The organism is Nocardia carnea (assembly GCF_029868325.1).
Lineage (GTDB): Bacteria > Actinomycetota > Actinomycetes > Mycobacteriales > Mycobacteriaceae > Nocardia > Nocardia carnea_C.
The window spans coordinates 1-84,225 of the sequence record NZ_JARWNW010000104.1 but is presented as its reverse complement, the minus strand read 5'-3'; the positions used below and the strand labels follow the sequence as shown (position 1 = coordinate 84,225).

The window sequence follows — 84,225 nt, the reverse complement described above, 5'->3', positions numbered from 1 at the left end:
AATCGGGCCCGCTGACAGCATCGAGCATGGCTGCGGTATCGCGGACGGATCGAGAGATGACACCGTGTGTGGCCGATCCGTGTAGAAGTTCGGCACGGTCGGGGGGGGGGGGGGGGGGGGGCGGCCGGGGGGGGGGGGGGGGGCGCCCGCCCGGGGGGGGGGGGGGGGCCGACCCAGAGGCAGCCGGGGCCGAAGTAGGCGTGGCGGCGGGCACGGGGGCCGGGGCGGCAGCGGCGGCGGTGTGTGCGTTGGCGCGGTAGCGGCGTGGCGAAGCCGAGGTGCGGTCGGCGTGCCCGGCGGCGGTCAGGGCCTCGAGCGCGTTACCGACAGCCCCGGACGAACGCGCGAGGGTTTTCGCGATCTCACGCGGTGACAGCTCATCGCCCGGATTGTTTGCCAGCGCACCGGCCACCATGCGGCGCAATTCACCATTGCCCAAACGAGCACCAGTTGCGGGGGCAGAGGTCGCGTTGTTTGCCATTTCATCTCCTGAAAGTTCAATCCCATTTCACGCACCACAGCGCGGATCGTGGCATACGTGTAGCGAGGCCACCAATAGGATTTGCGGAATTTTCCCGGCAAATTCCGGGAACGACTCGACGTTAGCTCGACCCACAGCGTGCCCACAACCCGAAAAGGCAGAAATAATTACGGAATTTCGCCTCGGTCACGCGAACTCGACCGCGCAAGACAGGAAAGAAATGCGCGCAGCGCCGGGGCCGGCCGCGCCGACGCTTCAAACGATAACGCCGATTCAAGCCAAACAGAAGAATAAGAAATGAAAAGAAATGAAGATACGGGGAGGACAAGGGAGGATGAGAGGCGACCGTCAGCAGAAGGGCAGCCGGAAAGATGCAGATACATGCAACGCCGGAGCATGTCTATACAGCCTTGTGTATAGACAATCCCGGGTGACATCCGACCGGATATATGGGCCCCTACCTGCACTTTCGACGGGGTACGGTGGGTCGGTTTGATTACCTCACCGAATAGGGCACGGAACCTCACCACCGAACAGTGCACGGATTATTTTTCATCGAGCCACCCACCCGATCGGACCACCGCCCCGGACCTGGAGCCGAATCGTCACCGCAAATCATTCTCCATTAATCTCATTTCCGACTATATTCACAGAATGTGCAGCACCTCATTTCGCGCATTCCGCGACCCTACCAATTCAATCTACCCAATGATCGGTATTCACTGAATTCGGAATGGCCAGGGTTGACTCGTCTCTATTTCGCGGTGCGGCGGAGTTGTTCGAGGAGCTGCCTGGTTTCAGGGCTCGGGGTTTGGCCTATTTCGGCGAGTGTGCGGGTGAGGAGTGAGTAGGTGCGAGCGAGTGCGGCGTATTCGCCGAGGCGGGCGTGCAGGCGGAGAATGTCTTGCCACACAGTTTCGTTGTAGGGGTCGCTTTCGGCGGTTGTCTCAAGCAGGCCCAGGGTGGCACGTGGGTCGTTTTCTGTGTTGCGGGTGGCCAGCCAGCTCAATGCGTTGAGGGCGTTGCGTCGTGCCGATTCGCGTAGCGCTTCCACCCAGGAATCGGTGAGGTCGCTGGCCAGTTCGCTAGTGGCCAGCTCCGCGATTCGGCGGGCAGCGGCGGCCTGCTCGGTGTCGCTGCTTGCGCGGCGGCGTTCGGCGACGGCGGCGTTGAAGTCCCAGTAATCGACCCGGAGGGACGTGTCGGACAGGCGGTAGTGCGTCCGGTCGTCGGTAAGCAGCCCGGTGATCTGTCCACCGGTGGCGGTGCTGAGGGAAGTGCGTAGCCGGCTCAGAGTGTTGGTGAGCGCGCTGGTGCCCCGCTCGGGTGGGCGTTCGCCCCACAGCATGTCGATCAACTGGGTCCGCGACAGCCCTTCCGGGTGCAGGGCGAGCACGGTCAGCAGCTCACGGATACGGGGCTGCAATTGCGCGGTGACCTCCACCGTCTCCGCAGTACCGCGCGCATGCCAGAGGATTCGTGTCGGCCCGAATATCCGCAATGTCAGGGCAGGCGCAGCCTCCAGTGGTGCCGGAACCGGTGGGGAGTCCGCGGGCTCGGTGTTGGGGCCGGGTTCGGCTGTGCCGGGGCGTTCGTCCTCGACAGGCTGGCCAGCATCCTCGCCCCCGCCATCAGCGGATGGTTCTGGGCCCGAAGGCGGTGTAGCAGGTTCCGTGACCGCAGGCTCGGGTGTGCGGGGGGTAGGTGTGGGCGCAGGCGGCTGTTCGAGGCGATAGATCGTTGGTGGGGCGCTCTGGTGGCGGGTTCGGCTGTTGCGGCGGGCGGTGCCCCTGGCGGGTGGTTCTGCGGGCCGGTCACGGTGGGTGGGGGTGCGGAGCTGGATGTTCAAGTCCGTGGCGATATCTCGGGCTGCAGGGAGCAGGTGCGGGCGACGGCGCGGCGGCCGGGTGCCGTGCAGCATCGCCTCGGCACTCGCCCGGCTGTCGGGCAGGGCGCCCAGTAGCGGGAGCCCGAGGGAAGTGGCGAACTCGCCGCGAGCCTCGGCACCAACGAGCACGACCCCCCGGCGGCGGCTGTTGTGGGTGAGTACGCGGATCCGGCGGGCGGCCGAATCAGGGTCCCAGTGATCGGCGCGCACAACGACCAGGCAGGCGTCGGCAGCGGCCAGCACCTGGTCGAGGTCCGAATCCGGCTCGTGGAAACCGCAGTCGGCGAACACGGTAACCCCGAAATTGCGCCAGCTCGGAGACGGACCGGCCAGCAGCTCAGCGGTGAATACGGCGCGGTCGGGGTCGCGGTGGGGTGGCGCGGCCAGCAGCGCCTCCCCGACGGGCAGGAACTGCACGTGCCGGGACAGGCTATCCGGGTCGATCGGCTCACCGGGGGTGACCGTGCGGGCCAGACTCGCCAACCCGAGATACGGGTCGACGCCGGCCATGTCGGCGAGCTGCCCGCCTGTGAGGTCGGCTTCCACGATCAGAGCGGGCTCCGGGCCCGGCCAGGTGTGGGCGAGAGCGAGAGTGGTTGTGGTGGTCCCGGCGCGTGGGCTCAGGCCCGCTACCGCGATCAGTAGCGGCGCCAGCGCGCCGGTCCTCATCCTTGCCTCTGGATGTTGCTGATCAGCAGGGCACCGCCTTGGCCGGGGCGAGTGTTGACAACTTGGAGGTAATCGACGCGTTGCCGGTCGGCGCGCAGCTCGACGACGTGCACGTTCGCGGTGGTCGACGAGATCGGGGTGATCGCCACACAATGCGTGGTGCCGCGCGGGATCGACATGATGCCCGCGGCAAGCCCTTCGAAGGCGATCCCGGATTCGGGCGCCAGCAGCCGCATCGCGGCTTCGGCATCGCGGCTCAGGTAGTAGGCGGCCTGGAATGAGGCGATCACGCCGGGCACGGTGGTGGGGTCACCGGCGCGGTCGGTGACCACCGTGCCCGACAACCCAGTGCACGCGTCCTCGGGCGCGGGCTCCGCACTCGGCGGTGCCGTCGTGGTGACCGCTTCCTCACCCGCGTCACCGGAATCGACCGACACCGCCACCACACCGATCAGGATCGCGACAACAGCGGCCAGCACCGCCCACGCCCTGGCCGGTAGCCGATGCCGCACCGTGGCCCACCATGACCGGTAGCCGCCCGTGTCGGCGGTATCGGGAGTCCGCGGCAGCGCGCCCAGCCAACGATCCTCTGATGGTTCAGGGTCCGGGTCGAGGTCTGTAGGCAGATCGAGGCCGGGCACGGCGTGCAGCGTGGAGGCGGGTCGTGACTCGTCAAGCCATACCCAGGAGTCTTCATCATCGGGTGACCTGTCGGGGTACCTCATTCATCTCGCCTCGTCGAGGGTTGATTGCGGGTTGGTGGGATGCTCCGGGCCTGCCCGCACCCCGTAGGTGGGGTTGGGGGTGCGGGCAGGGTTCCCCGGAGGGGTCAGGGGCGGCTCGTGCGTTCGTCCTCGGTGTGCACCTGAAGGGGCGAGGTCGCCGGCCGGCTGCTGATGTGGTCGGCGAGCCGGGCCAGCACATGGTGGATGGCCTGCTGCGCGGTCGAACGGTGGTCCGCGTCGTACTCGCGCCAGCTCACCGCGGTGCCGCGTTGCCGGTAGGCGATGAGCGTGCGCCGGCCGGCGTGCACGGGCACCAGGGTGTCGAGCTCGCCGTGATACAGGTGCAGCGGAGCCGCCGGCGTGACGTGGGCGAGGGTTTCCAGGGCGAGTACCCGCCGCCACCAGGGATCGTTCCAGGGATCAGGGCGCCGACACCAATGCGCCAGCGGATGGGAGAACTGTTGCAGCAGCTGGACACCGGTGAGGTTCTGGGCTTCGGCTGCGGCGATCCCGCCGGCCTCGGTGAGCACGTGACGCAGGGGAAGCTGGTCGTAGGCGCGGGCAAGCCCGATCAGCGCGGCCAGACCCAGTCCTGCGGTCGCGCCCTGGCCGATTGCCGGAGCTACGGCGGCGAGGTCGGAGGCGACAGCGCCGGCGGCGACCCCGCGAAGGTCCACCTCGGGGGCGTACCACGGCTGCAGTTCCCCGGCCGCGGCGGCGACGCGCCCGCCGTCGGCGTATCCCCAGACCACCACCGGCGCGACAGGCAGTTCCAGGTTCGCGCCCCGGTAGACGGCGCGGGCGAGATCGAGCACGAGTCTGGCGCCGGTACGTGCGGCGAGGAAGGTGTGGGGCCCGGGTCCGACGCCGAGCCCGTGACCATCGGCGATGGCCACCGCCCACCCCCGCTCCAGAGCCGCTTCGATCGGGGCGGTGTCGGGTTCGCTGCCTGTCGCCAGGAGTTGCGAGGGCGCGCACATCCCACCGAGGCCGTGGAAGGGTGGGCAGTACAGCAGGATCGCGGTCTCGCCGGGCTCGGGCATCGTCTCGGGGATCAGTACGATCGCCGAGGCCGCGATGAGCTGGGAGCGGGAATTGCTGGAGACGTAGACGATCTGCCACGCGTCGGCCGCCCCGTCGAGTTGCGGAGTGAATACCGGGCGGGTGCGCATGATATCGCCGGGCCGCAGCCCTTCACGCAGGTTCGGTGTCTGATAGAAGTCGATGATGTTCACGGCTGGCTCCCTGCGAGGTCGTGGGCGAGTGCGGTCATCCACGCCGCACCGGTGGCGAGCAGCCCGGCGGCGGCGTAGCCGGTATGGCGGGCGGGGATGTCGGTGTAGCGAAGCCACACCCTGGGGTCGAGAAGGTCGGCGTTGTCGGTGACCAGCTGCGCCCACGCCGCCGACAACTGCGCGGCGAGGCAAGGCAACTGGCTGATCGGATCTCCGGCGACCACCGTGGTGATCTGCGCCCACCGGCCCGCCGCGGCGGCCGTCTCGTCGGGGCCGGGAGGCGGGTTGCGGGGGTCGGCAGCGTCGGTGAGGCGCTGAGCCAGAGTCGCGGCGGGCACGTAGTCCACTGACCGAGGACCGATCTGGAAGTCGGCGTTGACCACGGTGGTCCAGGTGTCGCCGAGTACTCCGGACAGCAGCGACTGGATCGAGCCGAGCGCGGCGATCGGGTCGCGCAGGTCGGCCTGGGCCGCGATCTGGGCGGCTACCTGCAACAGTGCGGCGCGATCAGGTGCTGAGCAACTCAAATCACCTTCGACGCAGATGTCGGCGACCCGGCCGGTCAGCACACCGTAGTCGACGGCGGAGGTGGTAGCGATCCCTCCACCGGGGGCGGGCGGGGCGGTGAATACCACTTGCGATACGGCCGCACCGTTGGTGCCGGGGGCCGGGTCCGGTGCCAGTTGGCCGGGGCGGCCGGGGATCACCGGCGAACCGGGGCTCCGTTCGGGATCGGAGTACAGCGCGACTGCCGCGACCCGATCGGCAGCCACCGGCCCCTGTCCGGCTCCGACGGTCCGCGCGAACTGCGAGACCACCTGTGCGCCTTGGGAGTATCCGACGACGGCTAGGGCGGTGCCGGGGCACGCTGTGGCGATCTGCCCAGCGGTGTCGGTAAGGGCAGCCACACCGGCACCCACCGAGCGCGTGTAGGGGTCGGTGCCGCCTCCGGTGCCGACCGCTCCCCCGAACGCGGCCGGATAGGGAATATAGGTGCGCGCCACGAGCTCCGGTGCGGCGGCCACCACCGGGCCGAGCAGGTGGCCGAGCATCCCGGTGTCGGCGGTCTCGGAAGCGCCGGGCGAGGACTCGCCGGTGCCCTGCACCCCGAGAACCCACAACACCGGGCACCCCTGGCCAGCTAGGGGAGGTTCCGCCGCACTCGAAACCGGCAGACACAGGCCACTAGCAACCGCGGCCAGGACAGCTGCGGCGAGGAGGGGTCGCCGGGTCACGGCTGCCCCACTCCCACGCCCGCACCGAATCCCGCGCCCACGGTGCCGCCGACGAGTGCACCGGCCGCTGCGGCGGGCACCCCGGCCACTACAGCGCCTACGACCGCACCCGCCGCCGCACCCAACGCGGTACCTGCTACGCCGGAGGTCACCGTGCCGATCACCGGCACTGCCACGACCGTGCCGAGCGCGGCCCCGGCAATTCCACCGATGGTGCCGCCGATCAAACCACCCACGACCGCACCGGCCGCCGCGGCCGGGACACCCGCCACCGCGCCGCCGATCGCGCCCCCGACACCGGCACCGGCGACGGTGGCTCCCGCGACCCGATCCGATCGGCCGGCCGGGATACCGACCGAGTCCAGGAAGGTTGCGGCTTGGGCTTCGAGGTCGGCGCTGACCGTGTTGATCGTGTCGCCGACTTCCGGCGGCAGCCACTCCGGCTCTGCGAACTCGGCTTGGCCGATCCGGATCATGTCCGGCGGTGGCTCGATCGGGGCGACCGGTTCGACCGGCACCGGGGCATGCAACTGCATCACAGACATCGGCGGCGCGGGAGCGGGCGAGGGTTCCGGGCGAAGCGTTGCACCGTTGCGGATCTCGGGCGGCTGTTCCGGATACACCGCCGGCGCGGGCGGAGCGGGTGGAGGTGGAGGCGGAGCGGGAGCCTCGGTTCCGGGCTGGGCCGGCGCGGTGACTCCCGGCTGGTCGGCGATCGGGGCGAGCGTCACCGCACTCGCATGCTGGCTGGCCAGCAGCATCAGCACCGGTACCGCACCGGCAGCGATCAGGCGGCCACCCCACAGCATCCGCCCGCCATAGGTCAGGCATGCGCGGCGGCCCCCCAGCCTCGGCAGCGTGACGGCAACCGAGGAGGTATTCCCTTTTTCGGGCACGACAAATAACCCTTCCGATCGAAGGAGAAAGAAAATCAGCAATGATTCGGAATTGCGCGAGAGTGCGACCAATTCCCGCACCTCCCGGCTGCAGACCGCAGCCGGGAGTGCCGCTATCCCATTTACCTCAACTAGAGGGAAATGAGCCGGACTATCACAGGAACGGCAAAGCCAGCCCGAACGCCTGCGTAGCGAAGTTCAGGACACTCGAGGCCAGCGACACGCCAGCGTCGAGCAGCGTCAAGATCGAGTACAGATCCACGGTTTCCCTTTCGGAGGAGGTGCGATACCCCACCATCACAGCCCCGGAAAACACTGCTACGCCAGCCTTTCGACGGGTAATGATTCTGTTGCCAATGCTGTTACCCCTCCGGCGGCACATCATGGCCTGCACCTATAGGTAAAAGTGGTAACGCGAGTGTCAGTCGAAAATTTTGCGGACGCATGTCCCGCTCGACAGAAGACGCGGAGAATACGCCACTCGTGCGATGCCGAGGGCTTCAGCTATTTATTAGCCACTTCACAGCGAATGTTGTTGTCCGGGTCTTTACTTCTCTGGTAAGAAAGAGATCAACTCGGGGGAGTTAACCCTTCAAGTTAGCTCAGGGTGAAGGGACTACGGAAGACTGTAGTAGGAGGGGCTTGACGTGAACCGGAGGACGAATCCATCCCACGATCGGCGACGGCGCCCAGGTCGTGACGAATCAGAGTTGCCCGACCTCGGCCGTTGGGTGCGCCGGGTCCGCGAGCAGCGCCAACTCACCCGAGCGCGCGCCGCCGAACTCCTCCACATCAGCACCGAGCTGCTCAAGAAGATCGAGCACGGCGACGTCGCGTGCTCGCCGGTGGTGCTGGACCATCTGGTCACCGCCTACGGCCTCGATCATGCCCAGCAACGCCACACCCGCGACCTCGCCCAACCACCGATACCGCTGTCACCCGTGGCCGATTTACGCGCCCGCGCAGGTACTCCCGAGCACCGCACGAAGCTGGCCTATCTCGACCGCCGCAACCTGGCCGGCGCCTACGTCGATCCCCTGTGGAACGTCGTGCTCGCCAACGACCGTTTCCGTGCAGAGCTGCCCGACGTCGAGCACTACCGCGACAACTTCGCGTTATGGTTCTTCCACCCCGGCTCTACCGCTCCCACCGCCGAAGCCTTTGTCGTGCAGTGGGACTGCGCCGCCGCCCATTTGGTCGCCTCGCTGCGTGGCGCATTCGGACGCCACCGCACAGCCCCGGGCGCATTCACGCTCTACCAGGAGCTTCGTGGCGCGGCCCCTTTCACCCAGATCTGGGACACCAGCCTCTCGGTCGCCTTCGGCTTCCGGACCGAGCAACCCATCCTCGTGCGCGACCCCGCCGCAGGTGAGCCGTGCACCGTGCGAATCCACCTTGGCGCGCAAGGCTCCCCCGATCTGCACTTCTTCCTCGCCTACCGCGACCCGCACCACCGACCGGCGCTCTGACAGATCCGCCACCCGCCCGCACAAGCCAGCGGGACCAACCGAACAGGAGTAACTGGAATGGAAACCACACTCACCCGCATCAGTCGCTATCGCCCCGCACCGGCACCCCGTCCTTCATGCCCGGCCACCATCACCCACCTACCCTCGCAGAGACGAGCGCGGTGAGATGCCCAAGACTCCCGTGCTCACCGGCATGCCCGACTTCCACGACTCGGTGGAATACCTGCGCCGCCAGCATCACCTCTCCCGCGAGTCCGCCGCCCACGAAGCGGGCTTCAGCGGCTCCTACCTCCACCAGCTCATCCGGAAGCGCACTACTCCTAGCGCCCGCATCTTCGCCAAACTGGCCGACTCCTTCGACCTCGACACCTCGCAGCGACAGCACCTGTACGACCTGTGGCAACCGCCCGCCTACCTCCCACCCGCTGCCGAGCTACGCCGCCAGCTCACCGAATTCGGCGTCCAACACCACCTCGACCACCTCGACTCCCAAGAAGTCCTGGCCGCCTACTTCGACCCCCTCCAAACCGTCCTGCACGGCAACCACCTGTTCCACCGCGTGATGCCCGGCCTCGCCGACGCCGACGACAACATCCTGCAATGGATACTCTCGCCCGCCGGCCGCGACAGCATCGACAACTGGGAATACGAACTCCGCTACGTCGTCACACTCGTGCGGTCAGCCCTGGGGCGATACCGCGATCTGCCTCGAGCACGATCACTGTTCCGGACACTGCGCACACAGCCCGAGTTCCGCCGTGTCTGGGACTCCACCCCCATGCAGGTCACCTACCGCTGGTCCCGCCCAGCACCGACCGGAATACGAATACCCGGCACCAACAAACACCTCTCCCTCAGCTTCGAAGTCGACGAATACAACGCATGCCCCGACGGCGTCCTCATCACCCACGGCCTCTACAACACACCCGCGATCGCCTGCTGAAACACGGTCTGAGAGACACGACACCGGACGCCGCGGTGAAACCATGAGCACCCCACGAACAGGCACTACCCGACCCCGGGTGATCCGATTCCGCCACAACGGACACGACACCGAGAGACGAAAGCGCCGGCGAACTCGCAGCACCAGACCGGCGAGGCCGGGTTCATCTGTTGCGCCGACCGGCGAAGGATCTCGATGCACGACCAGCTGACGCACAATTGGCCACAGCTCGGCAATCGGGATATCGAAGAGGCGCTGACCGCCCGGATTCTGGAGAAGGTCGACTAACGCCCGCGCTCCAGCCCTCGGTCACGTTCCCGTCCCCTGGTGCGGCTATTCCTGGTTTGACCGGCCTTGGGGTGTTCGTGGTGGTGGCGTAGTGATTCGGCACCCGGTGTCGGCGGGCCCATGCGTAGTACGTCGGCCGCCTCTCGGCCGCTCATCGGTGTCCGTTCTCCTCGTGCAGCGGCTTCCCGGCGTTCGAGGGTGCGCTGGGCCAACCGGTCGGCGGCTTCGCGCTGCTGCTGCCGTTCCTCCCGTTCTTTGCGCTCTCGTCCCTGCTGTTCGATGGCTCGTTGGGCTGCCTCCTGGACGCGCTGCCTTTCTTGGACCTTGTCGCGGAGCTCCTTGGCTCTCTGGGCACGGCGTAGTTCCTGCTGGCTGATCAGTTCGAGCTGGTTGCGGTCGCGGGTGAGTTCTTGTCCTACCCGGCGGGCCTGTTTCGCCTGCTTTTTGTCGACCTCGACTACCTGGAAGCGTTCGGGGAAGTCGCGGAGTAGCTTGTCGAGTTCTCTGCGGACCGCGGGTTCGGCGGCGCCCTGTTTCATGATCCAGAGTCCGGTCGCGTGCGGATCTCGCTCGAGCACCCGCCGGTCCTGTGCTATCTGGCTCATCGTGAGGTCGCCGCCGACGATCTGGCCGGCCTTGTACTCGCGGAACTCAAGGCCGCCCTTCTCGTTTATTCTGGCGGCGTCGTGTTTTCGCGTCTGGCCATCCAGGGTTATGGCACGCTCGTGCTGCCAGCCGTTCTTGGTGGTCTCACCCCGGATCTCGGCCATGCCGTAATGGAACTCCCGGCCGATCTCCTGGGACTTACGCCCGCGCTTCGAGGCTTCCCGTTGTTCACGTCGGGCGACTTCCAGGTCGTGTCGCCGCAGATTGGGTCGGCGCAGGTGTTCATCGTTGGTGGACATCCCCCCACACGCCGATCACCGCAGGCCGTGCTTGCGTTCGAAGTCGAACTGGCTGTGCGGTAGTCCGTGGGCCTGTGCGTAGTCGACGGACCGCGAGTACCACGCCTGGCCGATGGTGTTGTCGAAGTCGCCCTCTTCTGCCGCGCTGAAAAGCAGGTGTTCGGGGTTGTCGGAGTCTTCCGTCCAGTCGTAGTAGATGGCTGGGCCAAACCCGAACAGCACCGTTTCGGAGGGTCGATTGACCCACCGGCCACCGAGGCGTTGAACGAAATACTCTCCGATATACGCGACAAACTGCGCCACGGTATCGGTGTTCTTCGACTCCATCAGGGAGTCCTCATCGGGGAAGAGATAGCCGAACGCATCGGAGAGCCAATCGTCAACCATCTCGTTGCTGTACACGTCAACCCCCACCGGCATAGGACCCACCGGTTTTCCGGCCGGCGTCGACCAATCGGCGGGGACCCGAGAAAGCGAGTCGGTGAACAGAGCGGCCGCCGCGTCGTCGACCTGACTCAGCCACACCACCCACTCCGGATCGTCCTGCGCGGCCCGGTCTACGTCGTCATTCATCGGTCAATTCCTTTCCCCTCGTAGCTGAGGGCAGCGTACCGAGGGTCTCCCATATCTGTTTTCGCTATCAGAGGAGTTCTCTGGACACACACGCAGTCTCGACCGCGACAGGCGCGTGACTGTCCTCAAGGCGGCCTGCCAGCGAGAACCGTAGTCCGGAGTAGCCCATTGACCCCCAAGCAGCCTGCTCGACCGGCACGCCAAGGGTCCATGCTGAACCGGTCATCGGTCCCTCCTGCGCCACGCGGGGACTTCACAGCGGTACTCCTTAAGAACAGCGGCGCGGCCGACATCGGCGGCGAGAAACTCGACCGGACTTTCACGCTGGTGCGGCGAGGGGTTCGGCGATTGGGCGCGGTACCTGAGAGGGCTGAGGCGGACTAGTATTCCGGACTCGCACCGGCGCTAGCGGTTGGGGTCGGTCCGGAAGGCGGGTGTGATGCAAGAGTTGGTGCATAGCCAGCGAGCTCACGATCATCGCCGCAACCGGGCTATACGTAGTCGTCGTCGTTGTGACCGTCCAGGTAAGCGACCGCGGCAGCGAACCGCACGCATTCCGCCCCGTGGCCGCCATGCAGGCGACGGACGAAGTCCGCCTCCTCGTAGCAAGCGAAGCAGGGCTCGGCTTCGCGGCACTCGGCATGCCAAGACCGCCATCGATCGCGATCGGCGGCCCCGATTCGGGTGTGCGAGGCGGGTGCGTTCACTGCGCTGTCAACCCGCGCTCGTCCCAACCGGCCCGGTCACTCCACGCCTGCAGGAAGTCCGGGGCGAACATCGGGGCGTCCGGGAGCTCGGGGATATCGAACGCTGCGGCCAGCAGGACCTGGTTCGCGGACACGATCACCCGGTGATGCCGCAGTGCGTCGTGGATCTCCTCGGCCAGGCCCGGCGACTGCTGGTGGTGGGCGTTGAACCAGCCGCTGTGCCGGTCAAGGTAGGTCAATGCCACCACCGCCGCGCATGCGTAGGCGATGGTGGAGGCGGCGGGGTCGGTTCCCGGGTCCGCGGCGATCAGGGCAGCGGTGACCATGAGCCTGACTCCGGTCGTGCGGGCGAGGTCGGCGCGAGTCGAATCGATACCCAGCGCTGTGCCTTCGGGCTCGTATGCTTCATCGCTCTGTTCAAGGCCGATGGCGGTGTAAAGGTCGGTGGCCAGGGTGTGTTCCCGGGCGATGATCATGTCGAGCCACCACGGCGAGCTGGTCGGGGTGCCGGGCAGTTTCAGTGTCGACAGCGCGTGATGGGTGCGACCGGCGGCTTTCTCCAGGACTTGGTTTTCGCCTTCGGCGGTTTTGGAACCGGTGGCGCCTGCGTTCCAGTCGGGGTAGTAGTTGCAGCGCAGCTGTCCTTGCGCACCCGCCCGCGCGCTACATGTGCGTAAGGCTTTCTCCGCGATCGTGGTCAACATCGGTTTGACCACCGTCATCCACAGCGGCAACCGGTCCTGCTGGGCGGGATCGGTCGCCAGGTCGCGGACCATCCGACCCAGCACGCCGCCTGCGTAGACGTGGGCGGCGGAGGTGACGAGGTCGCGTTGCAACACGTCACTGTGACCGTGGGGCCGCTGCCGGGAGTAGTTGATCAGTCCGGCGACTCCGGCGCGGGCGGCAGCGATATTGGCGGTGGCCAAATCGAGGCGGCCCCCGACCAACGGGCTGATCGAGCGGTGGCAGCGCCGCCGCACATCGGGTTCGGCACAGCGGAACTCGCCGTCATCGGTGATCGTGGCCCAATCTCCGCCGAGGAACCCCTCGCGAGGGACGAACAGCCGATCGGCGCGGACCCAACCGTGGTCCATGGCGGCACCGAGTTTGCTGGACATCCCGCCCACCTCGACACCGTCGGCAAGCCCTTCGTCGAGGGTGCGCAGGCGGGTCAGGAACAGGAACACGCCCTCGTCGCGACCCTCGAAGATCAGGCGGGCGCTGAACACGACGATCTTCGGCACCGTGTTGTCGGCGATATTCGGCGGGCCTTTCACCGACCCGATTGTCGGGTTGGACAGCCAGAAGCCGTCCGCGTCGCGATCCCACACCGCTTGCATTCGCTGGTCGGCGCCGTTGGTACCCCCGAGTTCTGTCAGGGCGAGGACACCGATGGCGTCGCCGGTGTCGAGGTCAGCCAGGCACTGCTGCTGGTAGGGGGCTCCGGTGCCGTGCGTGCCGATCGCGCCGATGGCCAGGTCGAAATGACCGGTCCAGACTGTCAGCAAGTGGGGTGCAGCGACCGCGGCCCAGTCGCCGAGGGCACCTCGCAGGTGGGTGTCGGCGGTGATCTCGTGTGCGGGGAGCCCGATCCCACCGAGGACGGCGCGTAGGAGGACGGGGGCGATGGCGGCTTCCTGCGCGTAGGTCAGATCATCTTGGGGGATGTCGCCGAGTCGGAGGATGATCTCGCGGGCTTTGCGGTGGGTGGCCAGATGCCGGCCGTAGATCGAGTCCCGCAGCGCGACCACGGCGGGGTCTCCGCCCTGGTATCCGATTGGGTTGATCTGGTCGAGTATTGTTGTCATGGTGGATAACTCGTTTCGGTAGCGCTCGACCGAGCGGGTTGAACTGGGCCGGTGGCGCGGGGTACGGACGGCTACAGGACAGGAAGGGGCGATGTCGGCTCGAACACGACGGGCAGGGCGGTGAGCGCACGGTGGAAGGGGCCGGGGCGCCAGGTGAGGTGCTCACGTGGGACGGCCAGCTGCATATCGGGTAGTGCGTCGAAGAGTTGGCCGATCGCCTCGCCGACGATGAGGTCCGAGGATTGGTAGGCCATTTTCGGGCAGCGGTGCCGGCCGGCTCCGCGGCCGAGGTGCCAGCCGTTGCCGCCGCCGTAGTCCCAGTCGCTGTCGGTGTCGCGGCGCAGCTTGGGGTCGTTGTTGGCCGCGGCCATGCTGATCACCACGGGCTGGTTCGCGGGCAGCCATACCCCGTCGATGAGCGTCCGGGCTCTGGGGTAGGTGATGCAGTAGTTTGCCATCGGCGGGTCGGTGGTCAGGTTTTCGACCATCGCATCGGTGACCAGCGGGGCGAAACCTTCTTGGTTGGGCCGGTAGCGGGGGTCGGTGAGCATCAACAGGATCGTGTTGGCGGCGTGGTTGCGCGGCACTTCGATGCCCGCGGTCAGTAGCGTCACCAGCTGATGCTGTTTCTCCTCGTGAGACAGGTCGGTAGCGGTGTGCACGAGGTGGGCCGTGACATCGGTATCGGCCGGGAGAGGGCGTTTGGAATCCATGAGCGCACCCAGGGCACTGCCCAGCATCGCCTCGACATCGACGGTGGCGTCGGTGTCGAACATCGCTGCGGTGGCGGTCAGGACCTTGTCGACGAGTTGCGGCGGGCAGCCCATGATGTCGGTGGTGAGGACGGAGATGAAGAAGGGGGCGAGGTACTGGCTGATCAGGTCCGCGCTGCCGTCCCCGCAGAAGCTGTTGATCAGTGGGATCGCCGTGCGTGCGGCGGCCGCGCGCACGTAATGCAGGTCGATCACCGCCAACCCGGCATTGAGTGCTTTGCGATATCGGCCGTGCACGTCCCTAGTGGTGCGGAGCGGGTTGGGCCGATATTCCATCATCGGCCGCAGCGGATGCCGGGCGGGCAGCGTTTTCTGCCAGGTCCGCGGGTCGGCCGGGAACCGGTCATCGTCGTTGAGGATCTGTTTCGCGGTGTCGTAGCCGATCACCAGGGTCGCCGGAACATCCTCGGCCAGCAGCACCGGGACCAGCGATCGGCCACCGGCACGCATCTGCTGGTAGACCGCATGCGGGTCCTGGGCGAACGCGGCGTCGTACATGCGATAGCGCGGCCCCAGGTCTTCGATCGACGGGTACGACTGCGGAGTGGAGACTTGCGGGGCACTGCTATGCAGCGAGTGAGATTGCACGAGACGGTCCTTACGAGAGGTTCAGCGGCGGTGCGGGGGTGAACGTCACGGGCAGTGCGGTCAACGCGCGCAGGAACGGAGTCGGAAACCAACTCAGCTGCTCGGCGGGTATCGCCAACTGCATCACCGGCAGCGCATCGAGGAGTTGTTCGAGCCCGATAGAGGCGATGAGCAGCGCGAGAGCGCTCGATGGGCATTGATGTGTACCAGCGCCCCACCCCAGATGCGCACGGTTACCGTGACGTTCGCCGGTATGGATGGCCGGATCCGCATTCGCCGCCCGAATACCGATAACCACCGGTTGATGCGCGGGCAGCCACACCCCATCCAGCCGCGGCGCGGTCGGATAACGCACGCACCCATTCGCCACCGGAGGGTCGAGGAACAACGTCTCCTCGACCGCTTCGCGCGCCCCGAGCGCCCCGCCCAGGACATCACCGGTAAACCGGTCGTCGGTGAGCAACAACCGCAGCGTATTCACCAGCAGTGAGATGGTCGGCTCAGCCCCGGAGAGGTAGAACTCCGCCAGCTGCCGCACGACCTCGTGGTCGGTCAGGTCGGCTGGATGTTGTGTCAGCCGCGTCGCTACATCGTCGGTCGGTGCGGTTCTCTTCTGGCTCACCACCTCGTGCAGTACCGCGGCGGCGAGGATGTATCCCTGCTCTGCGGCCTGGGCCTCGGTCGCGGTCATGTGTTCGGTCAGTGCCTGATACAGGTGCGCACTCGCGTCCTCGGGTACCCCGAGGATCTGGCCCAGAACCGCGTACACCAGCGGCACACCGTATTCGGAGCGCAGATCAGCCTGCCCGCCTTCACAAAACGCGTTGATCAGCTCGACCGCGGCGAGTTCCACCTGGGCCCGGACGTTGTGCAGGTTCACCCCGCCCAGAACATCGACCACCACGCCCCGGTACCGGGCGTGATCGGCGCCGGACGTGCGTGCCGCGGTCGGCCGCCACTCCAGAACAGGACGCACCGGGCACTCAACCGACACCTGTTTCTGCCAGGCCCGCGGGTCGGCGGAATAGAACTCATCACGCAGGATGGCCAGCGCCTTGCCGTATCCCGTCACCAGCGTCGCCGGCACCTCGTCGGCCAGCGTGACCGGGCCCAACGGCCCGAACTGCTCGCGCATCTGCTGGTAAGAGCGATCCGGATCGGCAGCGAACGCCGCACCCTGTAGCGGTACCGCCCGGCCGTCCGGCGCCATCGGTGAGCCCTGCGCGATCCCCGATCCCCCAGATAGGCTCTGTGGTGGACGGGCAAGAGACCTGTTCACAAGCACTCCAAGCGATACATGAAACCGAAATGCACGTGTCCCCCTGCGGTACACGTGGCATCGCCGGCGTCGAGAGGGTGGACTTCTGGGGTGTTCGACGTACCGGCTGAGGCAGATTCAGGCTGGCAGAGCACAAGATTCGCGAACATGAGCCGCTGCCCTAGACTTGCCCTACTCTCGTGTTCGACCGAGTGTCGACGCACAGTCTCAGTGGCGACCGATAAGGGGATGAACGGGGCCGATGGCGTCAGTGGTGGCCCGCTGGACGGGATACGAGGCCCGCGCCTTGCGTGAGGCCACAAGGATGAGCGTTCGCGAGTTCGCCGCTCATCTGGGGGTGAACGATGCAGCGGTCTCCAACTGGGAGCGGCGTGGGATCGAAGCCAAGCTACGCTATGAGACTCAGCAGATTCTCGATACCGAACTCGCCCGATCTGAGCCGGATGTAGTAGCCAGGTTCGAGTTCATCCTCCAGCCGGAGGGGGAAAACAATCCCCCTGGAACAGGAACGATTCCGAATCAGCCAGAGACCGGCGAGCCCGACCTTGGACTCCGGTCCAGGCGGCGAACGGTGGCTCTCCTCGATACAGCGACCACGGTCCTCATGAAGGGACCGTATCGAGTCGATGACGCCGCAGTCGCGTCGTTTTGCCAATTCCTCACCTCCACGGCGAGGGTTTACGTCATTGCGGGCGGTGTGGGTAGCGGAAAGACCTGCCTTTCTCATCACTTGGTTCGCGAATGCCGGGAAACGGTGGACTTCCAACTTCACCTTTGCCAGACGTGGGTTCTGCCGACGACGGACCTGGCTACCGAAGTCCTGCGGTACGCCTCGTTGTCGAGTGGCGATGATGCGCTACTCACTCTGGAGCGCGTCGTAGGCGGACTCGCGTCTCCCTGCGTTGTCGTTATCGATGGCATCTCTTCAGCGGAGCACCTTTCCTTCGCCGGTCGGCAAGTCGATGGCATCTTGCGCCAAACAGATTCGCATCACCTCCGGTTTGTCCTCGTCGTCCGGACGCCGCCCGAGCTCGACCTCTCCCCTTTTCCGATCCTGGCGGCCTCTACATTCGGACACGTCAGCGCATCACCGGCGGCTTCGTACACCCTGGCACCGTGGACGATGACCGAGACACGCGAGTGGTGGGACCGCACGCGCCGCGAGCGCGGAATACCGTTCTCGCACCTTCCGGGGCCGCTGCAATCCCTGGCATCTATCCCTCTGTATTCGCAGATGCTTCACAGCGCAGGAGAGCCTCTCCACGAGGGACTCCCTGATGGTCCGGCGAATGGGTTCCGCCTTGTCGACCACTGCGTGCGGACTGTTCTCAGCCGCAACGCCCAACCCATCGAGCCGTCCATCGAGAGCCTCATACAGGTAGCCCGTGCACTGGATCCGAACGCGATTCCGCCGTCTCTGACCACCGCTTCACAGAAAACCGATTACCGCGGCGAGCCTCCGCAGCCGACTCCGATTTTCGTGGAGCAGGACCCCGACGGAGGCACGCGTTTCGCCCACGACATCTTCCGTGTCTACTTCCTTGCTAACTGGATTTCGGACCGGTTGGCCGAGACCGGGAGATCTGCCGCAACCGTCCTAGCATTCAACGAACTGGCTGTTCGCGCGTCACAGTCCGCCGCAGCCCGCAATCTCTTCGATTTTGTGGTGTGTGCACTCGACTCCCGTGCCCACCACCTCATCGAACTGATCGCCCTGGCGCCATCGATCACGATGGACGTAGCGCTCCCGATGCTGCTCGAGACCATGGCGACCAACGGCGTACTGGCAGAAGACGCTATTCGTTCTTCCGCCCACCGCTGCACCCAGTCGCAGGCACTGACCAAAGCGGTGCTGGCCACACCGAACCTCCCGGAAATCCTCGGCGATCAGCACGCGCCTTGGGTGGTCGAACAACTACGCACCCACGGCTCACAGCTCTGGTCCTCCATCGCCGAACATGTCGAGGACGTCCTGAACGTAGAGATCAGCACTCGAATCGTCAGCTGCATCGACCTCGACAGCCCTGCGGAAGCGGCCTTCCTCGCCCGCTACTTCGACCTGTTCACCAATGCCGGCCACGACCCATTCGGTCTCCTGCATCAACTCGTACATGATCTCGACTGGCGTGTACGCGCGGCCCTCGCCGAATCATTACCGGGACGTGGCACGCTCAGCCCTACACAGGTGAACTCCCTGATCGAGCAACTCGCAGCCGATTACGACTACAAAGTGCGAGCGGGCCTCGCCAGGGCGGTCAGCGCCCTCGACACCGCCGCTTCCCGTCCTGTCCTTCGGTTGATGCTCACCGACAACAACTGGCATGTACGCGAGCAAGCACTCCAGTCGGTCGTCACCGGACGACAGAACCCGGTGCCTGATCCAGCGCTCACGGGCGAAGTCATTGCCATCATCTCCGGTGATAAGAGCTGGCTCAGACCCCCGGTACACGTCGCGAAGCTCATCACCCGAATACAGTTGCTCAGCGGCACAACCACTCCGGATCCACAATTCCGGGAGGATACCGGCCTGATCGGCCTTCTCAAGGAAGTGCGTTCCGGCTGGATCACATTGCCGACCGAACGCGAGCAAGTCTTGGTCCGCTGCGGTCAGGAGTCCTCTCACTGGCTGCTTGCACGCGAAGCCGAAGCGGTCCGACGGCGACATGAGTCCGGAACGCCCAGCATCCAGGAGTGGTACCGGCGGCGCCGCGGCAGGCGTTCGCTCCAGGTAGCCCTCGATGTTCATTCGCTCGACCGGGCAACAGCGATAGCCCGCGTGGCCGTCGAGGCCGGCGTGGACTTCATCGAGATCGGTGATCCCCTGATCAAACGGGAGGGCGTCGCAGCGATCGAAGCGATCAAGCAGTGCGCGCCGGACACCGCCGTCGTCGCGGAGATGATGTCCGCAGACTGGGGCCGCGACCAGGTCGAACTCGCCGCTGAAGCGGGCGCTGATGTCGTCCTCTTGATCGGTCCTGCATCGATGGCCAGCGTTTCCACCGCGGTCGCAGCGGCCCGGCGCCTGGGTGTCGCACTCACCCTCGATGCCACAACCGAGCACGCTACGCCGGCCTGGCTGCGCGATATGGAGCGCGCCGGTATCGATGGCTTCGTGGTCACCACCAATATCGACCTCGGCGTCGGCAGCAGCCACCCCCTGGCCACCGCTGCCGCGGTCCGCCGATACAGTCAGCTGCCGGTCGCGGTCTCCGGCGGCTTCAGTCCCGGTGACGACGCGCTGAGTAATGACGAATGGGACATTGCCATCATCGGTCGCAGCATTGCCGACGCTGTCGCACCGAGCGACACCGCCGGCCAGCTGGCCACCCTAGCCCGTAAGATCCGCGCCAAGGAGCATTTGTGATCATCACGCCGCTGCAGCCAGAACACATCGGCGAAGTCCGTCAGCTCATGCAGCTCGGTGAGCCCTATATCAGCGCGCGCACCCTGTCGGACTACTGGCTGTATGCGACGCTGTTTTCCACCACCTGCCCCGTCGCAGTCGACGAACGGAACATACTCGCAGGCGCAGTGATCGCCTTCCGAAGTCAGGATGACCCTGCCGACGTGTACGTCCAGGACGTGATGGTTCATCCGCATTACCGCCGCCGAAACATCGCACGAACGCTTCTCGGCGCAGTGCGATCCCGAGCTGCGGGATGGGGTTGCACGCGACTGTACTTGACGTCTGAACCCGAAAACCGCGCAGCACACTCCAGCTGGATCGCACTGGGGTTCGAGAACGTCGAGGGCGACAAGGAGGTCGGCGGGGTCTCCGTGACTGCCGACTTCAAAGGCCCGGGCCGAGACCGAGCTGTCTACGCCCTTTTCCTGGAGTAGGTCTTCCGTATCTGATTCGCCTCGTTGGTTCCTGGGCACCGGCTGCTCATCCTTGCTCAGGAATCGCACGCCAGGGCCCGGCGCCCGACTGCAATCCATGAAGCGGGCCAGCGCCGGGTCAGGCGACACTGCCGCGTAACACCTCCACGCAGAACTACAGCAGAACTAGGACAGGACCGCGGTATCTACTTTCGGCCTCACCAACGACGCTGGTCACGAGTACGCGACTCCTCGTCGCCGACGGCCGAGCATCGTAACCTGTCGTTTCCGGCACCGGCCTCACCCGAGGCGAGGAGGCCCATTCGAGTGAGAGGTGAGCCCGTCATGCTCACACCGGAAACAGATGCCCAGTTCGCCGAAACCTGCCGAGAGGAAGGAATCAACCCGGCCGAAGCCGCCCGCTCGATAGCCGACGGGACGATGGTCTTTCTCCGGTCCGAAGCCAGCAGGCATATGGAGAACTTCAAACCCCTCCTTGTCGGCACCGGCACCAGGCCCAAGATCAGCGGCCTGATCGGGCTGGGGCCGCGTGACACCGATCGACAGGCCATCGTCGACACGATGAGCGTCATCCTCGCCGCACGTCCCGATGCCGTCATGGACCTCACGACCAATCCCGAAGGTGTCGCGCTACGGGCCGACCTCAAGGAGATCATGGGCGTTCCACTGGGGGCTTGCCTGACTTATGACTTGTTCACCGATCCCCGCCGGCGCATGAGTCGTGCGGAATTCCTCGAGCGATTCGAGATGGGATTGGCGACCGGGGTCGACTACGTGCTTGTCCATATGGGTATCACCCCGGCGATATCCGAGGCGATGAAGAAATCGACCCGCATCGTGCCCACCACTTCGCGCGGCGGCGGACTGATCGACCGCTACATGCGGATCAATCACTGCGACAACCCCTTGATCGAGCACCTCGACGGCATCATCGAGATCTGCCGGCGCCGCGAGGTCGTACTCGACCTCGGCGATATCTTCCGGCCTGCCTGCACTGCGGACGCCGCCAACGATGAACTGAAGTGGATGGAGCTGCGGCTGCTGGCCCAGCTTCGTGCCGAAATACTGCGCGGCGGCGTGCAGGTGCTGTGTGAAAGCGGCGGGCACATCCCACTCCATCTAATCCCCGATCTCATCCCCGCCTACAAGGAAGCCCTGGGCGGCGCGCCGCTGTGGCTGGCCGGACCCATGGTGATCGACAATGCCGTCACACTCGACCAGGTCGTCAATACGCTCGGTATCCTCGCCGCCGGCCAGTGCGGCGGCGATATGTTCGCCTCCATCACCCACAACGAGCATTACGCCATGCCGACCGCACCCGATACCGCCGAAGCCATCCGCTTCGCACGAGTCGCGATCACTGCATTGGAGTTGGCTCGCGGAAAGGAATCCGAGACCACCCGGCAGCGCGCGATGGGGCAGTCCCGGCGCCGCAACTCCTGGGCCGAGCAGGCCCAGCTGGCGCTATACCCGGACCTGGCAGATCAGGCGTTCATCCGGGAAGGACTCAAAGACGGCGCACCGTGCACGATCTGCGGCAAGTACTGCCCGCTGGTCATCGTCCACAAAGACAACGAGAAGCCGGTCACAACCTCGGCAGCACGGCCCCTGCCCGTCATCAAGCGGGAGGACTGATCATGCTGGCCACTGATATACGGCACAGCATTGTGCGGCGCCTCCCCGATTCCGCCGAACTCGACGATGTCGCGACCGACGTCGCGGACCGCCTCCTGTCGATCGGCCGCCGGGTACCACCGGAAGACTGGCTGATTGTCGGTGGTTCCCTCGCCCGCGGCGAGCCGACATTCGTGCGGCACGAGCAGCAGTACGTGCTGATCTCCGATATCGATTTCCTGTATGTCCACTCCGGGCAGCGGCCATCGATGCCGGTGGCGGAGCTGGTCGAGTTGGCCGAACAATACTTTTCGACTGTCGATCTCATGGTTCTGCCGTTGTCCGGTTACCGCCGTATCCAAACCTCGCTCGGCTACGACTTCAAGAATCTCGGTGTAGCACTTGCCGACACCGGTCTTCCAGGCCATACCCCTGTCGAGCTGGATGCCCGCGACGCCTACGAGATCCTGCTCTACTACACGCAAGCATATTTCTGGTGCGGGCTGCACGACTGGTGGCTCAACGGCGAAGACACTGCGCAACACCACCTCGTGACCAACCGGCTGTGCATGAAGATCCTTCGCGCCACCGCGATGCTGGACGGCGCCTACGCGCACCACGACTTCGACCGCATGCCACGGCCTATCGCGGACCGGATGAGTGCAGAACTACGCTGGCGCCGTGCCCCATCGAAGCCTCCGATGGCCCCGGGGCGATTCTGGACCTATCTCGCCGAAGCATTAGCGCGTTTCGATACCGAATTCGGGCAACGGCGAGCTGATGCGGTCAACTACAGCCGGTACGCCACGACAAGCAGCGGTCGGATCGTCGCCCGCCACCACCAGGCGGCCCATCAGTTGGCGCGGGCAATGGCTGACGCATGGCTCGTCACAGGCGACCCGCGGGCATTGGCTACGGTGAAGCACCGTGCGTGGGCGGAATACACCGGCTGGGACGGCACCCACATACAGCCCAGCCCGGAAGACTACTTCCGCCGCCACAAACAGGACATTCACGACCATCTATTGGCGATGAAAGTGCAGATTGTATGAAACTGCTGGTCACCGGAGGTGCAGGCTACGTCGGCGCCACCGTCGCTCGCATGGCACGCGACGCCGGGCACCAGGTCGTCATCGTCGACGACCTCTCCCGCAACGACGACCGCCAGATCCCCTCCGGCGTGGTCTTCGCGCGGCTACGCGTCCACGACATCGCCGATGTCCTCACCCGTCAAGCTGGTTTCGACGCAGTCCTGCACTTCGCCGGCCTCATCGCCGCCGGCGAATCCATGACACATCCGGAATGGCATTGGGACAACAACACCCGTGCCTCGCTAGCTCTTCTCGACGCCATGCGCGCCGCCGAGGTCGGCAAACTGGTGTTCTCCTCCACCGCCGCCGTTTACGGCGAACCGACCGAACTGCCGCTCACCGAGACCTCACCCACCAGCCCGGTCAACACCTACGGCGACACCAAACTCGCCGTCGACCGCGCCATCGCGTCCTACACCCGCACGGGCACCCTCGGCGCGACCTCGCTGCGCTACTTCAACGTCGCCGGCGCCCACGCCTGCGACGACGGCACCATGATCGGCGAGCGACACGACCCCGAAACCCACCTCATCCCCCTCGCCCTGGACGCCGCACTAGGCCACCGCGACAAACTCTCCTTGTTCGGCGACGACTACCCCACCGCCGACGGCACCTGCGTCCGCGACTACATCCACATCACCGACCTCGCCCGCGCCCATCTGCTCGCACTCGACACAATCGAGCCAGGCGAACACAAAATCTACAACCTCGGCAACGGCATCGGCTTCTCCAACCTCCAAGTCATACAGGCCGTACGAGAAGTCGCCGGAGCACAGTTCGACGTCGAGATCGCCCCACGGCGCGCCGGAGATCCCGCCACCCTCTACGCATCCTCGGACCTAGCGCACAGCGAACTCGGATGGAAACCAGAGAAACCCGACATCGCCGACATCGTCGCCGACGCCTGGACATTCCACCGCACCCACCGGAAACCGAACTAACAGGACACTGATGACCACCCCCTCGCTGGACACCGAGTACGCCGACCTCACTCCCCTGCAGGTCCGCATCGCCACGCACCAGCGCCACTCCGAACATCCCGACGACCCCGTCGCCGCAGTCCTGGCCGCTCTCGGTCTCACCGGCAGCGAGGCCCTCGCCGATATCGGGTGCGGCGACGCACGTTTCCTCGCGTACCTCCGCGAAATGGGCCACACCGGCCGTCTCGTCGGCGTGGACACCTCACGAACCATGGTCGCCGCCGCGGCCACGATCACCGGCGTCACCGCCATTCACGGCGAGGCCAGCAGACTCCCGCTTCAGGACGACGAGTTCGACGTGTGTACCGCCCGGCACATGCTCTACCACGTCACGGACCCACTCATCGCGCTCTCAGAGTTCCGGCGCATCACCCGACCCGGCGGGAAGGTCTCTGTCACCGTCAACCACGCCCGAACCTGCCATCGCACACACCAACTCGTCGCCGCGCACGCCCGCAACTACGGACTCACCCCGCCAGACGGAATGGTCAACCACACCGTAACCAGCGACACCTTGCCCGACATGATGCAGGACGTATTCGGCAATACTGCGATCGAAACCCACGACAACACGCTGATTTTCGACCGGCCCACGCCGCTGATCGCCTTTGCCGAGGCACTGTTCACCTTCTGCGGCATCGCACCCGATTCCCCGCACCGCGTTCAGATCCTCGCCGACCTCACCACCGATATCGAACACTGGTTCATTGCCCACCCGAACCAATTCTGGCGCGACTCGAAGGGCTATACCGTCGCAACGTCAATCATCAATGGCTAACCACAGCGCAGGTGGTAGTCCGGCCACTACGCGGCTGTCAGCTCGAATTCTCGGGCTTCGATACCCGCGACGAAGGCGGTCCATTCGTCTGGTGTGAAGACCAATGCGACGGTGGTGGCGCGGCATCTAACGGTCACCCAGCCGTCGTCGTGGTGGTGGATTACGGGCAGGTACGGCGCATAGTCTGCAGCTGGCTTCGTTGAGTGGCGGCAAAAAATTGGCCAATGACCGGCTGGTATCGAGATCACTGGCTGCGCAGCAGGGTCGTTCTCCGAGTTCCGAAGATATTTGCTGTCACGCATGAGCACCTGGTCGCCGATGAAGTTGACCTCGACGCACGAGGCGCCCCCGTTATTGCTAAACGAACTTTTCCGCCAGCCTCGGCGGATGTGCGTGGTCATTGTTACTCCATGTTCTTGAACTGCGCGATCCGGTGCTCGATGGCTGCCGCGGTGTCCTCGGGTGTGTACGCCTTCTGACGCAGCCGGTCGGCGGCCAGTGTGTACAAGTCTACTTGCGGGTGATCCTGGAGGTAGAGGGCGCCGGTGTGGTACTCGACGTAGGCGATGCCGCGGGCTTCGGCGAAGTTGAGGACGATGAACGAGCCGGGAAGCCCGTCGTGCACCGCCACCCGAGTCGGGATCACCTGGAACCGGACGTTGTCCTGGTCCATCAATGTGAGCAGGTGTTCCAGTTGCTCGCGCATGACGCGCGGGCCGCCGACGGGGCGGTCCAGCGCCGCCTCTTCGACGACGGCGCTGAGCTGGAGCGGGTTGTCGGTTCCGGACAGGCGTTGCCGGGCCATCCGCGCGCGGACCGACTGCGCCAAGTCCATGGTCGGTATGTGGAGGCTGTCGCCGAGGAGGGCGGTGGCGTAGTCCGGCGTTTGGATTTGTCCTGGGAGGACCTTGTCGGCGTACTCGAATTGCTGGGTCGCCAGACCTTCCAAACCGACGAAGGTCTTGAACCAGTCCGGTAGCACCTCACCGAAGGGTGCCCACCAGGTGCCGTGGTCGGCGCGTCCGGCCAGCGTGACGGTTCGGTCCACGTCTTCGACCTTGACGCCGTAGTAGCGCAGGAGTGCAGCGACCTCGTCGGGTGCTTGCTGGGTCTTGCCGCTCTCCATATAGCTGAGCTTCGCCGGCGTGCAGCCGATGTGTTTGGCGGCCTCGGCCTGCTTGACCCGTGCCTGTTCGCGGGCCGAGCGCAGGTCGTGGCCGACCAGGAAACGCAACGCCGACGGGTCGAAACGTTCGTCGCGCATGTCGTCCTTTCCCAGCTGCCGGTATCTGCGGACAAGTTACCGCATGAACTTCACCGCAAGCGTAGCGTTATTGTTCGATTTAAGTTTAAATCGATTCGTCACGTCAAGAATCAGCGGCCCTTATGGAGCCACTCGATCGAGGCAGGAGGCGGTCATGACCGTGCGTGTCATCGACAACTCGTTAATGCTGAGCGACCACACGAAACACCACGCCAGGTCAACCGGGAACGACGGATGGGTGGTGAGTTATCTGCCCGGCCGGACGCTGTCACGCGCCCAAGCGGAAGCGTCCCTGCTCGTCCTCGAAGACATCGCGGCGCTGCGGGCACACGCCGGGCTGCTGGGGCTGACCGTGCTGGAGGTCATGGGCATGGCAGCGAAGGAGTGCCCGTGGTCAGTGCCCCGGAAGGAAGGGTTCGCCGCGCGTGCGCTGGCCTGGGCGGGGGTGTCGCGGTGATCGCGCGGCGGACATGTTCGGTGGCGAGCCCGATCGTGGCGTTCAGCGCAGGCGCGGCCCGCGGGCGTCGCATGGTCGCCTCGATGCAGCCGGTACCGGGATCTCCCCTGTTTGTGGTCACCGGCGGGCGTCACCGGAAGGCGGAGTGATGTTCGAGAACTGTCACACCCCCTTCGAGGTGGCGCACGTCTATCGCGGCATGGGATTTCCGGTTTCGTGCAGGTTCGGTCGGGTCGCGGTGACCGCGTCCAGATCGCTGGGTGCGGTGGTGATGCCACCGGATGTGGGCACCGTGGTCCGGCAAGAACTCGAGCGCGACCACGCCATCGCTGCGCCGGTGCTGACCTATCATCGGCCGCGTCGCGACTGGGTGTTCGTTGTCGGTCCGGGATCGGGCAGCGCGCTCGGTGCCGCCGTCCGTACGGCGCTGCAGCGTGCGGGGGTGCGAGTGCTGACGGAGGGGCAGCAGGTGTGGCTGCCGATGTCCGATCAGCCCCTCACCTGGTACTGGATCTGGCCCCCGACCACTGCCCAAGCTCTACCATCCCGGTCCACGGTGCTCGCCACGGCCCGCCGCCAACTCCTGACCGGACGGCGGTAACCGAGATGCGCGCCAGCACTCGCATTCCACGGCCTGCCCGTCTCACCGATCCGTCGGAATCGTTGTTCCCCACCGGAGAAGCACTGCTGTCGGCCATCCGGGGCCACCACGTAGGCCCTCACCCACTCACGTCGATCGCCGACCGGTTCGGGCAACTGCACCAGCAGTATCTCCACGGCCCCGCCTGCCCGGCATGCCCACACCGCGCCGAGCTATCGCGGCAGGCAGATCTCTGGGTGGCCGAGCATGTACCGCCCCCGCACCCGGAGGCGATCTTGCACTCGGAATCATTGGGGATCGTGATCGATCGGCTCGCCGTTCAGCAGGTTCAGGCGTTTCACCTGCTGATGAACGCCGAACCGTCCGACCCGATCGTGCACGCCGCGTGGTATCGCCTCGCGGAATTGGTCGACGACTACACCGATCTGACGACCGCGGTCGCGCGCCGGTCCCGACGCCTCCCCTGCACAGCCCGTCCGTAATCACCTGGGCGGCTTCACGCGCCCACACCGGAAGGAGTTCCGACAATTTCTATTCCCGGCCTATCCGCGTCCGGCCACCAGCCTTCACCACCTGTCGGTACCGCCGCCGATGGGTTGGTGTTCCTCGATACCGATATCGGGTGGCAGCCAGGAGGTCTCGTGGCCTTGGTTGTCGCGGCGCGGGTGGTGCCGAATCTGGTGGTGGTCACTGCCGATGAAACCCGTGGCGGCCGCGCGCAGCTGGCCCGCCACGCGCTGAACCTGCTCGACCGCACCGACGTTGCGGTCATCCCGGGCTTCGATCTGGGCGGCGAAGATCGTTTCCTCCTCGACACCGGCCACGTGTTTCCCGAACACGGCGAGGACTTCCTCGAACGCATCCGCGATCTCGATCGCATGATCGCCGCCGTGGTCGAACTCTGCGAAACCACCACCGGCCCGATCCAATGGGTGGGGCTGGGTCCGATGTCCAACCTCACCGCTGTCATCTCCCGCCTACCCGAGATCGCCGACCGAGTGAGGGTCACCCAACTGGGCGGGGTACACGACCGCCACCACGGCAAGACGGCTGTCTCGGAGAACTTCCGTATCGACCCCACATCTGCCGGGCTGGCCCTGCGCGCACTACACACACCGCGCCTAATACTGGGTGACCACACCGACCATGACGCCCTCCAGATCACTCCCGACTCCCCGCTCCTCCAGATGTTCGAACAACCCACCGCGCCGAGATGGGCGGATCTGCTGGCGCTGCACCTACGGGCATGGTTCGTCCGCGAACGCACGGCCCGGCTGCGGGATCCACTGCCACTCAGCGCCGCTCTCGGGCTTCTCTTCGTTACCTTCCGCACCGAGAGAATCGAGATACACCCTGATGGGCGTCTGTCAAGCACACCCCACGGGCGGCAGATACAGGTATCGGACACCGTCGACTACGCCGCCGCCCGGACCTGGATGCACAACGCGATACACACATAAGCCCTCCCGGTCTCCTCGCAGCGGAACACGAGCGACTCAACCGGTGGTAGGCCGCTGATCGAAATCTCGGCGCGCATGCTTGGGGTGAGCACGCGGGCCAGCGTTGACGCGATGAGCGGCGGAAACCGGTGCTAGCCTTGGCCTCAGGCCGGCCGAACCCCCCTTGGCCGGTCGACTCCGCAGCTACGGCTGCGATAAGCAGCGGCACCGCCGATCCGCATTCCCCCCTTATGCGCGACGGTGCCGCTGCTCCCTGCTGTCGCCCACCGCTCGACGGAGATGGGGACGGCAGGCGGCCAGCGAGGCGATGCGACATCAACCCCGCAGTAGTCACCGACGATGGCCACACGCTGGACACCTCATCGACGCTCAGCCCAGGGCGAAATCCGCTTCGATTACCGGTCATCCAGCAAAAATTCCCAGGTCATCCGCGTTCCATGTTCGACGTGCCCCGCCGAGGGCAACAACCTGCGACAGCAAGTGCCCCTTCCCCACCGCTCACCCGCCGTGAACAAGCAGCGAAACGGGGCAGGCAAGTCAAACACGCCAGCCGCACCGCCGAAGCCGCTGTCGGTAACTATCGAAAATTCGCGATCTCGCCAGATCCGCGGCGAGCGCTGGTCCCGCAGCACCGGCTGCTCTTTCACATAGCGCGCTGCTGCTTGGTCGAAATCTCGTGGCGGCTACCTGATATCCATCTCGGTGTTGACGACAGCCGCTACGGTGAACCGCATTTGATCCTGCTCGCCGACGATAGGGAGACGCGTATGCGAGGGATCTCGACCATCACACGCGCGGCGGTGTGCGCCACCGCTATCACGGCACTGTTTCACCCGGCGACCGTCCAGGCCGAGCCGCCTGGCATCCCGGACGCCGCCGCGGTCCGCGCCCTGCTGGAAGGGCTCACGGTTGCCGAGGAAGGCTCTGCCAGTGGGTATTCCCGGGAGGAGTTCCCGCACTGGCACACCGTTTCCGGGAAATGTACGACTCGCGAGATCGTGCTACAGCGCGACGGAACCGATGTGGCGGTCGATGCGGAATGCCGCGCCACAGCCGGCACCTGGTACTCGGCCTACGACGACCAGACCGTGACCGCTGCCTCCGATATCGACATCGACCACGTCGTCGCACTGGCCGAAGCGTGGCGCTCCGGGGCCAATGAATGGAGCACCGAACAGCGCGAGGAGTTCGCCAACGACCTGACCAACCCACAGCTAATCGCGGTCACCGCCTCGTCAAACCGCTCCAAAGGCGATCAGGACCCGGCTGACTGGATGCCACCGAATCGGGCAGCTAACTGTACCTACGCGCAGATGTGGGTGGCGGTGAAATCGACCTGGCAGTTGAGCCTGCAGCAGGCCGAGAAGGACAGGCTCACGCAGGTTTTGCAGGCGTGCTGACAGGAAAGCTCATTCGACCTGGCGGGGCGTTGGTCGGGCCCAAGGTTTGCTTAGGAAGCAGAAGGTCTGCCATTGAACTACACCTGCGAGACATTCCGTTGATGAGCCACGCCCGTATCCGCGAGCACGCCAGCGCGCCGGTCCTCGCGATCGGATCTAACCCGAGAAGCCAGCCAGTCGCGAGGTGGCCGGCTTCTCGTCGTCTCGGTGCGCTGCTGGTCGACAAACGCCAGCGCGGGAGCCTTCGCCGCGGCAAAGGCTCGCCGCGCCTACGCAGGCCGGTGCGCCGGCACCGACCACTGAACAGATTCACCCGACCGTGTTCAAACAGGCAGGCGGGGAAAAATTATGGGGTCGTCGATGGAGGTCCCGTCGGGTGGGTTGAGTTTGTACCAGCCGCGGCCCAGGGGGATGGATCGACGGAGCACTTCGTCGCGGTGGCGGCCCCACAGGGTGGCTTCTGACCAGGTCACCTCTTCCAGGTCGGTCAGGTCGATGAGTTTCGCCCCGACCAGGTCGGCGCCGATGAGCGCGGTGTATTTCAGGGTCGTGGTGCTGATATCGGCACAAGAGAGGTCGGCGCGAGTCAGGTTCGCACGGTGCAGGTAGGACCCACGCAGGTTCACCCGGGCCAAGCAAGCACCTTCGAGGTTCACTCCTTGCAGATATGCGCCGGTGAGGTAGGCGCCGGGCAGTATCGCGCCGGACAGGTCCGCGCCGCCGAGGTCCACGCCGGCCAGAATTGCACCGGACAGGTCGGCGTCCGAGAGGTCGGCGTTGATCAGGTTCGCACCGGACAGATTCGCACCGGCGAGGTTGGCGCGGGCCAAGTCGGCGCCGGAGAGCCGGGCGCCGACGAGCCGGGCACTGGCAAGGTTGGCGCCGGCGAGGTTGGCATCGGACAGGTCGGCGCGGGACAGCTCGGTACCGAACATGCTGGACCCAGCGAGGTTGGCGCCGTAGAGGTTGGCCGACCGCAGATTCATGCCGTCCAGGGTCGCGCCCTTGAGGCCAGCGCCGATCAGATTGAGGTCGGCCAGATTCTGCTCGCGCAGGTCGACGCTGGACAGGTGGATGATCCCGGAACTGTCGGTGCGGCCCAAGGTCTGGATCACCAGATTGCGCGCCGCGGCATCGCGGCGGGCGGCATCGCGGCGCGCGATCTGCAACCGGATCTCGCGCCGGTGTTCCTGCAGTGCCTTCGAAGCACGGGCCTCGGCTTCCTGGCGGCGGGCCGACTGCAACAGCGCCGCGAGCCCCACCGCCGTGGCCGCGGGGATCCCCACGGCCGCCGCGGCGACACCGACGGCTCCGTCGGCACCGGCATTCAACAAACCGATCACCATCAGCACCGACGCCACCACGTACTTGACCTCGATCCTGCCCCACCAGCATCTCACCTGGGAGGTGAGGCCGGCCAGCCGCTTCCCGCACCCACATGCGGGCTCGGCGACCGGCCCCTTCGCGGGTTCTTCGGTGTCCATGGCCTGCTGCAGCCGCGCCCATCCTGCCTCGGCACAGCCGGGACCGTGCTGTTCGGTGAAATAATCGCCCAGCTTCTCGAACACGTCGCCGAGGGGCATCGGCTGCCGAGGCCCCTGGCAGGGATTGTCGCCGGTCATATCGTCACCTCCCCGATCCCGGGCGTGGCCGGGATCGCCGAGATCTCGTCGGCGTCGAGGAACTGCAGGCCAGAGCGGTCCCTGCGGGCGATGGCCTTGATCTTGCGTCGTGCCGCGCAACGGTGCGTGCGCACTGTTTTGACGGTGGTGCCGAGCGCGGCGGCGATCTCGGTGTCGGTGCATTCCATCACCCAGCTCATGAAAGCGACCCGGTACTCGCCCACGGTCAGTTGTCGGGCGGCGACTTGAGCGAAGCGGGCCACGACCTCGTCGTTGATGACTTTGCGGAACGGGTCGGAGTCGGTCGGGGGGTCGACAGGGACATGGTGATCGTCGTAGCCGGCGAAGAGCACGGTCCGGGTGTCCTTGCGCCACAGGTCGATCAGCCGGTTTTTCGCCGCGGTGATCAAGATCTGCTGCACCTCGGTGTCAGTCATGCGGGCCAGGCGTGGGCCATAGGTGCGCCACACCTGCAGGAAAACCTCATGGGTCAGGTCTTCGGCTTCTTGGCTGTCGCCGCGTACCGCGCCGAGCAGATACCGCCGCACACGCGGGTATTCGCGGCGATAGATCGTCTCGAACAGCACGCGATCCTCACCACCGTGCTGGGCGGGGGCGTCGCGCTGCCTCGATGAGCGAAACCTCATATCGTCCGCATCTCCCCCGAGGGAACAGCGGCGGAGGAACACCATTCGGTTGCGCCCACCTCAATGATTAAGGCCGACAAGCACGTCCCCCGGCGTGTCAGCGAGGCTGCTCTGCTGCCGGGTGGCGCCAGACGAAGTATCATTCGTGTCTCCAAGAAACGCTGGTAGCGGTGTACACAACCGACGATGCTCAGCCAGACACCACACACTCCAGCGACCGGCACGAACCCTAAAGAAGTGGCATCCCACGCTGTGGGGAGCCACGAAAACATCGTCATACCCAGTAAACGTATAACGATTCCATAACGTCAAGATCGGCAGTTCAGAGTGGGTTTCCCGCGCAGCGACCTAGGCAGGCTACTGGGAACACCAGCCGCCATGCCCGCCAACACCCCCGGCCCCCGCACCTGCACTGCGGCGGCCCGGTGCACACCTCGCCACCGCCGAGTGCATCGCATCTGAGCTTCATATTTCGCGTCTGCATACTTGTCGCGCGCGATTGCTTGGGAAGCTTAGGCCATGCAGTTGGCCGTCGAACGGCGTGCTACTCATCGAGTTCGAGCATCCGAAGCTTCATTGCCTCGATGTAGCCGTTGAGCTTATCGAGCAAGGGTTGAAGCGCCTCCCGCTCTGGTGCGTCGGGATCGAGACCCGCGACAGTACTAGCCAACTCAGCACGATCCTTCTCGAAACGACCAAGGTCCTCGCTCAGCACCCTCTGCTGGTATGCACTCGGTTGCCGACGGAACTCCCGTCCCAGATCATCCATGAGCTTGTCTGTCGTCGAATGACTGAGATAGGCATCCGCAACATCTGGGTCCGAGAGATCGAGATCATCGACAACCATGCGATCTGGGTCGTACAGCGGTTCGCCAGTCATCGTGAATCTCCTCGGCTGCAACTCTGATCTTTGCGGAACCCGGCGTCGACGCCAGGTCGTGCGACAACGTTCGCGGCGCTCGCCAACCCCGTTCTCGCCATTCGCGGTAGCCAGGCCGCCAACCACTCAGGTCTCACCATGGCCCTAGTATGCGCCGGGACACCGACATCAATGGTCGCTGGCGTCCGGCCCGGACAGCATGCAACTGCCTCTTCACGACACGGACCTGGCGAGCTTACCCTTCGTCGAATCGTCCGCAGGTGAGACATTGCGCCCCCCGCCATGGTCCATGGACACCGCAATTGGGGCACTGGTAGCCGGACGCCTCCGCGGAGTAGCCGACCTTGCCGCTTTCGTCCGCGAGTACCCACACGTCGCCGACCCGTCGATCGAGGCGCCATCCTCCCGGGCCGATCGGTAGTCCGAGAGCCGGGTGAAGTGCGACTGCCCTACCCGTGGCCTCGACGATTGCTGGTTGCGCTTCCCGCGAGGCCTCTGCGAGCTTCAAGAGATCAGCCTCACTAAGGTCGAGCCCGAGTACCGAATTCAGTTGGGCCAGCGCCTTATCTACAGAAGACTTCGTCGCGAGTTTCACAACAGCCTCGTCTATACCCTTGGCGAGTCGAGCTGTCTTCTGCAGGAAGAGTGAAATGATTGGCGTATCGGGTGGTATTGAATCACCCTTGAATCGGTTACACCTACGACAGGCTGGTACCAGATTATGTGCACCTTCCAGGTCGTAGGACAAAGGCAACCCATGCATCTTGAGAACTTCGATTCGAAGTTCTCCCGCCAGAGTCTTGGGCAGAAGATGATCGACCTGCATATCGGAAACAGTCAAATGGGATCGACACCACGCGCAGCGATCCGCCCAGGCCGCCAGCAAAGCGATTCGAAACCTTCCATCCTGAATCACTGATGTTGACTCGCCCACGTTCTGTAGCCCAACTGAACTTGCGATTTGGAGCGTGGACTAGAAGGTCCACTATTGACATAGTTCCAAGTCATTCCGGCCTGATCCTGTCCCAGGTGAGAAGATGGTCGGGCTCATCTTCAAACCAGGCGCAGGAGCCCTGAGCGATTTGAGGCAGAGCCTTCTTGGCTGCCCCATGCGTTCGAGATTGAAATGCAGTGAGGAAGTGGCACTGAGTTTCAGATATCTCCTGCGAGACTGCCCAGTCGAGGAACTTCTTCCTCCTGGTTTCGGTAATCGGTCCGTCTGATGCAACGATCTCGATGAACCAGAAGTCGCCGTGGTTGGGAGCAATGTCGACAACGATGCAGTCAGGCAACAATGTTTGCGGGTCGATATGCAGACCCATCCTTTCGAGCCCGTCGCCGTCGAGTAGATCAACCTTCTCTCCCGGCTGCGATATGAAGATCACACTGGGCTCCTTCAGTCTTGCACTGCAGAACTGCTCGACAACCCCTCTGAGAATTTGACTGCTTTTTCCTGGGTGGAGATACCGAACTCCACCATCGGGCAGATGGACCGTCACCCTCTTCGCATCGCGGGACCGATCGGAAGCCAAATGCGCTCGCCGCCTGCCAATTGGCGTAAGGTGAACACTCTGCCATTCGACTATCGCCTTATGTAACTCATCATCGACCAAGTCAGGCGAAAACAATTCAGCAAACCCGGACTCTAGTGTATAGCGCGGGTTCGAGGCGTTGGTGTCGACGTTGGTCAGGGTAAGCATCGCACCGTTTTCGATCAATGCTCGGATGGACTCATCGCGAATAGGCTCACGAGAATCACCGGCGTACCAGACATCGCCACGGTCGTACCCGGCGGACGCGCACATCTCGACAACCGCCCGCTGACCGCGATGGCTTACCGCAGCCTTGTAGTACATCTTTCGATCGAGGGGATCGCGGCGCCCGGACACAGGGTCGCTCATCCACAGCACCGTTGACGGACGAAGCGGGTTCTGATGGTTGATCGCCCCAACGTACATCGCGACAAAGACTACCGCGGCGGCGGCTGGATTTGCGGTACTCGTAGTTCCGGTGATTGCCTGAGGCAGGATCAGTTGCAAGCGTTCCTGGTAGTTCTCCCGCTTCGGCAGCAGGTGAGGCAGGTGCCAGTTGTCGGAACTCGCTTGTGTCACAAGGCGTGATCTTACGTGACCATCTCTACCCCAAGCACCCCGTGAGACGAGCACCGCTGGGCAGGCGGTCTCGCACCCGAGCTTCACAGCCGGCGTGACCGCTCCTTGAGCGCACCCACGACGCCTGCCGGATGGAATCGACATTCAGGCACCACGAATCGTAGGCCGGTGCGTGCAAACCCGTGGCGTTGACTAAGCTATGGCCATGACGACGGGATTTTCGACAACGGCAACCGGTATTGTGGCCCAGTCGGAGACTCGGAGGAAAGAGACGTCATCATCGCTAGTCGCCGGTCAGCGCGCCAAATTGGGTCAATTCTTCACCCCTGCACCTGTGGCAGATTTCATGGCCTCACTTGCGAGGATTGATCCGGCTCAATTCATTCGAATTCTAGATCCCGGTGCAGGCACAGGTTCACTGACGGCATCTCTTGTTCAGCGGATATTGGCCGAGCAGCCCACCGCTCAAATCAGCATTACTGCGTGCGAAGTCGATCCCAAATTGCATCCGGCCCTCCGGGCGACCCTGTCCGACTGCGTCACGGCGGCAGGGGAATCTGGGGGCTACGTTGAGGCCGAGCTGGTTGCCTCGGATTTCATATCCTGGATGTGGGAACGAGAGCGGTCGGTGACCGAGCAAGACTTCTTTGATCTAGTGATCGCGAATCCGCCGTACAAGAAGCTCTCTGCGGGATCTTTTGAACGCAAAGCGGTCGATAACCTGTGCACCGAGACGTCGAACCTTTACTCGGCATTTCTTGCGCTTGGAGTGCACGCCCTCAGGCCCGGCGGCCAACTCGTTGCCATTACGCCCAGGAGCTTCACAAACGGACTGTACTTCCGGCCTTTCCGAAAGTACTTCTTAAACCGCATGAGTCTCGACCACATACATATATTCGAAGCACGAAATAAAGTCTTTGCTGACACCGAAGTCCTGCAGGAGAATGTAATCTTCTCAGCTACCCGCACTGACCTGACTGAGCGCCACCCCGTTTTGGTATCTACGAGCATAAGCCACTCAACGGAAGTTCACAGCAGAACCGTCGACTACGAGTCGATTGTTCACCCTAATGATGCAGAGCTCTTCATTCATATCAGTGCAGATGAATCAGATGCACAGATGATTTCCATCCATGCAGACTTCCCGTCGACACTCGCAGACATTGCCCAGGTCTCCACTGGCCGAGTTGTGGACTTCCGCAGTAAAGACCACCTACGTCCAGATCCTGTCGATGGCGCAGTTCCACTCATCTATCCTTTGCACATGGCGGATGGCGCTATCAGGTGGCCCGTCGATGGCGCCAAAAAAAACAACGCTATCATGCTCAACGAGGAAACCCTCAAGCAGACATTTCCGTCAGGACATTACGTTGTTGTAAAACGACTCTCCTCGAAAGAGGAACGGCGGCGCGTAGTGGCAGCACTATTCGATGCCGATGACATCGCCTGCGAGAGAATTGGTTTCGAGAATCACGTCAATGTGTTTCACGCCAACGGACGAGGACTTGACAAGGTCCTCGCACGCGGCCTCTGCTTGTGGTTGAACTCTACGTTACTTGATCGTTTACTGCGCCGCTTCAGCGGCCACACTCAGGTCAATGCCACGGATCTCAGAAGCCTTCGCTACCCCAGTAGGGATCAACTAATCGCCATCGGCGAAAACTGGCCTGAGGCCGGCTGGCTGGACCAAGAAAGGATCGACCGGCTGGTCGAACGTCATCTGAACCTGGACTCGCAAACCTACCGCGCCAGGTGACGGGGCGGACCAATGTACAGCCCTTCCCGTGCACGTCGGCCGGGGCACGGTGGCTTATCACTCATCGCCCAGGCCGTCCGCCCCCGCATTGGGCAGCAGTGCTCGTTCCGGCAGCGGCAGACTGCTGACGACGTACAGGTTCAGGATGTCGTCCCGGTCGATGAACATGACCTGGCTCCGCTTGCTGGCGTCAGGGGTGTTGCCGATCCAGGCTCGTGCTGCTTTGGTTATCTCGCCGCCCGCCACAATGAAGGCGTGATCCACTAGTACCGCCTGTTGATCTCTGGATCGAGCACTTCATGGACCAGCATCATCACAGGACCGACCTGTGGTCTGCGCGTTTGACCGGGTGGGCGGGCATGCTGTGATGATCGCTGATCGGTATCTGTGTTGGCGGGTTGTGGTGGCCCGGTGATCGACGGACAGCGGTGTGCGTAGTAGTGGCCGGTTCGGGAAGGGTGCCTATGGTAGGGGATCGCAAGGACGTGCTCGGTTCTGGTGTGTCGGGGAGCGATACCGCAGCGACGACTGCGGGCGGCGGTCTTGGAGCCAAACTGGCGGACGTCTACGAGGGTTACTGGACTGTTCTGCGTGGTGTTCTACCGGTTCTCGACAGTAGGTTTTCGACGTTGCGTGTGGAGCCTCCTGGCGAGGACTCGATCGAATTGAATCGCCCCGGGTTCGATGCGCACCAGGCTATCTGTCTCCAGCTGGTTGCTCGGCGTGGAGTGCACAATAGTCAGCTTCGTGTTCGGCCGGTGGCCGCAGGCCGAGGCGGTACATGATCCGGGACTGGTTGTACCAGCCGGCCCAGTCCGCAGTGAGGAGCTCGACGTCGGCGAGCCGGGTCAGTGGGCCGCGCCGGAACGGGGAATCATCGCGGATCGCTTCGGTTTTGTAGAGCCCGATCGTGGTCTCGGCCAGGGCGTTATCCTAGGCGTCACCGACGGACCCGATCGACGGCCGAAGATCCGAAATCGCTAGTTTATCACTGAGTTTCACTGCGGTGCATTGAGATCCGGCATCGGAATGATGTATCGCTCCATGGAGTCTCCACCGGCGTGTCGGCGCCCCGTACTTCTGGTGGGCCCTTGCCCCGGCCGTAGCCATGGGATGATCAGTCCCATGGAAGGCGCCGGCCTGCGCGGGGGGCAATTTGAGTGACAACATCGGACACCTGTCCAGTTTTGTCTGGTCGGTGGCTGACCTGCTGCGCGGAGACTTCAAGCCTTCCGAGTACGGACGGGTGATCCTGCCGTTCACGGTGTTGCGCCGGCTCGACTCCCTGCTGGCACCGAGCCGGCAAGCGGTACTCGACGAAGCCGAGCGCACCGACAGCGAACAGGAGCAGGAGCAGCGCCTTAAGGCGGCATCGGGTTGGCCCTTTTACAATCTGAGCCGGTTCTCCTTCCAGAGTGTGCTCAATGATCCGTCGAACGCCGACCGGGTGCTCTTGGATTATGTTCGCGGGTACTCCCGCAACGTCAGGGAAGTACTGGACGGCTTCGAGTTTGAGCGGACCGTCATCCGCCTGCACCAGGCAGAACTCCTCTACCCCGTAGTCAGGCAGTTCGCCTCGATCGACCTGGGACAGATGATCACTGGCGACCACATGGAGAACCTCTTCGAGGAGCTAGTCCGACGGTTCGCGGAGAGCAACAACGAGACGAGCGGGGAGCAGTACACCCCCCGGGACATCGCCCATCTGATGGCCTCGTTCCTAATCTCCGCCGACTCGGACCTGCTGACCTCGCCACACGCGGTTCGCACCATCCTGAACCCGGCTTGTGGAACGGCCGGCCTGCTGACCGAGGCGGCCTCGTTCATCACGTCGATGAACCCGGGAGCCGACATCATGCTGTACGGCCAGGAGATCAACCCGGAGTCATGGGCGATTTCCCGTGCCAACATGATGATCAGCGGCCGACGGGCCTCGACGATCGCCTTTGGGAACGTCCTCGCTGAAGATGGGCACCAAGGAATCGCCTTCGACTACCTCCTCGCCCATCCGCCGTTCGGCGTTGCCTGGAACCGGATCGAGTCCGCAGTCCGGTCGGAGCACGAGCAGCTCGGTTTCGCGGGCCGTTTCGGGGCCGGTCTCCCCCGGATCAACGACAGCTCGCTGCTCTTCCTGCAGCACATGCTGGCGAAGATGAAGCCAGTGGGCCCCTCAGGTGAGGGCGGCAGCCGGATCGCGGTCATCTTCAACGCCTCCCCGATGTATGCCGGGGCCGCCGGGTCCGGCGATTCAAAGATCCGGCGGTGGATCGTGGAAAACGACTGGCTTGAGGCTGTGGTCGCGTTGCCCGACCACCTCTTCCACAACACCGGCATCAGCACCTACCTGTGGGTCCTCAGCAACCGCAAGCCGGCACAGCGCAGGCGTCAGGTGCTGCTACTGAACGCTCAGGACCAGTACCAGCGGATGCGCCGCTCCATCGGCTCAAAGCGCAACTACATCACCTCGGACCAGATTGCCGAGATCACCACGCTCTACCTGGACACCCTGTCCGCCGACCCTGCCCAGCGGCCAGACGACCGGGTCCGCATCATCTCCACCCACGAACTGATATACCAGCACGTCACGATCGATCAACCGCTGCGACTCCGGTACGAGCTGTCCGAGGAGGCCCTGACTCGGCTCGCCGAATCGCCTGCGATAAAGAAGACCGGCGATCCTGCCGCTCTGGTGGCCGCCCTGCGTCCGTTGGTCGGCTCGACGTGGACAAGGTGCCAGGAAGCCATCACGGCGCTGCGCCGGGCAGTCACCTCGGCTGGCGTGAGCTGGCCGAGGGGGAAGGTCTTCGAGGTGGCGGTCCGCAAGGCCGTAGGTGTGCGCGATGGCGCTGGGGAGCCGCAGCGGACAGGGGATGCTTACGAGCCGGATCCCGAGCTGCGTGAGTCGGTCAGTCTGCCACTTCATGTGGATCCGAGCGACCACCTCCGAAGCGAAGTGCACCCGAGTACTCCGGATGCCTGGATCGATAACAGCAAAACACGGGTGGGTTGCGAGATCCCACCCTCGCTCTTCTACCGACCGGAACTCGACGGCGAATTTGAACTGCTGCGCAACCTCGCCCGATTGGAGACCACTCGGGTCCACCCGCCGCAGCGCGGTGAGGAGCAGGAGGAGGGCGCCGACCGGCCCAAGCATCTGCGCGCCCAAGACCTTCACGAGGCAGACTCTGCCGCTGAACTGTCCGATGCGCCAGAGGACAGGGGGCCACTGACCCTCTGCTCGGGCGGCATGCTCGTCGGGCGGCCGGGGAACTGGCGTCTGCTCCCGAAGGGCTTCGGCGAGGCGGCCACCTCGCTGTTTGTGCTGCAGCCGCTGCGCGGCTGTGGCCAGGCGCTATGCGAGTGGTTGAACTCCCGCAAGGACAACGGTCAGTACCCCAGCGCTCGCGACCTGCTGGATACGCACGTACCCGTCGACCTGGTGACCGACATCGAGGTGGACAGCCTCCTGGGAGCCGTACAAGAAGGGCGGCGCGCACTGCGGAATACGATGTCGGAAATCCTGCCCAACGTCTTCAGCAGCGGCGAGCGGGACGTCCAGGGGGTTCGAAACGAGATCAGGTTCGCTGCCCATGAGGCAGGCCTGATCGGTGAACTCGTGCGCCCCCTGGACGACCTCATCTCGCGCGCCGAGTGGAGCTTTCCGCACCACGCGGCCGCACTGTCCCGTCGGTACCGAATCAGCACGCACCCGGCGGAGCAGAAAGACGGACTGCTCAAGCTGGGAGAGGGCCTGGCCCGTGTGCTGGGCGTGCTGGCGCTCACCGAACTCGCAGCGTCGAGCGGATTCTCCCGGAACCTGCGCAATCAGTTCCGGACCGGCGCCACCTTCGGTACCTGGCTCTGGCTCCTCGATCGGCTGGAGACTGAGGGAATCACGCCCCGCATCCAACAACTCACCACCCTGAGCGACCGAAGCAATGCACGCGCCCTCCTGGGCCGCATCAAGGACCTCAGGAACACCTCGCACCACGCGCATGGCGTTCGCGCCAGCCACCAACTGGCCGAAGACGTCGAACGGCTGGAACCACACATCCTAGGGGCGATCAGTGCGGTCAGATGGCTCTCCGGGACCCACTGGGATTGGGTCGAACGGTGTGAGTACCTCGACGAGGGCCAGTATCGGATCGTCGGGTCCCGACTGAGAGGCAGCCATCCGAACTGGGAGCCGTTCGATCGGTCGAGCACTCAGCCGCTACGTCCCGACCGCATCTACGTCGACAGTGCCCCATACGGGGCTCCGGTCGACCTGTGGCCGTTTGCAGTCGTCAGCCTGTGCGACAAGTGCCACACAAGAGAGCTTTTTCTGCTCAACCAGGTCCGAGGCGACCAACTGACGCTCCGGAGCCTGGAGGAGCATTCGCTGGAGATCACGTATGGCCAGCCGGAGTAAGAGATCAGTTCAGAACGAGCTTCCGGAGGCATATGACTGAGCAGGCCAGGCTCAGTAGTGCTTGGTGGATGCCGCGCGGCGCTCGTAGCGGGTTCGTAAGTGTTTGAAGGGCGTGCAGCCATGCGAAACCGCGCTCGACCAGCCACCGAAGGTTTCCCCAATCCGGAGCCGTGGCCGGCGCTGCGGCGGTTGATCACGGTTGGTCTGACCGCCAGGGCTTCCAGCATCACGATGTCGCCCAGGGATCCGTGATGGGCGGCAGTGCTCGTTCCGGCAGCGGCAGACTGCTGACGACGTACAGGTTCAGGATGTCGTCCCGGTCGATGAACATGATCTGGCTCCGCTTGCTGGCATCCAGGACATTGCCGATCCAGGCCCGTGCTGCTTTGGTTATCTCGCCGCCCGCCACAATGAAGGCGTGATCCACTAGTACACGCCTGTTGATCTCTGGATCGAACACTTCATGGGCCAGCATCATCAGGGCCTGATTGTGCAGCTCCGCGACGTTGGCATTGCCGGCCCTGGTGACGCCGGATGAGTCGATCTTGCCCTTCTTGGCCTGGATACCGAAGTAGAGGAAATTCTGCGTTGGTAGCGTGTAGCGCATCCATATGTCTTTGCCATACTCCAAGGCTTTGTCCTTGTGGCCGGCATTGGTGATGCGATGGAACCCGAGCTGGCGGAACAGAGGCAGGAGTATTTCCTCGATCAGCTCGTCCTCACTGCACGTATCGAGGAAGGCTGTCAAGTCGTTCCGGCGCTTTACCTCGGCTGCCGTCAGGGGCCGGTGCGGGTTGGCCTGCAAGACGGTGACGGTGTTTGTCCCGATGTGTCGGATGTAGCAGTGCTTGTCGTCGCCATAGAACGCCTCGAATCCCTCCCTGGCCAGCACCTCGTTCAGCTGCCGCAGGGCATTCGGCCGATCGGGGCCCTCGTTCGTAGCGTCGCTCGGGCTCATCAGGTGATCGATCAGGCGGCAGAAGCCTTCCGGCGGATGCGCGGGACCGTCATGCGGTTCGGCCAAGATGGCTTCGACGACGTCAGCAGCCCAGCGATGCCGGGTACTGCCGTCGTGTGCCCAGTCGGTATCGAGATCTTGGAAGAACTCGGTCAGATACATGCTTGACCGATACGGAAAGTAAGGCGGCTCTTGACCAGGGGCAGGGGTTACAGCGCCAAGATTCCCGCAGATCAGATTTCCGAGCGCCTCTGCGTTTCTGCGCCGGAACTTCATACCAACCCCTCCTTGTCGCAGCGATCCGCGGTGGCATCCACCGCCGATTCGCTGGCGCTCCAGTATATCTGGCCCATTCTCTCCAGAGCCGTTCCATGAGCCCGGGATAGCGGCGCCTGCTGGCTCTGCGGACTCAGTTTTCCGTCCGGGAGAACAGCAGAGGGCAGACAAGGCATTTCGATACCAGCAGCTCGCACGCGGAAACGGGCGGACCGATGCCGGTACTGACCAACGCCTGGGTCGGCACAACCTGCTCATGTACGACACCACCGGGGGTCGAAAGTGCGCGGCCGATTCTGCCCTCGTCGAGTAAGAAGTTAGCGATCCGCGGTGTCGGTGACCAAGCGCAGGACCGGACGCTGATCGGGTTGACCGAGGAGTTCGCGTACACGTTTGGGGCGCCAGCGAAGTTCGCGTGCAAGCTTGGTCAAGGTGAGGGTGCCGTGGGTTTCGGCGAGTTCGAAGGCCTTGGCGAGCAGGGCGGGAGTTTCGCCGGGGTACTGGGTGACGGGGTCGGCGCCGAGTATGCCGACCTCGTAGAGGTGGTTGAGGCGTTGGTAGGCACGGCGGGCCACAGCGTCGGAGATGGCGCCGGTCTCGCGGGAGCGGTACACCAGCGACTTGATCGACACGCCCCATTCGTGGCTGAGTTGCTGGAGCGCCTTGACATCGAATCGTTGAGGAAGCTGGTCGGTGATCTGGTCGGCGGGGGTGAGGAATTCAGCGGCGAAGGCGTCGGCTTCGCGTTCTTGCTCGGCGTCACCAGGGGCTGCGTCGCGGTGCAGAACGAGATGGCCGAGTTCGTGGGCCGCGGTGAACCGGTGCCAGCACACGTCGTCGCTGCGGTCGGGAGTCAGCACGATCACTGGGCGCGGCATACGGGACGTGGAGAAGGCGTTGACGGTGGGGGTGTCGTCACCGGCGAAGGCGACCATAGTGGTAACGATCCCGCGCATTTCCATCGTGCGAACCAAGTGAGGAATCGGTCCAGACTTGATCCCCCAGTGCGCCCGCAGCGCGCGGGCGGCTTCGGCCGGGGTGTCACCGAGGCGGGTGGGGTCGTCCGGAAGGAACCCTGGTAGGTCGATCATGGGGAACTGGACGTGGCGCTCGAGGATGTGGGCCAGCTCCCACACCTGCTGAGCGAAGGCGACGGCCTTGCCGCGCTGGGCGGCCTTGGTCGAACGCAGGCTGCGGAAGTGCGCGCCGGCACCGTCGAGTTGGGCGAAGGGGCGACCCGCGGCGAAGAACTCTACGGGGACGTCGAGAACCTCGGCCGCACGGTGTAGATGATCTGGTCGTGGGGGTGAGATCACCGATTCCCACTGGCTCACCGCTGCTCCCGAGACCCCGATCCGGGCGGCCAGTGCCGCTTTGGTCAGTCCAGCAAGCTGGCGGGCCTGGGTCAGACGTGCTGGGTCGAACACCACCGCGACGTCGGAGGCCGAGATCGCCGCGGTGGCTTCGCCGGAAAACAGGTTCAGAGGGGGACGTTCAGGCATCACTCGCCGTCTCGGGTTGCGGCATCGGCGGCTGCCCGCCGTCCGGGGCAGTGAGCGGCGGACGCGGGGTCAGGTCGAACTCGGGCGGCGGAGCAGACTGATCCCAGCGAGGTCCGGTGCCGATCTTCGGGTCCGGAACTGGTGCAGGGCTTGAGGGGCGTGCCGGAACCTGACCGTCGCCGATATCGTCGGGTGCGGGGATCTGTTCGATCTCGCTCCATTTCAATCGGCCGCGGTCGTCGGCCTGGGATGCTTCGCCCCAGTAGACGCGCAGTATACCGGCGCGCGGGTTGGCTGCATAGGCGATGAGGACCAGCCGCCCGGCTTGGATCGCGTCATCGAGAAAGGTTTCGGCGTCCTCGAACTCGGCGTCGAGTTCTTCGGCGGTGAGAGCAGCGTGTTCGAACGAGAGCTGCGAGTCGGAGTTCTCCGGGGTGAGCGCCAGCAAGCTCTCGCGCAGCTTCGACATCGTCATCTTGGCGTTCGCGACCGGAGTGTGCGCGTCGTCGGCGAACTTCCACGGGTACAAGATGACATTGTCCTCGCCAACCACATTCAGCTCGTAACGAGCCCGCGCCGGCTTGATCCGCCGCAGATCCGGCATCGCGGCCTCGATTGCCAGGCCCACCTCCTGATGCTGGACCAACCAGATCAGGCCATACCCGTCGTTGGTTTCCAGCGCCAGTCCCTCGTGTGCGGCCAGCGCCCGCTGATGCGCTGCTCGAAGACCACGCCAAATCGCGTCTCGCAACGGCAGGGCGCTGTCGCCGAACCGCTTGGTCTCCCATGGTGTGGGTACAGCCTGCTCGCTCATGGATCCCTCCCTGGCACTCAGCCACGCTCACTTACGAATCGAGAGCGAATGCAGAGTAGCACTTAAGTTCTTCGCAGCGCCTGCGCACCACGCCGTCGGGTTCGACTCCTCCATATTCAGGCCCGTCCAGGTCGTTCGCACTTGAATTGCACCAACTCAGCGATATTTCCCCAAGGATGGCTCATCCCGGCAGAAGCGGTAGACCCCAAGCACGATGGTCGAGTGGCGTGCCCCTCAACAGTCACGCCGCCACCGCGCGGTACCGATGGATACGGGTCGTGTCTCAGGTCACCGCCGCGCCTGTTCACGAAAACTGCACTGGTTGAACGAATAGCAGCTGGTAGCCCGTCCCGGTGACGCGGTTGTAGCGGTCCCAGCCAACGGACGACCAAGATGATTCGGCGCCTTCGCTGAACGTCACGGGTCGCCGATGAGGAGGCCGCTCGGTCAAACCTTCGATCACCGAAATCCCGATACCCCGGCGCCGCGCCGAGCACGACCCCTCCAGAGATGGATCTAGGCGCTGTCGTCGAGCCGATCATCCCCGACATAAGCCTCGAGCCGGACCGTCTCATGGTGTCAGCGACACATGGGCCGGACCCACGCGACCTCCTCTCCGCCGAGGAAGGCGCAACCGCAGCGGCCGGCGTCGCAGAACCAGCCCCTGCCCGCCCGGGGTTACCGATTCAACAGCCCGACGTAGTGCACAACGGCCCGCCGGTTGGATAACGCCGGAGCCTGAGACAAGTGGCCACCCAACCCTCCTGGCCGGACGTAGACAAAGCCGATCCGTGCGGGCACACCGAATATCGTCAGACCGGATACGCACCCACCATGACCAGGAATTTTCCAGTTGCCCATGTTTTGTGTGTCCTGCCGAGGGCACGAACCTGCGACGGACGACGAGGCGATGGTTGGCCCGCTCCTACGGCGCCGGGATCGCCACCGCCGGCGACGGGGATTGCGGTACCGGGCTCGGGCCCGCCGACATCGGGCACGCCCTGGCCCTGAACTCAGCACTGCGGGCAAGACCTTCCAGCCACGCTCCCTGACGTTGTCACGATAGGCCTCGGCGTTGCAGGCCTGCACCGCCGCCGCGACGCTCGGATGCGGCGGATTCGTGTCAGGCTAAAGGGGCCAGTGCGCCCGGCGATGTTGCCCCTCGTCCCCGTCCGTCGCAGCATCGCCGCGGTGACCCCCGGCCGACCCTGCCGGACACATCTGCGCGCCGCCAGACGTACAAATCGCCTACGACCGCCACACGCGGGGTCGCCGTTTCTACGGTTTTTCTACGAATTGCACGCGGGCCAGCACGGGAAGTTACGGGAACACAGAAGCAATGCCGGGACCCAGATATAGCCAACTACCTGCGCAAATAGGGAAATAATGGGCAACGGTGGGCGATGTTGGTGACCTGCGAAAACGCTATGCCGATTTCATGACCGGTAAAGCCTATCCCACCGTTGACCTGCATATCTTCCGGGCATCCTCGGCGTACTGCGGGATCCCCTCACTCGGCGAACATCCGCCCGGCCGCCGATATTCCCCGCGTCGGCCCGGGAAATCGACCGGCCACCGAGTGGCAGCCGATCGGCGATCCGTGGCCGGGGCTTCGCCCGGCCCGCGCTCTCAGGACCGCTCGGCGCCGTCTTCCGGGGTGGGGTCGCCCGCGGCCCGGTTCTCGGTCGTGGCGCTCGAGAACACCGGCTGGTTCGCGACGGTCGAAGCCGGATAGACCTCGGGTTCCGCGGGGACGTGACTGAACAGATTGCTCTCGTGCATATCGATACTCCGGTCGTAGAAGGTTTCGCAGTGGGAGCGCGGTGGTCGCCGGTGGCGACTCCTCCCGCCTCACCAGTGGGCCGCCCGGCCCCACCGCCCGCCCGCGGGACGGCGATCGTTCGCCGTGCACCGGGCCGCCCGATCGGGCGTAGCAGGCAGCGCCCGGGTCCCGAACGGATCCGGTGCTGTGATGGATACTCCTGACTCGGCCCGAGCGGACCGGATTGCGCGTCATCCGACGGTCCGGACCCGCGCCGATATGGGTCGCGAGGCCAGGGCCCTCTCCACCTTACTCGCCGCGGCGCCGGGAAGTCGCTTTTCGCAGCCGCAGCGCGGTGCGCAGCCCCCGCGCCGGGGCGTGTTCCCCGGAATAACCCGTGGCGTCGAATCGGCGTTCGGACGCGGTTTCCGGCGCATCGTCGGCGGTCGCGGTGAGCAGGCTGTCCGGCAACGCGAGCTTGTGGATGGTCCGCAGGCTCAGCACCGCCTGACGGGGCAGCGACCCGGTCGTATAAGGCAGATCGTATTTCTCGCACAGCGCCCGGACCCGCACGGCGAGCTGCGGATACCGATTACTCGGCAGATCGGGGAACAGGTGGTGTTCGATCTGATGGGACAGATGCCCGCTGAGGAAGGCCAGCACCGGGCCGGCATCGAAATTGGCGGTGCCCAGCATCTGCCGGAGGTACCAGTGCGCCCGGGACTCGTCCGTCATCACCTCGGGCTCGAATTTCTCCGCGCCGTCGGGGAAGTGACCGCAGGCGATCACCGTGTAGGCCCACAGATTGCGGACCAGATTCGCCGTCGCGTTCGCGGTCAACGTCCGGCGCCACCGGCGGCCGCTCAACGCCGGGAAAACCACATAGTCCTTGGCCACCTGCCGGGCGATTTTTGCCGCCAGTGCCCGCGCCGAACCCGTCCCACCGGCCGCGGTGCGACCGAACTTGCGCTCGAGATACCAGCCCTGGGAGGCGATCCCCCATTCGAAGGTGACCGCCAGCAGCAGATTGCGCAGCGGTTGCAGCAGATGCCCGGGCTGCCAGCGTTCGTCGCGCGTCACCCGCATGACACCGAAGCCGATATCGTCGTCCAGCCCCAGCACATTGGTGTAGACGTGATGCCGGTAGTTGTGGGAATGCCGCCACTGCGCGGACAGTCCGGCCATATCCCACTCCCAGGAGGTGGAGTGGATTTCCGGGTCGTTCATCCAATCCCACTGGCCGTGGCTCACATTGTGGCCGATCTCCATGTTCTCGATGATCTTGGCCAGCGCCAGCCCACCGGTGCCGGCGAGCCAGCCGCCGCGACGCCGGCTGAATCCGATCGTCGCCCGCGCGGCCGCGTCCAGTGTGCGCTGGAAGGTGATGGTGCGCCGGATGTAGCCGGCATCACGGGCACCGAGCCCGTCGGAGACATCACGCCTGATCTCGTCGAGTTCGCGACCGAGGGACTCGATTTCGGTGACGCTCAGGTGCGCATACACCGCCACCTGGCTGATGGCCATAGTTCTCTGCCCCACATTCCTGGGTAGTTGCCCGGATCCGGAGCCGGAACCGTCTGGCAGCACCGATGAGAGTGGTCAGCGGTGCCACCTGCTGAAGCCGCCGTGCCCGAGCAACGCCAGGCCCTCCCGGGGAACACTCCGGACACGCTCGGATGCGGCGGCATCGATATCGAGAGCAGAAGCTCGGCCTGTTCGGGTCCACCGTAGCCGCATTCGTGCGCGGCGGTCCACAACACCGGTGGCGGGGGCGTCGCGCGGTTCCGGATCCCGGCGCCTGCCTGGCCACCAGGGAAACGGCTGGTAGCGGCGTGAAGCAGTGGCGGGATGAGCAGAAGTTACCCATCTTTCCGAAAACCTATTGAATGTGCCGTTGTTTAGCGGTACGGTAATGAATGTATCGATGAAGCGCTGCAGAAGCGCTACCGCCCCGCAGGTCCACCGGGGCGCGACGAGTGAGGACTCCCCGATGAACCGAACCCCCGAACAGCGCACCCGCCGCATCGCCGCCCGGATCGCCGCGATCGCGGTCCTCGCCCTCGCGCCACTGGCCGGGACCGCGGGCACCGCTTTCGCCGACCCCGGCGCGGCCACAGCGATCAGCGATTCCAGCGGATTCGGCAACGACGACAGCCACGGCTTCGGTAACGACTCCAGCGATTACGGCACCGGCAACAACGGATCCGACTGGGACGACAGCTTCGGCTGGGACGATAACGGCCAGTACGGCTATCGCGGTCACAACCAGCACAATTACGACGGCTGGAACGACGAGTTCAACACCGGCCACACCGATCGCGAAGACCGGGACTCGCACGCGGGTTACAACGGTAACCGCGGTAGCGACTACGACGCTCCCGCCGACTGGGACGACAACGACCCCAGCGGCAGCACCCCGAACCAGACCTGGAATGTGCCCAACCCCTACATTCCGCCGCCTCCCCCGGCCCTGCTGCCGACCCCTCCCGTGCACCTCCCGGCGCTGCCACATCTTCCACTGCCACTGGTCGGGCTCCCGGGACTGCCCGGCACGGGCAGCGCCTTTTGATACCGCGATCTATGTTGCCGTTATACAGCGGTCCAGTTGTAAGCGACACATCAGTTGCGACAATACGGCCGGGTCCATAACCCGGACCCGGCCGTACCCCGATTCTTCGATCACACGGGCGCCGCCGCCCTCGTCAACTGCCGGCCGGCGGCGGCAAGTACTGCATGCGCCGCATCCGACAGCTCCTCCGCCCGGACAGCCCGTTCGCACCGCCGCGCAAGATCGATTCGATCGTCCCCCGCCGGCTCGACCGGGGCGAGCACGACCTCGGCCGTCAGCCCACGCGCCCGCAGGACCCGGACCACCGACCCGATCAGCGTATCGTCGCCGACGAAACCCGGCACGGTCGATCTGTTGCCGTGCGGATCCAGATATCGCAACCGCACCGGCTGCACCGGGGTCCCGGTGTCCACCGCGGCCTGGAAAATCGCCGGCCGCAGTTTCCCGTAAGCCCGCCCGCACCAGGTGGTGCCCTCCGGAAAGAAACCGATCCGCTCGCCCGCGGCCAGTCGCTGCCCGACCTGCTGCACCACCTCCGGCAACCGGCGTAGCCGCTCCCGCTCGATCGGCACGACCCGCATGATCCGGGCCAGCCGTCCGAGCAGTGGCCAGTCGATCAGATCCGCGCGCGCCACGAAGGCCAGCGGCTGCACCGAGGCCAGGACGATGATGTCCGCCCAGCCGATATGCCCGCAGGCCACCAGCACGCCGGTACCGGCCGGCGCGAACTGCGGCCGCCCCTGCACCTGCCGCCGATCCACTACTCGGAGCCGGATTCCGCAGCTACGCAACAGCATTCCCGCAAAGCGCCGCTGCACGCCGGAACGGCGCGACGGCGGCGTGACGATATGCGCGAACGGATAGGCGGCCAGCACCGACAGCGCACCGGCGGCCCGGACCCCGGCACGCAGTATTCCGACCTCGGCCCTGTGCTGAACGCATCCCGCCGCGCACGGGCTGGTGGGCATCCACGAATGCTGCGGCACGGTTACTCCGGCCTGATCTTCCAGCGTCCGAACCGGCATCGGATCACCGCCCACCGTCGAAATTCGCCGCCGCACCGCGTAAACGGTCCAGGTAGCGGGTGTTGATGGTGTCCAGCCCCAGCAGCACCACGAAATCGGCCACCGCGAAATCCGGATCGTGCGCCGGTTCGCCGCAGATCTCCGCACCGAGCCGCAGATACCCGTTGAGCAGCGGCGGCAACTTCGGGCGCGCCGGCGCGGGCAGATCGTCGAGCGCCACCCCGTCCACCACGACCGGACGGTACGGGCGCACCCGCTGCTCCAGTGCACACGCATGTTTGGCGAGCAGGAAATCACGCACCCCGCGCACATTGACCCCGGCCGGCTCCTCCGGGCGGTTACGCATGGGCACGGAGGCGCAACCCATCACCCAGTCGTAGCCGGTGAGCTGGATGTAGTGCAGGATCCCCGCCCACATGAGCGTGAGCACCGAACCGTTGCGATGGTCGGGCACCACACAGGCCCGCCCCATCTCCACGATCCGCTTTCCGGCCGGGTCCAGCCGGGACAGATCGAATTCGGTGGCCGTGTAGTAGCCGCCGGCCGCCGCAACCCTGTCCGGTGGCAGCATCCGGTAGCAGCCGACGAATTCGCCGGTTACCTCGTCGCGCACCAGCATATGGTCGCAATGGTCGTCGAAACGGTCCGCATCCAGACCCGTTCCGTTGTCGGGGATCCGGAAACCGGGTTCATCGGCGAAAACGTTGTACCGCAGTCGCTGCGCCGCGATGCGATGGTCGGTATCGGAGGAGACGATCAGTGCGTATCGGGACCGGTGATCCTCGCTGCCGGCCGGTCGGGCCGGCGCTGTCAGCACGGACGTAATAGCCATAAGGCCTAGGAGGCCAGTTCGACACTGCGCCCGGGCATCCGTGAAGTGTCGCCGGTATGCCGGTTCGGTTAACGAGATGCAGCTCACACCAGCCGTTTACCAGCAGCTTCCCGCGAATTCGCCCCCTGGGGGGCCAGCGGCCGAATGACGCCGGGAACCGAATGACCCTCTACCTCGTTGAGGATGGCGCCAATTCGGACGAACCACCCAACCGGTGATCGCTCGGCGCGGACCGTTCCGGCCACAGCACAACGTAGCGGGAGCTGGACGATCCGAGCCGGCTGCCCGCCGCTAGGCGACAAAACGTTCCGGTTCCCGGACCGCGCCCCGCCACTGCTCGTCGACCTCGTCGAACCCGGGACGCCCGGTTCCGATGAACGCCACCAGCCACGACAGCACCGCGGCGAACCGGTTACGGAAACCCACCAGATAGAACAGGTGTACCGCCAGCCAGATGAACCAGGCGATCGTGCCGCGGAAGCTGATCCGCTCGTTGAGTTTGGTGACCGCACTGAACCGGCTGATCACCGCCATACTGCCCTTGTCCCAGTACACGAACGGCGTACCGGGGTGCTTATCGCGGCTGACGATATCGGCGGCATGACGCCCCTCCTGCATGGCGACCGGCGATTGTCCCGGGTAGCCGTTGAGCGAGGTCATATCGCCGATGGCGTAGATATCGGCGTAACCACCGACGGTGAGGTCGGGGTTGATGAGCAACCGCCCGGCCCGGTCGGTTTCGCATCCGGTGGCTTCGGCCAGCATTTTCGCGAACCCGCCCGCCTGCACACCGGCCGACCAGACGATGGTTTCGGCGTCGATCTGCCGAAGCTGCCCGTCTTTGTCTTTGACGGTGACCTGCCCGGCCTCGATATCGGTGACGAAGGTGCCCAGCAACACCTCCACACCGCTGCGGGTCAGCGATTTCTTCGCATACTCCGAGAGCCCGCCACCGAACGGCGGCAGCACCGCGCCCGCGCCTTCGACGAGGGTTACCGAAACCTCCTGGTGGAAGTGCCGCTTCGCCAGCTCTTTCAGCTGTCCCGCGACCTCGACACCGGTGGCACCGGCCCCGACCACCACGAACGACAGCAGCCGGCGGCGGGTCTGCTCATCGGCGTCGGCAGCTTCCCGGAAAACACGTTCGATCTGCGCACGCAGCAGCTTGGCGTCGTCGATGGTTTTCAGCGAATAGGTCTTGTCGGCGAAATCGTCACGTCCGAAATACGACTGGCTGGCACCCGTGGCGGCGATCATCGAACCGTAGCGGATACGCCGGGTGCCCTCGGGGGTCTCGTAGGTGAGGATCGCGGCATCGGGCTCGATATCGGTGACATGGCCCTGCCGGACATCCGCCTCCTTGTGCCGGCGCAGGATGTTCGCGATGGGGGGCGCGATCTCCTCGGACGCCAACACCCCGGTGGCGACCTGGTACAGCAGCGGCTGGAACAGGTGTTCCGGCGTGCTCGAGATCAGGACATAATCGACGCCCGCCTTCGCCAACTGCTTGGCGGCGGCGAGCCCACCGAACCCCGATCCGATGATCACGACATCCGCGTACTCGACGCCGGCGCCGATTTCCGTGACGTTCTGCATGACAGCCTCCTTCACTCATTACTAACCGTCATCCAGAACGCAGATATTTCAGGGTTCAGGGCGCATAATTGAGATGACTCTTATCTGATCTCGTCATGAATGGGGTGGAGATGGAACTTCGCCAGCTCACGTACTTCGTCGCGGTGTGCGAGGAACTCAGTTTCAGCCGGGCCGCGGCCCGCTGTTTCATCTCGCAGTCGGCGATCAGTCATCAGATCGCCCGGCTGGAACACGACCTCGGCGTCCAGCTCTTCGAACGTTCGACCCGATCGGTCGTCCCCACCGACGCGAGCACAAGATTACTACCGCTGGCGAAGCAGATGCTAGGTCTGGAATCCGCGATCCGGGCCTCCATCCGCACCACCGGCCCCAGAATCCGGCTCACGGCGAATATGTCCTTCGCCACACGATCGCTGACGGCTATCGCCGGCGCCCGCGAAGCCCACCCGGGCGCCGAGATCGAATTCGTCATCAAACCCTTCCGCCAGCGGGTGGCGGCCGTGGCCGACGGCGATTGCGATCTCGCCCTGATCCGCGGCAGCGTCCAGCAGGCGGGCCTCATCGTCGAACAGCTGTGGGTGGAAGACCTCACCCTCGCCACCGCCCCCGCGCACCCGCTCGCCGGACGCACCGATGTCACCCTGTCCGAATTGAGCGCCTATCCCCTCCTGCTCCCCCCGGAATCCGAGCAGGTCCTCATCCACAACGTCATCCGCGCCGCCTTCGCCGACCTCCCCGTCGGCCCCACCTACGGCCCGCCCATTCCCCCCGACCACACGGCCACCATGGAGTTGATCAATCACCCCGACGCGTGGACCGCGCTCTACGCGAACAGCTCCACCGAAGGTATCGCCACTCTCTCCCTCGCCGATCAGCGCCTGCGCATCCCGGTCTCCGCAGTACTACGCGCCGACACCCGCCGCACCCCCATCCTCGCGACACTGCTGGACGGGCTGCACGGGGCGTAGCGAGCTCGGCGGGGCGGCCGGCCTCCACTGCCGCCACGACACGATCACGCCACGTGAACGACCGGCCCGGTGCCGTGGCACACCGGGCCGGTCGTGCTCCTGCGGCCGGGCAGTGGCCGCCGGGAAACCCGAGTGGCGAGGGACCACACCTCGGGTTGTCTCGTTACCGTCCTACGACGGTGGATTCCGCTGTCGTGGGTCTACCGCCGGTCGGTGCGCAGCACCGCTCCTTCTGGTACGGGCCGAACCTCTCCGTTCTTCAGGATGATCACGCCCGGGCTGCCCGGCGGCAGCTGGTATCCGGGCAGGTCCCGGCCGAGGTTCTCTCGTAGGATCACCCGGTCGATATCGGGCCGCTCCTGGCCATTGATGATGATCTTCTTCTCACCGGGCCCGGGATGGGCACTGGCCACCCCGGCACCCGCCACGGCCGCGCCTGCGACCCCTACCCCGCACACCACAGCGGCGAAGGCTCTGCTCGCCGGTTTCAGCTTCACCATGGAACTCCTTGTCACACCGTATTTTTCGCCGATCGAGTGACCGGCTTTCCGATGTCTGCGACGGTAGTTCGCTTTCCTGTGCCCACGCTGCGCACTCGGCTGGGAGTCGGCTGGGAACCGGCAGCCTTCCTGAGAACCGGCCGCGGGATCAGCCGCAGCAGAACAGGTCGTCACATGGCTTCCCGGCCTCACTGCCGTACACCGTGAAACCACGCAGCGGCGCCAGCAAACTGTCGGCGGTCCACGGGTCCAGCAGAGGCGCGGCGGCCGGAGCGAGAACGCCCCAGCTCGGCGGCGCATCGTTGAGGTCATAGCGGGCGATGCCGTCGACGAACAGGGTCCACAAGCTGTGGTCGGGAAACGGGTTCAGCCGCAACACCCACCAGTGCCCATCGACCTCGGCGGCCAGCGGAAACTTCCGATGGCCCGTACCGCGCCACTGCGGCTGTGCCTGCGATTCATATCGCGCCATACCTCGAGTATCCGCGCGGCCGTGTTCGACCACCACAGCAGCGCAACAGCCGGCGGCCGCTACCGCTCGTGCTGACCACCTCTCTGCCGCTCGAGGAGCTCGGTCACCGCTTCCTCGGTCAGCGGCCGGTGGAAATACCAGCCCTGCGCGGTATCACAGTGCAGTGCCCGCAACTGTTCGGCCTGGAACCGGGTTTCGACACATTCCGCGGTGGCCGTGAAGCCGAGCGCGTGAGTCAAGCCCACGATCGATTCCAGCACCACGAAATCGGTGTCGCCGGCGCTGTCGCGGATCCGCTGGACGAACGGACCCGCCAGCTTCACCACCTGTAGCGGCAGCTGGCCCAGGTAGGCCAGGTTGGAGTAACCGGTACCGAAATCGTCCAGCGCGATACGCACTCCCGCGTCCGCCAGGGTGCGCAGGGCCGCCAGCGGTCCCCCGTCGTCGGCCATGAACGCCCGCTCGGTCAGCTCCAATTGCAGCCGCTGCGGCGGGATTCCGGTCTCGCTGAGAGTTTTCTCGACTCGGGCCAGCCAGGACGGGTCGGCCACCTCCACCGCGGAGACGTTCACACTGATGACCGGTGCGCCCTCGGGGTCGAGGTCGTACCAGCGGCGGGCGGCGCGGCACGCCTGCCCGAGCACATAGGCGCCCAGGGCCAGGATATGGCCGTCGTCCTCGGCCAGGTCGATGAATTCGACGGGTGAGAGCACTCCCAGGTCGGGATGGCGCCACCGCACCAGTGCCTCCACGGCGTCGATCCTGTCCCCGGACAGTGGCACTATCGGCTGATAGTCGAGGAAGAACTCCCCGGTGGCCAGCGCCTCGGGGATGGCGGCGGACAGTTCGGCCCGGGCGTGCTCGCGGCGGCCGCGGTCGGGGTCGAACACCGCATAGCAGCCGCGACCGGCCGATTTGGCCCAATACATGGATGTGTCGGCGGCTTGCAGGAATTCGTCCGCGTCGGCCCGGTCCGAACGTTCCTCCATCACACCGACGCTGGCGCCCACGCGCAGGCGCTGACCGTTGATCTCGAAGGGTTCGGAGAACGCGGCCAGTACGGCCTCGGCCAGCGCCGCCACCTGGCCGGGGTGGGTGGGGTCGGGCACCAGGATCACGAACTCGTCCCCGCCCATCCGCGCGACCAGCTGCCCGGGCTCGGTGACGCATTCCCGCAGCCGGGCCGCGGCGGCAACCAGCAGTTCGTCGCCGACCGCGTGACCGTAGGTGTCGTTGACGGTTTTGAAATGGTCGAGGTCCACGTAACACAGGCCGACGCCCGAGTCCGGGGCGGTGAACGCTTCGGCGAGCGCGTCGAACAGATAGGACCGGTTGGCCAGACCCGTCAGCTGGTCGTGGTGGGCCCGGTAATGCAGGCTCGCCTGCAGAGCTCGCTGTTCGGAAATATCTTCTACCAGCACCAAGGTGTACTGCGGGGCGCCTCGCTGGTCCCGGATGAGCGAAACGTTCAGGTTGGTCCACACCGCGTGCCCGTCCCGATGCGGGTATGCCTTCTCCAGCCGGACACTGTCGCATCCGCCGGCCATCAGCGCCCCGTACAGCTCCCACATCCCCGATTCGTCTTCCGGATGCGCGAGGTCGGTCACCACCATTCCGCACATCTCGTCGGGCCGGTACCCGAGCATCTCCGCGAACGCCGCATTGACTTCGATGATCCGGCCCGTCATATCCGACAGGCCCGTACCGACACCGGCCTGCGCGAATACGCCACGCATCCGTGCTTCGCTGGCCCGCAACTGTTCTTCGGCGGCGCGCCGGGCCGCGATTTCGGCGGTGCGGACGCTTTCCTGCTCGGCGAGCAGCCAGGCCCGGAAGGCGCGCAGGTAGCCGTTGGCGAAGGCCCCCAGCGTCGCGGCCACATGCGGTGCCGGGACACCGATGCCGGCGAGGTGGGTGCCGAGAACGTGGATACTGCGGCCCAATACCTCATCACCCACGAGGTGGGCGCGCGCGAGATCGGCACCGGCCGCGGCCGCCCGCTCCGGGTCCGGCCGCGGGGTGGCGGCCGCACAGACCTCGGCCGTCAGGCGGGTCAGCAAGCCGGCGGTTTCGGCGGCGCTCATCGGCACGATGTGATCGCGCGTTCCCTCCCGCAGCGCTGTCATCCATCGGCCGGCCAGGTCGGCATACAAGCCCTGGGGTAACGCACCGGGCCCGGCATCCCAACCCATGGGGTCCGATGCTAGCCGCAAGCGACTACGGATGTGGAACGTACCCACTTCCCACCGGTTTCGGATACCATGACGGCCGTCCGGGTCGCCAGGCTTCGCCGACGCAGAAAACGTTGGCGCGAAAGGAAATACCGACCGATGACCAGACCGAGTTGGGCCCCCGACGGTATCGACCTGGATCGCCCGAGCGCATCCCGCGTCTACGACTACTTCGTCGGCGGTATGCACAATTTCGAGATCGACCGGCAGCTCGCCCAGCAGATCGAGACCTTCACCCCGAATGTCGCCGAGACCATGCGCGCGAACCGAGACCTGTTGCGCCGCTGCGTCCGGTTCCTCACCGACCAGGGCATCGAACAGTTCCTCGATATCGGCTCCGGTATCCCGACGGTCGGCAATGTGCACGAGGTCGCGCAGGCGGCCAATCCGTCGGCGCGGGTGGTCTACGTCGATATCGACCCGGTCGCGGTCGCACACAGCACGGCCATCCTGGCCGGTAACCCGAACGCGGCCGTGGTCCAGGCCGACGCGGGCCGGCCCGAAACAATCCTCGCCGACCCTTTGGTCAAGAGCCTCATCGACTTCGAGAAGCCGATCGCGGTATTGCTGCTGGGTGTCCTGCATTTCGTCACCGACGATGCCGACCCGGCGGGCTGCGTCGCCCGGCTCGGCGACGCCGTCCCGGCGGGCAGCTATCTGGCGATCACCCATGCCACCGCCGACGGGCAGCCGGCCGAGGTCCTGGAAGCCCAGAAGCTGTCCGGCCGGACCTCCACGGAGATCGTGCTCCGCACCCAGGATGAGATCGCGGCCTACTTCACCGGGTGGACGATGCTCGATCCCGGGCTCGTCCACCTCCCGTTGTGGCGGCCCGAGCACCCCGACGATATCGGCGAACATCCGGAACGGTCCGGGGCGTACGGCGCGGTCGCCCGCAAGGACTGATCCGAGCGCCCACGCACCGTCGAGCCCGGTGCTTCGGGTCGTGGAAAATGCCGGCCCAATTGCTCATTCGGGTGACAGCCGCGCGGTGAGAGCTGCGCTCGACCGCTGCGGTTCCGGACAACCACCCGCGTATCGGCCGACGGTTACGTCCCCGCCCCGTCGGCACCGCAACTGCTACGCCGACGGGGTTCTCGGCTTTTCGCTGTTCTCACCGAAGCAGCAGCCGGCGTCGAGTGGCGACAACGGCTCCGACTACCCGGTCGACGTCACCTGGATCCCGGCACAGCGCAGGCGGTCGGCGGGTGACCACCTCAGGTCCTACCTCGTCATGCTTCACACATGGCGCCCGGGTCCTCGCCGGCGAACAGAGTGTTCAGGAAGGCGTCGACATCGTCGCCCGCGGCTGTGAGCACACCACGGTGGTCGGCGCCCTCGTAGGACCGGTAGTCCACAGGTGAACCGTTCGCGCACAGCTTCTCGGTGATCTGCGTGGTGATCGGTGCGGCGACCAGGGCATCGGTGGTGCCCTGCGCGACCAGCGCCGGAACCGTGAGGTTCAGCTCTTCCGGCTCCTGTCCGGCGAAGTACGCGGTGAGCGCGGCGGTATCGGCACCGGGCGCGAACAGAGCACCGGGCGGCACCTCGGCCGCTGCCGCTTTGATCTGGTCCATACAACCGGTGCGTGCCACATCGAGTAACGGCCGCGCCCCATCGCTGATCATCGCCTCGGCCGAGAGTTCCGGCTCCGCGGCCTCGGCGCCGAGCAGCAGTACCGGCAGGAACGGTAGTGCCGCACGCACCCCGGGGCCGCCGGCCGCCATATATTCGGCGGTATCGCTGGTGCGGCTCCCCGGTGCGTAGGACACGGCGCCCACGAGGTCGAGTTCCGGTGCGTATTCGGCACCCTGCGCCGCGGTGAACAAGGCGGCGTGCCCGCCCTGACTGTGTCCGGCCACAGCCCATTTCGCGCCGATCCGGGAGTCGAGTTCACGCGCGGCACGGACGATATCGGTGACGGTATGCGCTGCGCTGACACCGTTCATATACGGATGTCCGCCGGGCGTTCCCAGGCCCTCGTAATCCGTGGCGACGACCGCGTATCCGCCGGTCACCCACCGGGCGATAACGGGATCGGTGACGGCCAGATAGTCACGCGCCGGCCCGCCGACGCTGTGCGCCGAGGGGGCGCAGGCATCACCGACGCCGGTGGTGCCGTGCGCCCAGCTGATCACCGGCCAGCCGCCCTCGGGCGGTTCACCGGCCGGGACGGTTACCGTGCCGGAAACCAGGATCTCCTGCCCGGCGGCGGATTGCGAAAGATACGTGATGCGTTCGGTCCGGGCGTCTTCGGGCACCACAGAGTCCGGAGACAGTTGCACCGGTGTGGCGGTGATCAGCGCGCCCGGCGCGGCACTGCCGGGTTCCTCGGTCGAATCGCCACATGCCGTGGCGACCAGGGCCGTGGCCGCCAGCACGATCGCGGTACGCCATTTCCCGGTGCCGCGGCGGGACAGAACTGTTCTCATATCACGCTTCCAACCATCCGTGGCGGCGCGATATCGCTCCATCGGACACCGGTCGCCACGGATAAAACTGAAATTCATTCTAGAACGTAGCACGGCGCGATATGCCGACGGAGCGAATCGGTAAGTTCCCTGAGCCGAAGCCCGGCGCCGGCGTCCCGACGGTTTCCCCGCCCTTACGTCCCGGGCACGGACTGTCGGCCGGCTCTGCTTCCGCACCCCGAACCGGCCGACGGTCGTCATGTGCTCACGCGACGGCGGTCCCCTCGAGTTCCACCATCTGGCCGGGGAGCGCGAGCCGGGTCACCCCGAGCATCGTGGTGGCCGGCGCGACCCCGGCCGCGCCCAACCGCGCCGCCAGCACACCGTAGTGCTGGAACAGGAGGTCGACGTCGGTGGTGTAGACGTTGAGCCGCACCAGATCGGCGACCGCCATACCGGCCTCGCGGAGTACGGCCTCCAGGTTGTCGAGACTCAGCGCCAGCTGCGCCGCCATATCGCCGTCGTGCTCCGGTTTACCGTCGCGATTCGTGGCGGTCTGGCCGGAACAGTAAAGCGTCCGGGTGTGCCCGGAAACGAGCTCCCCCTGGTTGAATCCCAGCTCCGCCGACCACACCACCGGGTTGACCGCCGTGCGTTGCACCGTCACTTCAGCTCCATTCGTTTCATCGGAAGTCCTACGCCGACGAGTCTCGCCGGAAATCACGACATCCTCGGTCATGTATTCCGGGTAGATTTCCCGGTATGCGCGCCGACCGGTTGGTCTCGCTGGTGCTGTTGCTGCGCCGGCACGGCCGGTTACCGGCCGCAACACTCGCCCGCGAGCTGGAGGTATCCACTCGAACGGTGCTGCGCGATATCGAAGCGCTCTCCGCGGCCGGTGTCCCGGTGTACGCCGAACGCGGCCGGCACGGCGGTTTCGCACTGCTCCCCGGTTTCCGGACCGAGCTCACCGGACTGAACCACGAAGAGGCGCTCGCCCTGCTGGTCGCCGGAACACGGCGCGGTGCCCAGGTTTTCGGACTCGGCTCGGCGCTCGCATCGGCCATGTTGAAGGTGGTCGACGCGTTGCCCGAGAACTACCGGACCACCGCGAGCGAAGCAGCCCAACGATTGCTCATCGACCCGGAAACCGATCTACTCGCGCGCCGGGTGGGCGACGACGATGTGCCCGACGCCGTGGTGACCGAGGTCCGGCGTGCGGTGTTCGCCGGGCACAAATTGCGTATCCACTACGCGGCCGTGGACCAGCCCCCGCAATGGCGCACCGTGGACCCGATCGGGCTGGTCACGGTACGCGGCCAGGGCTATCTGCTGGCCACCCGGTCCGGCGCGGACCGCACCTACCGCCTGTCGCGGCTACTGGCCGCCGAAGAACTGCACGAACCCGCCCAGCGACCGGACCGGGTCGATCTACACAGCGCCTGGCAGGAACGCAGCACGCGGTTCCGGGTGGGCGGCAACCAGGTCACCGTGCTGGTACGGGTGGATCCGGCCCGCCGCGACGAACTGGTGAGCACCGCCCTCACCGTCCGCAGCGAAGAAACCGGCACCGACGGCTGGTTGCGGCTCGAGGCGACCTTCCAGGATTCCCGCCATGCCGAATGGGCGCTGTGGCAGCTCTCCCCGGACGCCGAAGCGCTGGCCCCGCAGTCGTTGCGCGTCCGCCTGCACAACCGCGCCGCCGCCATCGCCGCCCGCTACGGCGAATCCATCACCTAGGAAATCCGGCGGGGTACCCGCCCGCACCTGCGGCCCGGGGAGGCTGCCGAACGGCGGCCCTTTATACCCCCGTTCGGGGGTGGCCGGTCGGCAGTGACCTGTATCACTATCTCAACGGGTCACGCGGCGGGACGGGATACGCCTACGGCCCCGGATACAGGCGTCCGCGCGGGCGCCGGGAGAGGACCGGTGATGAGTACAGCCCTGAAGAGCTACGCCTCCGGCGCGTGGAATATGCCGCTGCTCGGGGATGCGATCGGCGACAATCTCGATCGCACGGTGGCCACTTTCCCCGATAACGATGCCCTGGTGGATGTTGCCGGCGGCCGGCGCTGGACCTATCGCGAGCTGGCGACCGAGATCGATGCGCTGGCGTCGGGGTTGCTCGCGGCGGGAATCGGCCGCGGGGACCGGGTGGGAATCTGGGCGCCCAACTGTCCCGAATGGGTTTTCGTGCAGTACGCGACCGCCAAGATCGGTGCCGTTCTGGTCACGATCAATCCCTCGTACCGCGCGCATGAACTGGAGTACGTGCTCCGGCAGGCCGGTATCCGGATGGTCGTCGCCGCGGAGTCGTTCAAGACGTCGGACTATGCCGCCATGCTGGCGGAGGTGCGCGCGGGTTGCCCGGCGCTGGAACGGGTCGTACTTCTCGGCAGCGCGGACTGGTCCGGCTTGCTCACCGTAGGCCACAATGCCGACCCCGCGGCGCTCGCCGCCGCACAGGACGGGCTGTCCGCGGACGATCCGATCAATATTCAATACACCTCGGGGACAACGGGGTTCCCGAAAGGTGCGACGCTGAGCCACCACAACATCCTGAACAACGGCTTCTTCGTCGGCGAGATCTGCGGTTACACCGATCAGGACCGCGTATGCATCCCGGTCCCCTTCTATCATTGCTTCGGGATGGTGATGGGCAACCTGGCCTGCACCAGTCACGGGGCGACGATGGTCATCCCGGCACCGGCGTTCGATCCCGCGGCCACGCTCGCCGCGGTACAGGCGGAGCGGTGCACATCGTTGTACGGGGTGCCGACCATGTTCATCGCCGAACTCGCCGAACCCGGATTCGACGACTACCGGTTGTCGACGTTGCGGACCGGGATCATGGCGGGTTCGCCGTGTCCGGTGGAGGTGATGAAGCAGGTCATCGAGCGAATGGGGATGAGCGAGGTGACCATCTGCTACGGGATGACCGAAACATCACCTGTCTCCACCCAGACCCGGGCCGACGACAGTATCGACCAGCGCACGGCGACAGTCGGGCGGGTGGGTCCGCATCTGGAGGTCAAGATCATCGATCCGGTGAGCGGCCGGACACTGCCGCGCGGGGAGCCCGGTGAAGTGTGCACCCGGGGTTATTCGGTCATGCTCGGCTATTGGGAGGACCCGGAGAAAACCGCCGAGGCCGTCGACGCGGCCCGCTGGATGCATACCGGCGATCTCGGGATCATGGACGACGACGGCTATGTGGCCATCACCGGCCGGATCAAGGATATGGTGATCCGCGGCGGCGAGAACATCTACCCGCGTGAGATCGAGGAATTCCTCTACACCCATCCCGATATCCTCGATGCGCAGGTGATCGGTGTCCCCGACGCCAGATACGGCGAGGAACTCATGGTGTGGGTCCGGATGCGTGAGGGTGCCCCCGCTCTCGATGCCGTGGCGCTGCGCGCATTCTGCGACGGCCGGCTGGCGCAGTACAAGATCCCCCGCTATGTGCATGTGGTCGACGAATTCCCGATGACCGTCACCGGGAAAGTACGCAAGGTGGAGATGCGTAAGCAGGCTCTGGAGCTGCTCGCGGACATGGACGAATAATCCCGCGCAGGTACCGACGCGATGGCGAACTCCGCCGGGCCGGGGTGGCCGGCCCGGCGAAGTCGCGGTTCAGGCAGGGGTGCCGAAAGATTCCAGAATCGTGTCGATCCGCTCACGGGCAGCGGCCGCCATATCCGGATGCGTGGTTTCGTACAGCTTTCCGGCTTCCACCGCATCGAGGATGATCTCCGCCGCCCGGGGCGCCGGAATCATCTCCTTCGCCATCTCGGCAACCGCCTCCATCATCGGCGCCAGCTTTGCCCTCACCTCGGGCGGCAACCCCTCCGACTCCGGTACCTCACCCTCCGGCGGAGTGGCGAGTTCGGCGAGTCCCCGGAACATCCGGGTATCCACCGGCCCCGGGCACACCACCGTCACACCGATATTCGGCGCGACCAGCTCCAGTTCGCCGCGCAGCGATTCCGAAATCGAGATGATCGCCGCTTTGCTCGCCGCGTACGGGGCACCGAAAAGGCCGACCGTCAGCCCCGCCAGGGAGGCCGTGTTGACGATATGCCCCTGCCCCGCGGCGATCAGATGCGGTGTGAAGACGTGGATACCGTTCACGACTCCTCCGATGTTCACCGCCCAGACCCGATTCCAGTCGGCCGGGGCGACCTCCCAGCTCGGTCCGCCCGTGCCCATCCCCGCATTGTTGAAAACCAGGTCGACGCGGCCGAATTCGGCGAGCGTCCGGTCGGCGAGGGCACGTACCTGTTCGATATCGGCGATATCGGTGGGCACGGCAAGCGCCCGGTCACCCAGTTCGGCAGCGGTTTTCGCCAACGCTTCGGCTTCGATATCGGCCAGGACCACCCGTAGCCCACGTTCGGCCAGCGCGGCGGCTGTTGCCGCACCGATTCCGTTCGCGGCACCGGTGACGACAGCGACCTGCCCGGCTTCCAGTTTCATACGCCCTCCGCTCGGCTGCCCACCCCGGCGGCGGGCTCCCCACCATCCTCGCGATATCGGCTGCCGGCCGCATCGGTCTCCGGGGCTACGCTCGTCTCATCCCCGGAGACGACCCGACCGGCCGGTCAGATGACGCCGAGGGCGAGCATGGCATCCGCGACCTGGATGAAACCGGCGATATTCGCCCCGACCGCATAGTTTCCGGGGGAACCGTATTCGTCGGCGGTCGCGAGGGTGCGATCGTGCACACCGCGCATGATCTCGGCGAGACGTTCCTCGGTGTACTCGAACGACCACGAGTCCCGGGAGGCGTTCTGCTGCATTTCCAGAGCGCTGGTCGCGACACCGCCGGCATTGGCGGCCTTACCCGGCGCGAAGCCGACCTTTGCTTCACCGAACACCCGCACCGCCTCCGGCGTGCAGGGCATGTTCGCGCCCTCGGCGACGACCGTGCAACCGTTGCGTACGAGCACGGCGGCGTCCCGGCCGTTGAGTTCGTTCTGGGTGGCGCAGGGCAGTGCGATATCGCACGGCACATTCCAGACCGATCCGTCTTCGACGAACCGCGCCGAGGGGCCCCGTTCGTCGGCGTAGCGGGAGATCCGGGCCCGCCGCTGCTCCTTGACCTCTTTGAGCAGTTCGAGGTCGATACCGGCTTCGTCGACGATATAACCGCTGGAATCGGAACAGGCGATCACCGTGCCCCCGAGCTGCTGCACCTTCTCGATCGCGTAGAGCGCCACATTCCCGGAACCGGAGACGATGACCTTCTTACCGTCGAAGCCTTCGCCGCGGGTCCGCAGCAGTTCGTCGACGAAGAACACCACGCCGTAACCGGTGGCCTCGGTGCGGACTTGCGACCCGCCCCAGGCGAGTCCCTTACCCGTGAGCACGCCCGATTCGAACCGGTTGGTGATGCGTTTGTACTGCCCGAACAGGTAGCCGATCTCCCGCCCACCGACACCGATATCACCGGCCGGGACGTCGGTGTGCTCGCCGATATGCCGGTAGAGCTCGGTCATGAATGCCTGGCAGAAGCGCATCACCTCGGCATCGGAGCGGCCCTTCGGGTCGAAATCGGAGCCGCCCTTGCCGCCGCCGATCGGCATACCGGTCAGCGAGTTCTTGAAGGTCTGCTCGAATCCGAGGAATTTCACGATCCCGACGTTCACGGTCGGATGGAAACGCAGCCCGCCCTTGTAGGGGCCGAGCGCGGAATTGAACTCCACCCGGAAGCCACGGTTGATCTGCACCTGGCCGGAGTCGTCGACCCAGGCCACCCGGAAGATGATCTGCCGTTCGGGTTCGCACAGGCGCCGGATCACGGCCGCATCGGTATAGGCGGGGTGTTTGGCGACCACCGGGGCGAGGCTGTCCAGCACTTCGTGCACGGCCTGGTGGAACTCGGTCTCCCCCGCATTGCGGAGAAGTACCTCGTCGTAGATCTCCTGTAGCTCCTCATGCAGAACGGGCATGGATCCGGTACCTCCTCATCGTCGATGACCCAGCGCGGTTCGACCACCGGGGCCGCGTTCGAGCATTCGCATCCGGCCACGAGCTCACCGCCGCAAGGTCACCGTTGTGAGCCTAACCCTCGGCCCGATTGCCCCTGTCACCTGCCCACACACGATGCCGCTCCGATTTGTGACGCGTAATTTTCGCCACAGCTGTCCGGTCCGGAGCCGGGTAATCTTCGCCACACCCGCTCGGCGGTCCGGTCGCCCGTCGCAGTGCTCAGCGAGGCAGGGCCGACCAGGAAGCGGGCGTCCGCGCCGACGCGGTGGCTCCCCGAGGTGACAATCCTCGGGGACCCCTGTGCCCGTACGGAATCCGGATATTCGGTGCGAAATGCGAACGCCCGGCCGGAGAAACCGGCCGGGCGTGGCACGCCGTGGCGTGGACTGCGCGAGAAGCGCTCAGCCCTTGTGCTTCTTGACCTCTTCGGTCAGCTGCGGGGCGACGTTGAACAGGTCGCCGACGATGCCGTAATCGGCGATCTCGAAGATCGGCGCCTCTTCGTCCTTGTTGACCGCGATGATGGTCTTCGAGGTCTGCATACCGGCCCGGTGCTGGATGGCGCCGGAGATACCCAGGGCGACGTACAGCTGCGGGGAAACCGTCTTACCGGTCTGGCCGACCTGGAACTGGCCCGGGTAGTAGCCCGAGTCGACCGCGGCACGCGAGGCGCCGACGGCCGCGCCGAGCGAATCGGCCAGGGTCTCGACCACGGAGAAGTTGTCGGCGGAACCGACACCGCGGCCACCGGAGACGACGATATTCGCCTCGGTGAGTTCCGGCCGGTCACCGGCGACGACGGGCTCGCGGCTGGTGACCTTGACGACGCCCTCTTCCTGCGCGGGGACCTCGACGGTGACCTTCTCGCCGGCGCCGGCCGAGGCGTTCGCCTCGATCGAGCCCGGGCGCACGGAGATCACGGGCACATCGCCGGTGGCCTTGGCGTCGACGGTGAAGGCGCCACCGAAGATGCTGTGCACGGCCGAGCCGTCGGCCTTGACGTCGATGACGTCGACCAGCAGGCCGGAGCCGATCCGGGCGGCCAGGCGGCCGGAGACCTCTTTGCCCTCGGCGCTCGCGGCGACCAGGACGGCCGCCGGGGAGGCGGATTCGACCAGACCGGCCAGCACGTCGACCTTCGGCGTGATGAGGTAGTTCTCGACATCGTCGGATTCGGCGACGTAGATCTTGGCGGCGCCGGCGGCGGCCAGCGCGTCGGACAGTTTGTCGGCGGTGCCGGGGACGCCCAGCACCACGGCCGACGGTTCACCGAGGCCGGCGGCGGCGCTCAGCAGTTCGGTGGTCACCTTCTTGACCGCACCGTCGGCGTGCTCGACGAGCACAAGTACTTCTGCCATTTGTCTGTTCTCCTAGAAGTTGCTGCGGGTGCGGGGACTCAGATGATCTTCTGGCCGACCAGGTACTGGGCGATCTTGGTGCCGCCGTCGCCCTCGTCGGTGATCTTCTCGCCCGCGGTGCGCGGCGGCTTCGGGGTGGACGCGGTCACCGCGGTGCCCGCATTGGCCACACCCACGGTCGACGGGTCGATACCCAGGTCTTCCAGGGTGAAGGTCTGCACTTCCTTCTTCTTGGCGGCCATGATGCCCTTGAAGGAGGGGAAGCGCGGTTCGTTGATCTTCTCGGTGACGCTGACGATGGCCGGCAGCGTCGCCTCCAGCTTGAACACGCCTTCGTCGGTCTCCCGCTCGCCGGTGATCTTCTCGCCGTCGACGGTGAGCTTGCGCAGATGGGTGAGCTGCGGGATGCCCAGGTACTCGGCGATAACGGCCGGGACGGCACCGGAGCGGCCGTCGGTGGCCTCGTTACCGGCGATAACCAGTTCGACGCCCTCGACCTGGCCCAGCGCACCGGCCAGGACCCATGCGGTCTGGACGGTATCGGAGCCGTGGATGGCCGGGTCGTTGATGTGGATGGCTTTGTCGGCGCCCATGGACAGGGCCTTGCGGATGGCCTCGGTGGCGCGATCCGGACCGGCGGCCAGCACAGTGACCTCACCGCCCTGCGCCTCCTTGATCAGGAGGGCTTCTTCGACAGCGCGCTCGTTGATCTCGTCGAGCACCGCGTCGGCGGCTTCACGGTCGAGGGTGAAGTCACCGTCGGTCAGCTTGCGCTCGGACCAGGTATCGGGCACCTGCTTGATGAGTACGACGATATTCGGCATCGGTCTTCGTCGACCTCCTGTTCTGGTTACCTGTATTGGCGGTCGCACGATCTCCAGCGGCCGTACGTCCATGTGAGTAGCTCAGGCCGAGACATTACCCTACGTTAAGTTACTCGTGGGTAACTTACAAGCGCGGCCGTCCGGAGGGCCTCCCTGGACACCCGTGTACCGGGCAGTACCAGTAACCTCGTCGCAATGAGCGAGGCTGTGATTCCCGCCGCACCGGCTACCCCTGACGTACTGGAGCCGCTGCCGTTGACCGGTGAGCGGACGGTGCCGGGTATCGCGGAGGAGAACTACTGGTTCCGCCGGCACGAGATCGTCTACGACCGGCTGCTGTCGCGGTGCGCGGACAAGGTGGTACTCGAGGCCGGATCGGGCGAAGGATACGGCGCGAATATGATCGCCGAGATCGCGACCGCGGTGATCGGGCTCGACTACGACCGTGGCGCGGCCGCGCATGTGCGCGCACGATACCCCCGGGTGCGGATGATCCGCGGTAATCTGGCCGCTCTCCCACTGCCGGACAACACGGTCGATACCGTGGTGAATTTCCAAGTGATCGAACATCTTTGGGATCAGGTGCAGTTCCTGCGCGAATGCCTGCGCGTACTGCGCCCCGGCGGCGAACTGCTCATCAGCACCCCCAACCGGATCACCTTCTCCCCCGGCCGGGACACCCCGCTCAATCCGTTTCACACGCGCGAACTGAACGCCGCCGAACTGAGCGAACTGCTCGAGGAAGCCGGTTTCCGGGTGGAACTCATGACGGGTGTGCACCACGGCCCGAGCTTGCGTGCCCTGGACGAAAAACACGGCGGCTCTTTCATCGACGCGCAGATCGAGCGGGCACTGGCCGGTGAACCCTGGCCGGCCGAACTCACCGCCGACGTCGCGGCTATCACCGTCGACGATTTCGCGCTGAGCCCCGCCGATATCGACGCCAGCCTCGACCTGGTCGCCCGAGCGGTGAAACCGTGAGCGCCGACAACACCGGCGACGCGGTACCCGGACAATTCACACTGGTCCTGCACTCACACCTGCCCTGGCTGGCCCATCACGGCCGGTGGCCGGTCGGCGAGGAATGGCTCTACCAGTCGTGGGCGGCCTCGTATCTACCGGTCGTCGAGGTCCTGCGCACGCTTGCCGCCGAGGGCCGCTCACATCTGCTGACGCTGGGGATAACCCCTGTTCTCGCAGCACAACTCGACGATCCGCACTCCCTGGCGGGTATGCATCACTGGCTCGGCAACTGGCAGTTGCGGGCCGACGAGGCCGCCATGGCCGGCAACAAATCACTCGGCCGGCACGAGCACCGGCTCGCGGCGGCCGCGCTGGCCGAGTTCGAACAGAACTGGCGGCACGGGGCGGCGCCGGTCTGGCGGCAGCTGCTCGACGCCGATGCCATCGAATTGCTCGGCGGCCCGCTGGCACATCCGTTCCAGCCGTTGCTCGACGAACGGCTGCGCGATTTCCAATTGCGTGAAGGTCTCACCGATGCACGCCTGCGCTGGGGCCACACCCCCTCGGGGTTGTGGGCACCGGAGTGTGGGTTCACGCCGGGAATGGAAGACGGCTACGCCGCCGCCGGTGTGACGCATTTCATGGTCGACGGGCCCGCTCTGCGCGGGGATACCTCGCTCGGCCGGCCGGTGCGCGACTCCCCCGTCGTCGCATTCGGACGCGATCTCACGGTCAGCTACCGGGTGTGGTCGCCGAAATCGGGTTACCCCGGTAACGGCGCCTACCGGGACTTCCATCACTACGACCACGCCACCGGACTCAAACCCGCCCGGGTCACCGGGAAAACCGTCGCCGGGCCCGACAAGGCGCCCTACGACCCCGCACTCGCCGCGGCCCAGGTCGAGCGGGATGTCGCCGATTTCGTCGCGACCGTACGCGAGCGGCTCATCACCGAGACCGAACGGATCGGGCGCCCCGCCCTGGTGGTTGCGGCCTTCGATACCGAACTGTACGGGCACTGGTGGCACGAGGGCCCGCAGTGGCTGGCCCAGGTGCTGCGGGCGCTACCCGAGGCCGGCGTCACCGTCGGCACCCTCGCGGACGCCCGCGAACGCGGGTTCGTCGGCGACCCCGTCCCGCTCACCGATTCCTCGTGGGGGTCGGGTAAGGATTGGCGGGTCTGGGCGGGCGACCAGGTCCGCGACCTGGTCGAACTGAACGAGGAAATCGTCCGGCTCGCGCTCGACACCACCGCGAAGATGCGGGCGGCCGCGCCCATCGGCCGCGACCCGGTGGCCGATCAACTCCTGCGCGAAGCCATCCTCGCGGTATCCAGCGACTGGGCGTTCATGGTCAGCAAGGATTCCGCCGCCGGCTACGCCCGCGACCGCGCTCACCAGCATGCGCACGCCGTCCGCGAAATCGCGGGCGCCGTCGGCGCGGGACAACTCGCGCGGGCCCGGGAATTGGCGGCCGGATGGGCCGCGGCCGACGGCGTGTTCCCGGCCCTGGACGCGCGTAGGCTACGCGTCAATCCAGCAGAAGGACCGCGATGAAGATCTTGATGGTGTCGTGGGAGTACCCACCCGTGGTCGTCGGGGGTCTGGGCAGGCATGTCCACCACCTCGCGACCTCGCTCGCCGCGGCCGGACACGAAGTGGTGGTGCTCGCACGGCGCCCCACCGGCACCAGCCCCGCCACCCACCCCACCCATTCGTTCGTCGCCGAGGGCGTGCTGGTGGTGGCGGTCGCGGAAGATCCGCCGATCTTCGATTTCGGCGAGGATATGCTCGCCTGGACCCTGGCCATGGGGCATGCGATGGTGCGCGCGGGGGTCGCACTGGACAAACCCGGTATCGGCGAAGGCTGGACCCCCGATGTGGTGCACGCGCACGACTGGCTGGTGGCGCATCCGGCGATCGCGCTGGCCGAGTACTTCGACGTCCCGCTCGTCTCCACCATCCACGCCACCGAGGCCGGGCGGCACAGCGGCTGGGTCGCGGGGCGGGTGAACCGGCAGGTGCATTCGGTGGAATGGTGGCTGGCCAACGAATCGGATGCGCTCATCACCTGTTCGGCGTCCATGCAGGACGAGGTGGAACGGCTCTACCGGCCCGACCGGGTGCCCGTGCATGTGATCCGCAACGGAATCGACGTGGGAGCCTGGTCGTTTCGCGCCCGCCCGCCACGCAGCGGGCCGCCGCGCCTGCTGTATGTGGGGCGGCTCGAATACGAGAAAGGAATCCAGGACGCGATCGCCGCGCTCCCCCGCATCCGCCGCGCCCACCCCGGTACCACGCTGACCATCGCCGGGGTCGGCACCCAGTTCGAATGGTTGCGGGAGCGCGCCCGCGTACACCGGGTGGCGCGCGCAGTGCATTTCACCGGGCAGCTGGACCACGCCGAACTACTGGGCTGGCTGCACGGCGCCGACGCCATCGTGCTGCCCAGCCGCTACGAGCCGTTCGGGATCGTCGCCTTGGAGGCGGCGGCCACCGGAACACCGCTGGTCACCTCGACCGCGGGCGGCCTCGGCGAGGCCGTGATCGACGGCGTGACCGGCGCCTCGTTCGAACCCGCGGACGTCAACGGCCTGGTGGACGCGGTGATCGCGGTCCTCGACGACCCCACCGCCGCGCAGCAACGCGCGCGGGCCGCCCGGGACCGGCTCACCGAAGATTTCGCCTGGGATGTGGTGGCCGCGGAAACGGCCGGGGTCTATTCCGGCGCAAAACGCCGGGTTCGCACTCCCCTCGGCCGACCCGAGATCGACCGCCGGCCGCTCCCCGAAAGGGACCCCGCCCAGCCGTTGTGAACCACGGCCGGTAGAAACCGGAGTTGCCCCGGTGGGACGGTCTTGCAGAAAATCGCTCGAATTGCTGTGCTCCCCGCGCTCGCAGCCGGCGGGCTGCTGTTCACCGGCGCCACCGCCACTGCGCTCCCACAGGTCGGTGTCGACGCCGGCACGTCGGCCGAAACCGAGGCCGAGATCGACCGCTCCGGTGTGGACGGCAGTGTGGAAGGCGACGCCGGCGCCGGTGCCACAGTGGGTCCCTGGCATCTGAATACCGGGGTCGACGGGTCCGCGTCGCTCGGAGTCGGCTGAGACGGTAACCACGCCGACGGCGTCCTGTACCGGTATCGACCGGCTCGGGGCGCCGCCGTCGCGCAGCCGTGTCAGGCTTTTTCGCGGAAGGTGAAGATCTCGCCGATCCGGGTCGCGACCACGACTTCCCCTTCGGCGCCCACGGCCGTTCCGGTGGTGGTGCCCGTTGCGCCGGGCAGGACATCGGAGTCGAGGGTGGCGCCGGTGGCGGTATCGAAGGTGATCAGGTTCAGTCCGTCGCCGATGGCGGCGGGAACGTATCCGGTACCGCCGGCCGTCTGGACGGGAGCGCCGCGCAGGGCCAGATCCTTACGCTCCCACACTCGTTCGTAACTGGCGCCGGTATCGCGCAGGGCCATCAGGTAGCCGTCGTCGCCGGCCGGGATGATCAGGCCGTCGTCGGAGACCGAGATCCCGCGGCGCGGCTCCCAGTCCAGATGCGCTTCCCATTTCGGCTTCCCGTCGGCGGTATCGACGGCCAGCAGGCGCCGGCTGTTGTCACCGATGTAGAGCGTGGACCCGTCGGCGGAGAGGGCGGGATCGGTGGCGCTGCCCCCGGCCAGGATCTCCCTGCTCCACTCCTGGATAACCTTGCCTTCGGCGTAGCGCAACGCCACCAGGGCGGCATCGGGTTCGCCCGGTTTACGCACCGTGGCATAGATCCGCCCGGAGTCGACCTCCATCGCGGCGATGGTGGCCACCGCGCAGTTCGGGCCACCGGTGGCGCAGTCTTCGAGCCCCTCGCCGGCGGGCGGCCAGTCGACATTGGGGGTCTTCAGGAAATCGGGCGTCGGCAGCAGCTGCTGGGTGGGCACCATCCGTTTACCGGTCTGCCGTTCCAGCACATCGACCTGACCCGATTGCGTGATCACCAGCAGATGGCCGTCACCGGTGAACTGCATCCCGGTCGGTACCCCGGCCACCGGTGTACGCCAGCGCGGCTGGCCCAGCTGGTTCGCGGATTCGACCGCACTGTCCAGCCCCACATACACGTTGCTCGCGCCGTCGAGCAACGTGGGCGAGTAGATGGCGTGCGGGCCCAGCGGATTGCAGAAACGTTTACGCCCTGTGGGCATCTGGTATGAGTAGATGTCACAATTCGCATCGGTCCGGGTGGTCAGGAAGATCTGCCCCTCCGAACCCACCGTCACCGGCTGGGCGATGGGCCCGCCGACCGGACGCGACCACTGCAGGCTCAACGCCCGCGACCCGGTGACCTGGGTATTACCGCTGTTACGGGCCTCGTGTCCCGCCGCGGGCCAGCCCAGCCCCCGGCCGACAGTGATGTCGTCCACATCGGTTCCGCACGCGGTGAGCACACCCACCGCCGCGACAATCACCGCGAGCCAGGACCCGGTCCGTACGCCGCCGCCGATACGCACCTGCTGGTCTCCTCCGTCGTCCTGTCGCCCCGGCCATGTGTGAGATTAACGGAAGGGTATAGGCCGGGCCCGCGGAGCACGAAAGTAGGCTGTTCGGCGGTAGGGGCCACGCGATACCCGGCAGGAGCAGGCGGCGCCCGCAGGCGACAGCTTGCGTAACCACGAAGGGCGGCGCCGCTCGGTGCCCAGAGATTCAGGAGAGACGTCGTGACGAGCATGTGGGGCGCACCGTTGCGCACGCGATGGCAGGGTTCCCGGCGCCGGGACCCCAGGCAGGCCCGTTTCCTCACCCGCGATTCGCTGCGCTGGGTCCTGGCCAACCGCGCCTACACCCCCTGGTACCTGGTGCGGTACTACCGCCTGCTCAAGTTCCGGCTGGCCAATCCGCACGTGATCCTGCGCGGCATGGTCTTCCTCGGTAAACGCGTGGAAGTTCACGCCACCCCCGGGCTGGGCCGGCTCGAGATCGGACGCTGGGTCCATATCGGCGACGGTAACGCCATCCGCTGCCACGAGGGTTCGCTGCGGATCGGCGACAAGGTGGTGTTCGGCAAGGACAACGTGGTCAACACCTACCTCGATATCGAGATCGGCGAATCGACGCTGGTCGCGGACTGGTGCTACATCACCGATTTCGACCACCGCATGGACGACATCACCATGCCGATCAAGGACCAGGGCATCGTGAAGAGCCCGGTACGGATCGGACCGGACACCTGGATCGCCGCCAAGGTCACCGTGCTGCGCGAAACCCGGGTCGGACGGGGCTGTGTCCTGGGCGCGCATGCCGTGGTGAAAGGTGAGATCCCGGATTTCAGCATCGCCGTCGGTGCCCCCGCCCGGGTGGTGAAGAACCGGAAATCGACCTGGGAGGCCGGCGCCGCCGAACGCGCCGCCCGGGAGGCGGCGCTGGCCGATATCGAACGGAAGAAGAACGGGGTCGCGCAGGACGCGTGACCCGCGCATACCCGTAGCCGAGGCTACGGCGATTTCAGCGATTCCATCTTCTTCACGATCCGTTGCACGGTGAGCCAGGTCCGGGTGGTGATGTTCTTCCCGTAGTTCCGTTCCAGCCACATCATGAAATTCGGGGTGTTCGGCGCGGAGTTGTCGATGATCGAGAGAAAGGCCCGTGCCTGCTCGTCGTAGCCGACGACCTTCGTGCGCGGGTCGGTATCGGCGGGCATCTCGACGCGGGAGTGGGCGCCGCCCTTGAAGAAAGTCACGGTCAGGTAGGTTTCGCGGCCGTGGGTGTAACCGGCGAAGGGGTCGCGGTCCAGCAGGGCGCGTAGTTCGGCATGGTCGCGGATCATCGTGCCGCCCGCGATCCCGAGTTCGGTGTTCAGGGCCTGCTGGATGCGCTCCTCGAGCTCCGCGCCGGGGGTCTGCTCGGTGGCGAATACGATATTGCCGCTGGACAGCACCGACGCCACCGATTCGAAGCCGAGCCCGGTGAACACACCACGCAACTTCTCGTTGCTCATATTCGGATTGCTGGGCATGATGCCGCGTAGCAACGCCGCGTACCTGGTCATGGGCAGACGGTACCCCGGCGCCCCGACATCCTCCGTGGCCTGCGCCGGTGTCCTGCCCACGAAACCACGGGCAGGGCAACTCGGGGCTGGGCGGCGACCGGAATCGGCACTACGTTCGCTGCTGATCGGTACGCTCCGGTCAGGAAGGAAGTAATCATGCGTCGCACTCTCCGGGCCGGCCTGCTGGCAGCGGCCCTGTTCGCGATCCCGGTCGCCGGCGCGGCCACCGCCTCGGCCGTACCGCTCGTACCGCAGGCACAGCCCGCCGTCGAGCCGCAGGCGTCCGAGGACATCGGGCTCGTCTGCACCATGCAGTATCCCCCGTCCCCCCTCTGCTTTTTGTCGTCGCTGTCGGCCTCGATTTCGGGACCGTCCACAGCGGGCTGAGCCCCACCGCCGAGACGACCCCGGGGCTGTTCTCACCTTCCCCGGGGCGTTTCGGCGGTCGACAACCGGCCCTCCTCGCATATGCCGTAGCCGCTGCCGAAACGCAATGCGCGGCTCCCCGTTTCATATTGCGATCTCATGGCTACTCCAACAGCCTGGGCGGATTTGCCTACGATGGCTGCATTGATCGATATCGTCCAGCAGTTCACCCGGCCCGCTCCGAGCGCCGGTTCACACTGTGGCACCGGTTACCGATACGCCGGATATCGATTGCCGAACGCGGGAGGGGCGATGCCAGGAGAAGGCCCGGTACTGCATGGGCTGGAACCGATCACCGGCCAACTGATCGAACAGTTGGTCCAGCGGCCGGACGGCCGGAGCAGATTGCTGCCGGTGGTGGTCGCGGTGGGGCCGCCCGGGAGCGGGAAAACCGTTCTGCTGCACTCGCTCGCCCAGCGCTGCGCGAAACTTCCACTCGCCCACGTGGATCTGGGCCGGGGTGAGCGCACCCCACGCGAGATCTTCGGCGAACTCGCCTTCGAACTCGGCCGCAAACGCGCGCAATTCGGCAGTATCACCTTTCCGCAGTTGTGGTTGTGTGTCGTGGCGGTCGGCAGCACGCTGCATCTGCAGGCCGACAACCGGCGGGCGGCGCTACAGAGCCTGCGTCAGGTCGTTTCCAGCGCCCAGCCGATGGAGGCGCGCAGCCAGAGCGTCGCCGATATCCTCGAGGCCGCCGGTCAGGTGCCCGAAGGGTTGTCGCCGTGGGTGGGTATGGCCGTGGAAAGCCTGCTGCAGAGCCTGAACCGGCTCAGCATCAGGCGGCGTATCAAGCGGGGACCACGGCTCACCGGCGAGGAGGTCGAACGCGACGATATGCTGATCGACCTCGCCAAATGGGCACACGGTGACGACGAATCCCGCGCCGAGGCCGACGCCATCTTCGGGATGGCATTCCTGCACGATCTGCGCCACGCCTACAGCGGTATGCGGGGCACGGGGCGCACCCTCAATTCCGTACTGCTACTGGACAATGTGCACAGCCCCTCGGGCCGGCATTTCCTGCAGACCCTGCGCGAAGCGCGGCGGCGTAATGGTGCCGAACCGGATCCGCTGGTGGTGGTCGCCACCAGCGCGCAGTGGCTGCCCGCCTGGAGCGAATGCTGGCACCGTCCCGGCATGCACCGCTTCAGCGATATCACCGAACGCCGCGAACCCGAACACCGGACCGGCGGTCTCGAATGGCCGGAACCGCGTACCCCACCCGATATCTTCACCGACTGGGCGTCCGCCGATAATCCGGCCGCGTCCTGGTTTCCCTGGTACCTGGTGGATCTGAGCCGGTTGAGCGCGCAGACCACCGGTGATCTCGCCGCCGATCAGCGCATGCGCTCGGTGCCCCGGGTCGCGGATTTCGTCCGTGCCCTCACCGGCGGGAACGCCGCCGCAACCACCGATGTCCTTGCCGCACTGGAGCAGACCGGGGAAGACGACCCACTCGCCTGCGCGCGAACCGTCCTCACCAGCGCGGTAGGCACTCACCACGACCCCCTGCAGGAACCGGTCGACGCGCCCGGCACGGTGCTGGAGCGGGCCCGCGAACGATTGCTCGGCGATTTCGCGGCCGCCGAGAACTTGCGTGATCTGGTTACCGCCGCCGCGGGCCGCACCGTGGATGTGCTCTATCAGCGGGAGATTCTGGATTCCGCCCTGCCGGACGGGGAGGCGTTGCTCCAGGAACTGCGCAACCGGCTGTGGATCCGGACCGGCGGTGGGCCGGAACCGGAGATGGTGCTCGATACCTGGCTGCGCCGGATCCTGCTCTGCGAACTCGCCGACCGCGAACCGGACGATCCCCGGAGCTGGGAGGGCACCCATACGATCTGCCGGGACGTCTACCGGCGCAAATTCGAGGAAGGCGAGGCCGCAGCCGAAATAGCGGCCATCTACCACGATCTCGCGCTCGGCGAGCTGGGCGCCGCCATCGAATACCTGGAGCGGCCGTTCTTGCCCGGGCACACCGAGTTCGGCCACACCGCGGCCACCGACTGGCTCTCCGATCTCGATCTGATCACCTCGGCCCCACGCCGCCCGGACGCCGAAGGAACTCCGTTCACCCAGGTCGAAACGATCGTCCGGGACAACGGTCTGGAGCCCGAACACGAAATGGCGTGGTTGATCGCGGCGCTGTGGGTGTCCAACGATCCGCTCGGCGATCCGCAACGGATTCTCGATCGCACCATCGAGAACGAATTCCGGCAGCTCGCCCGAGGTCTCGGCCGCGGGGCGCTGCTGCTGTACGAACGAGCGGAGAGGTATCGATGACCACCTTGATCCAGCCGCCGCCCCCCAGCTACCGGAAATGGTGGTGGGTTCCCGCCGGGCTCCTGGTGGTGGCCTTGGTCGTCGCCGCGGTGATCTGGCTGCCCGATCGCTTCCGGGCCGACGGCGGCTGCGGCGGCGGTGTCATCCGCAACGACAACGGTCAATGCGTCGGAATCAGCGACGGCAGCGTGAGTTTCACACCGGATATCGCCGATCTCGAACAGCGCATCCACGATGAGAACAGCGCCGTCGTGGAATCCGGTGAGCCGTATGTGAGCATCGTCTTGCTGACCCCGATGACGTCCGGCGACAACGAAGAAGGTTTCGTCACGATGTCGGGTATCCGGCACCGGCTGGCCGGCGCACATCTGGCCCAGCTCGCCGCGAACAAGACCGGCATCTGGGACCACAGCCCGAAGATCCGTTTACTCCTGGCGAACCCGGGCAGCGATTTCGCCTCATGGGAATTCGTGGTCCGCGAGATACAGGCGCGCCGGACGACCGACAATATCGTCGCGGTCACCGGGATATCGTTCAGTCTCGAGCCGGCGCTCGACTCCATCGAACGGCTAACCGCTCCGGCCGCACCGGAAAAGCCGATCGGGGTGATCGCCTCGACACTCACGATCGATGATCTTCCGACTTCGCGTGCCTTCCTCAAGGTTTCGCCGGCCGCCTCGCAACACGCGCGGGCCGCCGCGGAATTCCTCGCCGACAGCGACGAACGAATCCTGATCGTCCGCGACGACAACCCGGCCGACCGTTACGGCCGCACCCTCGCCGAAGCCTTCGAATCGCAATTCCCCGGCGATTCGCAACGATTCGCCGGGAGGCCACAGCCCTACGACGCCGGATACGGCCAGGTGTCGATCGCGTTTCGCTCCATCATGCCGAATATCTGCGACCGGGAGCCGAGCACCATCTATTTCGCGGGCCGGGGTGCCGACGCCGTCGATTTCCTCACCGCGCTCACCGAACGCGACTGCCGCGAGAAGCCGATCCAGGTGATCACCGCCGACGATATGCCGTACTACCAGCTCTCGGATAGTCTCGCGGGGAAGGCGCTCGAAGCCAATATCAAGGTACGCTACACCGGGCTGGTCCATCCGGATGCCTGGCGCGAAAACCCCGACGGATTCAATATGTTCGCGGTCGACCTGTTCTCACCCGAGTGCGAAGGCCCGGTCTGCTACAACGAGTTCTCCGATGGCGATGTGCACGATTTCGCGGCCGTGATGGAACACGACGCCGTGGTAACGGCCGTACGGGCAACCCGGAACGCGGCCGGGGTGCCCGGCGACCCTGTGGACTCGGACGGTGTCCTCCAGGCGATGAAACAACTGTATTCGGCCTCGGCGTTCAACGCCGCCAGCGGGCGACTCGACTTCGACGACAAGGGACTGCCGATCAATAAACCCATATTGATCCTGGAGGCAAGAAACGGCGCGCCACCGCTCTATCTCGAATCCCGCTAGCGGGCCGGGGTGGCTGCCGGCGCGGGCGGACGGTTCAGCGTCCGGGCGAGCCCGGCGGAGCCGGTCGCCTATCCGGTGCCACCGTCTCGGCCACGCGGCGCGCGAGACGTTCGGTCAGCCGATCACGGGCCGCCGGCCATTCCTCGGCGAGGATCGAGTAGATCACCGTGTTGCGGCGGCTGCCGTCCCGCCGCAGGGCGTGCTGCCGGAGAATGCCCTCCTGTGTCGCGCCGAGCGCGGTGACGGCGGCGCGGGAACGCGTATTGCGGTCGTCGACGGTGAATTCCGCCCGATGGGCTGCGAGGGTGCCGAAAACGTGGTCGAGCAGTAGCAGTTTCGCTTCGGGATTGATCACGGTGCCGCGGACTCGGCGCGAATACCAGGTGAAACCGATGGTGACCCGGCCGTGCTGTGCCTCCATGTTGTAGAGCGAGGTGGTGCCGACGATCCGGTTGTCACGCAGGTCGACCGGGACGAGTACCTGGCGTCCCGAGGACAGGGCATGGGCCACGGTTTCGGCGGAGGGCGGCCGTGATTCGATGCCCTCGGGGAAGTAGCGCAGGGTGTCGGGGTCGTCGTGGGCGGCGGCCAGTTCCTCGGCGTCGCCGGGTTCGAGGGGGCGCAGCAGCACATGGTCGCCGCGGAGCCGGGGTGGGTGCTGCCAGAACTCGCTTCGCATGGCACTCCTCGGGTCGGTTACAGCTTGTCTACACCGACGGGAGCGGTCGGCACCAGCCTATTTCGGCTGGTGCGGGCGCGCCCAGCCTCGATCCGGTTCAGCAGGCGGCAACGGCCGCACCGGTACACCGGCGGCAACGGCCGGACGAGCGGTTTCGGTGGGTACTACAGGACAAAATGGGTCGAGCGAGGACGGCCCCAGCGATTGCGCCATCACTGCGCAGTCGCGGAGCCACTCATCGGGAAGCACGGCACAGGAAGACAGTGGCAGCGCGGCCGATCCGGGTGATCACCAGCGCGTAGGACTCGGAACCGGTCAGCTTCAGCCGGCGCCGCAGCACATCCGGGTCGACGTCCACACCGCGGACCAGGATCTCGAGGGCACCGCACTCCCGGCGCCGCAGTTCGGTGCGCAGAGTCTTCTCCCGGAACTCGAGCCGATCGATGATCCGGAACCCGCGGACACCGGCGGGCAGCCGGTCGCCGGTCAGATAGGCGATCCGGGGGTCGAGCTGCCACAGGCCGTGGCGGGCCGCATAGTGCCGGACGAGCCCGGCGCGGACCACCGCACCGTCCGGGTCGATGATCCACTCCCCCGGTGGCTGCTCCGGGATCTCGTCGGGCTCGGCGTCGGTCAGGGTGGTCACCGTGCCCTGGCCCGTGAGCACCGTGGCCCGGCGGGTGACGCCCGGTTCACTCAGACCCGCCGACCACAGGCAGGCTTCGCGGACCGCCCCGTCCAGCGATACCACCTCGATCTCCCCCGCCCAGCCGAGCCGATCGAAATCCAGTCCGGGCGCGCACTTCACAGCCAGGTCCCGGCCGGGATAGGCGGCCAGCAGATCCGGTAGCGGTGGTTGCAACGCGGCCGGGTCGAAGGTGCGCTTATCCCCCGCCCGGCGGGCCGGGTCCGCGATGATCACCGTGCCGGCGGTACACGGCACCAGCGCATCGGCCCGGACGAGGAGCGTGTTCGTCGGTACTCCTCCTGCCCCGGCGGGCGGCACCGCTCCCGGCCCGTCGGCAGGCGCCGTGAACGGCACGGCTCCCAGCGCGTCGACAGGTGCCGTTCCCGCCGCGCTGGGTGGCACCGGGGTCGATCCCCCACGATTGTTCGGGAGTTCGTCGGCTGTACGGGCCGGTTCCACTGCGTGCGGCCGGGCACTGGACCCGGTTGCCGGCAACCACGCCGCATCCGGCGCCACCGAAACGTATCCCTCCGAAGCCGACTCGTCCCTGCGGAACTCCTGCCCGGCGCCGGGCCGCGATACCGGTCCGGGCCCCCATCGGGCATCATCCGGAGACACCGGGCGGGACAGATTGTGCCGCGCCATCCTGAGTCTCACCTGGTCCAGATCGCTACCGACAACCCGTGGGCAGACCCGCGCCAGCTCGACCAGTTCCGCCCCGATCGAGCAGGTCACATCGTGTACATCGCGACCCGCCAGGCGGGTGGCGCGATGCCGGGCCACCAGGGTCGGGGTGGCCTGCTGAAGCGCATCGTCGGTGAACAACCAGTCCTGCGCCCCGGACAGCTTGGCGGCTGCCCGGCGGCGCAGGCGCACGGTTTCGATCAGCGCCGGCGCCCGGTCACCGTGCGCGCGGCGCACCGCCGCCACATCGTGCAGCTGGGAGGCCGTCGTGAGCGCCAGCTCCGCCACCTCGGCCAGCGCGGCCGCGCCCGGCGGCGACGCCAGATAGGCGATATCGGCCGCGCTGAAGCCGTACCCCATCTACTTGCCGGCGGCCGGCTTCACCCCGGTGATCATGGCGTTGTAGAAGAACTGGCGCGGAACCACGCGACGCATCACGTTCTCGTCCACCCAGCTGAGCCCGAGCCATGCCCGGTACATCGCCATCCGGTAACCGAAAGTGAGTTTCTCGTCCGGTACCGCGGCCTCGAAGGTGCGTACCGGCCAGCCCCACAGGGCGGCGGCGAACTCCTCGGTATGCGCGGCCACGTCCACGGCGCCCGCCGAACGGGCCATATCCTCGAGCTGGGTGGGGTCGAAGGTGTGCAGATCGACCACGGCCTCCAGGGCGGCGGCGCGCGACGATTCGTCCAGTTCTTCCTGGGGCCGGCGCCAATCCCGCAGGAACGGGAGCTTGGTGATCGCGGTGGTGGCCTTCCAGGTGATGTTGCCCAGATTGCGGGCGTAGAAGTTGCCGATGGTGGTGGGTTCACCCGCGAAGACGAACCGGCCGCCCGGCTTCAGCACGCGCAGGCATTCGCGTAGCGACTGCTCGACATCGGGGATGTGATGCAGCACCGCGTGACCGACCACCAGATCGAAGGTGTCGTCGTCGTAGGGGATGGTTTCCGCGTCCGCGACCCGGCCGTCCACATCCAGACCCAGATTCTCGGCATTACGCAGCGCGACCTTCACCATGCCGGGCGACAGATCGGTCACCGAACCGGTCTTCGCGATCCCGGACTGCATCAGGTTCAGCAGGAAGAAACCGGTTCCGCAGCCCAGCTCCAGGGCCCGCTCGTACGGCAGGTCCGCCTCGCCGACCGCGGCGTCGAACCGGCCGCGGGCGTACTCGATACAGCGTTCGTCATAGGAGATCGACCATTTGTCGTCGTAGGTCTCCGCTTCCCAGTCGTGATAGAGCACCTGGGCGAGCTTGGTGTCCTCGAATGCTGCTTCGACCTCCGCGGCGGTGGCGTGCGGATGTGGTGCGGGGTCGTCGGGGCGTACCGTCATGGTCGGAGAGCCTATCCTTTGCTTGGGGGTGGCTTGATACCACCGGGTGGGTCCGGGTGGTCCAGGCCTCGTTCAGGCGCCGGTGAACTCGGCGAACCCCGGCCCGTCCTGCAGGTAGGACCGTGTTCCCAGGCGCTGATCGGCGGTATCGAACAGGTGTGCCCATTCGGTGCGGGCCCGTTCGTGGCCGTGCGGTCCCGCCTCGAACACCGCTTTGGCGGCCGCCAGCGCCTGGGCCGGGCCGGTGCTGAACTGCCGGGCCCAGGCGATCGCCGAATCGAGCACATCGTCGGGTGCGACCACCTGGTCCACCAGACCCAGCCGCGCGGCCTCGTCGGGTTCGACGAAACGCCCCGTGTAGACGAGGTCCTTGGCGGCGCCCGGGCCGATAAGCATCGACAGCCGCCGGATTCCGGCGAGCGGGATCATTCCGGTGCCGATCTGCGGAAGCCCGAGCTTGACGTTGTCGCCGATGATGCGCCGGTCCGCGCCCAGGACCAGTTCCAGCCCGGCGCCGAGCGCATACCCGCTGATCGCCGCGACCGCAGGTTGCGGGATGCGGGCCAGGCAGCCCAGTGCCGTCTGCAGATCGGCGGCCATGGCGGTGGCCTGTTCGGCCGGTAGGGCGGCGAGTTCGGCCAGGTCGTCACCCGCACAGAAAACCCGCTCGTCGCCGTAGACCACCAGCGCCGCGATCCCGGAATCCGCACCACAGGCCTCGGCTGCCTCGGCGATCTCCCGGATCAGCTGAGTGCCGAACAGGTTCAGCGGCGGCCGGGCGATCCGCAGCACCGCCACGCAGCGGCCGGAACCGGCCGCGTGATCGGGTTCGAGCCGGGACAGGGATACGAATTCGGCCATGAGCCGATACGCTACCGGGCGCCCGAACCGGAGCCGCCGCGCCCGGAACCACCCAGCAGCGACGGATCGGTATCGCGCATCCCCTTCGACCCCTGCAGGCGGGACGTGTCCGGTATATCGGCGAAATAGCTCATGTTGCCGGGGAATTGCAGCAGCATCTTCCCGTCCACGGGACCGAATTCCGGCTGGACAGGTTCGATCGGGGGTTCGGCGGCGAGGATCTCCGCAGTGTCGGAGAAAGCACCGAGCGAGGTCAGCTGCGACCAGGTCGGGGGCAGCAGCACCTGGTCACCGGCTTTCCAGGTGGCCAGCGCGGCGGCCGGGGTGGACCAGTGCACACCGTCGGATTCCGAGGTCGCTCCGTCGGCCAGCTGGCCCGCGGGCAGCATCGCGACGAAGAAATGAGTGTCGTAGCGGCGGCGCTCCACGGTCGGGGTGATCCACCGCGCCCACGGCCGCAGCAGATCGGCGCGCAGGACCAGCTTCTCCGCGGCCAGGAACTCGGCCAGGGTCAGATCGCGCCCTTCGATCCGTTCCCGCTGCCGCCGGTATCCGGCGGTATCGGCGACCACCGTGTCCGCGGTGGGGCCGGCCAGCAGCACCCCGCACTCCTCGAAGGTTTCCCGCACCGCGGCGCAGACGAGTGCCTTCGCCCGCTCCTCGGATACCCCGAACCGCTGCCCCCACCAGCGCGGCGCCGGCCCGGCCCAGTCGATATCGACCTCCGCGTCGACCGGATCCACCCGGCCACCGGGAAAAGCGGTCATCCCCGCCGCGAACTCCATCGCCCCGGCCCGCCGCTGCAGGAAAACCTCGGGTCCGGCCGCACCGTCGCGGACCAGCATCACCGTCGATGCGTCCTTGGCCTCGGGCACCTCGGCAGGTTCCGGCACAGTCGTCTCACTCACCCCTGCACAGTAACTCTTGCCCTCGACCGCGCCCGATCGCCCACCACCAGCGCCGGGCCCCAGTGGCCGCGAGCATGGGCTCCGCTGAACTCGGCGCCTCCACCGGGCACGTCCGGTTCGGATACCGCCCGGTCGGTCCACATCCGGCTCCAGTCTCTTTCTCCGCATGCGATCAGGCAGCCTCCGCGGTTCGGGGCCCGTCTCGTTCTGGAGCGACAGAGCGGAGGAGCGAAGCGGAGGAGCGGCGGAGTGAAGAACGAGACCAATGGGGCCCCGAACCCGCGGCCGCCCCGCGGGCCAGCGCGCCGGATGCACCCGAACTCCACAGTCCGCTCAGCGCGCCGTCGCTGCCGTTGACCATGACGAATGTGGGCCGCGGCGTGTTGTCCGGCGCCGGGCGGAAGAAATAGCCGGGCAGGGTGCTGTTCTCG

The 84,225-nt window shown here is 66.0% G+C and carries 72 protein-coding genes and 2 pseudogenes; 28 read left to right on the top strand and 46 right to left on the bottom strand.

Translation table 11 applies throughout. The annotated features are described in order from the left end of the window. From QH196_RS32340 to QH196_RS07260, 7 genes are all read right to left on the bottom strand, one after another. Positions 1 to 415 (bottom strand): MarR family transcriptional regulator (locus QH196_RS32340; protein ID WP_348538053.1); only part of this gene is annotated, 415 nt, incomplete at its 3' end. Between the two features lie 820 nt (positions 416 to 1,235). Beyond that, positions 1,236 to 3,038 (bottom strand): BTAD domain-containing putative transcriptional regulator, encoded by a 1,803-nt coding sequence (locus QH196_RS07285; RefSeq protein ID WP_280414981.1) that lies wholly within the window; start codon positions 3,036 to 3,038, stop codon positions 1,236 to 1,238. Next, positions 3,035 to 3,679, bottom strand: coding sequence for a hypothetical protein (locus QH196_RS07280; RefSeq protein WP_280414980.1), 645 nt, complete (start codon positions 3,677 to 3,679; stop codon positions 3,035 to 3,037). The genes QH196_RS07285 and QH196_RS07280 overlap by 4 nt, the downstream gene beginning before the upstream one ends. 188 nt (positions 3,680 to 3,867) lie before the next feature. Continuing rightward, complete coding sequence (locus QH196_RS07275; protein ID WP_280414979.1) at positions 3,868 to 4,998, bottom strand: lipase family protein; 1,131 nt, start codon at positions 4,996 to 4,998, stop codon at positions 3,868 to 3,870. Continuing rightward, positions 4,995 to 6,122, bottom strand: a complete 1,128-nt coding sequence (locus QH196_RS07270; RefSeq protein ID WP_280414978.1) for a cutinase family protein — start codon at positions 6,120 to 6,122, stop codon at positions 4,995 to 4,997. The genes QH196_RS07275 and QH196_RS07270 overlap by 4 nt, the downstream gene beginning before the upstream one ends. 107 nt (positions 6,123 to 6,229) lie before the next feature. After that, positions 6,230 to 7,129 (bottom strand): hypothetical protein, encoded by a 900-nt coding sequence (locus tag QH196_RS07265; RefSeq protein WP_280414977.1) that lies wholly within the window; start codon positions 7,127 to 7,129, stop codon positions 6,230 to 6,232. A 154-nt stretch (positions 7,130 to 7,283) separates the two neighbouring features. Continuing rightward, positions 7,284 to 7,445 carry a hypothetical protein gene (locus QH196_RS07260; RefSeq protein ID WP_280414976.1) on the bottom strand — a complete coding sequence of 54 codons (162 nt, stop codon included), beginning with the start codon at positions 7,443 to 7,445 and terminating at the stop codon, positions 7,284 to 7,286. A gap of 394 nt (positions 7,446 to 7,839) precedes the next feature. On the opposite strand from QH196_RS07260, the gene QH196_RS07255 reads away from it, so the two are divergent. Continuing rightward, a complete protein-coding gene (locus QH196_RS07255) occupies positions 7,840 to 8,598 on the top strand; it encodes a helix-turn-helix domain-containing protein (protein ID WP_280414975.1) in 759 nt (252 codons plus the stop codon). Between the two features lie 166 nt (positions 8,599 to 8,764). After that, positions 8,765 to 9,541: a helix-turn-helix domain-containing protein gene (locus QH196_RS07250; protein ID WP_280414974.1), complete on the top strand. Its 777-nt coding sequence runs from the start codon at positions 8,765 to 8,767 to the stop codon at positions 9,539 to 9,541. A gap of 284 nt (positions 9,542 to 9,825) precedes the next feature. On the opposite strand, the gene QH196_RS07245 is transcribed toward QH196_RS07250, so the two are convergent. The 5 genes from QH196_RS07245 to QH196_RS07225 form a co-directional block, all read right to left on the bottom strand. Beyond that, a complete protein-coding gene (locus QH196_RS07245) occupies positions 9,826 to 10,734 on the bottom strand; it encodes a hypothetical protein (RefSeq protein ID WP_280414973.1) in 909 nt (302 codons plus the stop codon). Between the two features lie 15 nt (positions 10,735 to 10,749). Further along, complete coding sequence (locus QH196_RS07240; protein ID WP_280414972.1) at positions 10,750 to 11,307, bottom strand: hypothetical protein; 558 nt, start codon at positions 11,305 to 11,307, stop codon at positions 10,750 to 10,752. A gap of 703 nt (positions 11,308 to 12,010) precedes the next feature. Further along, positions 12,011 to 13,822, bottom strand: coding sequence for a hypothetical protein (locus QH196_RS07235; RefSeq protein ID WP_280414971.1), 1,812 nt, complete (start codon positions 13,820 to 13,822; stop codon positions 12,011 to 12,013). Positions 13,823 to 13,893: 71 nt separating this feature from the next. Next, positions 13,894 to 15,183 (bottom strand): cytochrome P450, encoded by a 1,290-nt coding sequence (locus QH196_RS07230; RefSeq protein WP_280414970.1) that lies wholly within the window; start codon positions 15,181 to 15,183, stop codon positions 13,894 to 13,896. 10 nt (positions 15,184 to 15,193) lie between these two features. Next, positions 15,194 to 16,393 (bottom strand): cytochrome P450, encoded by a 1,200-nt coding sequence (locus QH196_RS07225; RefSeq protein WP_280414969.1) that lies wholly within the window; start codon positions 16,391 to 16,393, stop codon positions 15,194 to 15,196. Positions 16,394 to 16,703: 310 nt separating this feature from the next. Here QH196_RS07225 and QH196_RS07220 point away from each other — a divergent pair, with 310 nt between their 5' ends. The 6 genes from QH196_RS07220 to QH196_RS07195 all read left to right on the top strand — a co-directional run bounded on the left by QH196_RS07220 (position 16,704) and on the right by QH196_RS07195 (position 24,765). Further along, positions 16,704 to 19,826 carry an orotidine 5'-phosphate decarboxylase / HUMPS family protein gene (locus tag QH196_RS07220; RefSeq protein WP_280414968.1) on the top strand — a complete coding sequence of 1,041 codons (3,123 nt, stop codon included), beginning with the start codon at positions 16,704 to 16,706 and terminating at the stop codon, positions 19,824 to 19,826. Next, the gene (locus QH196_RS07215; protein WP_280414967.1) at positions 19,823 to 20,302 is read left to right on the top strand and encodes a GNAT family N-acetyltransferase; all 480 of its coding nucleotides are present in this window, start codon (positions 19,823 to 19,825) and stop codon (positions 20,300 to 20,302) included. The genes QH196_RS07220 and QH196_RS07215 overlap by 4 nt, the downstream gene beginning before the upstream one ends. Positions 20,303 to 20,626: 324 nt before the next feature. Beyond that, complete coding sequence (locus QH196_RS07210) at positions 20,627 to 21,937, top strand: phosphomethylpyrimidine synthase ThiC (protein ID WP_280414966.1); 1,311 nt, start codon at positions 20,627 to 20,629, stop codon at positions 21,935 to 21,937. Between the two features lie 2 nt (positions 21,938 to 21,939). Next, positions 21,940 to 22,968: a hypothetical protein gene (locus QH196_RS07205; protein ID WP_280414965.1), complete on the top strand. Its 1,029-nt coding sequence runs from the start codon at positions 21,940 to 21,942 to the stop codon at positions 22,966 to 22,968. After that, entirely contained in the window at positions 22,965 to 23,948 is a 984-nt protein-coding gene (gene galE, locus QH196_RS07200; protein ID WP_280414964.1) for a UDP-glucose 4-epimerase GalE, read from the top strand. Before QH196_RS07205 ends, galE begins: the two co-directional genes overlap by 4 nt. 10 nt (positions 23,949 to 23,958) lie before the next feature. Then, a complete protein-coding gene (locus tag QH196_RS07195) occupies positions 23,959 to 24,765 on the top strand; it encodes a class I SAM-dependent methyltransferase (RefSeq protein WP_280414963.1) in 807 nt (268 codons plus the stop codon). Positions 24,766 to 24,791: 26 nt separating this feature from the next. Here QH196_RS07195 and QH196_RS07190 read toward each other — a convergent pair whose 3' ends face one another. Both QH196_RS07190 and QH196_RS07185 read right to left on the bottom strand, forming a co-directional pair. Next, positions 24,792 to 25,166, bottom strand: coding sequence for a DUF397 domain-containing protein (locus tag QH196_RS07190; protein ID WP_280414962.1), 375 nt, complete (start codon positions 25,164 to 25,166; stop codon positions 24,792 to 24,794). Between the two features lie 2 nt (positions 25,167 to 25,168). After that, positions 25,169 to 26,029 (bottom strand): helix-turn-helix domain-containing protein, encoded by an 861-nt coding sequence (locus QH196_RS07185; RefSeq protein WP_280414961.1) that lies wholly within the window; start codon positions 26,027 to 26,029, stop codon positions 25,169 to 25,171. 154 nt (positions 26,030 to 26,183) lie between these two features. On the opposite strand from QH196_RS07185, the gene QH196_RS07180 reads away from it, so the two are divergent. From QH196_RS07180 to QH196_RS07160, 5 genes are all read left to right on the top strand, one after another. After that, positions 26,184 to 26,486, top strand: coding sequence for a hypothetical protein (locus QH196_RS07180; RefSeq protein WP_280414960.1), 303 nt, complete (start codon positions 26,184 to 26,186; stop codon positions 26,484 to 26,486). A 238-nt stretch (positions 26,487 to 26,724) separates the two neighbouring features. Further along, positions 26,725 to 27,087: a hypothetical protein gene (locus QH196_RS07175; RefSeq protein WP_280414959.1), complete on the top strand. Its 363-nt coding sequence runs from the start codon at positions 26,725 to 26,727 to the stop codon at positions 27,085 to 27,087. 5 nt (positions 27,088 to 27,092) lie between these two features. Beyond that, the gene (locus QH196_RS07170) at positions 27,093 to 27,569 is read left to right on the top strand and encodes a DUF4254 domain-containing protein (RefSeq protein WP_280414958.1); all 477 of its coding nucleotides are present in this window, start codon (positions 27,093 to 27,095) and stop codon (positions 27,567 to 27,569) included. 117 nt (positions 27,570 to 27,686) lie between these two features. Next, positions 27,687 to 28,547, top strand: coding sequence for a nucleoside hydrolase (locus QH196_RS07165; RefSeq protein ID WP_280414957.1), 861 nt, complete (start codon positions 27,687 to 27,689; stop codon positions 28,545 to 28,547). A 437-nt stretch (positions 28,548 to 28,984) separates the two neighbouring features. Then, positions 28,985 to 29,947: an HNH endonuclease family protein gene (locus QH196_RS07160; RefSeq protein WP_280414956.1), complete on the top strand. Its 963-nt coding sequence runs from the start codon at positions 28,985 to 28,987 to the stop codon at positions 29,945 to 29,947. Positions 29,948 to 30,270: 323 nt separating this feature from the next. On the opposite strand, the gene QH196_RS07155 is transcribed toward QH196_RS07160, so the two are convergent. From QH196_RS07155 to QH196_RS07135, 5 genes are all read right to left on the bottom strand, one after another. Next, positions 30,271 to 31,569: a pentapeptide repeat-containing protein gene (locus QH196_RS07155; protein WP_280414955.1), complete on the bottom strand. Its 1,299-nt coding sequence runs from the start codon at positions 31,567 to 31,569 to the stop codon at positions 30,271 to 30,273. Continuing rightward, a complete protein-coding gene (locus QH196_RS07150; RefSeq protein ID WP_280414954.1) occupies positions 31,566 to 32,156 on the bottom strand; it encodes an RNA polymerase sigma factor in 591 nt (196 codons plus the stop codon). The genes QH196_RS07155 and QH196_RS07150 overlap by 4 nt, the downstream gene beginning before the upstream one ends. A gap of 604 nt (positions 32,157 to 32,760) precedes the next feature. Next, on the bottom strand, positions 32,761 to 33,096 hold the full coding sequence (locus QH196_RS07145) for a hypothetical protein (RefSeq protein WP_280414953.1): 336 nt from the start codon (positions 33,094 to 33,096) through the stop codon (positions 32,761 to 32,763). A gap of 235 nt (positions 33,097 to 33,331) precedes the next feature. After that, positions 33,332 to 33,922: an HNH endonuclease gene (locus tag QH196_RS07140; RefSeq protein WP_280414952.1), complete on the bottom strand. Its 591-nt coding sequence runs from the start codon at positions 33,920 to 33,922 to the stop codon at positions 33,332 to 33,334. 178 nt (positions 33,923 to 34,100) lie between these two features. Beyond that, positions 34,101 to 35,207 (bottom strand): BsuBI/PstI family type II restriction endonuclease, encoded by a 1,107-nt coding sequence (locus QH196_RS07135; RefSeq protein ID WP_280414951.1) that lies wholly within the window; start codon positions 35,205 to 35,207, stop codon positions 34,101 to 34,103. A 205-nt stretch (positions 35,208 to 35,412) separates the two neighbouring features. Between QH196_RS07135 and QH196_RS07130 the strand changes: the two genes are divergently transcribed. Beyond that, entirely contained in the window at positions 35,413 to 36,963 is a 1,551-nt protein-coding gene (locus tag QH196_RS07130; protein WP_280414950.1) for an Eco57I restriction-modification methylase domain-containing protein, read from the top strand. Between the two features lie 696 nt (positions 36,964 to 37,659). Here QH196_RS07130 and QH196_RS07125 read toward each other — a convergent pair. Beyond that, positions 37,660 to 38,007: pseudogene (locus tag QH196_RS07125) on the bottom strand (integrase core domain-containing protein); the annotation flags it as partial. A gap of 112 nt (positions 38,008 to 38,119) precedes the next feature. Here QH196_RS07125 and QH196_RS07120 point away from each other — a divergent pair. Continuing rightward, positions 38,120 to 41,374: a type I restriction-modification system subunit M gene (locus QH196_RS07120; RefSeq protein ID WP_280414949.1), complete on the top strand. Its 3,255-nt coding sequence runs from the start codon at positions 38,120 to 38,122 to the stop codon at positions 41,372 to 41,374. A 4-nt stretch (positions 41,375 to 41,378) separates the two neighbouring features. On the opposite strand, the gene QH196_RS07115 is transcribed toward QH196_RS07120, so the two are convergent. The 6 genes from QH196_RS07115 to QH196_RS07090 all read right to left on the bottom strand — a co-directional run bounded on the left by QH196_RS07115 (position 41,379) and on the right by QH196_RS07090 (position 48,210). Beyond that, positions 41,379 to 41,492 carry a hypothetical protein gene (locus tag QH196_RS07115; protein ID WP_432279447.1) on the bottom strand — a complete coding sequence of 38 codons (114 nt, stop codon included), beginning with the start codon at positions 41,490 to 41,492 and terminating at the stop codon, positions 41,379 to 41,381. A gap of 108 nt (positions 41,493 to 41,600) precedes the next feature. Further along, positions 41,601 to 42,608: a hypothetical protein gene (locus tag QH196_RS07110; protein ID WP_280414948.1), complete on the bottom strand. Its 1,008-nt coding sequence runs from the start codon at positions 42,606 to 42,608 to the stop codon at positions 41,601 to 41,603. A 317-nt stretch (positions 42,609 to 42,925) separates the two neighbouring features. Next, positions 42,926 to 44,110 carry an XRE family transcriptional regulator gene (locus tag QH196_RS07105; RefSeq protein WP_280414947.1) on the bottom strand — a complete coding sequence of 395 codons (1,185 nt, stop codon included), beginning with the start codon at positions 44,108 to 44,110 and terminating at the stop codon, positions 42,926 to 42,928. Then, positions 44,103 to 44,924, bottom strand: coding sequence for a hypothetical protein (locus tag QH196_RS07100; RefSeq protein ID WP_280414946.1), 822 nt, complete (start codon positions 44,922 to 44,924; stop codon positions 44,103 to 44,105). Before QH196_RS07100 ends, QH196_RS07105 begins: the two co-directional genes overlap by 8 nt. 1,629 nt (positions 44,925 to 46,553) lie before the next feature. Next, on the bottom strand, positions 46,554 to 46,706 hold the full coding sequence (locus QH196_RS07095) for a hypothetical protein (RefSeq protein WP_280414945.1): 153 nt from the start codon (positions 46,704 to 46,706) through the stop codon (positions 46,554 to 46,556). A gap of 289 nt (positions 46,707 to 46,995) precedes the next feature. Then, on the bottom strand, positions 46,996 to 48,210 hold the full coding sequence (locus QH196_RS07090; protein WP_280414944.1) for a fatty acid desaturase family protein: 1,215 nt from the start codon (positions 48,208 to 48,210) through the stop codon (positions 46,996 to 46,998). Positions 48,211 to 48,676: 466 nt separating this feature from the next. Here QH196_RS07090 and QH196_RS07085 point away from each other — a divergent pair, with 466 nt between their 5' ends. Continuing rightward, on the top strand, positions 48,677 to 49,255 hold the full coding sequence (locus tag QH196_RS07085) for a hypothetical protein (RefSeq protein ID WP_280414943.1): 579 nt from the start codon (positions 48,677 to 48,679) through the stop codon (positions 49,253 to 49,255). Between the two features lie 110 nt (positions 49,256 to 49,365). Here the strand turns inward: QH196_RS07085 and QH196_RS07080 are convergent, their stop codons facing one another. From QH196_RS07080 to QH196_RS07070, 3 genes are all read right to left on the bottom strand, one after another. Beyond that, positions 49,366 to 50,280: a lysophospholipid acyltransferase family protein gene (locus QH196_RS07080; protein WP_280414942.1), complete on the bottom strand. Its 915-nt coding sequence runs from the start codon at positions 50,278 to 50,280 to the stop codon at positions 49,366 to 49,368. Between the two features lie 4 nt (positions 50,281 to 50,284). Then, positions 50,285 to 51,112, bottom strand: coding sequence for a GNAT family N-acetyltransferase (locus tag QH196_RS07075; RefSeq protein WP_280414941.1), 828 nt, complete (start codon positions 51,110 to 51,112; stop codon positions 50,285 to 50,287). A 291-nt stretch (positions 51,113 to 51,403) separates the two neighbouring features. Beyond that, on the bottom strand, positions 51,404 to 52,708 hold the full coding sequence (locus QH196_RS07070) for an NAD(P)/FAD-dependent oxidoreductase (RefSeq protein WP_280414940.1): 1,305 nt from the start codon (positions 52,706 to 52,708) through the stop codon (positions 51,404 to 51,406). 110 nt (positions 52,709 to 52,818) lie between these two features. Between QH196_RS07070 and QH196_RS07065 the strand changes: the two genes are divergently transcribed. Then, the gene (locus QH196_RS07065) at positions 52,819 to 53,676 is read left to right on the top strand and encodes a LysR family transcriptional regulator (RefSeq protein ID WP_280414984.1); all 858 of its coding nucleotides are present in this window, start codon (positions 52,819 to 52,821) and stop codon (positions 53,674 to 53,676) included. Positions 53,677 to 53,876: 200 nt separating this feature from the next. On the opposite strand, the gene QH196_RS07060 is transcribed toward QH196_RS07065, so the two are convergent. From QH196_RS07060 to QH196_RS07050, 3 genes are all read right to left on the bottom strand, one after another. Continuing rightward, positions 53,877 to 54,176: a hypothetical protein gene (locus QH196_RS07060; RefSeq protein ID WP_280414939.1), complete on the bottom strand. Its 300-nt coding sequence runs from the start codon at positions 54,174 to 54,176 to the stop codon at positions 53,877 to 53,879. Positions 54,177 to 54,324: 148 nt separating this feature from the next. Beyond that, positions 54,325 to 54,648, bottom strand: a complete 324-nt coding sequence (locus QH196_RS07055) for a hypothetical protein (protein WP_280414938.1) — start codon at positions 54,646 to 54,648, stop codon at positions 54,325 to 54,327. Positions 54,649 to 54,707: 59 nt separating this feature from the next. Continuing rightward, on the bottom strand, positions 54,708 to 56,840 hold the full coding sequence (locus tag QH196_RS07050) for a putative bifunctional diguanylate cyclase/phosphodiesterase (RefSeq protein WP_280414937.1): 2,133 nt from the start codon (positions 56,838 to 56,840) through the stop codon (positions 54,708 to 54,710). 138 nt (positions 56,841 to 56,978) lie between these two features. Here QH196_RS07050 and QH196_RS07045 point away from each other — a divergent pair, with 138 nt between their 5' ends. Continuing rightward, entirely contained in the window at positions 56,979 to 57,785 is an 807-nt protein-coding gene (locus tag QH196_RS07045; RefSeq protein WP_280414936.1) for an SAM-dependent methyltransferase, read from the top strand. 326 nt (positions 57,786 to 58,111) lie between these two features. Here QH196_RS07045 and QH196_RS07040 read toward each other — a convergent pair whose 3' ends face one another. Further along, positions 58,112 to 59,311, bottom strand: coding sequence for a lipase family protein (locus QH196_RS07040; protein ID WP_280414935.1), 1,200 nt, complete (start codon positions 59,309 to 59,311; stop codon positions 58,112 to 58,114). Positions 59,312 to 59,555: 244 nt separating this feature from the next. Next, positions 59,556 to 59,951, bottom strand: a complete 396-nt coding sequence (locus QH196_RS07035) for a RidA family protein (protein ID WP_280414983.1) — start codon at positions 59,949 to 59,951, stop codon at positions 59,556 to 59,558. Between the two features lie 101 nt (positions 59,952 to 60,052). On the opposite strand from QH196_RS07035, the gene QH196_RS07030 reads away from it, so the two are divergent. Next, positions 60,053 to 61,030 (top strand): helix-turn-helix transcriptional regulator, encoded by a 978-nt coding sequence (locus tag QH196_RS07030; protein ID WP_280414934.1) that lies wholly within the window; start codon positions 60,053 to 60,055, stop codon positions 61,028 to 61,030. Between the two features lie 192 nt (positions 61,031 to 61,222). After that, a complete protein-coding gene (locus QH196_RS07025) occupies positions 61,223 to 62,857 on the top strand; it encodes an AMP-binding protein (protein ID WP_280414933.1) in 1,635 nt (544 codons plus the stop codon). Between the two features lie 69 nt (positions 62,858 to 62,926). On the opposite strand, the gene QH196_RS07020 is transcribed toward QH196_RS07025, so the two are convergent. The 4 genes from QH196_RS07020 to QH196_RS07005 form a co-directional block, all read right to left on the bottom strand. Further along, entirely contained in the window at positions 62,927 to 63,769 is an 843-nt protein-coding gene (locus QH196_RS07020) for an SDR family NAD(P)-dependent oxidoreductase (protein WP_280414932.1), read from the bottom strand. A gap of 125 nt (positions 63,770 to 63,894) precedes the next feature. Beyond that, entirely contained in the window at positions 63,895 to 65,244 is a 1,350-nt protein-coding gene (gene gdhA, locus QH196_RS07015) for an NADP-specific glutamate dehydrogenase (protein ID WP_280414931.1), read from the bottom strand. A gap of 441 nt (positions 65,245 to 65,685) precedes the next feature. Then, the gene (locus tag QH196_RS07010; protein WP_280414930.1) at positions 65,686 to 66,642 is read right to left on the bottom strand and encodes an electron transfer flavoprotein subunit alpha/FixB family protein; all 957 of its coding nucleotides are present in this window, start codon (positions 66,640 to 66,642) and stop codon (positions 65,686 to 65,688) included. 38 nt (positions 66,643 to 66,680) lie between these two features. Next, positions 66,681 to 67,466 carry an electron transfer flavoprotein subunit beta/FixA family protein gene (locus tag QH196_RS07005; RefSeq protein ID WP_195054856.1) on the bottom strand — a complete coding sequence of 262 codons (786 nt, stop codon included), beginning with the start codon at positions 67,464 to 67,466 and terminating at the stop codon, positions 66,681 to 66,683. A 195-nt stretch (positions 67,467 to 67,661) separates the two neighbouring features. On the opposite strand from QH196_RS07005, the gene QH196_RS07000 reads away from it, so the two are divergent. From QH196_RS07000 to QH196_RS06985, 4 genes are read left to right on the top strand one after another with little or no spacing between them, the layout of a single operon-like run. Continuing rightward, positions 67,662 to 68,447: a class I SAM-dependent methyltransferase gene (locus QH196_RS07000; RefSeq protein ID WP_280414929.1), complete on the top strand. Its 786-nt coding sequence runs from the start codon at positions 67,662 to 67,664 to the stop codon at positions 68,445 to 68,447. After that, complete coding sequence (locus tag QH196_RS06995; protein ID WP_280414928.1) at positions 68,444 to 69,985, top strand: glycoside hydrolase family 57 protein; 1,542 nt, start codon at positions 68,444 to 68,446, stop codon at positions 69,983 to 69,985. Before QH196_RS07000 ends, QH196_RS06995 begins: the two co-directional genes overlap by 4 nt. After that, complete coding sequence (locus QH196_RS06990; protein ID WP_280414927.1) at positions 69,982 to 71,244, top strand: glycosyltransferase family 4 protein; 1,263 nt, start codon at positions 69,982 to 69,984, stop codon at positions 71,242 to 71,244. Before QH196_RS06995 ends, QH196_RS06990 begins: the two co-directional genes overlap by 4 nt. Before the next feature lie 42 nt (positions 71,245 to 71,286). Next, positions 71,287 to 71,535 carry a hypothetical protein gene (locus QH196_RS06985; protein WP_280414926.1) on the top strand — a complete coding sequence of 83 codons (249 nt, stop codon included), beginning with the start codon at positions 71,287 to 71,289 and terminating at the stop codon, positions 71,533 to 71,535. A 71-nt stretch (positions 71,536 to 71,606) separates the two neighbouring features. Here the strand turns inward: QH196_RS06985 and QH196_RS06980 are convergent, their stop codons facing one another. Further along, positions 71,607 to 72,917: a PQQ-binding-like beta-propeller repeat protein gene (locus QH196_RS06980; RefSeq protein ID WP_280414925.1), complete on the bottom strand. Its 1,311-nt coding sequence runs from the start codon at positions 72,915 to 72,917 to the stop codon at positions 71,607 to 71,609. Positions 72,918 to 73,124: 207 nt separating this feature from the next. Between QH196_RS06980 and QH196_RS06975 the strand changes: the two genes are divergently transcribed. Further along, the gene (locus tag QH196_RS06975; RefSeq protein ID WP_062979790.1) at positions 73,125 to 73,874 is read left to right on the top strand and encodes an acyltransferase; all 750 of its coding nucleotides are present in this window, start codon (positions 73,125 to 73,127) and stop codon (positions 73,872 to 73,874) included. Between the two features lie 23 nt (positions 73,875 to 73,897). Here QH196_RS06975 and QH196_RS06970 read toward each other — a convergent pair whose 3' ends face one another. Then, the gene (locus QH196_RS06970) at positions 73,898 to 74,452 is read right to left on the bottom strand and encodes a DUF1697 domain-containing protein (protein ID WP_280414924.1); all 555 of its coding nucleotides are present in this window, start codon (positions 74,450 to 74,452) and stop codon (positions 73,898 to 73,900) included. Between the two features lie 156 nt (positions 74,453 to 74,608). Between QH196_RS06970 and QH196_RS06965 the strand changes: the two genes are divergently transcribed. From QH196_RS06965 to QH196_RS06955, 3 genes are all read left to right on the top strand, one after another. Beyond that, positions 74,609 to 74,839, top strand: a complete 231-nt coding sequence (locus tag QH196_RS06965) for a hypothetical protein (protein WP_280414923.1) — start codon at positions 74,609 to 74,611, stop codon at positions 74,837 to 74,839. Between the two features lie 291 nt (positions 74,840 to 75,130). Then, the gene (locus tag QH196_RS06960) at positions 75,131 to 77,164 is read left to right on the top strand and encodes a hypothetical protein (protein ID WP_280414922.1); all 2,034 of its coding nucleotides are present in this window, start codon (positions 75,131 to 75,133) and stop codon (positions 77,162 to 77,164) included. Next, positions 77,161 to 78,639, top strand: coding sequence for a hypothetical protein (locus tag QH196_RS06955; protein WP_280414921.1), 1,479 nt, complete (start codon positions 77,161 to 77,163; stop codon positions 78,637 to 78,639). The genes QH196_RS06960 and QH196_RS06955 overlap by 4 nt, the downstream gene beginning before the upstream one ends. Positions 78,640 to 78,673: 34 nt before the next feature. Here the strand turns inward: QH196_RS06955 and QH196_RS06950 are convergent, their stop codons facing one another. The 6 genes and pseudogenes from QH196_RS06950 to QH196_RS06925 form a co-directional block, all read right to left on the bottom strand. Continuing rightward, a complete protein-coding gene (locus tag QH196_RS06950; protein ID WP_280414920.1) occupies positions 78,674 to 79,318 on the bottom strand; it encodes a GNAT family N-acetyltransferase in 645 nt (214 codons plus the stop codon). Between the two features lie 235 nt (positions 79,319 to 79,553). After that, positions 79,554 to 81,050, bottom strand: coding sequence for a THUMP-like domain-containing protein (locus tag QH196_RS06945; protein WP_280414919.1), 1,497 nt, complete (start codon positions 81,048 to 81,050; stop codon positions 79,554 to 79,556). Beyond that, positions 81,051 to 82,025 (bottom strand): class I SAM-dependent methyltransferase, encoded by a 975-nt coding sequence (locus QH196_RS06940; protein ID WP_280414918.1) that lies wholly within the window; start codon positions 82,023 to 82,025, stop codon positions 81,051 to 81,053. A 72-nt stretch (positions 82,026 to 82,097) separates the two neighbouring features. Beyond that, positions 82,098 to 82,886 (bottom strand): enoyl-CoA hydratase-related protein, encoded by a 789-nt coding sequence (locus QH196_RS06935; protein WP_280414917.1) that lies wholly within the window; start codon positions 82,884 to 82,886, stop codon positions 82,098 to 82,100. A gap of 11 nt (positions 82,887 to 82,897) precedes the next feature. After that, positions 82,898 to 83,731: an NUDIX hydrolase gene (locus tag QH196_RS06930; protein WP_280414982.1), complete on the bottom strand. Its 834-nt coding sequence runs from the start codon at positions 83,729 to 83,731 to the stop codon at positions 82,898 to 82,900. Between the two features lie 235 nt (positions 83,732 to 83,966). Further along, a pseudogene (locus QH196_RS06925) lies at positions 83,967 to 84,225 on the bottom strand (hypothetical protein); the annotation flags it as partial.

What these genes read in the sequence shown, in the direction of transcription:
- QH196_RS07130 (WP_280414950.1), top strand. Translation starts at nt 35,413, where the DNA reads ATGACGACGGGATTTTCGACAACGGCAACCGGTATTGTGGCCCAGTCG.
- QH196_RS06965 (WP_280414923.1), top strand. Translation starts at nt 74,609, where the DNA reads ATGCGTCGCACTCTCCGGGCCGGCCTGCTGGCAGCGGCCCTGTTCGCG.
- QH196_RS07045 (WP_280414936.1), top strand. Translation starts at nt 56,979, where the DNA reads ATGACCAGACCGAGTTGGGCCCCCGACGGTATCGACCTGGATCGCCCG.
- QH196_RS07225 (WP_280414969.1), bottom strand. Translation starts at nt 16,393, where the DNA reads ATGGCGCCGGACGGCCGGGCGGTACCGCTACAGGGTGCGGCGTTCGCT.
- QH196_RS06940 (WP_280414918.1), bottom strand. Translation starts at nt 82,025, where the DNA reads ATGACGGTACGCCCCGACGACCCCGCACCACATCCGCACGCCACCGCC.
- QH196_RS07240 (WP_280414972.1), bottom strand. Translation starts at nt 11,307, where the DNA reads ATGAATGACGACGTAGACCGGGCCGCGCAGGACGATCCGGAGTGGGTG.
- QH196_RS07000 (WP_280414929.1), top strand. Translation starts at nt 67,662, where the DNA reads ATGAGCGAGGCTGTGATTCCCGCCGCACCGGCTACCCCTGACGTACTG.
- QH196_RS06955 (WP_280414921.1), top strand. Translation starts at nt 77,161, where the DNA reads ATGACCACCTTGATCCAGCCGCCGCCCCCCAGCTACCGGAAATGGTGG.
- QH196_RS07195 (WP_280414963.1), top strand. Translation starts at nt 23,959, where the DNA reads ATGACCACCCCCTCGCTGGACACCGAGTACGCCGACCTCACTCCCCTG.
- QH196_RS07060 (WP_280414939.1), bottom strand. Translation starts at nt 54,176, where the DNA reads ATGGTGAAGCTGAAACCGGCGAGCAGAGCCTTCGCCGCTGTGGTGTGC.
- QH196_RS07020 (WP_280414932.1), bottom strand. Translation starts at nt 63,769, where the DNA reads ATGAAACTGGAAGCCGGGCAGGTCGCTGTCGTCACCGGTGCCGCGAAC.
- QH196_RS07030 (WP_280414934.1), top strand. Translation starts at nt 60,053, where the DNA reads ATGCGCGCCGACCGGTTGGTCTCGCTGGTGCTGTTGCTGCGCCGGCAC.
- QH196_RS07185 (WP_280414961.1), bottom strand. Translation starts at nt 26,029, where the DNA reads ATGCGCGACGAACGTTTCGACCCGTCGGCGTTGCGTTTCCTGGTCGGC.
- QH196_RS07080 (WP_280414942.1), bottom strand. Translation starts at nt 50,280, where the DNA reads ATGCCGGTTCGGACGCTGGAAGATCAGGCCGGAGTAACCGTGCCGCAG.
- QH196_RS07025 (WP_280414933.1), top strand. Translation starts at nt 61,223, where the DNA reads ATGAGTACAGCCCTGAAGAGCTACGCCTCCGGCGCGTGGAATATGCCG.
- QH196_RS07250 (WP_280414974.1), top strand. Translation starts at nt 8,765, where the DNA reads ATGCCCAAGACTCCCGTGCTCACCGGCATGCCCGACTTCCACGACTCG.
- QH196_RS07075 (WP_280414941.1), bottom strand. Translation starts at nt 51,112, where the DNA reads ATGGCTATTACGTCCGTGCTGACAGCGCCGGCCCGACCGGCCGGCAGC.
- QH196_RS07285 (WP_280414981.1), bottom strand. Translation starts at nt 3,038, where the DNA reads ATGAGGACCGGCGCGCTGGCGCCGCTACTGATCGCGGTAGCGGGCCTG.
- QH196_RS07085 (WP_280414943.1), top strand. Translation starts at nt 48,677, where the DNA reads ATGAACCGAACCCCCGAACAGCGCACCCGCCGCATCGCCGCCCGGATC.
- QH196_RS07210 (WP_280414966.1), top strand. Translation starts at nt 20,627, where the DNA reads ATGCTCACACCGGAAACAGATGCCCAGTTCGCCGAAACCTGCCGAGAG.
- QH196_RS07235 (WP_280414971.1), bottom strand. Translation starts at nt 13,822, where the DNA reads ATGACAACAATACTCGACCAGATCAACCCAATCGGATACCAGGGCGGA.
- QH196_RS07145 (WP_280414953.1), bottom strand. Translation starts at nt 33,096, where the DNA reads ATGACTGGCGAACCGCTGTACGACCCAGATCGCATGGTTGTCGATGAT.
- QH196_RS07055 (WP_280414938.1), bottom strand. Translation starts at nt 54,648, where the DNA reads ATGGCGCGATATGAATCGCAGGCACAGCCGCAGTGGCGCGGTACGGGC.
- QH196_RS07220 (WP_280414968.1), top strand. Translation starts at nt 16,704, where the DNA reads ATGGCGTCAGTGGTGGCCCGCTGGACGGGATACGAGGCCCGCGCCTTG.
- QH196_RS07040 (WP_280414935.1), bottom strand. Translation starts at nt 59,311, where the DNA reads ATGAGAACAGTTCTGTCCCGCCGCGGCACCGGGAAATGGCGTACCGCG.
- QH196_RS07205 (WP_280414965.1), top strand. Translation starts at nt 21,940, where the DNA reads ATGCTGGCCACTGATATACGGCACAGCATTGTGCGGCGCCTCCCCGAT.
- galE (WP_280414964.1), top strand. Translation starts at nt 22,965, where the DNA reads ATGAAACTGCTGGTCACCGGAGGTGCAGGCTACGTCGGCGCCACCGTC.
- gdhA (WP_280414931.1), bottom strand. Translation starts at nt 65,244, where the DNA reads ATGCCCGTTCTGCATGAGGAGCTACAGGAGATCTACGACGAGGTACTT.
- QH196_RS07010 (WP_280414930.1), bottom strand. Translation starts at nt 66,642, where the DNA reads ATGGCAGAAGTACTTGTGCTCGTCGAGCACGCCGACGGTGCGGTCAAG.
- QH196_RS07245 (WP_280414973.1), bottom strand. Translation starts at nt 10,734, where the DNA reads ATGTCCACCAACGATGAACACCTGCGCCGACCCAATCTGCGGCGACAC.
- QH196_RS07110 (WP_280414948.1), bottom strand. Translation starts at nt 42,608, where the DNA reads ATGAAGTTCCGGCGCAGAAACGCAGAGGCGCTCGGAAATCTGATCTGC.
- QH196_RS06950 (WP_280414920.1), bottom strand. Translation starts at nt 79,318, where the DNA reads ATGCGAAGCGAGTTCTGGCAGCACCCACCCCGGCTCCGCGGCGACCAT.
- QH196_RS07065 (WP_280414984.1), top strand. Translation starts at nt 52,819, where the DNA reads ATGGAACTTCGCCAGCTCACGTACTTCGTCGCGGTGTGCGAGGAACTC.
- QH196_RS07140 (WP_280414952.1), bottom strand. Translation starts at nt 33,922, where the DNA reads ATGCAGGTCGATCATCTTCTGCCCAAGACTCTGGCGGGAGAACTTCGA.
- QH196_RS07190 (WP_280414962.1), bottom strand. Translation starts at nt 25,166, where the DNA reads ATGACCACGCACATCCGCCGAGGCTGGCGGAAAAGTTCGTTTAGCAAT.
- QH196_RS06970 (WP_280414924.1), bottom strand. Translation starts at nt 74,452, where the DNA reads ATGACCAGGTACGCGGCGTTGCTACGCGGCATCATGCCCAGCAATCCG.
- QH196_RS07095 (WP_280414945.1), bottom strand. Translation starts at nt 46,706, where the DNA reads ATGCACGAGAGCAATCTGTTCAGTCACGTCCCCGCGGAACCCGAGGTC.
- QH196_RS07160 (WP_280414956.1), top strand. Translation starts at nt 28,985, where the DNA reads ATGTTCGACGTGCCCCGCCGAGGGCAACAACCTGCGACAGCAAGTGCC.
- QH196_RS07105 (WP_280414947.1), bottom strand. Translation starts at nt 44,110, where the DNA reads ATGCCTGAACGTCCCCCTCTGAACCTGTTTTCCGGCGAAGCCACCGCG.
- QH196_RS06960 (WP_280414922.1), top strand. Translation starts at nt 75,131, where the DNA reads ATGCCAGGAGAAGGCCCGGTACTGCATGGGCTGGAACCGATCACCGGC.
- QH196_RS07050 (WP_280414937.1), bottom strand. Translation starts at nt 56,840, where the DNA reads ATGGGTTGGGATGCCGGGCCCGGTGCGTTACCCCAGGGCTTGTATGCC.
- QH196_RS07070 (WP_280414940.1), bottom strand. Translation starts at nt 52,708, where the DNA reads ATGCAGAACGTCACGGAAATCGGCGCCGGCGTCGAGTACGCGGATGTC.
- QH196_RS07155 (WP_280414955.1), bottom strand. Translation starts at nt 31,569, where the DNA reads ATGACCGGCGACAATCCCTGCCAGGGGCCTCGGCAGCCGATGCCCCTC.
- QH196_RS06935 (WP_280414917.1), bottom strand. Translation starts at nt 82,886, where the DNA reads ATGGCCGAATTCGTATCCCTGTCCCGGCTCGAACCCGATCACGCGGCC.
- QH196_RS06990 (WP_280414927.1), top strand. Translation starts at nt 69,982, where the DNA reads ATGAAGATCTTGATGGTGTCGTGGGAGTACCCACCCGTGGTCGTCGGG.
- QH196_RS07170 (WP_280414958.1), top strand. Translation starts at nt 27,093, where the DNA reads ATGCGCGCCAGCACTCGCATTCCACGGCCTGCCCGTCTCACCGATCCG.
- QH196_RS07005 (WP_195054856.1), bottom strand. Translation starts at nt 67,466, where the DNA reads ATGCCGAATATCGTCGTACTCATCAAGCAGGTGCCCGATACCTGGTCC.
- QH196_RS07090 (WP_280414944.1), bottom strand. Translation starts at nt 48,210, where the DNA reads ATGGCCATCAGCCAGGTGGCGGTGTATGCGCACCTGAGCGTCACCGAA.
- QH196_RS07180 (WP_280414960.1), top strand. Translation starts at nt 26,184, where the DNA reads ATGACCGTGCGTGTCATCGACAACTCGTTAATGCTGAGCGACCACACG.
- QH196_RS07100 (WP_280414946.1), bottom strand. Translation starts at nt 44,924, where the DNA reads ATGAGCGAGCAGGCTGTACCCACACCATGGGAGACCAAGCGGTTCGGC.
- QH196_RS06945 (WP_280414919.1), bottom strand. Translation starts at nt 81,050, where the DNA reads ATGGGGTACGGCTTCAGCGCGGCCGATATCGCCTATCTGGCGTCGCCG.
- QH196_RS06930 (WP_280414982.1), bottom strand. Translation starts at nt 83,731, where the DNA reads ATGCTGGTCCGCGACGGTGCGGCCGGACCCGAGGTTTTCCTGCAGCGG.